General features: G+C 65.4%; 92 protein-coding genes and 1 pseudogene (1 of these 93 running past the window's edge). 64 read left to right on the top strand and 29 right to left on the bottom strand.

All coding sequences use genetic code 11. The features are described 5' to 3' along the window. A protein-coding gene (locus AC3WR5_RS00465; protein WP_492481025.1) for an SPM autocatalytic domain-containing protein crosses the window boundary here: on the top strand, positions 1-13,043 show its 3' portion. It extends 829 nt beyond the left edge of the window; 13,043 of the gene's 13,872 nt are visible here — the last part of the coding sequence; its start codon lies off the left edge, out of view; the stop codon is at positions 13,041-13,043. 110 nt (positions 13,044-13,153) lie between these two features. On the opposite strand, the gene AC3WR5_RS00460 is transcribed toward AC3WR5_RS00465, so the two are convergent. Beyond that, positions 13,154-13,360: a hypothetical protein gene (locus AC3WR5_RS00460; protein ID WP_492481023.1), complete on the bottom strand. Its 207-nt coding sequence runs from the start codon at positions 13,358-13,360 to the stop codon at positions 13,154-13,156. A gap of 495 nt (positions 13,361-13,855) precedes the next feature. On the opposite strand from AC3WR5_RS00460, the gene AC3WR5_RS00455 reads away from it, so the two are divergent. The 14 genes from AC3WR5_RS00455 to AC3WR5_RS00390 all read left to right on the top strand — a co-directional run bounded on the left by AC3WR5_RS00455 (position 13,856) and on the right by AC3WR5_RS00390 (position 25,962). Continuing rightward, entirely contained in the window at positions 13,856-14,305 is a 450-nt protein-coding gene (locus tag AC3WR5_RS00455; RefSeq protein WP_492481021.1) for a hypothetical protein, read from the top strand. Between the two features lie 19 nt (positions 14,306-14,324). Then, positions 14,325-14,723, top strand: a complete 399-nt coding sequence (locus tag AC3WR5_RS00450) for an MAPEG family protein (RefSeq protein ID WP_492481019.1) — start codon at positions 14,325-14,327, stop codon at positions 14,721-14,723. A 133-nt stretch (positions 14,724-14,856) separates the two neighbouring features. Continuing rightward, on the top strand, positions 14,857-15,567 hold the full coding sequence (locus tag AC3WR5_RS00445; RefSeq protein WP_492481017.1) for a DUF4844 domain-containing protein: 711 nt from the start codon (positions 14,857-14,859) through the stop codon (positions 15,565-15,567). A 136-nt stretch (positions 15,568-15,703) separates the two neighbouring features. Continuing rightward, on the top strand, positions 15,704-16,051 hold the full coding sequence (locus AC3WR5_RS00440) for a hypothetical protein (protein WP_492481015.1): 348 nt from the start codon (positions 15,704-15,706) through the stop codon (positions 16,049-16,051). Between the two features lie 108 nt (positions 16,052-16,159). Continuing rightward, positions 16,160-16,597: a YybH family protein gene (locus tag AC3WR5_RS00435; RefSeq protein WP_492481013.1), complete on the top strand. Its 438-nt coding sequence runs from the start codon at positions 16,160-16,162 to the stop codon at positions 16,595-16,597. A 203-nt stretch (positions 16,598-16,800) separates the two neighbouring features. Then, on the top strand, positions 16,801-17,121 hold the full coding sequence (locus AC3WR5_RS00430) for a hypothetical protein (protein ID WP_492481011.1): 321 nt from the start codon (positions 16,801-16,803) through the stop codon (positions 17,119-17,121). Between the two features lie 22 nt (positions 17,122-17,143). Continuing rightward, entirely contained in the window at positions 17,144-17,581 is a 438-nt protein-coding gene (locus tag AC3WR5_RS00425; RefSeq protein WP_492481009.1) for a DUF1801 domain-containing protein, read from the top strand. Between the two features lie 26 nt (positions 17,582-17,607). Beyond that, complete coding sequence (locus tag AC3WR5_RS00420; RefSeq protein WP_492481007.1) at positions 17,608-18,117, top strand: GFA family protein; 510 nt, start codon at positions 17,608-17,610, stop codon at positions 18,115-18,117. Between the two features lie 62 nt (positions 18,118-18,179). Then, positions 18,180-18,632 (top strand): DUF2214 family protein, encoded by a 453-nt coding sequence (locus AC3WR5_RS00415; RefSeq protein ID WP_141284110.1) that lies wholly within the window; start codon positions 18,180-18,182, stop codon positions 18,630-18,632. Between the two features lie 18 nt (positions 18,633-18,650). Then, on the top strand, positions 18,651-19,076 hold the full coding sequence (locus tag AC3WR5_RS00410) for a VOC family protein (RefSeq protein ID WP_492481005.1): 426 nt from the start codon (positions 18,651-18,653) through the stop codon (positions 19,074-19,076). 20 nt (positions 19,077-19,096) lie between these two features. Further along, positions 19,097-20,383, top strand: coding sequence for an acetamidase/formamidase family protein (locus AC3WR5_RS00405; RefSeq protein WP_492481003.1), 1,287 nt, complete (start codon positions 19,097-19,099; stop codon positions 20,381-20,383). A 95-nt stretch (positions 20,384-20,478) separates the two neighbouring features. Beyond that, positions 20,479-21,657: a serine hydrolase domain-containing protein gene (locus tag AC3WR5_RS00400; RefSeq protein WP_492481001.1), complete on the top strand. Its 1,179-nt coding sequence runs from the start codon at positions 20,479-20,481 to the stop codon at positions 21,655-21,657. A gap of 196 nt (positions 21,658-21,853) precedes the next feature. After that, positions 21,854-24,439, top strand: coding sequence for a bifunctional lysylphosphatidylglycerol flippase/synthetase MprF (gene mprF / locus AC3WR5_RS00395; protein WP_492480999.1), 2,586 nt, complete (start codon positions 21,854-21,856; stop codon positions 24,437-24,439). Next, positions 24,436-25,962 carry a virulence factor family protein gene (locus AC3WR5_RS00390; protein ID WP_492480997.1) on the top strand — a complete coding sequence of 509 codons (1,527 nt, stop codon included), beginning with the start codon at positions 24,436-24,438 and terminating at the stop codon, positions 25,960-25,962. Before mprF ends, AC3WR5_RS00390 begins: the two co-directional genes overlap by 4 nt. Before the next feature lie 107 nt (positions 25,963-26,069). Here the strand turns inward: AC3WR5_RS00390 and AC3WR5_RS00385 are convergent, their stop codons facing one another. The 3 genes from AC3WR5_RS00385 to cydD all read right to left on the bottom strand — a co-directional run bounded on the left by AC3WR5_RS00385 (position 26,070) and on the right by cydD (position 30,924). Next, on the bottom strand, positions 26,070-27,416 hold the full coding sequence (locus AC3WR5_RS00385) for a TolC family protein (protein WP_492480995.1): 1,347 nt from the start codon (positions 27,414-27,416) through the stop codon (positions 26,070-26,072). 62 nt (positions 27,417-27,478) lie between these two features. Beyond that, positions 27,479-29,227 (bottom strand): amino acid ABC transporter ATP-binding/permease protein, encoded by a 1,749-nt coding sequence (locus AC3WR5_RS00380; RefSeq protein WP_492480993.1) that lies wholly within the window; start codon positions 29,225-29,227, stop codon positions 27,479-27,481. Next, entirely contained in the window at positions 29,224-30,924 is a 1,701-nt protein-coding gene (cydD, locus tag AC3WR5_RS00375; protein ID WP_492480991.1) for a thiol reductant ABC exporter subunit CydD, read from the bottom strand. Before cydD ends, AC3WR5_RS00380 begins: the two co-directional genes overlap by 4 nt. A 131-nt stretch (positions 30,925-31,055) precedes the next feature. Here cydD and AC3WR5_RS00370 point away from each other — a divergent pair, with 131 nt between their 5' ends. From AC3WR5_RS00370 to cydX, 3 genes are all read left to right on the top strand, one after another. Then, the gene (locus AC3WR5_RS00370; RefSeq protein WP_141286530.1) at positions 31,056-32,630 is read left to right on the top strand and encodes a cytochrome ubiquinol oxidase subunit I; all 1,575 of its coding nucleotides are present in this window, start codon (positions 31,056-31,058) and stop codon (positions 32,628-32,630) included. Positions 32,631-32,654: 24 nt separating this feature from the next. Continuing rightward, on the top strand, positions 32,655-33,800 hold the full coding sequence (gene cydB / locus AC3WR5_RS00365) for a cytochrome d ubiquinol oxidase subunit II (protein ID WP_492480988.1): 1,146 nt from the start codon (positions 32,655-32,657) through the stop codon (positions 33,798-33,800). A 124-nt stretch (positions 33,801-33,924) separates the two neighbouring features. After that, a complete protein-coding gene (gene cydX, locus AC3WR5_RS00360; RefSeq protein WP_141286526.1) occupies positions 33,925-34,038 on the top strand; it encodes a cytochrome bd-I oxidase subunit CydX in 114 nt (37 codons plus the stop codon). 88 nt (positions 34,039-34,126) lie between these two features. Here cydX and AC3WR5_RS00355 read toward each other — a convergent pair whose 3' ends face one another. The 3 genes from AC3WR5_RS00355 to AC3WR5_RS00345 all read right to left on the bottom strand — a co-directional run bounded on the left by AC3WR5_RS00355 (position 34,127) and on the right by AC3WR5_RS00345 (position 39,834). Then, positions 34,127-35,503 (bottom strand): HlyD family type I secretion periplasmic adaptor subunit, encoded by a 1,377-nt coding sequence (locus AC3WR5_RS00355; protein ID WP_492480986.1) that lies wholly within the window; start codon positions 35,501-35,503, stop codon positions 34,127-34,129. 145 nt (positions 35,504-35,648) lie between these two features. Continuing rightward, entirely contained in the window at positions 35,649-37,946 is a 2,298-nt protein-coding gene (locus tag AC3WR5_RS00350) for a type I secretion system permease/ATPase (protein WP_492480984.1), read from the bottom strand. Positions 37,947-37,962: 16 nt separating this feature from the next. Continuing rightward, positions 37,963-39,834 (bottom strand): O-linked N-acetylglucosamine transferase, SPINDLY family protein, encoded by a 1,872-nt coding sequence (locus AC3WR5_RS00345; protein ID WP_492480982.1) that lies wholly within the window; start codon positions 39,832-39,834, stop codon positions 37,963-37,965. 194 nt (positions 39,835-40,028) lie between these two features. Between AC3WR5_RS00345 and AC3WR5_RS00340 the strand changes: the two genes are divergently transcribed. Next, positions 40,029-41,399 carry a HipA domain-containing protein gene (locus tag AC3WR5_RS00340; RefSeq protein WP_492480980.1) on the top strand — a complete coding sequence of 457 codons (1,371 nt, stop codon included), beginning with the start codon at positions 40,029-40,031 and terminating at the stop codon, positions 41,397-41,399. Positions 41,400-41,435: 36 nt separating this feature from the next. Here the strand turns inward: AC3WR5_RS00340 and AC3WR5_RS00335 are convergent, their stop codons facing one another. From AC3WR5_RS00335 to AC3WR5_RS00325, 3 genes are all read right to left on the bottom strand, one after another. Beyond that, positions 41,436-42,383, bottom strand: coding sequence for an alpha/beta fold hydrolase (locus AC3WR5_RS00335; protein ID WP_492482565.1), 948 nt, complete (start codon positions 42,381-42,383; stop codon positions 41,436-41,438). Between the two features lie 111 nt (positions 42,384-42,494). Further along, complete coding sequence (locus AC3WR5_RS00330) at positions 42,495-43,268, bottom strand: sulfurtransferase (protein ID WP_492480978.1); 774 nt, start codon at positions 43,266-43,268, stop codon at positions 42,495-42,497. Between the two features lie 70 nt (positions 43,269-43,338). Beyond that, positions 43,339-44,502 carry a prolyl oligopeptidase family serine peptidase gene (locus tag AC3WR5_RS00325; RefSeq protein ID WP_492480976.1) on the bottom strand — a complete coding sequence of 388 codons (1,164 nt, stop codon included), beginning with the start codon at positions 44,500-44,502 and terminating at the stop codon, positions 43,339-43,341. A gap of 151 nt (positions 44,503-44,653) precedes the next feature. Between AC3WR5_RS00325 and AC3WR5_RS00320 the strand changes: the two genes are divergently transcribed. Beyond that, the gene (locus AC3WR5_RS00320) at positions 44,654-44,902 is read left to right on the top strand and encodes a hypothetical protein (RefSeq protein ID WP_492480974.1); all 249 of its coding nucleotides are present in this window, start codon (positions 44,654-44,656) and stop codon (positions 44,900-44,902) included. A gap of 54 nt (positions 44,903-44,956) precedes the next feature. Here the strand turns inward: AC3WR5_RS00320 and AC3WR5_RS00315 are convergent, their stop codons facing one another. Next, positions 44,957-45,229, bottom strand: coding sequence for a DUF2164 domain-containing protein (locus AC3WR5_RS00315; RefSeq protein WP_492480972.1), 273 nt, complete (start codon positions 45,227-45,229; stop codon positions 44,957-44,959). Between the two features lie 70 nt (positions 45,230-45,299). Next, positions 45,300-46,481, bottom strand: a complete 1,182-nt coding sequence (hmpA, locus tag AC3WR5_RS00310; RefSeq protein ID WP_492480970.1) for an NO-inducible flavohemoprotein — start codon at positions 46,479-46,481, stop codon at positions 45,300-45,302. Between the two features lie 145 nt (positions 46,482-46,626). Between hmpA and norR the strand changes: the two genes are divergently transcribed. Both norR and AC3WR5_RS00300 read left to right on the top strand, forming a co-directional pair. Beyond that, positions 46,627-48,207: a nitric oxide reductase transcriptional regulator NorR gene (norR, locus tag AC3WR5_RS00305; protein ID WP_492480968.1), complete on the top strand. Its 1,581-nt coding sequence runs from the start codon at positions 46,627-46,629 to the stop codon at positions 48,205-48,207. 73 nt (positions 48,208-48,280) lie between these two features. Continuing rightward, on the top strand, positions 48,281-49,414 hold the full coding sequence (locus AC3WR5_RS00300) for a sensor histidine kinase (RefSeq protein WP_492480966.1): 1,134 nt from the start codon (positions 48,281-48,283) through the stop codon (positions 49,412-49,414). A 71-nt stretch (positions 49,415-49,485) separates the two neighbouring features. Here AC3WR5_RS00300 and AC3WR5_RS00295 read toward each other — a convergent pair whose 3' ends face one another. Beyond that, positions 49,486-50,172 carry a response regulator transcription factor gene (locus tag AC3WR5_RS00295; RefSeq protein ID WP_492480964.1) on the bottom strand — a complete coding sequence of 229 codons (687 nt, stop codon included), beginning with the start codon at positions 50,170-50,172 and terminating at the stop codon, positions 49,486-49,488. Between the two features lie 235 nt (positions 50,173-50,407). Here AC3WR5_RS00295 and AC3WR5_RS00290 point away from each other — a divergent pair, with 235 nt between their 5' ends. The 4 genes from AC3WR5_RS00290 (at position 50,408) to AC3WR5_RS00275 (ending at position 56,272) form a co-directional block, all read left to right on the top strand. After that, positions 50,408-52,129 (top strand): methyl-accepting chemotaxis protein, encoded by a 1,722-nt coding sequence (locus AC3WR5_RS00290; RefSeq protein ID WP_492480962.1) that lies wholly within the window; start codon positions 50,408-50,410, stop codon positions 52,127-52,129. Between the two features lie 220 nt (positions 52,130-52,349). Beyond that, positions 52,350-54,002: a hypothetical protein gene (locus AC3WR5_RS00285; protein ID WP_492480960.1), complete on the top strand. Its 1,653-nt coding sequence runs from the start codon at positions 52,350-52,352 to the stop codon at positions 54,000-54,002. Positions 54,003-54,412: 410 nt separating this feature from the next. Further along, positions 54,413-55,648, top strand: a complete 1,236-nt coding sequence (locus AC3WR5_RS00280; protein ID WP_492480958.1) for a DUF1996 domain-containing protein — start codon at positions 54,413-54,415, stop codon at positions 55,646-55,648. A gap of 45 nt (positions 55,649-55,693) precedes the next feature. Then, entirely contained in the window at positions 55,694-56,272 is a 579-nt protein-coding gene (locus AC3WR5_RS00275; protein WP_492480956.1) for a PA14 domain-containing protein, read from the top strand. 56 nt (positions 56,273-56,328) lie between these two features. Here the strand turns inward: AC3WR5_RS00275 and AC3WR5_RS00270 are convergent, their stop codons facing one another. Together AC3WR5_RS00270 and AC3WR5_RS00265 are read right to left on the bottom strand one after the other, a co-directional pair. After that, positions 56,329-57,822 (bottom strand): hypothetical protein, encoded by a 1,494-nt coding sequence (locus AC3WR5_RS00270; RefSeq protein WP_492482563.1) that lies wholly within the window; start codon positions 57,820-57,822, stop codon positions 56,329-56,331. A gap of 83 nt (positions 57,823-57,905) precedes the next feature. Next, positions 57,906-59,165, bottom strand: coding sequence for an SPFH domain-containing protein (locus AC3WR5_RS00265; protein ID WP_492480954.1), 1,260 nt, complete (start codon positions 59,163-59,165; stop codon positions 57,906-57,908). Positions 59,166-59,346: 181 nt separating this feature from the next. Between AC3WR5_RS00265 and AC3WR5_RS00260 the strand changes: the two genes are divergently transcribed. Continuing rightward, positions 59,347-60,063 carry a response regulator transcription factor gene (locus AC3WR5_RS00260; protein ID WP_141291918.1) on the top strand — a complete coding sequence of 239 codons (717 nt, stop codon included), beginning with the start codon at positions 59,347-59,349 and terminating at the stop codon, positions 60,061-60,063. Positions 60,064-60,065: 2 nt separating this feature from the next. Then, on the top strand, positions 60,066-62,207 hold the full coding sequence (locus AC3WR5_RS00255; protein ID WP_492480952.1) for a sensor histidine kinase: 2,142 nt from the start codon (positions 60,066-60,068) through the stop codon (positions 62,205-62,207). 18 nt (positions 62,208-62,225) lie between these two features. Here AC3WR5_RS00255 and AC3WR5_RS00250 read toward each other — a convergent pair whose 3' ends face one another. From AC3WR5_RS00250 to dsdA, 3 genes are read right to left on the bottom strand one after another with little or no spacing between them, the layout of a single operon-like run. Then, entirely contained in the window at positions 62,226-63,785 is a 1,560-nt protein-coding gene (locus tag AC3WR5_RS00250) for an amidase (protein WP_492480950.1), read from the bottom strand. Between the two features lie 22 nt (positions 63,786-63,807). Beyond that, entirely contained in the window at positions 63,808-64,812 is a 1,005-nt protein-coding gene (locus AC3WR5_RS00245) for a Bug family tripartite tricarboxylate transporter substrate binding protein (protein ID WP_492480948.1), read from the bottom strand. A gap of 25 nt (positions 64,813-64,837) precedes the next feature. After that, the gene (gene dsdA / locus AC3WR5_RS00240) at positions 64,838-66,343 is read right to left on the bottom strand and encodes a D-serine ammonia-lyase (protein WP_492480946.1); all 1,506 of its coding nucleotides are present in this window, start codon (positions 66,341-66,343) and stop codon (positions 64,838-64,840) included. Between the two features lie 77 nt (positions 66,344-66,420). On the opposite strand from dsdA, the gene AC3WR5_RS00235 reads away from it, so the two are divergent. From AC3WR5_RS00235 to AC3WR5_RS00215, 5 genes are all read left to right on the top strand, one after another. After that, entirely contained in the window at positions 66,421-67,401 is a 981-nt protein-coding gene (locus AC3WR5_RS00235) for a LysR family transcriptional regulator (RefSeq protein WP_492480944.1), read from the top strand. A gap of 117 nt (positions 67,402-67,518) precedes the next feature. Then, the gene (locus AC3WR5_RS00230) at positions 67,519-69,171 is read left to right on the top strand and encodes a sensor histidine kinase (RefSeq protein ID WP_492480942.1); all 1,653 of its coding nucleotides are present in this window, start codon (positions 67,519-67,521) and stop codon (positions 69,169-69,171) included. Further along, positions 69,168-69,851, top strand: coding sequence for a response regulator transcription factor (locus tag AC3WR5_RS00225; protein ID WP_492480940.1), 684 nt, complete (start codon positions 69,168-69,170; stop codon positions 69,849-69,851). Before AC3WR5_RS00230 ends, AC3WR5_RS00225 begins: the two co-directional genes overlap by 4 nt. Positions 69,852-70,028: 177 nt before the next feature. After that, complete coding sequence (locus AC3WR5_RS00220) at positions 70,029-70,523, top strand: SgcJ/EcaC family oxidoreductase (RefSeq protein WP_492480938.1); 495 nt, start codon at positions 70,029-70,031, stop codon at positions 70,521-70,523. A 97-nt stretch (positions 70,524-70,620) separates the two neighbouring features. After that, on the top strand, positions 70,621-71,049 hold the full coding sequence (locus AC3WR5_RS00215; RefSeq protein WP_492480936.1) for a carboxypeptidase-like regulatory domain-containing protein: 429 nt from the start codon (positions 70,621-70,623) through the stop codon (positions 71,047-71,049). A 6-nt stretch (positions 71,050-71,055) separates the two neighbouring features. On the opposite strand, the gene AC3WR5_RS00210 is transcribed toward AC3WR5_RS00215, so the two are convergent. The 9 genes from AC3WR5_RS00210 to dapC form a co-directional block, all read right to left on the bottom strand. Further along, a complete protein-coding gene (locus AC3WR5_RS00210; RefSeq protein WP_492480934.1) occupies positions 71,056-71,634 on the bottom strand; it encodes a DUF924 family protein in 579 nt (192 codons plus the stop codon). Between the two features lie 361 nt (positions 71,635-71,995). Further along, positions 71,996-72,424 (bottom strand): type II toxin-antitoxin system VapC family toxin, encoded by a 429-nt coding sequence (locus tag AC3WR5_RS00205; RefSeq protein WP_492480932.1) that lies wholly within the window; start codon positions 72,422-72,424, stop codon positions 71,996-71,998. After that, positions 72,421-72,708 (bottom strand): type II toxin-antitoxin system Phd/YefM family antitoxin, encoded by a 288-nt coding sequence (locus AC3WR5_RS00200; RefSeq protein ID WP_492480931.1) that lies wholly within the window; start codon positions 72,706-72,708, stop codon positions 72,421-72,423. Before AC3WR5_RS00200 ends, AC3WR5_RS00205 begins: the two co-directional genes overlap by 4 nt. A gap of 71 nt (positions 72,709-72,779) precedes the next feature. Continuing rightward, positions 72,780-74,810 carry an ABC-F family ATP-binding cassette domain-containing protein gene (locus AC3WR5_RS00195; RefSeq protein ID WP_492480929.1) on the bottom strand — a complete coding sequence of 677 codons (2,031 nt, stop codon included), beginning with the start codon at positions 74,808-74,810 and terminating at the stop codon, positions 72,780-72,782. Beyond that, positions 74,807-75,709, bottom strand: a complete 903-nt coding sequence (gene prmB / locus AC3WR5_RS00190; RefSeq protein WP_492480927.1) for a 50S ribosomal protein L3 N(5)-glutamine methyltransferase — start codon at positions 75,707-75,709, stop codon at positions 74,807-74,809. The genes AC3WR5_RS00195 and prmB overlap by 4 nt, the downstream gene beginning before the upstream one ends. Further along, a complete protein-coding gene (dapE, locus tag AC3WR5_RS00185) occupies positions 75,706-76,851 on the bottom strand; it encodes a succinyl-diaminopimelate desuccinylase (protein WP_141286823.1) in 1,146 nt (381 codons plus the stop codon). The genes prmB and dapE overlap by 4 nt, the downstream gene beginning before the upstream one ends. A 92-nt stretch (positions 76,852-76,943) precedes the next feature. After that, on the bottom strand, positions 76,944-78,122 hold the full coding sequence (locus AC3WR5_RS00180) for a PilT/PilU family type 4a pilus ATPase (RefSeq protein ID WP_492480924.1): 1,179 nt from the start codon (positions 78,120-78,122) through the stop codon (positions 76,944-76,946). Between the two features lie 83 nt (positions 78,123-78,205). Next, a complete protein-coding gene (dapD, locus tag AC3WR5_RS00175) occupies positions 78,206-79,042 on the bottom strand; it encodes a 2,3,4,5-tetrahydropyridine-2,6-dicarboxylate N-succinyltransferase (protein WP_492480922.1) in 837 nt (278 codons plus the stop codon). A gap of 79 nt (positions 79,043-79,121) precedes the next feature. Next, a complete protein-coding gene (dapC, locus tag AC3WR5_RS00170) occupies positions 79,122-80,327 on the bottom strand; it encodes a succinyldiaminopimelate transaminase (protein ID WP_492480920.1) in 1,206 nt (401 codons plus the stop codon). Between the two features lie 268 nt (positions 80,328-80,595). Here dapC and AC3WR5_RS00165 point away from each other — a divergent pair, with 268 nt between their 5' ends. Both AC3WR5_RS00165 and AC3WR5_RS00160 read left to right on the top strand, forming a co-directional pair. Beyond that, positions 80,596-81,561 carry an ABC transporter substrate-binding protein gene (locus AC3WR5_RS00165; protein ID WP_492480918.1) on the top strand — a complete coding sequence of 322 codons (966 nt, stop codon included), beginning with the start codon at positions 80,596-80,598 and terminating at the stop codon, positions 81,559-81,561. 11 nt (positions 81,562-81,572) lie between these two features. Beyond that, a complete protein-coding gene (locus AC3WR5_RS00160) occupies positions 81,573-83,906 on the top strand; it encodes an ATP-binding protein (RefSeq protein ID WP_492480916.1) in 2,334 nt (777 codons plus the stop codon). Here AC3WR5_RS00160 and AC3WR5_RS00155 read toward each other — a convergent pair. Both AC3WR5_RS00155 and queF read right to left on the bottom strand, forming a co-directional pair. Beyond that, complete coding sequence (locus AC3WR5_RS00155) at positions 83,903-84,331, bottom strand: SET domain-containing protein-lysine N-methyltransferase (RefSeq protein WP_141290190.1); 429 nt, start codon at positions 84,329-84,331, stop codon at positions 83,903-83,905. The two genes, AC3WR5_RS00160 and AC3WR5_RS00155, sit on opposite strands and share 4 nt — an antisense overlap. Positions 84,332-84,404: 73 nt before the next feature. Then, on the bottom strand, positions 84,405-84,833 hold the full coding sequence (gene queF, locus AC3WR5_RS00150) for a preQ(1) synthase (RefSeq protein WP_141290189.1): 429 nt from the start codon (positions 84,831-84,833) through the stop codon (positions 84,405-84,407). A gap of 373 nt (positions 84,834-85,206) precedes the next feature. Here queF and smc point away from each other — a divergent pair, with 373 nt between their 5' ends. The 29 genes and pseudogenes from smc (at position 85,207) to AC3WR5_RS00005 (ending at position 115,093) form a co-directional block, all read left to right on the top strand. After that, the gene (gene smc, locus AC3WR5_RS00145; protein WP_492482561.1) at positions 85,207-88,722 is read left to right on the top strand and encodes a chromosome segregation protein SMC; all 3,516 of its coding nucleotides are present in this window, start codon (positions 85,207-85,209) and stop codon (positions 88,720-88,722) included. Beyond that, positions 88,719-89,804 carry a cell division protein ZipA C-terminal FtsZ-binding domain-containing protein gene (locus AC3WR5_RS00140; protein ID WP_492480913.1) on the top strand — a complete coding sequence of 362 codons (1,086 nt, stop codon included), beginning with the start codon at positions 88,719-88,721 and terminating at the stop codon, positions 89,802-89,804. Before smc ends, AC3WR5_RS00140 begins: the two co-directional genes overlap by 4 nt. Positions 89,805-89,808: 4 nt before the next feature. Continuing rightward, positions 89,809-91,107, top strand: a complete 1,299-nt coding sequence (paeA, locus tag AC3WR5_RS00135) for a polyamine export protein PaeA (RefSeq protein ID WP_492480911.1) — start codon at positions 89,809-89,811, stop codon at positions 91,105-91,107. A 158-nt stretch (positions 91,108-91,265) separates the two neighbouring features. Next, positions 91,266-91,610: a hypothetical protein gene (locus AC3WR5_RS00130; RefSeq protein WP_492480909.1), complete on the top strand. Its 345-nt coding sequence runs from the start codon at positions 91,266-91,268 to the stop codon at positions 91,608-91,610. A 99-nt stretch (positions 91,611-91,709) separates the two neighbouring features. Next, positions 91,710-92,018, top strand: a complete 309-nt coding sequence (locus tag AC3WR5_RS00125; protein WP_492480907.1) for a hypothetical protein — start codon at positions 91,710-91,712, stop codon at positions 92,016-92,018. Positions 92,019-93,082: 1,064 nt separating this feature from the next. After that, positions 93,083-94,000, top strand: coding sequence for a hypothetical protein (locus AC3WR5_RS00120; RefSeq protein ID WP_492480905.1), 918 nt, complete (start codon positions 93,083-93,085; stop codon positions 93,998-94,000). Between the two features lie 10 nt (positions 94,001-94,010). Continuing rightward, a complete protein-coding gene (locus tag AC3WR5_RS00115; RefSeq protein ID WP_492480903.1) occupies positions 94,011-96,215 on the top strand; it encodes a hypothetical protein in 2,205 nt (734 codons plus the stop codon). Positions 96,216-96,352: 137 nt separating this feature from the next. After that, a complete protein-coding gene (gspG, locus tag AC3WR5_RS00110; RefSeq protein ID WP_492480901.1) occupies positions 96,353-96,751 on the top strand; it encodes a type II secretion system major pseudopilin GspG in 399 nt (132 codons plus the stop codon). A gap of 16 nt (positions 96,752-96,767) precedes the next feature. Then, the gene (locus AC3WR5_RS00105; protein WP_492480899.1) at positions 96,768-97,946 is read left to right on the top strand and encodes a type II secretion system F family protein; all 1,179 of its coding nucleotides are present in this window, start codon (positions 96,768-96,770) and stop codon (positions 97,944-97,946) included. Positions 97,947-98,044: 98 nt separating this feature from the next. After that, positions 98,045-99,577 carry a GspE/PulE family protein gene (locus AC3WR5_RS00100; RefSeq protein WP_492480897.1) on the top strand — a complete coding sequence of 511 codons (1,533 nt, stop codon included), beginning with the start codon at positions 98,045-98,047 and terminating at the stop codon, positions 99,575-99,577. Then, positions 99,558-100,334, top strand: a complete 777-nt coding sequence (locus AC3WR5_RS00095) for a hypothetical protein (RefSeq protein ID WP_492480895.1) — start codon at positions 99,558-99,560, stop codon at positions 100,332-100,334. The genes AC3WR5_RS00100 and AC3WR5_RS00095 overlap by 20 nt, the downstream gene beginning before the upstream one ends. Beyond that, positions 100,331-100,891 (top strand): PilN domain-containing protein, encoded by a 561-nt coding sequence (locus AC3WR5_RS00090; protein WP_492480893.1) that lies wholly within the window; start codon positions 100,331-100,333, stop codon positions 100,889-100,891. The genes AC3WR5_RS00095 and AC3WR5_RS00090 overlap by 4 nt, the downstream gene beginning before the upstream one ends. Further along, positions 100,888-101,532, top strand: coding sequence for a hypothetical protein (locus AC3WR5_RS00085; protein WP_492480891.1), 645 nt, complete (start codon positions 100,888-100,890; stop codon positions 101,530-101,532). Before AC3WR5_RS00090 ends, AC3WR5_RS00085 begins: the two co-directional genes overlap by 4 nt. Beyond that, entirely contained in the window at positions 101,532-102,056 is a 525-nt protein-coding gene (locus tag AC3WR5_RS00080; protein WP_492480889.1) for a hypothetical protein, read from the top strand. The genes AC3WR5_RS00085 and AC3WR5_RS00080 overlap by 1 nt, the downstream gene beginning before the upstream one ends. Before the next feature lie 5 nt (positions 102,057-102,061). Then, the gene (locus tag AC3WR5_RS00075) at positions 102,062-104,326 is read left to right on the top strand and encodes a secretin GspD/PilQ domain-containing protein (RefSeq protein ID WP_492482559.1); all 2,265 of its coding nucleotides are present in this window, start codon (positions 102,062-102,064) and stop codon (positions 104,324-104,326) included. Further along, positions 104,323-104,823: a type II secretion system protein gene (locus tag AC3WR5_RS00070; protein WP_492480887.1), complete on the top strand. Its 501-nt coding sequence runs from the start codon at positions 104,323-104,325 to the stop codon at positions 104,821-104,823. The genes AC3WR5_RS00075 and AC3WR5_RS00070 overlap by 4 nt, the downstream gene beginning before the upstream one ends. Positions 104,824-104,825: 2 nt before the next feature. Beyond that, positions 104,826-105,212, top strand: a complete 387-nt coding sequence (locus AC3WR5_RS00065) for a type II secretion system protein (protein ID WP_492480885.1) — start codon at positions 104,826-104,828, stop codon at positions 105,210-105,212. A gap of 1,396 nt (positions 105,213-106,608) precedes the next feature. Continuing rightward, positions 106,609-106,845: pseudogene (locus tag AC3WR5_RS00060) on the top strand (hypothetical protein); the annotation flags it as partial. A gap of 276 nt (positions 106,846-107,121) precedes the next feature. After that, positions 107,122-107,487 (top strand): hypothetical protein, encoded by a 366-nt coding sequence (locus tag AC3WR5_RS00055; RefSeq protein WP_492480883.1) that lies wholly within the window; start codon positions 107,122-107,124, stop codon positions 107,485-107,487. A gap of 267 nt (positions 107,488-107,754) precedes the next feature. After that, the gene (locus AC3WR5_RS00050; protein ID WP_492480881.1) at positions 107,755-107,934 is read left to right on the top strand and encodes a hypothetical protein; all 180 of its coding nucleotides are present in this window, start codon (positions 107,755-107,757) and stop codon (positions 107,932-107,934) included. After that, positions 107,931-108,398, top strand: a complete 468-nt coding sequence (locus AC3WR5_RS00045) for a hypothetical protein (protein ID WP_492480879.1) — start codon at positions 107,931-107,933, stop codon at positions 108,396-108,398. The genes AC3WR5_RS00050 and AC3WR5_RS00045 overlap by 4 nt, the downstream gene beginning before the upstream one ends. Positions 108,399-108,477: 79 nt before the next feature. Beyond that, entirely contained in the window at positions 108,478-108,795 is a 318-nt protein-coding gene (locus AC3WR5_RS00040) for a hypothetical protein (RefSeq protein ID WP_492480877.1), read from the top strand. Between the two features lie 512 nt (positions 108,796-109,307). Next, entirely contained in the window at positions 109,308-109,622 is a 315-nt protein-coding gene (locus tag AC3WR5_RS00035; RefSeq protein WP_492480876.1) for a hypothetical protein, read from the top strand. 277 nt (positions 109,623-109,899) lie between these two features. After that, positions 109,900-110,220 (top strand): hypothetical protein, encoded by a 321-nt coding sequence (locus AC3WR5_RS00030; RefSeq protein ID WP_492480874.1) that lies wholly within the window; start codon positions 109,900-109,902, stop codon positions 110,218-110,220. Between the two features lie 179 nt (positions 110,221-110,399). Beyond that, positions 110,400-110,750, top strand: coding sequence for a hypothetical protein (locus tag AC3WR5_RS00025; protein WP_492480872.1), 351 nt, complete (start codon positions 110,400-110,402; stop codon positions 110,748-110,750). A 315-nt stretch (positions 110,751-111,065) separates the two neighbouring features. Continuing rightward, the gene (ligA, locus tag AC3WR5_RS00020; RefSeq protein ID WP_492480870.1) at positions 111,066-113,159 is read left to right on the top strand and encodes an NAD-dependent DNA ligase LigA; all 2,094 of its coding nucleotides are present in this window, start codon (positions 111,066-111,068) and stop codon (positions 113,157-113,159) included. Positions 113,160-113,215: 56 nt separating this feature from the next. Continuing rightward, the gene (locus AC3WR5_RS00015) at positions 113,216-113,536 is read left to right on the top strand and encodes a hypothetical protein (protein ID WP_325654652.1); all 321 of its coding nucleotides are present in this window, start codon (positions 113,216-113,218) and stop codon (positions 113,534-113,536) included. Between the two features lie 1,029 nt (positions 113,537-114,565). Then, complete coding sequence (locus AC3WR5_RS00010; RefSeq protein WP_492480867.1) at positions 114,566-114,703, top strand: hypothetical protein; 138 nt, start codon at positions 114,566-114,568, stop codon at positions 114,701-114,703. A 60-nt stretch (positions 114,704-114,763) separates the two neighbouring features. Continuing rightward, a complete protein-coding gene (locus tag AC3WR5_RS00005) occupies positions 114,764-115,093 on the top strand; it encodes a hypothetical protein (RefSeq protein WP_492480865.1) in 330 nt (109 codons plus the stop codon). Positions 115,094-115,343: the final 250 nt, after the last annotated feature.

Here is a 115,343-nt window from a genome sequence, read left to right as displayed (position 1 = left end):
TTGCCGCCATCGAAACCGCTGACGTCGTCGCGCTGGGCACGGCCGCCGTCAAGGCCTTGAACGCCGACCAGCTCGGCGCCATGAGCACCGCGCAGTACGCCGCGCTGAGCACCGCCCAGACGGCGGCGCTGAGCACCACCCAGCTGCAAAGCCTCTCCACCGACCACCTGAACGCACTGGGCACCGCCCAGTTCGCCGCCATGAGCAGCGCCCAGGTGGCTTCGCTGTCGGCCGACCAGGTCGCCAAGCTCGAAACCGCCGACGTCGCTGCGCTGAGCACCGCCGCCGTCAAGACCCTGGGCGCCGATGCGCTGGGCGCATTGACCACCGCGCAAGTGGTGGCCATGAGCTCGGCCCAGCTGGCCCAGCTCGCCAGCAACCAGCTCGCCGCGATGAGCAGCGCCGCCATTGGCGCCATCGAAACCGCCGACATGGCCGCCATCAGCGTCACCGCGCTGAAGGGCCTGTCGGCCGACCAGGTCGGTGCGCTGAAGACCGCCCAGATCGCCGCCTTGAGCACCGCCCAGGTCGCCGCCTTGAGCGCTGACCAGGTCTCCGGCCTGAACACCGCCAACATCGCCGCACTGAGCTCCACCCAGGTCGGCACGCTGACCTCGGCCCAGCTCGGCGCGCTGAGCAGCACCCAGCTGGCCGCGATTGACACTGCCGACATCGGCGCCATCAGCACCGCGGTGCTGAAGACCCTGTCGGCCGACCAGTTCGCCACGCTGGGCACCGCCCAGCTGGCCGCGCTGAGCACCGCGCAAGTCGCCTCGCTGAGCGCCAACCAGCTGGCCGCGCTGGACACCGCCCACCTGGACGCGCTGACCACGGTTCAATACGCCGCGATGGGCAGCGCCCAGGTCGCCGCCATCACCGCCACCCAGGCCGCCAAGCTCGAAACCGCCGACCTGGCCGCGATCAACACCGCCGCCATCAAGGGCCTGAGCGTTGACGCCATCGGCGCGCTGACCACCGACCAGGTCAAGTACATGACCTCGGCCCAAGTGGCGCAGCTGTCCAGCGCCCAGCTGGGCGCGCTGACCGCAGGCGACGTGGGCGTGCTGAGCACCGCTGACATCACCGCCATCAGCACCGCCGCGATGAAGGGCCTGTCGGCCGACCAGATCGGCGGCCTGAACTCCCAGCAAGCCGCTGCGCTGAGCACCGCGCAAGTCGCCGCTTTGAGCAACGACCAGATCGCCGGCCTGTCGACCGCCAACATCGCCGCCCTGGGTTCCAACCAGATCGGCACGCTGAGCAGCGGCCAGTTGGCTGCGCTGAGCAGCACGCAGCTGGGCGCCATCGAGACGGCCGACATCAAGGCCATCTCCACCGCCGCGCTGAAGGCCTTGAGCCCGGACGTGCTGGGCAGCATGACTTCCGGCCAGCTGGCCGCGCTGACCACCGCGCAAGTCGCGGTGCTGAGCAACCAGCAGCTCTCGGGCCTGGCCACCGACGACCTGAACGCGCTGACCACGCTGCAGTTCTCCTCGCTGAGCAGCGGCCAGGTGGCCGCCTTGTCGGCTGACCAGGTGGCCAAGCTGGAGACGGCCGACGTGGCTGCCCTCGGCACCGCCGCGCTGAAGGGCCTGGGCAACGACGCGATGAACGCGCTGACCGCCGCGCAAGTCACGGCCATGGGCTCGGCCCAGCTGGCTGCGCTGAGCAGCGGCCAACTGGCGCAGATGAGCACCGCCGCTGTTGCCGCGATCGAGACCGCCGACCTGAAGAACATGGGCACGGCCACGCTGGCCGGCCTGACGGCTGACCAGCTGTCGCACCTGACGACCGCCCAGGTCGCCGCGCTGACCGCTGGCCAGATCGGCGCCCTGAAGGCCGAGCAGGTCGCCAACCTGACCGCAGGCGACGTGACCGCGCTGAGCTCCACGCAAGTGGGCGCGCTGACCAGCGCGCAGCTGGGCGCGATGAGCACCGCGCAGCTGGTGGCCATCGACTCGGCCGACATGAAGGCCCTCTCGACCGCCGCGCTGAAGGGCCTGAGCGCTGACCAGATCGCCTCGCTGACCACCGCGCAACTGGCCGCGATGAGCACTGACCAGAGCGCCGCCCTGGGCAGCGCCCAGCTCGGCAGCCTGAGCAGCGACAACCTGAACTCGCTGAGCACCTCCACCTTCGCCAACCTGACCAGCGCGCAAGTCGCCGGCCTGACCGTCAGCCAGGTCGCCAACCTCGCGACCAAGGACCTCGCCGCCATCGGCACCGCCGCGCTGAAGGGCCTGAGCAACGACGACATGGCTGCGCTGACCACCGGTCAGGTGGCTGCCATGACCAGCAACCAGATCGCCGCGCTGAGCACCGGCCAGCTGGCTGCGCTGAACACGGCCGACATTGCGGCCATCGAGACCATCGACATCAAGGCGCTGGCGACCGGCGCCCTGGCCGGCCTCACGGCAGACCAGGTCGGCGCGCTGACCGGCGCGCAAGTGGGCGTGCTGAGCACCAACCAGATCGCCGCGCTGACGCCCGGCCAGATGTCCGGCATGAGCACCGCCGGCGTGGTTGGCCTGACTTCGGCGCAAGTCGCCGTGCTGACGACTGCGCAAGTCGCCGCGATGGGCACGGCCCAGGTGGCCGCCATCGAGAGCGGTGACCTGAAGGCCTTGTCCACCGCCGCCATCAAGGTGATGAGCGTCGACCAGGTCAGCCACCTCACCAGCGGCCAGCTCGGCGCGCTGACGACCGACCAGGTCGCCGTGCTGAGCGCCGACCAGCTCGGCTCGCTGGGCTCCACCGCGCTGAACGCGATGGGCACCAGCCAGTTCGCCACCCTCACCAGCGCCCAGGTTGCAGGCCTCACCGCCGCGCAAGTGGCCAAGCTGGAAACGGCCGACCTGGCCGCACTGAACACCACCGCGCTGAAGGGCCTGAGCGCCGACGGCATGGCCGGCCTGTCGACCGCCCAGGTCGCCGGCCTGACCAGCACCCAGGTGGGCGCGCTGAGCAGCACCCAGCTGGCCGCGCTGACGCCCGCCAACATCGCGATCATCGAAACCGTCGACATCAAGGCCCTGAGCACCGCCGCCCTGGCCGGCCTCAGCTCGGCCCAGGTCGATGCGCTGACTTCCACCCAGCTGGCCGTGCTGAGCTCGGCCCAGATCGCCGCGCTGACGGTGGACCCGTCCTCGCTGGGCGGCCTGTCGACCGCCGACATCGTCGCCATGACCTCGACCCAGGTCGGTGGCCTGACCTCGGCCCAGGTGGCCGCGATGAGCACCGCCCAGTTGGCGGCCATCGAGACCGCCGACATCAAGGCCCTCTCGACCGCCGCGCTGCACGCGCTCAGCGCCGACCAGCTGAACAACCTGACGACCGCGCAGATGGCCGCGCTGAGCTCCGGCCAGATTGCCGGCTTCAGCAACGACCAGCTGGCCGCCCTGTCTACCGCCAACCTGAACGCGCTGGGCACCGCCCAGTTCGCCGCGCTGACCAGCGCCCAGGTGGGCGCGCTGACGGCGGCGCAAGTCGCCAAGCTGGAGACCGCCGACCTGGCGGCCATCGGCACGGCTGCGCTGAAGGGCCTGAACATTGACGACATGGCTGCGCTGACGACCGCACAGGTCGCCGGCCTGACCAGCACGCAAGTCGCGGCGCTGAGCAGCGGCCAGGTCAACGCACTGACCACCGCTGACGTGGCGGCCATCGAAACCGTGGACCTGAAGGCGATGGGCTCGGCCCAGCTGAAGGGCTTCTCGGCCGACCAGATCGCTGCGCTGACCAGCACCCAGGTGGGCGCCCTGGCCACCAGCCAGCTGACCGCGCTGAGCTCCGACCAGGTCGCAGGCCTGTCGGCCGCCAGCCTGGCCGGGCTGACCTCCACGCAGGCTGCTGCGCTCTCCGGCGCGCAACTGGCCGCGATGAGCTCGACCCAGCTCGACGCGATCCCGACCGGCGACATGAAGTCGCTGAGCACCGCTGCGCTGAAGGCACTGAGCGCCGACCAGGTCGGCTCGCTGACGACGGCCCAGCTGGCCGCGCTGAGCACCGACCAGATCGCCGTGCTGGGCACCGCCGCACTGGCAGGCTTGTCGACGAGCAACCTCGACGCGATGAGCACCGCGCAGTTCGCCACGCTGACCAGCGCCCAGATCGCTGCGCTGACGCCTGACCAGGTGGCCAAGCTGAGCACGGCCGACCTGGCCGCGATCAACACCGCCGCCATCAAGGGCCTGAGCGCCGACGGCATGGCCTCGCTGAGCTCCACGCAAGTGGCGGCCATGACGTCCAACCAAATGGGCTCGCTGAGCAGCACCCAGGTGGGCGCGCTGACGAACGCCGCCATCGCCGGCATCGAAACCGTGGACATCAAGAACCTGTCGACCGCCGCACTGAAGGGCCTCACGGCCACTCAGGCTGGCGCGCTGACGGGTGCCCAGGCCACCGCGCTGGGCACCGCCCAGGTCGCCGCGCTGAGCAGCGACCAGGTCGCCGGCCTGTCCACAGCCGCCGTGGTCGGCCTGACCTCGGCCCAGTTCAACACCCTGGGCAGCGCCCAGCTGGGTGCGATGAGCACTGCGCAGCTGGCCGCCATCGAAACGGCCGACATCAAGGGCCTTGCCACTGCCGCGCTGAAGGGCCTGAGCGGTGAGCAGCTCAACAGCTTCGGCACCGGCCAGCTGGCCGTGCTGACGACCGACCAGGTCGGCGCGCTGACCACCGCCCAGCTGAGCGGCCTGAACAGCACCCACCTGAACGCGCTGAGCACCGCCCAGTTCGCTGCGATGAGCAGCGCCCAGGTCGCCTCGTTGACGGCCGACCAGGTGAGCAAGATGGAGAGCGCCGACCTGGCCGCTCTGAACACCGCCGCACTGAAGGGCCTGAGCAATGACGCGATGGCCGCGCTGACCACCGCTGAAGTGGCCGGCCTGAGCTCCAACCAGGTCAGCGCACTGGGCAGCGGCCAAGTGGCTGCACTGACCACCGCCGGCATCGCCGCCATCGAAACCGTCGACCTGAAGGCGCTGGGCACCGCGGCGCTGAAGGGCCTGTCGGCCGACCAGATGGGCGCGCTGACCAGCGTGCAAGTCGCCGCCTTGACCACCGGCCAGCTGGCCGCGCTTGGCAGCGACCAGGTCGCTGGCCTGTCGGCCGCCGGCATCGCCGGCCTGACCTCGACCCAAGCCGCGGCGCTGACCGGCTCGCAACTGGCCGCGATGAACAGCGCCCAGCTGGACGCCATCGCCACCGGCGACATCAAGTCCATCACCACCGCTGCACTGCATGCGCTGAGCGCCGACCAGGTCGCCACGCTGACGACGGCCCAGCTGGCCGCACTGAGCACCGACCAGATCGCCTCGATGGGCTCGGCCGCACTGGCCAACCTGTCCACCGCCAGCCTCAACGCACTGGGCAGCAGCCAGTTCGCGGTGCTGACCAGCGCCCAGGTCGCCGCGATGACGGCTGACCAGATCGCCAAGCTCACCACCGGTGACCTGGCCTCGATCAACTCGGCCGCCATCAAGGGCCTGAGCGCGGACGGCGTGGCCGCACTGAGCACCGACCAGGTTGTGGCCCTGACCTCCGGCCAGATGGGCGCGCTGGGCAGCAGCCAACTGGCCGCGATGACGACCGCCGGCATCCGCGCGATCGAGACCGTGGACCTGAAGAACCTTTCCACCGCTGCGCTGAAGGGCCTGTCGGCCGACCAGGTGGGCGCGCTGACGGGGGCGCAAGCCACCGCGATGACGACCGCCCAAGTGGCCGCGCTGAGCGCTGACCAGGTCTCCGGCCTGGGCACCGCCGCAGTCGTGGGCCTGACCTCGGCCCAGATCAACACGCTGGGCAGCGCCCAGCTGGCTGCGATGAGCACCGCGCAACTGGCGGCCATCGAAACCGGCGACATGAAGGGCATTGCCACCGCTGCGCTGAAGGCCTTGAACGCCGACCAGCTCGGCGGCCTGGGCACCGCCCAGATGGCTGCGCTGTCGACCGACCAGGTCGCCGCGCTGACGACCGCCCAGCTGAACGGCCTGAGCTCGACCAACCTGAACGCCCTGACCAGCGCGCAATTCGCCACGCTGAGCAGCGCCCAGGTGGCCGCGCTGACGCCGGACCAGGTGGCCAAGATGGAGAGCGCTGACCTCGCCGCCCTCAGCACCGCCGCACTGAAGGGCCTGAGCGCTGACGCGATGGCCGTGCTGACCACCGCCGAAGTCGCAGGCCTGACCTCCAACCAGGTCGCCGCACTGAGCACCGCCCAGGTGGCGGCGCTGACGACGGCTGACGTGGCGGTCATCGAGACGGTGGACATCAAGGCCCTGAGCACCGGCGCCTTTGCCGCGCTGAGCGCCGAACAGGTCGGCGCGCTGACGGCTGGCCAGATCGGTGCGCTGAGCACCGGCCAGATCGCCGCCATCGGTGCCAACCAGTTCGCTGGCATGAGCACCGCCGGCATCGTCGGCCTGAGTTCCAACCAGGTTGCCGCGCTGTCCACCGCGCAAGTCGCGGCGCTGAGCACCGCGCAGCTGGCCGCCATTGAATCGGGTGACATCAAGGCCCTGTCCACCGGCGCGCTGAAGGCGCTGAGCGTGGACCAGTTCGGCGCCTTGACCAGCACCCAGCTGGGCGCGCTGAGCTCCGCCCAAACCGCAGTGCTGAGCTCTGACCAGCTCGGCGTGCTGGGCACGGCCGCGCTGAACGCGATTGGCAGCGCACAGTTCGCTGGCATGACCAGCACCCAGGTGGCCGGGCTGACCGCCGGCCAGGTCGCCAAGATGGAGACCGCCGACCTTGCCGCCATCGGCACCGCCGCCCTGAAGGGCCTGGGTGTGGACCAGATGGCCGTGCTGACGACTGCGCAAGTGGCAGGCCTGGGCTCGGCGCAAGTGGCCGCGCTGAGCAGCGCCCAGATCGGCGCCTTGAGCACCGCCAACATTGCCGCCATCGAGACGGTGGACCTGAAGGCGATGAGCACCGCCGCACTGGCCGGCCTGAGCTCGGCGCAAGTGGACGCGCTGACCTCCTCGCAGCTGGCTGTGCTGAGCTCCGCCCAGATCGCTGCGCTGCCGTTCGACCCGGTGGCCTCGCTGGCCGGCCTGAGCACGACCGACATCGTCAACCTGACCTCGACGCAAGTGGGCGCGCTGACCTCCGGCCAGATCGCTTCGCTGACCAGCACCCAGCTGGACGCCATCGAGACGGCCGACATCAAGGCCTTGTCCACCGCCGTGCTGCGCGCCATGAGCGCTGACCAGCTGAACACGCTGACGACAGCCCAGATGGCCGCGCTGACGACCACCCAGGTCGGCGCACTGAGCACCGACCAGCTGGCCAACCTGAGCTCGACCAACCTGAACGCGCTGACTACCGCGGACTTCGCGAACATGGGCAGCGCCCAGGTCGCCGCTCTGTCTGGCGACCAGATCGCCAAGCTGGAGACTGCCGACCTGGCCGCGCTGAGCACCGCCGCGCTGAAGGGCCTGGTTGCAGACGACATCAACCAGCTGTCCACCGCGCAAGTGGCCGGCCTGACGAGCACGCAAATGGGCGCGCTGAGCTCGGCCCAGCTGAGCGGCCTGACGACGGTCGCCGTGGCCGCCATCGAGACCGTGGACATCAAGGCGCTGAGCACCGGCGCACTGGCCGGCCTGTCGGCTGACCAGGTCGGTGCCCTGACGGCGGCGCAAGTCGGCGTGATGGCCACCGAGCAGGTGGCGGCGCTGTCGCCCAGCGTGTTCGCTGGCCTGAGCACGGCCGCCATCGTCGGCCTGACCTCGAACCAGGTCGGCGCGCTGAGCACCGCGCAAGTCGCTGCACTGAGCAACGCCCAGCTGGCCGCGATTGAAACCGCGGACCTGAAGGCCATGTCCACCGCCGCGGTCAAGGCCCTGACGGCTGACCAGTTCGGCAACCTGACCAGCAGCCAGCTGGCCGCGCTGACGACCGCCCAGGTCGCCGTGCTGGGCACCGCCCAGCTGTCCAACCTGAGCAGCACCAACCTCAACGCGATGGGCACCGCCCAGTTCGCCGCCATGGGCAGCGCCCAGGTGGCCGGGCTGACGGGTGACCAGGTCGCCAAGATGGAGTCCCAGGACCTGGCCGCGCTGAGCACCGCCGCGATGAAGGGCCTGTCGGCCGACGCGATGGCCATGCTGGGCACGGCACAGGTCGCAGGCCTCAGCTCGCTGCAGGTCTCGGCGCTGACCAGCACCCAGCTGGGCGCGCTGACCACCGCCGGCATCGCCGCGATGGAAACGGTTGACGTCAAGCAGCTCAGCACCGCCGCGCTGGATGGCCTGTCGGCCGACCAGGTCGGTGCGCTGACCGCGGGCCAGATGGCCGCGCTGAGCACCGCCCAGATCGCCTCGCTGGGCAGCAGCCAGCTGGCTGGCCTGAGCACCGCGGCCGTGGCCGGCATGAGCTCGGCCCAGATCGGCACGCTGAGCAGCACCCAGATCGCCAGCCTGGGCACCGCCCAGATCGCCGCGATCGAAACCGCCGACATCAAGGCCCTGGGCACTGCCGCACTGCATTCGCTGAACGTTGACCAGATCGGTGCGATGACCAGTGGTCAGTTCGCTGCACTGACGACCGACCAGGCCACCGCGCTGACCTCCGAGCAGCTCAACGTGCTCGGCACCGCGGTGCTGAACGCCCTGGGCAGCGCGCAGTTCGCCGCGATGAACAGTGCGCAGATCAGCGGCCTGACCGCCGCGCAAGTGGCCAAGATGGAGACCGCCGACGTGGCCGCCATCAGCACCGCTGCGCTGAAGGGTCTGAGCGTTGACGCGATGGCCGCGCTGACCTCCGACCAGGTCGTCGCGCTGAACACCGCGCAAGTCGGCTCGCTGAGCAGCGTGCAGCTGGCGGCGCTGACGACCGGCGACGTGGCCGCCATCGAGACCGTGGACCTGAAGGCCATCGGCACCGCTGCATTGCGCGGTCTGACGGCTGACCAGATCGGCGGCCTGACGGCCGGCCAGGTCGGCGCGATGACCACCGCGCAGATCAACTCGCTGACCGCCGACCAGGTGGCCGGCATGACCACCGCCGCGGTGCATGGCCTGACCTCCACCCAGCTGGGCGTGCTGACCAGCGACCAGATCGCCGCGATGAGCTCGGCACAGCTGGCCGCGATGGACACCAGCGACATGAAGTCGCTGAGCACCGCCGCGCTGCATGCGATGTCGCCGGACCAGATCGCCCAGTTCTCCACCTCGCAGATGGCCAGCCTGAGCACGGCGCAAGCCGCGGCGCTGACCTCCGACCAGCTCGCAGCCCTCGGCACCGCCAACCTGAACGCGCTCGGCACGGGGCAGTTCGCTGCGCTGAACAGCGCCCAGGTGTCGGCACTGACCGGCGCGCAAGTGGCCAAGATGGAGACCGCCGACCTGGCGGCCCTGTCGACCGCAGCGGTCAAGGGCCTGAGCGCTGACGCAATGGCCGCACTGACCACCGACCAGACCGTGGCGCTGACCAGCGCCCAGGTCTCGGCACTGGGCAGCGCGCAGATCGCCGCCATCACCACGGCCGACATCGCCAAGATGGAAGCGGTGGACTTCAAGGCCATCGGCACCGCAGCGATGGCCGGGCTGACCCCTGAACAGGTCGGCGCGCTGACGACCGCCCAGGTCGCCGGCATGACGACCGACCAGGTCAAGGCACTGAGCGCCGACCAGCTGGCTGGCCTGACGACGGCCAACCTGGCCGTGCTCGGCTCGGCCCAGTTCAACGCCATCCCGACCGCCCAGCTCGTCACGCTGACGACTGCGCAGATCGCCGCCATCACCACCGCCGACGTGAAGGCCATGACCACCGCCGCGGTGCATGCGCTGGACCCGTCGCAAGTGGCTGCCATGACCACCGCGCAGATCGACGCGATCACCACGGCGCAAGCCGCGGCGCTGACCGCCGACCAGCTGAGCGGCCTGGCCACGGCCAAGCTGAACGCCTTGGGCTCGGCCCAGTTCGGCGCGCTCAACAGCGACCAGGTGGCTGCCCTGTCGGCGGCCCAGGTCGGCAAGCTCGAAACGGCTGACCTGGCCGCGCTGAGCACCACCGCACTGAAGGGCCTGACCGACGTGAGCTTCGCCGCGATGAGCAGCGACCAGATCGTCGGCCTGAGCTCCATCCAGGTGGCTTCGCTGAGCAGCACCCAGCTGGGTGGCATCACCAGCGCCGCGATCGCGAAGATGGAAATCGTCGACGTCAAGGCCCTGAGTACCGCCGCGATGGCCGGCCTGCTGGCCGCCCAGGTCGGCGCACTGAGCTCCGACCAGGTCGCCGCGCTGAGCACGGCCCAGGTGCATGCCCTGAGCGTGGACCAGTTCGCCGGCCTGAGCACCGCCGGTGTGGCCTCGCTGACCTCGGCCCAGGCTGCGGTGTTGACCAGCGACCAGATCGACGCGCTGGGCACCGCACAGCTGCACGCCCTGAGCACCAACGCCATCAAGACCCTGACCACGGCCGCGCTGACCGCGTTGGTGGCTGGCGACGTGGGCGCCCTGTCCACCGACCAGGTGCAGGCGCTGACGACCGCCCAGCTGCACAGCATGGGCAGCGACCAGGTCGCCGGCCTGACGACCGCCGGTGTGGTGGCCCTGACGTCCGCGCAAGTGGGCGCCATGACCTCGGATCAGCTCAACGGGCTGTCCACCACCCAGCTGACCAAGCTGGAAGTGGGTGACATCAAGGCGATTGCCACCGAAGCCATCGCCGGCCTCGCCGTGGCCTCGGTTGCCGCACTGACGACAGACCAGGTCGTCGGCCTGAGCACCCAGCAAGCCTACGCGCTGACCAGCGACCAACTCGGCGGCATGACCTCGACCCAGCTGGGCGCGATCGAAACCGCCGATGTCAAGGCACTCAGCGTGGGCGCACTGGCAGGGCTCAGCTCGGCCGACGTGGCCGCCCTGGGCGCCACCCAGGTCGCCGCGATGACCACCGCGCAGATCCACGCACTGACCAGCGACCAGGTGCCTGGCCTGAGCACCGCCGCCCTGGTGGCGATGACCTCCAGCCAGTTCGCCGCGATGACCAGCGAGCAGCTGAACGCGTTGACCAGCACCCAGATCAGCAAGATCGAGGCAGCGGACATCAAGTCCATCGCCACCGACGCGCTGCACGGCCTGGGCAGCACCGCGATCAGCGGCCTGACGACCGACCAGATCGTCGCCATCAGCACGGTGCAAGCGGCCGCGCTGACCAGCGACCAGCTGGGCGTGATGAGCTCGGTGCAGCTGGCCGCCATCGAATCGGCCGACTTCAAGGCCATCGATGCAGGCGCACTGGCAGGCCTCAGCTCCGCTGACCTGTCGGCCCTGACGGCCGGCCAGGTCGGTGCGATGACCACCACGCAGATCGACGCCATCGGCACCGCGCAGATTGCCGGCCTGAGCAGCGACGCGATCATTGCGCTCACGTCGACCCAGATCGCCGTGCTGAGCAGCGACCAGGTCAACGCGATGAGCACCGCGCAGATCGCCAAGATCGAGCTGGGCGACATCAAGGCCCTGAGCGCCGACACGCTCAACGGCCTGGACGCCACCCACCTGCATGCACTGACGACCGACCAGATCGTCGCCCTGAGCACCACCCAGGCCGCCGCGCTGACCAGCACCCAGCTGCATGCGATGAGCTCGGACCAACTCGCCGCCATTGAAACGGTGGACCTGAAGGCCATGGTCGGTGGTTCGCTGGACGGCCTCAGCTCGGCCGACGTGGCTGCCCTGGGCACCCACGTTGCCGCACTGAGCACGGCACAGTTCGCCGGTCTGGATGCGACCCAGATCGCCGGCCTGACGACGGACGCCGTCATCGCCCTGAACACCGCTCAGCTCAACACGCTGGACGCCGCCCACCTCAACGCCCTGAGCACCGCTCAGCTGGCCGCGATCGAAGCCGGCGACATGCGCGGCCTGTCGCTGGACGCCATCGGTGCGCTGACTTCGGGGGATCTCGCCTCGCTGAGCAACGCCCAGATCACCGGCATGACCTCGGTTCAGATCCAACACCTGGATGCGACGCAGATCGCCGGCTTCACCAGCAGCCAGATCTCGGCCATCGACGTTGCGGACCTGAAGACGCTGGACGCCACCACGCTGGACGGCCTCAGCTCGACCCAGGTGGCAGGCTTCAACGCGGCGCAGATTGCCGGTCTCACGACCGACCAGTTTGTCTCGCTGTCTGCCGCCCAGATCGCCGGCCTGACGACGGACCAGGCGCAGTCCCTGACCAACGCGCAAATCCATGCGATGACCTCCGACCAGATCTCCGGTCTGTCCTCGGCGGACATCGCGGCGATGAGCGCCAGCCAGGCCTCGGCCTTTACCCAGGCGACCAAGGACGCCATGGACGCCGGCCAGACCACGGCACTGGCCTCGACCCCGATCGTCTTTGACCTGAACGGCGACGGCGTGCACACCACGGCGGCTGCCAACGGTGTCAACTTCGACCTGGACGCGACCGGCACCGCGCACAAGGTCGGCTGGGTGGATTCCACCGACGGCCTGCTGGCCATGGACCGCAACGGGGACGGCACCATCAACAATGGCTCCGAACTCTTCGGCTCGGCCACGCAGACGGCCACCGGCAAGGCCACCGACGGCTTCGCCGCCATGAGCTCGATGGACAGCAACAGCGACGGCCTGCTGAACGCGTCGGACATCAACTTCGACAAGCTCAAGCTGTGGGTCGACGCCAACCACGACGGCGTGAGCGAAGCGGGTGAACTGAAGAGCCTGTCCGACTACGGCATCGTCTCGATCAACCTGCACGCCCAAACCGGCACGGTGACCGACAACGGCAACTTCCTCGGCCTGACCTCCAGCTACACCACCACCGACGGCAGCAAGCACGACGTGGCGGACGTCTGGTTCAACAAGGACAACGGCAAGAGCACCACGGGCACGGCGTCCACCACGCCCACCCTGAACGACCTGCTCGCATCCCCGGCCGATGCACTGCCTGGCGGTGTCGGCGACGCTGGCACCAGCCACGCCGCCACCACCAACGTGGCCGCCAGCGTCCTGCACCACAAGTCGCTGGAAGACGAACTGCGCGCCAACAGCACCCCGCTGATTTAAGGCACAAGCCCGGCGGGCAAAGGCAGGGCAGGGCACAAGCCCCGTCCTCCACTTGCCCACCAGGCCTCACCCGCAGACCCCAAAACCCGCCGCTGGCGGGTTTTGTTTTTTCAGCCCGGCATCATGGCCATGGAGGCCAGAGCATCCACTGGGCTGCGCACCCCGCCGCCGCCCACTTTTAGCACCTGCGTGTAGATCATCGTGGTCGCCACGTCAACGGCTGGAAGAAGACCTAGCTCGCCCAGGCGCGCGAGTCGGTCCAGGCCTTCATGGACCGGGTGGCCCGCATCCAGAACCATACCTTCCCGAAGTGCCAAGGGCCGCTGCAGCTGGTGCGCACCTGGGCTGGCGTCAAGCGCCTGCCCGCGCCTGGCCAACCCAGCCCGCATTCCCATGCCAGCCAAGCCCGCGCACCGCCATGCTGAGCACCGCGCCCCGTGAGACCTGCTGTGTCGCCAGCGCCGCCAAGCCGCAGCGCGGGACGCGCGCACGCCCGCTGCGTCTGGCGCACACCAACATAGCGGGGCAGCCGGCCCATCGGGCCGGGCCGGGTCTGGACGGATGCACCGGCGCCACGCCCACGCCCGAGGTCTTTACTCGGCCCCACCTGTGACCATAATGGCCTGAAACAAGCGCCCTGGGGCGACCCAATTCCCTTGGCGCATCACTCACCGCCACACAAGGGCAGGGACGGCGCAATGGTTCAGTTCAACACGGTTTATCTGCCGCGCTCAGCCGGCTTTCGCTTGCGATCTGCGGTGGCGCGGCAGATAAACGCTATCCGTTAGGCGGCAAGGCGGGAACTACGCACGATGGGTCATCAAACGTTGGTCTATGGGGTGATCGAAGTCCCTTCGGCTCGGGATCGGGGCGCAGAAGAAGCGGTGGCTTCAAATCGCCGCGTCCTCGATGCTCTGCCGCACACGGACGAGTGGCCGTTTTTCGTCCGTGCAATGTTTTCCCAGACCGAGTCCTCAAAGGTCAGCGTCGAGTATGGCAATTCCCTGATTCATTTTGCGGCCTCATACAAGCAAGTAGAGGAGGACTGGGGTGAATGGGTTAACAAGTTCGAGCGGTTGCTCTTTCAGCTGCATGGGTCTGCGGCGGTTGTGCACATCGAGGGCGAGCTTGTTCCACATTACAGGCTGGAGTGGGTTGCTGGTCCATTGGCGGCAGCCGCAGCACGCCGCCAATGGCGTTTTCTTAGCGGTCCGCGTACAACGGCCGAACTCTATCCACCGCTTGCCAATGGTGCCGCCTAACGAATAAGGCTAAAACTGTATGAACAACACCGTCGTTCTCTGCGTCGCCGTCCTCGTTCTGTTTTACGGTGCGCTCAGCTTGAATGTTTCACGAGTGCGGCGTAAGCGTCGCAGCGATCCCACCATCACGGAAGCAGCGCTGACGAAGGCAATTCGAGCGCATGGAAATGCCTCGGAGTACATCCCTTTGTTTGCTGCAGGCCTCCTTTACCTCAACACCGCTTCTCCGAGCATTTTTGTCACTGGCCTTGCGGTCGCAGTTCTGGTCTGCAGGCTATTTCATGCTGCGGGCACGCTTCTCGTTCCCTCCGTCAATGAGCGCCACCCACTCAAGTTCGTGGGTGCTTTAGGCACATACTTTTGCTTGTTCGCGCTGGGCGGAGCATTGCTCTGGCACTGGGCTCGCAGCGTTGCATAAGGTGCTGCCTAACCTGCTAGGGATTTCCTTACGCGGCAAGTGCCTACATTTGATCGAGTCGCTATTCCGGCTTCTTCAATGCCGAATTTCGGCGAACCGCTGCGCCGCCGCTGAATTTCAACTTTAGGCTTCCATGAACCATCATCTGCTGGTTGCCATCGTATTCTCCTCTGCGCTCACTTTTTGCCTTGAGGTTGGTGCGGTGAGCAACGAAACCCCGGGGAGATCCGTGCCTATGTCCGTCGTCAGCGATACGAGGCAAGCGCTCGAACGCTTTTTAGCGTTACCGAAATTTCGGGAGGAAGGGTTGTATCGCCCGCCAAGCGAGGCCGCACGCCTGGAATACGAGGCGCGAGTGAACGCTCTTGCCAACCGTCTGCTTGCTCGACTGAGCGCTCTGCCGTCGAAGGCCGAAGTGCTCGACGAGTTCAAGCCTACGTTGAAGGAGTTCGAGAACGCAGGGAGCGAAGACCGAGACCAATTGCTTCGATACATCGAGAACATCATGGACATCTTTGGCATCCAGAGTTCCGACGGTCTTCTCAACAAGTGGCGCTACGGCTTCGACCCCAATCAAACCCAGGAAGAGCAGAACGCTGATGCGCTGGCCCAAATGACTGCAAGCGAAAGAGCGCTGTTGGTCAAGCTGGAACCAGTGCAGAAGGAGACGGCCCTTGCGGCCATGATCCAGTTGCTGGGTTCGCCCTCCATGAGCAGTGCTGGCATGCATACTTGGTTTCTGGACAAGGACCACTCCAGCGCGGTATCGCTCGGCTCCCGGAGCGGTGCCCAGATCATCATTTGGCTGTGCACAGGGCGCTTTTCGTATGCGCGCAAGCTGTAGACGCTTCAATCAACCAGACTTTCCGCATCAAGCTGGGTCGTTCAGATTGAACTTCCGCAGCAAGTCAATATTGGTACTTCGATACCAATCCAGGACTGGGTGATTCCTTCGTATGCAAGCTCTTCTACGCAAGGCCGTGAACGACGATGCATCGGCGGTGGCTGAAGTTCTCATTGCGTCTCGCAAAGCCTTCATTCCCTACGCGCCGATGGCGCACAGTGCGGTGGAAATTCATCAGTGGGTACGGAGCATGATCATGCCTTCGTGCAGAGTTTCTGTTGTCTGTATGGCGGAGGCCGTGGTTGGCATTTTGGCCACCTCAGAGGCCAAGGGCATTTCCTGGATTGATCAGCTGTATGTGCTGCCGGGCTTTGTTGGCCAGGGCATGGGCTTGCGCCGCTTCCCCGGCCCGTCAGGCTCTACACATTCCAGGCCAATGCAGGCGCACGCCGCTTCTACAAGCGGCACGGCTTCAGCGCGATAGAGTTCACAGACGGCAGCTTGAACGAAGAGCGCTGCCCGGATGTCCTGTTGGAACTGGCTGCGGCCCGTCACCAGCCGCAACGATCAATCGTCAATGGAAGGACTCACCATGAGTGATCCCGAGAAGCAGGTTCTGCAAAAGCTCGACACCTACAAGTCCGCTGTCCTGGCGAAGAACGCCGAGACCTTCATGCAGCTTTACGACGCCGAGGTCCGGGTATTCGACACTTGGGGAACCTGGTCATACGAAGGTGTCGCGGCTTGGCGAATCGCCGTGGAAGGTTGGTTCTCTTCGCTTGGCGATGAGACCATCAGGGTCACGTTCGAAGACGTGAAAATCATCGCGGAGCCCAACTTCGCCTCAATGACCGCCATCGCAAGGTACGCCGCCTTTTCAGCCCAGGGCGAAGAGCTTCGGGCCATGCAAAACCGAATCACCTGGGTGCTCAAAACCCGCGGCCATGTTTTACGCGTCATCCACGAGCACACATCTGCCCCCATAGGGTTCGAAGACACGAAAGCGATGTTCAAACGAGAAGGCAAGTGATCAGCGCACGGGCGCGCGTCGTTGAGCAAATCGTCAGCGAAGCGGTCGAATTGCTGTCCCGAAGCCAACGCTGAGACGAGGTTCGCCGGCAGGTTTTTTGCCAGAGAACGGCAAGGCGTCCTTGTCCTCGTGCAGTAGAGTCTTACACCCGAGGCCGGTGAGCGTGGTTCGTTTCTGGGGGCCTTTCTTCTGGCGGGCAAGACATGCACGACATCAACTGGTCAAACTCGGAGAAGCGGGTCGCGCGAGCGGTCTTTGAATCTGCGTTGCAGAAGGAACTCTCGGACACCATCACCGAGTTCAAGCGTGCGGCTGCATCCATATCCGAACCTGATGAACTGTGGTCTCTCATCAAGCGCACCGATCAGAGGCGCAGGGAGATTGACTTCAAGTACGACTACCGGTACTCGCAGCTGCTGCACGTCTTTGGGCGTCTGCTGCGCGAAGGTCGCATTGCCGAAGAAGATCTTCAGGGCCTCGATGAGAAGAAAGTCGCCATCATTCTGACCATCGCCGAGCTTTGAAAACCCTGCCAGGATTCCCGCCATGCCAGAAGCCAAGACCAAGCCGACAGATGCAAGCGTCGATGACCACATCGCCGCGAAGGCAAGCGAGGCGCAGCGAGCCGATTGCAAGGCCCTGATGGTGCTGCTCAAGAAGGTCACCGGGCAAGGCCCGAAGATGTGGGGGCCGAGCATCGTGGGTTATGGCGCCTACCAGTACACCTACGCATCCGGCAGGACCGGCATTTCATGCCTGGTCGGCTTCGCGATTCGAGGACGGGAGATGGTGCTCTATCTGGCGCCGTACTGGGATGGCGCAGCCGAGTTGCTGTCCAGGCTGGGCCCGCACAAGATGGGCAAGGGTTGCCTCTACTTCAAGCGCCTCGCGGATCTGGACCCGTCCGTCCTGGCGCAACTCGTCATCGGTTCTGTCGCCGAAATCGAACGCCGCCATGGCCCTGTTCACACAGGCGGCGAATGACGCTTGTTGTCCCATCCTGAGCCATCATGTACCCCATCGAAGGCGGCTGTGATTGCCGCATGATCCGATACCGGTTGAACCTTGCGCCCTTGTTCGTGCACTGCTGCCATTGCCGCTGGTGCCAGCGGGAATCGGGCGCTTCGTTTGCGCTGAACGCGATGATCGAGAGCGATGCAGTGGATTCGCTTGGTGGCGAAGTGGCGCTGGTGCACACGCCTTCCGAGAGTGGCGAGGGCCAGCAGATCGCGCGCTGTCCGCGATGCCAGGTGGCGGTGTGGAGCCACTACGCGGGTGCGGGGCCGCTGGTGAAGTTTGTGCGCGTGGGCACACTGGACAACCCCGATCTGCTGCCGCCGGACATCCACATCTTCACGGCCTCGAAGCAGCCTTGGGTGCTGTTGTCCGGCGACGTGCCGGCAGTGCCCGAGTATTACGACCGGGCGCAGCACTGGCCTGCGTCAAGCCTGCAGCGCCGGGAATTGCTGTTGCCGAGGATTCAGGCTTACCAGGCCTCGCTGAAGGATGTTGGCGCCTGAGATTCAGGCGCCGCCGCCCCGCTTGGGCGGGGCATGACCGAAGATCATCGAAGAGGACATCCATGACCATCAGCGCGGTGTTTGCCTTCCTTCATTTTCTCGCCGTCTTCGGCATCGTGGGCGCCGTCTTCCTGGAGTGGCAGACCATGAGCCCCGCGCCGACCTTGGCGGAGGCGAAGCGGCTTCAGGCCAGCGACCGGTGGTATGGCACCTTTGCCGGGCTGGTGCTGATCATCGGCCTGGTGCGCGTGTTCTATTTCGAGAAGGGCAGCGGCTTCTATCTCGCGAACCCGTTTTTCCACGCCAAGCTCACGCTGTTCGTGCTGGCGGGCCTGCTGTCGATCTACCCGACGATTCGCTTCATCAAGTGGCGCCCGCAGACCAGCCAGGGCATGGCGCCTTCGGTTTCGGCGCAGGAGTACCGGCGCATCATGCTGGCGCTGCGGCTGGAAGTCGTGCTGCTGCTGGGCGTGGCCTTGTGCGCCAGCCTGATGGCGCATGGTGTGGGCATGTGACCCCGGAGGACTGAACGAATGGCCACACTCGATCACATCATCCTGAAGGTCAACGACCTGGCCGCCAGCGTCGCGTTCTACACGCAGGTGCTGGGCTTCACCTTGCAGGGGCAGGACGGACCGCTCACCGTGCTCAGGGCAGGGCCCGAATGCCAGCTGCAGCTGGCGCCTTGGGGCACGCCGGGCTTCGAGCACTACGCGTTTGCGGTGAGCAGCGAAGAATTCGAGCAGATCTTCGTGCGCATCAGGGCCGCTGGCATGGCCCACGGCCCGACCTTCGATTCGGTGGGAACCAACACCGGGCCAGGCGAGGAAAGCGGTGCACGCGGGCCAGCGCCCACGCTTTATTTCAACGATCCGAATCAGCATTTGCTGGAGATCCGGGCATATCCCGGGCCACCAGCGGTGGCCTGGTGCGCTGAAGCAACCCATGTGAATTCATGAATCGAACCGGAACCTGCTTGATGTTGAAACGTGTTGCCTTGCTGTTTTGCCTGATCCCCGGGGCCGCGCTGGCGCAGGCGACCGAGCAGTGGGTCGTGACGACCGATCTCTGGGGCAATCCTGTCTATCAAACCCTCACCTTGAAACAGGATGGCGAGGCGATTGCGGGGGACATGGACGGCGACAAGGTCACGGGGCGTCGCCATGGCTCGACCATCACGTTCGAGGAAACCGGCGCGAACAACGCGAGGTATTCGTTTGCCGGCACGATCAAGGGCGGACGCATCGATGGCATTGCCGACTTTCCGGACAGCAACAACCCGGCCACGCGTGCCAAGCATGGCTTTTCAGCGCGCCGCATTCCCGATCGACCGGCAGGACCGCCGCGCCGCCACGAGTTCGAGCCAACGGAGTATTCCAACGAGTTCAGTCCGCACCGCGCGCCAGTCCTGACCATCTGGCCGGGCGACACCGTGCACACCAAGACCATCGATTCAGGTGGCGTGGACGAAAACGGCGTCACCCGCGCCTTGTTCGGCAACCCGCAGACCGGCCCGTTTTTTGTCGCGACAGCCTCGCCTGGCGACACGCTGGTGGTGCGGCTCAACCGCCTGCGCCTGAACCGGGACCATGCTGACAGCCTGGATACCATCGTGGGTAGGGCGCTGGGTGCCAGCCTGGTTGGCAAAGCGGCGGACCTGGGCCAGCCGGTGCGCTGGAAGCTGGATCGGATGCGCGGTTTGGCAAGCCTTGAAACGCCGACCGAGCGCTTGAAGGAGTTTGTCGTACCGGTTCGCCCGATGCTGGGCGGGCTTGCGGTTGCACCGGGTTTTGGATCGGCTCCCATTTCCACCGGAGACACCGGAAGGTTTGGCGGCAACATGGATTTCAACGAAGTGGTGGAAGGCAATGTGGTCTACCTGCCCGTCCAGCAGCCGGGCGCCTTGCTTTACCTGGGCGACGCCCATGCCCTTCAAGGCGATGGCGAAACCTCGCAGTACGCGCTGGAAACCTCGATGGATGTCGAATTCACAGTGGAGGTGATCAAGGGGAAATCGATCGCGATGCCGCGGGTTGAATCCCCGACGCAGATCATGGTGCTGGGCCAGGCGGGTTCTTTGGACGAAGCGCTGCGCTCGGCCACGACAGGACTCATTCAATGGCTGCAGCAGGACCATGGATTCACGCTGTCCGAATGCGCCATCATCCTTGGCAGTTCGGCACACTACAGCGTGCCCAATCTTGCGGGCCGAAGTGTCGGGGTGGCCATCAAGCTCGACAAGGCACGCCTCCGTCCAGGTTCGTAGGTGAATGGCCGCCGTGTCGCGCCGTGTCGCACGCGCTGCCTCGCATGTCTTTCAGGAATGGCTTGATGAACCGTCGCACCACAACGGAGCCAGCAATGATGAAGCCAGGTTGGCGGTGGATGGGGGCTTGTGCATGGGCTGCGGGGGCGATGCTGCTGGGCGCGTGCGCCGGCCCTGCATCGGCTCCGCTGGCCAGCGCTTCGCTGGACGACGCGGTGCGCCAGTTGATGCAGCGCGAGCAGGTCAAGGGCCTGGCACTGGCGGTGATCGAACACGGCCAGGTGGTCAAGGTGGCCGCCTACGGGCAGCGCAATGTGGCCAAGGCTTTGCCGCTCACGCCGGACACGGTGATGTATGGCGCCTCGCTGACCAAGGCGGCTTTCGGCTACATGGTGATGCAACTGGCGGACGAGGGCCGGCTGTCGCTGGACGCGCCGCTGGCGCAGCTGCTGCCGCAGCCCTTGCCGAAGTACGGCGATGCCAAGCGCGGTTACGCCGACCTGGCTGGCGACGAGCGCTGGCGCCAGCTCACGCCTCGCATGCTGCTCACGCACAGCAGCGGTTTTGCAAATTTCCGATGGGTCGAGGCGGACCAGCGGCTGCAGTTCCACTTCGATCCCGGCAGCCGCTATGCGTATTCCGGCGAAGGCATCAACCTGCTGCAGTTCGTGCTGGAAAAAGGCCTGGGCCTGGACGTGGGCCAGGAAATGCAGCGCCGCATCTTCGACCGTTTCGGCATGACCCGCACCAGCATGCGTTGGCGGCCGGACTTTGCCAACAACCTGGCCGACGGCTACCAGCTGGACGGCAGCGAGCTGCCGCATGACGAGCGCAGCAATGTGCGCGCCGCCGGTTCGATGGACACGACGATTGCCGACCAGGCGCGCATGTGGGCCGGCTTCATGCGAGGCGACGGCCTGAGCCCGGCAGCGCGCGCCGAATGGATCAAAGGGCAGTTGCCCATCACCTCCGCGCACCAGTTCCCGACCTTCCTGCCACCCACCGAAACGCGCTACCAGGCCATCGGCCTCTCCGCTGCCTTGGGCGTCGTGCGCTTCGACGATGCCAGCGGCCCAGCCTGGCTCAAGGGCGGCCACGACGACGCCACCGGCAACATGGCCTTGTGCCTGGAAGCCGGCCAGCGCTGCATCGTGCTGCTGGCCAACGACGTGCGCGCCGAGCGGCTCTACCCGGCGCTGGCCGAGTGGGTGCTGGGCGCCACCCGCATGCCGTGGCAGTGGGAATACGACTGGTGGCAGCCGCCTGCGCCTTGACGCGGGTACTCGGTTTGCCTGGCAGAAGCTGGTGCGAGGCTTGCGTGGCACTGTGCACCGTCGCAACTGCAACGGCGTTCAGCTTCGTCGGCATTGAATCCATTCGCAACAATGGATTCAAAACCGACAGAATGTGCCTGACCCGGCCACCCAGAAAGCAAGAAGACCTGTGTCCGTTCCCGAACCCCCGTTGATTGTGCAGCCCCGTTCGCCTGTGGCCAGGCTTGGTGAGTGGTGGCCCCGCCTGCGGCCCTGGCTGCTGGCCGCGTTGGGGCTGGTGCTGGCGGGCGCCGTGGGCTTCGCACTGCAGGGGCTGTTGCGCGAGGTGCGCTATGCCAGCGTGATGGCCGCCGTCTCGGCCACGCCCAACATCGACATCTTCGCCGCGCTGCTCGCCACCGCCGCCAGCTATCTTGCGCTGACCCAGTACGACGCCTCCGCGCTGCGATATGCCGGGGCCAAGGTGCCGCGCAGCACCGTGCTGCTGACTTCCTTCGTTGCTTATGCGCTGTCCAACACCATCGGCCTCGGACCTTTGTCGGGCGGTGCGGTGCGCATGCGGCTGTATGCCGCGGCGGGGCTGGAGCCGCCTCAGATCGCGCGGGTCATCGGCTTCAATGCGGCGGCCTTTGCGCTGGGCATGATGGTGTTCGGTGCCATGGGCCTGCTGTGGGGTGCGGCGGACGTGGCGCCGCTGCTGCACAGCCGGGCCTGGTGGCTGCGCGTGCTGGCGCTGGCCATGCTGCTGGCGCTGGCCGGCTTCCTGTGGCTGTGCAGCCGCCAGCACCTGCTGCAGGTGGGCCTGGGCCGCGGCCGGCGATGGACGCTGCGCCTGCCTACGCTGAACCTGGCGCTGCGCCAGCTGCTCATTTCCGCAGTGGAGCTGGCCGCTTCGGCCGCAGCGCTCTGGTTCCTGCTGCCGACCAACCACATCGGCCTGCCGACCTTCATCGCCTTCTATGCGATTGCCATCGCCGCCAGCATCATCAGCCACGTGCCGGGCGGCGTGGGCGTGTTCGAGGCGGTGATGCTGCTGGCCAGCGGCACCGAGGTGCCCAGTGACGCGATGCTGGGCGCGCTGCTGCTGAACCGCGGCATCTACTACGTGCTGCCGCTGCTGCTGGCCACCGGCACCCTGATCGCCTACGAGTTGCGCTCAGGCGTGGCCGCACCTGTGAGCCGCATGGCCGTGCACCTGAGCCCGCGCCTGATGGCGGCACTGACGATGGTCGCCGGCCTGTGGCTGCTGGTCTCCGGCGTCACCCCTTTCACCGAAGACGCGCGCGAGGTGCTGGCCACGCTGCGTGTGCCGCTGCCGCTGATCGAGGCCTCGCACTTTCTCGGCAGCGTGGCCGGCCTCGGGCTGCTGCTGGTGGCGCGCGGGCTGCTGCACCGGCTGGACGCGGCCTGGTGGGCGGCGCTGGGGCTGTCGATGGTGGCTGCGCTGCTGGCACTGCCCAAGGGCATTGCGCTGAACGAGGCGGCCTTCCTCAGCATGCTGGTGCTGCTGCTGGTGATCTCGCGCAAGCAGTTCAACCGGCCGTCTTCGCTGTTCGCCCAGCGGCTGGAGCCGGAGTGGCTGCTGGCGCTGCTGGGCGTGGTGCTGGCCTGTGTGTGGGTGCTGTTTTTCGCCTACCAGGAAGTGGCCTACAGCAACCACCTGTGGTGGCAGTTCGAGCTGGACGGGCAGGCCCCGCGCTCGCTGCGCGCGCTGATGGGCGTGGCCTTGATGGCATTGGCGTTTTTCCTGTGGCAGCTGATGCGCCAGCCAGCCGGCGTGCTGAGCCGCACCACGCCCGAGCAGATCGCCCGCGCGGCGGCCATCATCCGCGCCAACCCCTCGTCCGACGGCTGCTACGCGCTGATCGGCGACAAGCAGCTGATGTTCTCGCCGTCCGGCAGGAGCTTCCTGATGTACGGCAAGCAGGCGCGCAGCTGGGTGTCCTTGTACGGCCCGTTTGGCGACAGCCGCGAGTGGGCCGACCTGGTGTGGCAGTTCATCGAGCTGGCCAACGCCCATGGCGGTCGTGCGGCCTTCTACCAGGTGCGGCCAGTGGCCCTGCCGCTGTACCTGGATTGCGGCCTGCAGGCGCTGAAGCTGGGCGAATATGCGCATGTGAACCTGCCTGACTTCAGCCTCAAGGGCGCCAAGCGCGCCAACCTGCGCTCCGGCGTGAACCGCGGCGAACGCGAAGGCCTGAGCTTCGAGGTGCTGCCCCCGGCTCGCGTGGCCGAGTTGCTGCCGCAGCTGCGCGAGGTTTCGCAGGCCTGGCTCACGCACCAGCGTGGCCGCGAAAAAGGCTTTTCCGTTGGCCGCTTCGACGAGGCCTACCTGCAGCAGCTGCCAATGGCCGTGGTCTGGCGCGAGGGCAAGGTCATCGCCTTTGCCAACCTGCTGAGCACTGCTGCGAAGCAGGAAGCCAGCGTGGACCTGATGCGCTACCTGCCCGGCGCCCCGCCCGGCACCATGGACTTCCTGTTCGCCAAGGTCATGCTGCACCTGCAGGCCGAGGGCTACCAGCGTTTCGGGCTGGGCATGTCGCCCATGGCGGGCATGGCCGAGCGTCGCAAGGCGCCGCGCTGGCAACAGCTGGGCCGGCTGCTCTACAAGTACGGGGACCGCTTCTACAACTTCCGCGGCCTGCACAGTTTCAAGGACAAGTTCGAGCCCGAATGGGAAGCCCGCTACCTGGCGGCACCCGGCGGGCTGGCGCCGTTTTTCGTGCTGGCCGACGTGGCCGCGCTGATTGGCGGTGGCATGAAAGGCGTGGTGACGAAGTGAGTGTGCGTACCTGGGCAACGCGGGGGCGGGTGGGCCTGCCGCTGTTGATGGCCATGCTGCCGGGGCTGCTGCTGGCGCAGCCGGCCAAGCCGGCCCCTTTGGCGCCTCCCGCAGCCGCGGGCAGCGCGCCGGCCCTGGCACCCGCGCTTGCGCTGGTACTGCCCGCCGTGCCGCCGCCGCTGCCCATTCCCGGCACCAGCTTCCCGCGGCTGCTGTCGCACGGGCTGTTCAACGACGTGGCGCTGTACCGCCCGGCTGGCGTGCCGCAGCAGTTCGTGATGCTGCCTTTCACCGGCATGGACGGCGCCAACGACAGCGAGCGGCTGATGATCCAGAAGATGGTCACCGCCGGCGCGATGGTGGCCACCATTCCGCTGACCAACTTCTACCGCCGGCTGGAAGTGCAGGACGGCAAGTGCACCTATGCCGGCGGCGCCTTCGAGAACCTCTCGCGCCAGCTGCAGGCCTCCGAAAAGCTGGGCGCCTACATGGAGCCGATGCTGGTGGGCACCGGCAGCGCGGGCGCGTTTGCCTACGCGCTGGTGGCCCAGGCGCCGGCCGGCACCTTTGCTTCAGCGCTGTCGGTCGGCTTCTGCCCGCGGCTGCCGATGAGCAAGCCCATGTGCGCGCAAAACGCCTTGCGCTGGCAGCCTGCAGCCGATGGCAATGGCGTGGACCTGCTGCCGCCTCCCACCGCCTTGCCCGAGCCGTGGACTGCGATGCAGGCCGGCAGCAGCATGGCCGCGTGCCCGGCGGCGCAAGACTTCGTGCAGCGCGTGCCGCAAGCCGTCTGGCAGCCTGCGCCGGCCACCGGCCCCGAGTTGCCGGCCGGCTTCGACAGCGCCTATGCCTCGCTGGCCGCGCGCCAGGTCACGCTGGGTCCGCCGCCTGCCCAGTTGGCCGACCTGCCGGTGATCGAAGTGCCGGCCACTGCCGAAGCCGCAGGCGGGCCGAATGCGGACCGCTTCGCGGTGCTGCTGTCCGGTGACGGCGGCTGGGCCAGCATCGACAAGGGCATTGCCGCGGCGATGGCCGCCAAGGGCATTCCGCTGGTGGGTGTGGATTCGCTGCGCTACTTCTGGAGCGCCCGCACGCCCGAAGGCCTGGCCACCGACCTGGACCGCCTGATCCGTTTCTACTCGCACCGCTGGAAACGCAGCGAGGTGATCCTGATCGGCTACTCGCAAGGTGCGGACGTGCTGCCGTTTGCCGTCAACCGCCTGCCTGCCGCGACGCGCACGCGGGTGCGCCTCACCGCGCTGCTGGGCCTGGGCCAGAAGGCTTCGTTCGAGTTCCACCTGTCCAACTGGATCGGCCCCAGCGGCGACCGGCCGATTGCGCCCGAAGCCCAGCAACTGGTGGCCGCGCGCACGCTGTGCATCTACGGCCAGGACGAAAAAAACTCGCTGTGCCCGACGCTGGCACCGCTGCACGCCCGCCCGCTGCCGCTGGCCGGCGGCCATCACTTCGGTGGCGACTACGACGGGCTGGCGGGCCACATCCTGGGAGCGATTGAGCGCTGACAACAACCTTTGTTCACGCTCCCAATCCGTTCACCCTGAGCCTGTCGAAGGGCCTGCCAAATGCAAAAGCCGCTCCCGGGAGCGGCTTTTACTTCCAGCGCACAACCTCAGTTCAGCGGCAACTTCACGCTGCCCGCCAGCGAATAGAGCAGGGCGATCGATTCCTGGCCATCGTGCAGGGCGTCCACATAGGCAATGCGCAGGTTGAAGTGGTCGCCCTCAGCCGAGATCACGTCGAACAGCGAGCGCTTGCCGAGTTGCTGCCATTGGGCAATGGTGTCGTCGCGCACGCGTTCGCTGCTCTTCAGCACGGTGACGGTGTCGCGGGCGCGGACCAGTGCGGCGCTGGCTTGTTCGTGGACTTCGGCCAGCCGGTTCTGCAGCGCGTCCAGCGATTCGGCGCGTTGCACGCGGGCGGCTTCGGCGCGCAGGCGGGCCGAAGTGGACGCCGGTGCGGCGGCAGGGTTCAGCAGCGGCACGTTGATGGTGATGCCGGCGTTCCAGTTGCCGGCGTGGTCGCCGGTGGCATTCTTGGCCACGCTGACCAGCCAGTTGGCCTGCACCTTGTTGCCGGCATCGGTGGCCCTGGCCAGGCTGTCGGCAGCGTCGGCCTGTGCGGCCAGTTGGGCAATGCTGGAGGCGCCTGTGGCTTGCGACTGCAGCTCGGGCAGCGCGGGGGTTTGCAGCATCAGTGCGGACAGGCCGTTGGCCTCCGGCAGCGTGTCGCCGACCAGGCGGCGCAGCCGGGTTTCGGTGAGGCGCAGCTGGGTCATGGACTGGGCCCGCGACAGCAGCACCTGCTGCAGCGTCTTGCGGGCCTGCACCAGCTCGCTGCCACGACCGCGGTCGGTGGCGACGATCTGTTCCAGCGAGTCCACCAGCGTGCAGACCTTGGCAGCGTACTGGCTCCAGACCTGGGCGTGCAGTCGGTAGCGGTCGCGCTCGAAGGACAGGATGACGGTTTGCAGCGCGACCTGTTCGGTGGTGCTGATCTGGCCCTGGTTGGCAGCCTCGGCCAAGCTGGTGCGCCACTGGGTCAGGTGTGAATTGCGACCGGAGTCGTAAAGCATCGCACTGACGGTGAGGCCGGGCCGCACCTGGAACTGGTTGCGCGTCTTCTGGCCTTCCATCTGGTCGCCGGACGGACCGATGGCGGCGCTCAGCGTGGCCGTGGGCAGCGCGCCGGCCTTGGTTTCTTCGATGTCGCTGCGCGCAGCATCGGCCAGCAGCTTGGCGGCGCCCACGGCCTTGCTGCGCTGCTCGGCCGCCTGGATCAGGTTCAGCAGCGTGAGCCGCGGTGCGCTGGCGTCGCCCGAAGGTGTGTCGCGCTGGGCCAGCGGCGTCAGGCCTTCGGCGCAGGCGGCGTGGGCCATGCCGGTGCCGGCCAGCGTCAGCGCGGTGGCTGCCAGCATGGCACGGGTGATCAGGGAGAGCGCAGAAGTGCGAGTGGACATGGCCGTCGACCCAGGAGGAGACATGCCCGCCAGTAGACCGTCGCAGCGGCCTTCACATCCCCTCAATAAGCAGCTTCAAAACCCGCCTGTTCCAAGCCGTTGGCGCTGTCCTGCAGGCGCCCCAGCATCAGTTGCCGGCTGCACAAGGCCAGCGGCGCGGGCCGGTGGCTGACCAGCAGCAGGCCCTGGCCGGTGACGCTCAGGCGGCGGCGCAGGCCGGCCACTACGGTCGCTTCGGTGGCGGCGTCCAGGCCCTCGGTGGGTTCGTCCAGCAGCAGCCATGGCGCGGGCACCAGGCAGGCCCGGGCCAGCGCCAGGCGGCGCCGCTCGCCGCCGGAAAGGCCGGCCCCGTCTTCGCCCAGCCAGCCGTCCAGCCCGCCTGGCAGGGCCTGGATGCAGCGGTCCAGGCCGGCGTCCTGCAGCGCGGCCCAGAGCTGTTCGTCGCTGGCCTGGCCGCAGCCCAGCGTGAGGTTGTCGCGCACACTGCCGGCCAGCAGCGCGGCATCCTGCGGCAGCCAGGCGAACTGGGCGCGCAGCGTGGAGACCGGCAGGTCGGCCAGGTCGTGACCTGCCAGCGCCGCCGTGCCGCGCACGGCAGGGAGCAGCCCCAGGAGGGTTTCGAGCAGCGTGCTCTTGCCGCAGCCGGACGGGCCTAGCAGTGCGACGTGTTCACCGGGCTGCAAGGGCGAGGCGGACAGCGCGGGCAGGTGCAGCGCGGCGGCGGTGCTGGCGGGCGTGCTGTCGGCCGGGGCAGGCAAGGGCAAGGCTTGCGCACTGCCCAGCAGGGCATCGAGCCGGCGCTCGGCTTCGTGGGCACTGGCTTGCTGCAGCGCATGGCGCAGCAGCGGCGCCAGCGATTCGACCGTCATGACCGCCGCGAGCGCGCACAGCGCCGCCACCGGTGCGCCGGCGTCCCGTGCCAACGCAAAGGCCAGCGCGGCAGTGAAGCCGCTGGCCAGTGCGAGTACCGCGTCCAGCCCGGCCATCAGGCGCAGCTGGCGGCGCTGGGCCTTGGCCAGGGCCTGGTCCTGGGTCGCCACGCGCTGGCCGGCCCACGCGGCCAGGTCGTGGCAATGCAGCTCGGCGTCGTGGGCCGACAGCCAGGCCAGTTCGTCCTTCAGCGCGCCCATCGCGGCGCGGCTGGCCTGCGCAGCGCTGCGCACCCGCCGTGCGCCGAACCCGCCGACCAACACCAGCAGCGCGCCGCAACCCAGCGTGGCAACCAGGGGCGGCCAGCCGCCGAAGGCCAGCAGCGCCAGGCCGGTCAACACGCCGGCCGCGGCGGTCCACGGCACCGAGCGGCGCACCTGCTGGGCCTCGATGGCTTCCACGTCCTGCACCATCGCCGTGACGGCCTCGCCGGTGCTCACCGCCAGCGAGCGCTCGGCCGGTGCGGCGCACAGCGCGCCGAAGATCGCCGGCCGCACGCGGGCCAGGCTGCGCAGTGCCGCCTCGTGGCTGCACAGGCGCTCGCCGTAGCGTGCGCCTGTGCGGGCAATTGCCAGCAGGCGGATCGCGGCGCTGGGCAGCAGGTAATTGAAGGCCTGGGCTGCAGCCAACCCGCTCACGCCTGCCGCCGCCGCCGCGGTGATGAACCAGCCGGACACGCCCAGCAAGGCCACCGAGGCCAGGCCCAGCAGTGCGGCACAGGCGGCAGCGGCCTGGAACAGGCCGCTGTGCCGCCGGCGCTCGGTGGCCAGCAGTTGGCGCAACGGAGAGCTGGCGGGGTTGGTGCGGTTTGCTTGGCGGACGGTGCCGGGCTCGCGTTGCGTCATGGCCGGCACGGCCCCCGCACGAAGGTCAGCCGTCATGCCGTCGCTCCCAGCCGCAGCACCTGGTGCGCGCAGGCGGCGAGCCGCTCGCTGTGGGTGGCGATCAAGGTCGTGCGGCCTTCGCAGGCGAGGGCCAGCGTGTCGACCAGCGCGGCTTCGGCCTCGGCGTCCAGGTGGGCCGTGGGCTCGTCCAGCAGCCACAGCCATGCGCCGGGCTTCAGCAGCGCCCGAGCCAGCGCCAGGCGCCGCCGCTCGCCGCCGGAGAGACCGCCGCCGCGTGCGTCCAGCAGCGTGTCCAGCCCCTGCGGGCGGCCGGCCAGCATGGCTTGCAGGCCGGACCGCTCGATTGCTTCGGCCAGCGCCTGCGCCGAGGCTTCTGGCGCCGCAAGCAACAGGTTCTCGCGCAGCGTGCCCGGCACGATCAGCGGCTGCTGGCCGATCCACACCGCGCAGGCTGCGAGCGAGCCCGCGGCAGCCAGCGGCAGGCCGTTGAGCAGGATGCTGCCTTCGCGGATCTGCGCCAGGCCCAGCAGTGCGCGCAGCACGGTGGTCTTGCCGCTGCCGGAAGGGCCCATCAGCGCCAGGCTCTGGCCGGCGGGCAGATCGAAGCTCAGCTTTTGCAGCACGGCTGGCGTGTCGCCGTGGGACAGGCTGACGTTCTGGAAACACAGGCTGGGCGGGCTCTGGAAGCTGGCTGCTGCAGCAGAGTTCAGCGCCGGCGTGGCGGCGTTCTCGCAAGCCAGAAGACGCTCGGCCGCCGCCTGCGCGGCCTGCCGGTCGTGATAAGCCGCGGCCAGGCGGCGCATCGGCAGGTAGAACTCCGGTGCCAGCGCCAGCACGAAAAACGCCGGGCCGAGTGCAAAGCGTTCCGGTGCGGGGAAGGGCAGCAGCCCCAGCAGGCCAAAGCCGCAATACACGGCCACCAGTGCCACGCACAAGGCGGCAAAGAACTCCAGCACCGCAGAGGACAGGAAGGCCAGCCGCAGCACCCGCAGCGTGCGCTGCGCCACGTCTTCGGCGGCCGTTGCCAGGCGGGCGCGCTCGCGCCCTTCGGCCCGCATCGCCAGCACCACCGGCAGCGCGCGCACGCGGTCGGCCAGCAGGCCCGAGAGCCGGGCCAGCGCGGCCAGCTGGCGATGCGACTCGGCGGCCGAGGCCCGGCCTGCAAACGCCATCAGCACGATGAAAGGCAGCAGCGTGGCGGCCAGGATCGCGGCCGTCACCGGGCTGGCGATGGCCACCGCGGCCAGCACCAGCAGCGGTGCCAGCATGGCGGCCTGCCGGGCCGGCAGAAAGCGGGCCACCCAGGCCTCCAGGGCCTCGATCTCTTCGGCAGCCAGGCTGGCCAGCCGGGCGGGGCCGGCCTCGCCGCCGGCCGTGTCCTGCCGCCGCGCGGCGGCGGGCCCAGCAGCTCCGCCCAGCGCGGCCTGAACCAGGCGGGCGCGCCAGCTTCGCTTGACGGCCAACGCCGCCTGTTGCCCCGACAGTGCGGCCTGTCGCCCCAGCAGCCCGCGCAGCGCCGCCGCCAGCACCAGCAGCGCCAGCCAGCCCCAGGGCGGCTGTTGCGCTGCCAGCGCGGCCACGGCGCCGGCCAGGCCGGCTGCGAAGCCGATGCCGGCCACGGCGTCCAGCACCAGGTAGGCACTCGCGGCATGCCGGCCGGGGGCGGCCCGGGCGTGGGCCTGCAGTTGTTGCTCTGCCAGGTCGGAGAGCGTGGAAAGAGGGGATGAAACCATGTTCACCACGATCCTATATCGCCTCCTCCCTTCGCATGATTTGGATCAAGCGCATCGCCAGTACGATGGATACGCTGTACGTCCTGGGGTTAACCCTCCTATTTCGTTCGCTCAAAAGAAGAGAACCCGTCATGGATTCAGGCGTCATCGATCTTTCGCGCTTGCAGTTCGCACTCACCGCGCTGTACCACTTCCTCTTTGTTCCGCTCACGCTGGGGCTGTCCTTCATGCTGGTCATCATGGAGGCGATCTATGTGATGACCGACAGGCCCATCTGGCGCACCATCACGCGCTTCTGGGCCAAGCTCTTCGGCATCAACTTCGTGCTCGGCGTGGCCACCGGGCTGACGATGGAGTTCCAGTTCGGCACCAACTGGTCCTACTTCTCGCACTACGTGGGCGACATCTTCGGCGCCCCGCTGGCCATCGAGGGGCTGATGGCGTTTTTCCTCGAAGCCACCTTCGTCGGTGTGATGTTCTTCGGCTGGGACCGGCTGTCCAAGCTCGGCCACCTGGTCGTGACCTTCCTGGTCGCGCTGGGCACCAACCTGTCGGCGCTGTGGATCCTGATCGCCAACGGCTGGATGCAGAACCCGATTGGCGCCGAGTTCAACCCCGAGACCATGCGCATGGAGGTGACCGACTTCGTCGCGGTGCTGTTCAACCCGATTGCGCAGGCCAAGTTCGTGCACACGGTGAGCGCTGGCTACGTGATCGCCTCGGTCTTCGTGCTGGGCATCTCCTGCTTCTACCTGCTGCGTGGCCGCTTCCCCGAAGTGGCGCGCCGCTCGATGACGGTGGCCGCCGCCTTCGGCCTGGCCTCGTCGCTGTCGGTTGTGGTGCTGGGCGACGAAAGCGGCTATGTGCTGACCGACAACCAGAAGATGAAGCTGGCCGCCATCGAGGCCGCCTGGCACACCGAGAAGGCACCGGCCGGCCTCACGCTGTTCGGCCTGCCGGACACCGAGGCCAGGACCACGCGCTATGCGGTCGAGATCCCCTGGGTGCTGGGCCTGATCGCCACGCGCAGCCTGCATGGCCAGGTGACCGGCATGTCGGAGCTGGTGCTGCGCGCCCAGGAGCGCATCAGCTCCGGCGTGGTGGCTTACGACGCGGTCGAAAAGCTCAAGCTGGACCCGAAGAACACGCAGGCTCGCGCCGCCTTCGAGCAGCACAAGCACGACATGGGCTACGCGCTGCTGCTCAAGCGCACGCTGGCCGACCCACGCGAGGCCACGCCGCAGCAGATCGCTGCCACCGCCTGGGACACCGTGCCCAGCGTGCCGGTGATGTTCTGGAGCTTCCGCATCATGGCCTTCATCGGCTTCGCGATGATTGCGCTGTTCGCCACAGCCTTCGTGCTGTGCTCGCTGCGCCTGCATGGCCAGGCGCGATGGTTCTGGAAGCTGGCCGTGCTGGCCATTCCGCTGCCCTGGCTGGCAGCCGAGCTGGGCTGGGTGGTGGCCGAAATGGGCCGCCAACCGTGGGCGATTGATGGCGTGCTGCCCACCTTCCTGGCCGCTTCGTCGCTGAGCCGCACCTCGCTGTGGATCACCATCATCGGCTTCACCTCGCTGTACGGCACGCTGGCCGTGATCGAGGTCCGGCTGATGCTCTCGGCCATCCGCAAGGGCCCGTACGACCATCACGACGAGCAGCAGCCCGCGCCCGGCCCGGTGCCGGCCAGTTCACCCGTTGCCGCCTGAGCCCACAAGAAGGACAACAACATCATGGCTTTCTTCGACTACGAAACCCTGCGCTTCATCTGGTGGGCGCTGCTGGGCGTGCTGCTGATCGGCTTCGCGCTGACCGACGGCTACGACCTTGGCGTCGGCGCGCTGCTGCCCTTTGTCGGCAAGACCGACGTCGAGCGCCGCATGGTCATCAACTCGGTGGGCCCGCATTGGGAGGGCCATCAGGTGTGGTTCATCCTGGGCGGCGGCGCGATCTTCGCGGCCTGGCCGTTTGTCTATGCAGTGAGCTTCTCCGGCTTCTACCTGGCGATGTTCGTGGTGCTGGCCGCGCTGATCCTGCGGCCGGTCGGCTTCAAGTACCGCTCCAAGCATGAAGACACCGCCTGGCGCACCCGCTGGGACTGGGCGCTGTTCGTCGGTGGCCTGGTGCCGGCGCTGGTCTTTGGCGTGGCGGTGGGCAATGTGCTGCTGGGCGTGCCGTTCCGGCTCGATTCGGACCTGCGTTCGTTCTACGAAGGCAGCTTCTTTGCGCTGTTCACGCCGTTTTCGCTGCTGTGCGGTTTGCTTTCGGTGGCGATGCTGGTGCTGCACGGCAGCGCCTGGCTGACGATCAAGGTCGAGCCCGGTCCGGTGCATGTGCGCGCACGCCGTTTCGGCACGGTGGCCGGCCTGACCAGCCTGCTGCTGTTTGCGGCCGGTGGCCTGTTCGTGGCCTATGGCGACCTGGGCTACAAGCTGACTGCGCCGGCGGACCACTTCGGCCCGTCCAACCCGCTGCGCTCGGAAGCTGTGCACACCGCAGGCGCCTGGCTGGCGAACTATGCGGCTGCGCCGCTGACGATGCTCGCTCCCGCCGCCGGTTTCCTCGGCGCGCTGCTGGCGCTGCTGGGCATTCGCCTGCGCAGCGAAGGGCTGGCCTTCTCCGGCTCGTCGCTGTCGGCCGCAGGCATCATCGCCACGGTGGGCGTGTCGATGTTCCCGTTCATCCTGCCTTCCAGCATCGACCCGCGTTCCAGCCTCACCGTGTGGAATGCCTCGTCCACCGAGAGCACGCTGGGCGTGATGCTCTTCGTCACCGTGGTCTTCCTGCCGCTGATCCTGATCTACACCGGCTGGGCCCTGCGCGTGATGCGCGGCCGCGTGACCACCCAAGAGATGGCCACCCACCCGGACCGCTACTGAGGGCCCCCAGGGCCGGGCTGTGCCCGACCCGCCCCCCGAGGGGGTCAAGGAAACTTGGGGCGGCCCTGCGTTTCCTTGGCCGCTCCGGCATCACGATCCAACAAATCGAAAGGACTTTTCAGGCATGTGGTACTTCACCTGGATCCTCGGCCTCGGCCTGGCCGTCGGCTTCGGCATCCTCAACGGCATGTGGCATGAGTTTCATCTGCCGGAGGAGGAGACTCCCGCTGGCGCGTAGCGCACGGCTCAGCCAGAACGGGGAAGGGCAGTTGCTCCGCGCTTCATGGCCGTTCGCCCTGAGCCTGTCGAAGGGTTCGTGAACCCGCTCAACGTTCCTTGAAAGCCTCGCGTGCTTTGAGCAAGGGTCGCAGCACGAACTCCAGCACCGTGCGTTCGCCGGTGTTGATCTCGACCGTGGCGGTCATGCCGGGGCGGACGGGCAGGGCCTTGCCGCCGGCTTCCAGGGACGAGTGGTCGACCCGCACCAGCGCGCGGAAGTAGGTGTTGTCTGGGCCGCCGTTGTTGCGTTCGGCGTCGCCCAGTGCGTCGGGGCTGATCGAGTCCACCGTGCCGCGCAGGCCGCCGTAAAGGTTGTAGTCGTAGGCGCTGAGCTTGATCTCGGCCACCTGGCCCACCTTGACGAAGCCGATCTCGCTGGGCTTGATGCGGGCCTCGACCAGCATGCGGCTGGTCAGCGGCACGATCTCCATGATCGCGGCGCCGGGGTTGACCACGCCGCCCAGCGTGTTGTTGCGGATGTTCTTGACCAGGCCGACCACCGGCGACTCGATCACGGTGCGCCTGACCATGTCTTCGCGTGCCACCATCTGCTGCTCGATCTGCGCCAGGTCCGACTGCACGCGCAGCATCTCGGTGCTGGCCTCCTGGCGGAAGCGGCTGCGGCGTTCGGTGGACTGTTGCTGCATCTCGCCGATCTGGCGCCGCAGCCGCATCACCTCGACCTCGGACATCAGCCCGCGGGCCGACATGCTTTCGGCCATGTTCAGTTCCTTCTGCACCAGGCCGATGCTGCGCTGGTACGACGCCACGGCTTCGTTGAGCAGCTGCCTGCGTGCGTTGAAGGCTTCGATCTCGATGCTGACCAGCTTGGGCTTGGCCGCCAGTTCGGGCGGGAAGTTCAGCGAGTTGGCGCCCGAGGCTTCGGCACGCAGCCGCACCATGGTCGCCTGCAAGGCCAGTTGCTTGACCTCGCCTTCGTTCTGCTGGGACTCGAAGCGTGTCGGGTCCAGCCTGGCCAGCGGCTGGCCGATCTTCACCTCCGAGCCTTCCTTGACCATCAGCTCGCGCAGGATGCCGCCTTCCAGGCTGGCAATGACTTGCTCGCGGCCGTCTGGCACCACTCGTGCATCGGTGCGGGTGATCTCTTCGACCTTGGTCATGCTGGCCCAGGTGCCGGCTGCGACCACGGTGGCCAGCATCAGCCAGATGGCCGCGCCCGCGCCGGTGCGAGATTCCAGCACCTGCGCTTCGCGCACGCTGCTGAGGAACTGCACGTCGCCCGGTTTCAGGCGGCGCTGCTCGCGCTCTTCGGTCGTTTTGCGCCAGCGCTGCATGAGCGATGGCTTGGGTGGCTTGGCGCCGGGCTGCAGCGGCAGATCGGCCGCGTGCACCAGCCCGGTCGGGTCGATGCGGCCTTCGCCGCCTTCGTCCGTCGCATGCCAGCTGCGTTTGCTCAACGACATGCTGCACCCTCAGGCCTGTCGGCCTGTCCCGCCAAGCGGGAATTCGCCCCTTCGGGCGGCCGTGCGGGGAAAAATGGTGCACCCAGGGACCGCTGGTCCCGTCCCGCCAGGCGGGAGTTCGCCCCTTCGGGCGGCCGTGCGGGGCTCATGCCGGTGCCCTACCCGCCATGCCAGGCGGCATGGCACCGGGCGTCGGTTGCGCTGCCGGCGGGCGGGCGGCGGGCGGCTGGCCCGACAGCGCTGCCAGGACCTGGCCCTTGGGGCCGTCCATCAGCACCCGGCCGCCGTCGACGACGATCAGCCGGTTGACCATTTCCAGCACCGCCGGGCGATGGGTGACGATGATCAGCGTGCGGTTGCCGACCGAGGCTTGCAGCCGCTGCAGGAATTGCACTTCGCTTTGCGCGTCCATCGAGCTGGTGGGTTCGTCCATCAACAGGATCTGCGGTGAGGTGACCAGCGAGCGGGCCAGTGCCACCAACTGGCGCTGGCCGCCCGAGAGCAGGCCGCCGCGCTCGCCCACCGGCATGTCCCAGCCCAGCGGGTGCGAGGCGATCACGCGGTCCAGTCCGGTGAGCTGGGCCACGCCATTGAGGCGGCTCGCATCGGCCGCGGTGCGGTTCAGCAGCACGTTGTCTTTCAGCGTGCCGGCGAACAGGCGCGGGTCCTGCGTGACAAAGCCGACGCGGGCGCGGAAGTCGGCCGGGTCGATCTGGCGCAGGTCCACGCCGTCCACGTCCACCCGGCCTTCGCTGGGTTGGTAGAGGCCAGCCAGCAGCCGCAGGATGGTGGACTTGCCCGAGCCGATGCGACCGAGGATGGCCACGCGGTCACCCGGCTTGAAGCTCAGGCTGACGTTCTGCAGCACCATGGGTGCCGCGTCCTTGCCGGTGGGCGGGTAGGCGAAGCCGGCCTGGCTCAGCGCAATGCCGCCTTCGATCTTCGGCGTGGCCACATAGGCGCGTTGTTCGTCGCGTTCCAGCGGCAGCTGCATCAGCCGGTCCAGCGACTTCATCGCGGCACGCGCGCCCTGGTAGCGCACGGCCAGGCCGACCACGCTGCCCAGCGGCGCCACCGCGCGGCCGGCGAACATCACCGAGCCGATCAGCGCGCCTGCGGTGATGGTGCCGTCCTTGATCAGGTACACGCCCCAGACCAGCATCACCAGCGTGACGGCCTGCTGCGCGGCAGAAGACAGGTTGTTCGACCAGCTCGACAGCGCGCGGGCACGCAGCGAGGAGTTCGCCGCCTGCGCGGTGGCCGATTCGTAGCGCTGCAGGAAGCGGCCTTGCGCGCCGCAGCTCTTCAGGTCTTCCAGGCCTTCCACCGCTTCGACCAGCACGCCCTGCAGGTCCACCTGGTGGCCGAGGTTGGCCTGCATGGATTTCTTCAGCGAGCCCTGGATCACGATCACCACGCCCAGGATGATGGGAATGGCCATCGCCAGCACCCAGCCCAGCGGGCCGCCGGTGATGAAACACATGGCGACGAACATCGCGATGAACGGCAGGTCCGACAGCGTGGACAGCGTGGCCGAGGCGAAGAAGTCGCGCACGGTTTCGATCTGCGCCAGGTGGTGCGCAAACGCGCCTGAAGACGCGGGCCTGTGCTCCATGCGCACGCCCAGCGTCTGGCGGAACAGCAGCGAGCCGATGATCATGTCCGCCTTGCGGCCGGACAGGTCGATCAAATGGCTGCGCAGTTGCCGCGCGGCCAGGTCCATGCACAGCGCCAGGAAGGCGCCGCTGGCCAGGGTCCACAGCGTGACGAATGCCTGGTGGGGAATGACCTTGTCGAACACCACCGAGGTGACCATGCCGGTGACCAGCATCATCACGTTGCTGACCAGCGCGGCCATCAGCGCCGAGCGGTAGTACGGCATGAAGCGCCGCAGCGTGCCCCACAGCCAGTGGCTGCCGGACTGCAGCACCTTGTGCTCGTTCTGCCCCAGCTCCACCCGCGGCGCCACGGCCAGCGCATGGCCCAGGTACTCGCTCTTCAGCTCGGTTTCGCTGACGATGCAGGTCGCGCCCGCCGCCGCCGGCAGCACGATCTCGTAGCTGCATTCACCCTTGCCACCCTTGGCCGGCAGGCGCTTGGTGATGACGCAGGTGTCGCCTTCGCGCAGTAGCGCCACGACCGGCATCATCAGTGCGCTGATCTGGTCCAGCGGGCGTTCGATCAGGCTGGCGTGGTAGTCCGCCTCCTGCATCACGCGCACGGCCTGGTTGGGCCGCAGCGCGCCGTCCACCGCCACGCCGGCCAGCAGCGAGGCAGCAGAGCGCGGCCTGCCGTAGTGGAAGGTGATCCAGATCAGGCTTTGCACCAGCGCGTCGTCGTCCGGGCTGACGGCCTTGGCGCCGGGCGCGGCCGAGGCTGCCGATGGCGGCAGCTCGATCGCCGGCACGGCGTCGTCCATGGAGAGCGTGATCGCTTCCGACACTGGCAATTCCCTCGTTTCAGCCATGTGCGCGCTGTGCCAGCGCCATGGTCTCGAATGCGTCTTCGATGTCCCGCACGATCTGCGGCATGTCGAACAGGGCCGAGCTGCGGCCGTGTTCGGCCAGGTAGCGCTTGTACGAAGCCACCCGCTTGGGATTGCGGCCCAGCTGGATGGCCAGCTTCTCGTAGTCGGCGATGGACTCGGTGATCAGGTCCGGCAGGCCCACGGCGGTCAGCAGGCTGCCGGCCATGCGCGAGATGTAGCTGCGGCCCGAGCATGTCAGGATGGGCAGGCCCATCCACAGCGCGTCGCTGGCGGTGGTGCCGGCGTTGTACGGGAAGGTGTCCAGCATCAGGTCGGCGAGCTGGAAGCGGGCCAGGTAGTCCGGCGGTGCCACACGCGGCGCGAAGATCAGCCGCTCGCGGGCCACGCCGGTGGCGTCCGCCTGGCGCAGCATGTTCTCGCGCGCCCATTCGTTGTCCGCCAGCAGCCACAGCACGCTGTTCGGCACCTCGTGCAGGATGTGCATCCAGGCCGCGAACACGGGTTCGGTGAACTTGAAGTTGTTGTTGAACGAGCAGAAGACAAATGCGTCTTCCGGCAGCTCGTATTGCGCGCGCGTTGGCATCTTGCCGATCTCGCGCTGGCGGTCGCTCACCTGGTAGCAGTTCGGCAGGTAGATCGGCTTTTCGGTGTGGAAGGGCAGCAGCGCTTCGGGCATCACGAAGCGGTCGGCCAGGATCCAGTCCACGCCGGGCAGGGCGCAGGTGCCGGGAAAGCCGAGGTAGCTCACCTGGATGGGGGCCGGGCGCTGGGCCAGGATGTTGGCGCGCGCGCCATTGGTCAGGCCCTGCAGGTCCACCAGCACGTCGATGCCGCAGCTGGCGATCATGCGGGCGGCGGTGTGGTCGTCCACGCCGCCAATGCGGTAGTAGTGGTCGAAGCTCTTCACCAGCCGCGCGCGCAGCGGCGTACCGTCGTCCCGGCTCCAGCTGAAGGCGAAGGTCTCGAAACGCGCGTGGTCGTGCAGGTCCAGCAGCTCGGCCGTCAGCAGGCCCACGGCGTGCATGTGCAGATCGCCCGAGAGGTAGCCGATCTTGACCTTGCCGGTGCGCGGCGGAAAGCCGACGTGCATGGCCTTGGCCGGCGGCGCGGGCAGGCGTTCGTGCACGAAGCGCTGCGCGGCCATCAGCTGCAGCACGGGGTCGTCGCTGGCACTGAGCATGGCCAGCGCCGAGGTGCCCACCAGCAGCTGGTTCTGCGTCACTTCGCCCACGGTCTTGTACAGCGGCCATTCGCACTGCTTCTGGCGGATGTGCACATAGTGCTGCAGCACGTCGAACTGGTCTGGCTTGAGCGACAGGCTGTCGCACATGTAGCGCTCGGCCACGTCGAAGCGGCGCAGCGTCTCGTTCAGCCGCGCCAGGTTGTTCAGCGCATGCAGGCGCAGCGGCAGCGCATCGGCTCCGCCGTCCTGGGTGTCTTCCAGCACGCCTTGCCACTGGGCCTGCGCTTCCTCATGCGCGCCCCGGCGCTCCAGCGCGTGGCCCAGGTTCAGCTTGGCCTGCGGGAAGTGGGGCGACAGTGTCAGCGCCAGCTGGTAGGCGGCTTCCGCCTCCGGCAGCCGGTTTTGCGCCGCCAGCACCGTGCCGTGGTTGAAGCAGGCCACGTACTTGACGGGCGAATCGGTGTGGGTGATCCACAGCCGGTAGATCTCGGCCGCCTCGGCCATCAACCCCTGTTCCTGCCAACGCCCGGCAAAGTCCAGCAGCTCATTGATGGGCATTTCACCGCTCTGCGCCCGCACCAATTGCGGCACGCAGGCCGCCTGGAAAGCCGGCACGGCAGGCACGGCGCCTGCCGCCTCAGGGGCAGAGGTCTCGGTCACGGGGCGCGGCAAGGTGGTCACGGTCATGTTCGGCGAGCTGATGGAAAGCTTCACCGATGGTAGGAAAGACCGCCCTGCTGTGGTGCCCGGAAATGGCGGGGGGATTGGGGGCTTCTTGGGGACTGTCCGGTGCCGCATCGCCTTGAAAAGGGGGCTTCTGATTAAATTCTCTTAACTATTCATGAATAATCCAAATGGCGACACTTGGCGTTCCGGCTGGCGGTGAGCTTGAGCAAAGCATCAGGCGAGCGCTCAAGGGTGGAGCGAAGTCCGCGGCTGAACTCATGGAGGGGTTGGGTGTCAGCCAGCCAACGCTGTCACGAACTATTCGTGGAATGTCGCGCGAAGTCACATTGTTTCGAATCAAGGGCGTTCGGACCCCGCAGTACGGCTTGCTCCGGCAGTTGCCGCTGGGTCTCAACCCGAGGCAGCGGATCTACAAGATCCTCAGCACTGGCTCCTTCGAGCCGTTCGCCGAGCTCGAATTCCTGTCCGGTGGTGCGACGCTGGAGCGCATGGGCACGGTTGCGCGGCTGTACGAAGGGCTGCCGCCCTACATCTCATTTGCTGCGCCGTCCGGCTTTTTGGGCCGCGTCCAAGCCCAGGCGGCTTCGGCGACCGCCCGGTTTCCTGAGAGCCTGAAGGACTGGGACGACGAGCACAAACTGGCGTACCTCTTCACCCGCGCCGTGAACCAGGTGGGGAACCTGGTGTTTGGTGACGCTGCAGTGGAGCGGGAGATGAATCTCCGCAAGGCCCATGCAAGGCTTGGCGGGGACAAGGCCGAGCACTACGAGGCCGTTGCCACGGCACTCAAGGGCCATGCCCTGGGTTCCAGCGCGGGAGGGGAGCAGCCAAAGTTGCTCGCGACGCTGGAGGATGTCGGGCACCTCATCGTCAAATTTGCAAAGCTCGGGACTCGCATGGCGGATCTGCTGCCACTCGAACACCTGGCGCTGCGCTCGCTTGCGGAGGTGGGCATCCCGTCGTCCAAGACATCCTTGGTGAGCTCGGGCGACTTCGTCTTCCTGGAGATTCGTCGCTTTGACCGCATCGGTGAAACGGGGCGCGTCGGCATGCTGTCGGCGGGCGCTGTGGACGATGAGTTCTTCGGCAAGCGCGACACGTGGTCGGAATTTGCAGCCCGGTGCGAGCAGGTCAGGTACCTGTCGTCAAAGGACGTGTTCCAGGTGGACGTGATGGCCGCCTTCAGCGAGCTCATTGGCAACACGGATCGCCACTTCGAGAACATCTCTTTGCTGATCGATGAGCGCGGCGAATATATAGGGGTCGCGCCGGCCTACGACATCCTGCCGATGCGCTATGCGCCAATCGGTGCCGGCATTGATCCTGACCTGGTGCCGATAGAGCCAAAGGTCGGCACAGTGGGTGCCAAGCCGCAGGTGTGGGCGATGGCGGCGAAGGCGGCCCGCCGGTTCTGGATGGCGGTGCAAACCGAGCAGCTACCGGTGCCGATCTCGGATGACATGCGGATGCTGGCCACGAAGAACCTTGACGTGTCCATGAGTTTCGTGGCGCCGCTGCTGCCAGCCGGTGCATCCTGAAGGGGCGCGGCACCCAACGCGAGTGCTCAGCTTTCGTCACTTCCTTTCCAGGAAGCTTTTCACCGGTGCCACGCTCGCCGCCGGGTCTTCTTCCTGTGGCACGTGCCCCAGCCCGTCCAGCATCACCAGTTGACTGCCCGGGATGTCGTGGGCGAAGCGCTGGGCGCTGTCCGGGGGAATCAGCTTGTCCTGCTGGCCCCAGAGGATCAGCGTGGGCAGGCGCAGCGTGGCGATCTGGGCGGCGTCTGCCCCGCGGTCGAGCTGGCGCATGCGCAGGCCCAGCGCGCGGCGGTTGCCTTCGCGCAGCGTCAGTTCATAGAAGCGCTCGACGAGTTCGGGTGTCACGCGGTCCTGGTGGGCATAGACAGCGCGCAGGCTGGCTTCGACGGCGGCGCGGGGCAGCAGGTATTCGCCCAGCTTGTTCAGCACCGGCACCTGGGCCAGCAGGAAGCCGATGGGCACCGCCTGGGACCTGAAGTCGTAGCCGGCGGAGTCGACCAGGATCAGCTTTTCGACCCGCTGCGGCGCGGCGGCGGCCACGCGCCAGGCGACCTCGCCGCCCAGCGAATTGCCGGCGATCACCACCTGCTGCAGCTTCAGCTGGTCCATCAGGTCCAGCGTGAACCTGGCCAGCGTGGCGTCGCGGTAGTCGTCAGGCGCGTACTGGCCGGTGAACGGACCCGTGAGGCCGAAGCCGGGCAGGTCGAAGCGGATCACCCGGCGTTGGCCCTTGAGCGCCTGTGTCCAGCCTTCCCATGTGTGCAGGCTGTCGCCGGTGCCGTGGATGAGCAGCAGCGGGGCGGGGTCGTCGCGTGGGCCTTCGTCGCGCAGGTGCACCAGCTGGCCCTTGACGTCGATGAAGTCCGACGGCGGCAGGGCCCAGTGCGCGACCAGGGTTTCGACGGCGCGATCCGGCGCCTGCATCAGCGGCAGCGACAGCGCCGTCAGCATCAGCAGGATGCCGAACATGCGCCAGAGCACCATTTTCACGTCAGCCCCTCGCCCGACGAATACGTCGGTCGATCCCCCGAGGGGATGCGGCCGGCTTGGGAGCGGCCCGGCGCTCGGCCCGCTGGGATGCTGCCACGTTGAAGTTCATGCAGCGCCAGCCTTGGCTGGCCGGCGGCCGACCGGCGCGGCCTGCAGCGCAGGGTCCAGCACTTCGCGCTCGTCGAACACGAAACAGCCGCCATGCCAGTGTGGCGCACCTTCGGTTTCTTCGAAGTATTTGAGGATGCCGCCTTCGAGCTGGTAGCTGTGGGCCAGGCCCAGGTCCTGCATCACCAACGCGGCTTTTTCGCAGCGGATGCCGCCGGTGCAGTAGCTGACGATGGTCTTGTCCTGCAAGGCTTCGCGGTGCGCGGCCAGCGCGGCGGGGAAGTCGCTGAACTTCTCCAGCCGCCAGTCGATGGCCTTGTCGAACGCTCCGGCGTCCACCTCGAAGCCATTGCGGGTGTCCAGCATCACGACCTCGCGGCCGGCGTCGTCATGGCCTTCGGCCAGCCAGCGCGCCACGGTGGCCGGCGAGACGGCCGGCGCGCGGCCGCCCTGCGGACGCACGGTGGGCATGTTCATGCGGATGATCTCGCGCTTGACCTTGACCTTCAGGCGCTCGAAGGGCTGGGCCTCGCTCCAGCTTTCCTTGGCCGGCAGGTCGGCAAACCGCGGGTCGGTCCGCAGCACGGCCAGCCAGCCGTTCACCGCTTCCGCCGACCCGGCCAGGAACAGGTTGATGCCTTCCTCGGCCAGCAGCACCGTGCCTTTCAGGTCGCGGGCCTGGGCCTCGGCATGCAGGTGGTCGCGCAACGCTTCCAGGCCATCGAGCGCGACAAAACGGTAGGTGGAGATGTTGAGGATGGGCAGCGACATGGCCGTGATTTTACGAAGCGGCCAACGGTGTGTCGCTGCCCACTGGCGCCACGGCGCTGCCTGCAGGCTGTCAGTTCATGCCCAGCTGGCTGAACAGGAAGGCGAAGATGTCGGCCTGTTCGGCCACGCCGGCCGCCAGCGAGGTGCCGATGCCGTGCCCGCCATCGGCCTCCACGCGCAGCAGCACCGGCCGGCCCTCGGCCAGCGAGCCGGGGTTGGCGGCCTGCATGCGCGCGGTCATCTTGAACGACATCCAGGGCTCCACCCGGCCGTCGTGCAGGCCGGTGGTGAACAGCATGGCCGGGTAGCGGGTGCCGTCCTTCACCTGGTGCAGCGGCGAGTAGGCGAGCATCGCCTTGAACTGAGCGGGATCCTTCACGCTGCCGAACTCGGTCACGTTGAAGGCGCCGTTGGAGGTGTTCTCCACCCGCATCATGTCGTACAGGCCCACTTGCGAAACCACGGCACGGAACAGCTCCGGCCGCTGGGTGGTGACCGCGCCCATCAGCAGGCCGCCATTGCTGCCGCCCTGGATCGCCAGGCGCTCGGGCGTGGTGTAGCCCAGCTTGATCAGGGCCTCGGCGGCGCCGATCATGTCGTCGAACACGTTCTGCTTGCGCGTGAGCATGCCGCCCTGGTGCCAGGTTTCGCCGAACTCGCCGCCGCCTCGCAGGTTGGCCTGCACGTAGACGCCGCCGTGCCGCAGCCACAGCGCCACGTCGCGCTTGAAGCGCGGCTGTTCCGAGATGCCGAAACCGCCGTAGCCGGTGAGCAGCACCGGTTGCTTGCCGTCCAGCGGCGTGCCGATGCGCCGCACGATGGTCATGGGCACCTTGGTACCGTCCTTCGAGACGGCCCATTCGCGCACGGCCTCCACGCCGGGCAGGCCACCGTCCTGGGCAAACGCGGGCGGTTCGGCCAGGTCGGTGGGCTGCGGCTTGGGCTCGGCCGCGGCGCTGTCCAGGCGCAGCCAGCTGAAGGCGCGGGTGAAGCTCTGGCTGCCGATCAGCAGTTCATCGCCCTTCAGTCGAAGGCCGATCAGGTTGGTGGACGCCGCGGGCGCCGGCAGCGTGCCCAGGGGCTCGCCGGCCAGCGTGTAGCGGCGCAGTTCCGTGGGGCCGCCGAGCAGGGCCTCGACGGTCAGGCGTGTGGCGCTGGCGGCAAAGGCGCGTGGCGGCCGGCCGGGCGCCCGGGGAACGGTGAAAACCAGACATGGCGAATTCAGCGTGAGCAATGAAGCGGGCCATTGTGGCGGCACTCGATGCGTGCGATGTTTGGCTCAAGGTTTCGGTGCGGATGCCCGATGTAGCTGGGGCGACTTGATGCCGAATCGGGTGCGCGCCGCTGCGCGTGCAACCCGTCCAACCAACACCTTGGAGATGCTTGTGACCGCTTTGTATTTGACCGCGATGGGTGCGTTTGTCCTTGCCATCGTCGGCCTGTGGGACACGCTGTACGCCTTGACGCGCCGCAGCGCCTGGGAAGAGCAGCACCATGCGGTCGCCGCGCCGTTGATGGCGCTGAGCGAAGCGAAGACGGTGTTGCAGCGCGCGAAGAATCTGCCGCTTGTGCACGTCAACCGCCGCTCGCGGTCAGATCGCGCACGCGACCGCGGCGTCGAAGTCGTCGCCTGAGCCTGCACGCCGCCGCCTCTGCGGCTGCAATGCTTCACCTTGCCCGGCTGCGCCTCAGCGCCGCCTGGCAGGGCGCTCGTACTTCTGCCAGTAGCCGAACTCGTCCTGGTGGACCTCGATGTCGATCTCGGCGACGCGGGCCTGAATCGCAGCCTGGGCGTCTGCCACGCCCTTGTTGTAGAGCGTCGGGCCGATCTCCTCGAGGAAAAAGCCGAGCAGCGCGCCCGCGGCAATGTTGCCGATCTTGTCGTCCATGTGCTGCTCGAAGTAGCGCTGGATCGAGGCAATGGCCTGCTCACGGACAGGCTTGTCGAGTTCGATGGGCATGGGCTGGCGCGAGAGTGGCAAAGGCGCCAGCCTAACCTGCCGGCGGCACGCCCGGCGCCGCCGGGTTTCGTCAGATCGCTTCGGCCGGCCCGAAGAACTCGTGGTGGATCTGGTCTTCCGGCACGCCGAGCGCCAGCAGCGAGCGCCGCACCTCGCGCATGAAGGGCTTGGGGCCGAGGAAATAGGCGTCCACGTCGCGGGTGCCGGCCGGCAGCCAGTCGGCCAGGCGCTGGGTGTCCAGGCGGCCCACCGCATGCGGCAGCCGCGCGCCGGGCAGCGTCTCGTCGTAGCAGTAGAAACGCTGCAACCGCGGGTGCTGCGCGGCCAGCGTGTCCACCGTGTCGCCAAAGGCGTGCACACCGGCATGGCGGGCGCAGTGGATGAAGTGCACGGCCCGGTCCTGCGCCAGCGCAGCGTCCAGCATCGCCAGCGTGGGCGTGATGCCGACACCGCCGCTGATCAGCACCACAGGCCTGTCGCCCGGCTTCAACGTGAACTGGCCCGAGGGCGGGAACAGCGTCAGCGTGTCGCCCACCTGCAACTGGTCGTGCAGGAAGTTCGAAGCCTTGCCATTCGGCTCGCGCTTGACGCTGATGCGGTAGTCGCGCCCGTTCGGCGCGGCCGAGAGCGAGTAGGTGCGGCGGATTTCTTCGCCTTCCACGAACAGCTGCAGCCCGATGTACTGGCCCGGTTCGAAGGCGACGATGGCGCCGCCGTCTGCCGGCTCGAAGTGGAACGAGGTGATCTCGTCGCTCTCGCGCCGCTTGTCGCTTACACGGAAGAGCCGGCCGCCACGCCAGCCGCCGGGTTCCGCAGCGGCAGCATCGTAGCGAGCGCGCTCGGCCGCGATCAGGATGTCGGCCAACTGGCCGTAAGCCGCGCCCCAGGCCGCGATGACTTCGTCCGTCGCGATCTCCGCGCCCAGCACCTCGCGGATGGCGCGCAGCAGGCAGGCGCCCACAGGGCCGTAGTGCTCGGGCTGGATCTGCAGCGCCACGTGCTTGTTGACGATCTGCGCCGCCAGCCCGCCCAGCGCTTCCAGCCGGTCGATGTGCTTGGCGTACATCAGCACGCCGTTGGCCAGCGCGCGCGGCTGCGTGCCGCTGGCCTGGTGGGCCTGGTTGAACAGCGGCCGCACCTCCGGGTGTTCGGCCAGCAGGATCTTGTAGAAATGCGTGGTCAGTGCTTCCCCGCCGGTTTCCAGCAGCGGAACGGTGGCGGTGACAATCTGGCGTTGGGCTTCGGTGAGCATGGTGTTGGGTCCCTGGCGGTGATGAGTGGGCGGCATCCGCAAGCGCCGTTCCACAATGCCTGACCAGGAAAATCAGGCACTTGGCGCATGTTGCTGTCAGAATGACTCGGTGACGAAAGAGTCGTTTCGACAGCATGGAGTCAACATGACCACGCCAACGACGATGGACGCGCTGGTGCCGCTGGTGGCCGACCTCGCGCGCGAGCTGCCCGAAGGCGAGCGCTACCGGCGCCTGCTGCACGGCTTGCGGCAGCTGATCCCTTGCGACGCGATTGCGCTGCTGCGGCTGGAAGGCGAACGCCTGCAGGCGCTGGCGGTCGAAGGCCTGAGCGCCGACACGCTGGGCCGCCAGTTCCTGCCAGCCGAGCACCCGCGGCTGCAGGCCTTGCTGAACGCGCCCGGCCCGCTGCGCTTCGATGCCGACTGCGAGCTGCCGGACCCGTACGACGGCCTGGTCGAACACCAGACCGGGCCACTGCCGGTGCACGACTGCGCCGGCTGCGCCGTCAAGCTCGACGGCCAGCTTTGGGGCATGCTGACGGTGGACGCGCTCAGCGTCGGCCGCTTCGATGGCATTGAGTTGTCCGCGCTGCAGGCCTTTGCCGAACTGGCCGCGGCCACGGTCTCGGTGATCCGCCGCATGGAGGCGCTGGCGGTGCGCGCCGAGCAGGAACGGCGGCGTGCCGAGGGTTACCGCGAGGCGGCGGTGGCGGCCCGCGTGCCGCGCCGCCTGCTGGGCCAGAGCAAGCCGTTCAAGGCGCTGCTGCAGGAGATCGAACTCGTTGCGGCCAGCGAACTGCCGGTGCTGATCCACGGCGAAACCGGCGTTGGAAAGGAGCTGGTGGCGCAGGCGCTGCACGAGCGCTCGGCGCGTGCGGCCCAGCCCATGGTCAGCGTGAACTGCGCTGCGCTGCCGGACACGCTGGTCGAGAGCGAACTCTTCGGCCACGTGCGCGGCGCTTTCACCGGCGCGCATGGCGACAGGCGCGGCAAGTTCGAACTGGCACACGGCAGCACGCTGTTCCTCGACGAAGTGGCCGAGCTGCCGCTGTTGGTGCAGGCCAAGCTGCTGCGCGTGCTGCAAAGCGGCGAGCTGCAGCGCCTGGGCTCGGACCGGCCGCACCGCGTGGACGTGCGCCTCATCGCCGCCAGCAACCGCAAGCTGGCCGACGAAGTCAAGGCCGGCCGCATGCGTGCCGACTTCTACCACCGCCTCAGCGTCTTCCCGCTGCAGGTGCCGCCACTGCGCGAGCGTGGACGAGACGTGCTGCTGCTGGCCGGCTCCTGCCTCGAAGAAAACCGCAGCCGCCTCGGCCTGGGCGCGCTGCGCCTGGAGGCAGACGCCCAGGCCGCCTTGCTCGCATATGGCTGGCCCGGCAACGTGCGCGAACTCGAACACGTGATCGCGCGAGCCGCACTGCGCGCGCTCAGTCGCCAGCCGAGCAGGCCGCGCATCCTGGGCGTCGCAGCGGAAGACCTGGATTTGCCCATCGCGGCATCCGAGCCAGTGGCGGCGCAGGCTTCATCTACCGGGCCAGGAACCGAAATCTCCCCTGTCGCCAACTGGCGAGACGCGGTCGACGAGTTCCAGCGTCGCCTGCTCCAGACCACGTTGACCTCGCACGGCGGCAGGCCGGCAGCGGCTGCGCGTGCGCTGGGACTTGACCGGGCGAACCTGGCGCGACTGGCCAAGCGCTTGGGTGTGGCGACAAGTGCCGGGGGTTGAATGTTCACGCCAAGGCGAGTTGACTGGTGCGCGCATCACGATGGACAGGCCCCCGGCCATTCGAAAGGTTGACATGAGCGACGACTTCTCCGCAGACGCGAACTACCACATGCGGCTGCTTGTCGACCGGGTGCCGTCGATGCTGGCTTACTGGGATCGAGACCTGCGTTGCCGGTTCTCGAATCGTGCCTACGAGAAGTGGTTCGGTGTGAGTCCGGACCGCTTGCTCGGCACGTCCATACGCGACCTGCTTGGACCGAAGCTGTTCGCCATGAATGAGCCCCACATACAAGCAGCATTGGCGGGCGAGCGCCAGGTGTTCGAGCGGATCGTGCCCGGGCCGGGTGGCGTCCAACGCCACAGCCTGGCGGAGTACATCCCCGACCTTGTCGGCGACGAGGTGCGGGGATTTCTCGTGCAGGTCACCGAAGTCACCCAGTTGAAGGAGACCCAGGCGGCCTTGCGTCGGGAAGAGCAACTGCGTGGGCAGGTCGAAGCGCATGCCGCTGAACTCGACGCACTGCTGCGTGAGCGCACCGAGATGCTGGACGTTCTCGCACACGAGGTCAGGCAGCCATTGAACAACGCCTCTGCTGCCTTGCAGAGCGCGAAAGGCGCGCTCAGCGTCATGGGTGACCTTTTCGTCTCGGACCAGCTGGTGCGGGCGCAAGCCGTGCTGGGGCAGGTGCTCACATGCATCGACAACACCTTGGCCGTCGCGTCGCTGCTGGCGCGGCCCGAACCCATCCAGTGCGATGACACAGACATCGACACCTTGATCGCGGTTGTCGTCGCCGACATGCACGAGGCCGAGCGCAGCCGCATCCATGTTCAGCGGGACACGACGACGCGAACGGCGCTCATGGACATGAGTCTCATGCGACTGGCCCTGCGCAATGTGGTTTCCAACGCCTTGAAGTTCAGCCCCCCCGGCACGCCGGTGCAAATCCGCATTGCCGACTCCGATGAACCTCTGGCGCTGGTGATTGACGTGTGCGACTCGGGCGCCGGGATTCATCCAGAACAGCTGCCCGGGCTGTTCGCCCGTGGCGCCCGCGGGCGCAATGCCAATGCCGGCCACGGGCTCGGCCTCTACATCGTCCGGCAGGTGATGTCGCTGCATGGAGGCAGCGTCGAAATCTTGAGCACGGGAGACGCAGGCACGACCCTGAGGTTGCTCGTCGACCAGGCCGGAAACGGCGCGTAGGCAGACGAAGGCTGCCAGCGCACGGCGCGCCCCGCGTCCCAAGCCTTCGCAAACCGGCAGGCCCGGGATGTTCAGATCGCCTTGAGCAGCGCGCGAAAGGCGTAGCCGACACCGGACTTGGTTTGCAGCGGCACGGTCGCCGGGGTGGCGCGCTCAATGCGGCGGCGCAGCCTGAAGACGGTGGCATTCAAGCTCCCGTAGCCTTCTGCATCGCCTGCTCGGCCCAACTGCAGCAGCAGGGTGTCGCGTGGCACCACCTTGCCCTGTGCTTCGACAAAGCACTCGATCAGGATGCAGTCCGCGTCGCTCAGGTCGACGCGGGCGCCGTCCGGCGCAATCAACTGGCTGACCCGGCGATCCAGGCGCCACACGTTTTGCGCGGGATCCATCGCGACCGATCGCCTGCACACGGCCTTGATGGCCAGCAGGATTTGCTCGAACTGAACCGGCTTGGACAAGTACATGTCAGCCCCGGCCGTGACGACCTGCTTGAAGGTGTCCGCGGCGAGCCGGCCCGAAACAACCAGCACGCCGGCGTTGGTGCGCTGCCGGATGATCTTGATCAAGTCCGTGCCGTCTACGCCTGGCAGCATCAGGTCGGTGACGTAGAAGTCATACATGTAGGGATCGGCGTGCGCGAGCAGGTCGTTGCTGTCGGCGAAAGTGCTGACGGCGATGCCCTGTTCACGCAGGTAGCGCGACAGGCCATCCGAGTACTCCCGATCATCGTCGACCAGGGCCAGGGTCTTGGGCAGCATGTATCAGCGGAAAAAGCTCAGAACAGCAGTCATTCGATCACAACCGCCTGGCTGGTGGCCCTGAGAGTCGGTGTGCAAAATCACCGCATATTCATGCGATGCGAATAAATTCGCTCACGGAGACTGTCATTGGTGCCGATAGCGCGACATGGCCAATTGCAGACAGATCCAAGCCGTCTCGGTGCGCTGGGTTGAGCTCGGCCTGACACGTTGAATAAAACCCAGAGGTAAATCCATGAAGTTCGAGAACATGACCATCCGTGCCAAGCTCACCGCAGCCTTCGGAGTCCTGGCAGTGCTGGTTGTGCTGGTTGCGGGGCTCTCGCTGAAGTTCCTGGCCGACGCAAACGACCGCTTCACAACCCTCATCCGCGGCGTGAATGCGCGCGCCTTGGTGGCCGCCAGCGTCCGCAACGCGGTCGATCGCCGAGCCGTCGCGGTGCGCAATCTGGTGCTCGTCAGCAAGCCTGGGGACCTGGCCGCCGAAAAGGCGGCTGCCTTGCAAGCCCATGAGGATGTGCAGACGCGCCTGACCAAGCTCAAGGAGATGGCGCAGTTGCCCGGCGTGACGGAGGAAGCGCGACGGCTGATCGGGGGCATCGATCAGGTCGAGCAGGCCTATTCACCCATCGCGGTGGCCATCGTCAAGCTGGCGGTGGACGGCAAGCGCGACGAGGCGATTGCGAAGATGAATGACGAATGCCGTCCGCAGCTCGCGGCCCTGATCAAGGCTTCCGATGCCTATCAATCATCCACCGCGAGCCAGGAAGAGGGGCAGGTCGCGGAGGTGGCGCAAGCGTATGCCGACCAGAGGAAACTGTTGATGCTGGCCTGCCTGCTGGCCGTCGGCGCAGCGGGGCTTGCGGGTTACCTGATCGTGCGCAGCCTCACTCGCGCCTTGGGTGCCGAGCCGGCGCAACTTGGCGCTGCGGCGCAGCGAGTCGCCGGAGGCGAACTCTCTTCTTTGCCGGGGGGGGAAGACGCACCCGCCGGCAGCGTGCTGGCGTCGCTCAGCGCCATGCAATCCAGCCTCTCCAGCATCGTCGGCGAAGTCCGGGGGGCCTCGGAGTCCATCGCAACGGGCTCGGCGGAGATTGCCATGGGCAATGCGGACCTCAGCCAGCGCACCGAAGAGCAGGCCAGCGCCCTGCAGCAGACCGCGGCCACCATGGACCAGCTCGGCACCACGGTGCGAAACAACGCCGACAGCGCCAAGCATGCCAACCAGCTTGCCACTGGCGCCAGCGAGGTGGCGATGAAAGGCGGGGACGTGGTGTCCCGCGTCGTCGGCACCATGAAGGGCATCAATGACAGCAGCAAGCGCATCGCCGACATCATCGGCGTCATCGACGGGATTGCGTTCCAGACGAATATCCTGGCGCTGAATGCCGCCGTCGAAGCTGCGCGGGCCGGCGAGCAAGGGCGTGGTTTTGCAGTCGTTGCCAGCGAGGTTCGCAGTCTTGCCCAACGCAGCGCTGCCGCCGCCAAGGAAATCAAGGGCCTGATCAACAACAGCGTCGAGCAGGTCGAGCATGGCAGCGCGCTGGTGGACGAGGCCGGGCGAACCATGGAAGAGATCGTTGGCGCGATCCGGCGTGTGAGCGACATCGTCGCCGAGATCAGCGCTGCCAGCGGTGAGCAGAGTTCAGGCGTTTCCCAGGTGGGCCAGGCCATCTCGCAGATGGACCAGGTGACCCAGCAGAATGCCGCCCTTGTGGAGGAAAGCGCCGCCGCCGCGGAAAGCCTGCGGCAGCAGGCGCAGCGGCTGGTGAGTTCGGTCTCGGTCTTCAGTCTGTCGTCCCAGCCAGCCTCGACGATCAGTGCAGGCCCAAGGCCTGTCGCATCGAAGGCTGCGCCAGCAGCCAAGGCAGGCAGCAAATCACCCAAAGCGCCGAGCCGCCCGGCGCCCGGCAAGACCATGGCAGTCACCGGCCATGAGGAATGGGCGTCCTTCTAATCGTTGGCGGTCCGAGTGCAGTGGGAGAGTGGGACAGGGGAGTCGCACATCTCCTGAAGGCCGTCGTTTTCGTGCGCTACCCCGGAAGCTGACACTTTACGGCGAGCGAGCCTTCGTCCACGTCATGTCGGCCATTGCCGGATCGCGAGGCCACGAACAGGGGGCAGGGCCTCGCGCCCACCACCCTACACTCGGCGCAACTCACGCCGGGGGGCTGTGCATGAAGACCCGATCTGTCTTGGCCGCTGCCGTGCTGGCACTGCAGGTGAGTGCAGCGGTCGCACACGAGCCTGTGGTGCCAGCACCTGCGGCGCCTGCAGAACCTGCCACTGGCCCGGCGAGCGTGGGCGTGGTGAAGTTCGCCAACTCTGGCGCGCCCGCGGCGCAAGCCGACTTCACCTACGGCCTCGCGCAGCTGCACAACTTCCAGTACCCGGCCGCCGCTGCCGCCTTCCGGCGCGCGCAGGTGGTGGACCCGGGTTTTGCCATGGCCTACTGGGGCGAGGCCATGACCTACAACCACCCGGTGTGGATGCAGCAGGACGCTGCTGCCGCCCGCGCCGTGCTGGCCAGGCTGGGGCCGGACCGCGCGACTCGCGTGGCCAAGGGCCAGACCGAGCGCGAGCGCGCCTACCTCGACGCTGCGGAGGTCCTCTACGCCGAGCAGGGCGACAAGTTCGAGCGCGACAAACGCTACGCCCTGGCCATGCAGCGCCTGCACGAGCGCTGGCCGGACGACATCGATGGCACCGCGTTCTATGCGCTTTCGCTGCTCGGCACGGCCCATGCCGGGCGTGACGTGGCGACCTACATGAAGTCCTTTGCGCTGCTGGACGATCTGTTCCGGCAGTACCCGCAGCACCCTGGCATCACGCACTACCTGATCCACTCGGTGGACGACGCGGCGCACGCGCCGCTGGGCCTGCAGGCGGCACGCGCTTATGGCGAGATCGCGCCGGAGTCCTCGCACGCGCTGCACATGAGCTCGCACATCTACCTGGCCCTGGGTCTGTGGGACGAGGTGGTGGCCGCGAATGAGCGCTCGCTCGCGGTGGCCTCGCGCCGCAGCGGCATGCGGGGGGTGATGCCCATCGCCTGTGGCCACGGTCCGATCTGGCTCAACTACGGTTACCTGCAGCAAGGTCGGTATGCCGACGCGAAGCGCGTGCTGGCCGAATGCCTGGCGCTGGGGCGGCAGCATCCCGGCGGCGGCGCGGCCGGCGAGTTCAACCCCGAAGCCTCGCCCGTCGGCGCCTTCTACATCATGCGGCTGCGCTACCTGCTGGACGCGCCGGCCGATGCCGAGGTCATGGGCTGGACGCCCGCCGCCGGCAACCTGCCGTATGCCGAGTTCCTGCGCGACTATGGCGATGCCATCCTTGCCGTGCGCAGGCAGGCAGCCGGCGAGTTCGCCGAAGCCGCCACGCGGGCACGCGCCAGTGCCGCTCGGCTGCGCGCCGAGATTGACCAGGCGGTCATGCCCGCGGATGACGCCTTTCGCCGCGTGCTCGCCATACAGCTCGGCCAACTGGAAGCCGCCGCGCCACTGCTGGCCGGCCAGCGCGCCGTGGGCCTGGCGCAGCTGGAAGCCGTCGCGCGGGAGGAGGATGCATTGCCAGCCGCCTTCGGCCCGCCCCAGGTCGACGAGCCCACGCGCGAACTGCTGGGCCGCCTGCTGGCCGCTTCCGACCCTGTCCAGGCCCGCCAGCAGTTCGAGCGCGCGCTGGCGCTCAACCCCGGCCGTGTGGACGCCAGGCGCGGCCTGCTGGCGGCCACCCGCGCGCTGGGCGACAGCGCGGAAGCAGATGCGATCGAGGCGCAGCTGAACGATGCGCTACGGCGGGCGGATGCAAGGTCTGGCGCGGCGCGCTGAACGCCTTTCCGCATCGGCATTTACGCTTGTTCACAGCTGGCGAAGCGCCTGCCTTCTACCATCAAAGCGGTTCTCGATGATGTATCGACCGGGTTGGCGCATGGACACTCCAAAGGGATATGCCATGGCCACCGCAGAGTGGTCACGTCGGGCAGCGCTTTTCAATGTGAGCAAGTCCCTTGCCGGGCTGAAGCTCGAACGAGGGAGATCTCATGGGGGAAGACAGACCCAGGCCGACGTGCGCGCCCAGTCCGGCTGGCGAGCGCCTTCGCGCTGTCCGGCCCGCCATGCGCATCGCAGGCGCCGCAGCGGCCGGCTTGATATTCAGTTCGTGCGGTGGAAGCTCTTCGTCCACAACCGACACGGGTGCCGCCGCGACCTTGCCGGCCCAGGCGTCTGCGAGTCGCTCGGTGCAGGCCGCCCAGGGGGGCGACGAGCGTTCCGCCTCCGCATTCGAGGCCGCCACTGCAACAGTGGAGTGGACCTGGCTGGCGAACGAGAACGAGTCCTTCAAGGTGAAGGGCAAGCAGGTCGTGCGCTATGGCCTGGACAAGAGCTGGGTGAAGAAAACGATGAAAGGCGCGGGCACTTGCTCGACCGCCTTCTTCGGGGTGGACCCGGCGCCCGGCAAAGCCAAGCACTGTGAGCTGAAGGTCGTTCCCCCACCACCGCCTCCTCCACCGCCCCCTCCGCCGCCAGTGGTCTATGTCAATCCGGCCTTGATCCCTGCGGTGAACCAGAACCCCGTGGGGGGCTGGTCGCAGGACATGCTGCTGCCCACTACCGAGGTGGCGCCTCCCTCCGACATTGGCGCATTCCGCACGGGTTGCCAGGTGTCGAAATACGCCTTCGACGATCCGATCGTGTTTCCGGGCCAACCCGGCAAGAGCCACCTGCACACCTTCTTTGGCAACACCGGGGTCAATGCCAGCAGCACGGCCGACAGCCTGGCCACCACCGGCAACAGCACCTGCCGGGGTGGAACCATCAATCGCAGTGCCTACTGGGTGCCCAGCATGGTCGACACGCGGACGGGAGCGCCATTGGCGCCCATGTTCGAATCGAACTTCTATTACAAGACCGGCTATGCCTTGCCGCCCAGCGCCATCACCGCAATGCCCGCTGGCCTGCGCATGATTGCCGGCGATTCCAAGGGAACCCCCGAGGCACCCAGCGCGGCGGTGATGTACGCCTGCGTCTGGGACCGTGGCAATGGCGACTGGCAAAACAGCATTCCGACCGACTGCCCCGTCGTCGGCACTTCCTGGCTGATCATGGCCATCGACTTTCCGCAATGCTGGGACGGTGTCAATCTCGACGCGCCGGATCACATCAGCCACATGGCCAATCCCGTGAACGTGAAGGCCAACAACACCGGCAACTGCCCCAGCTCGCACCCGGTGGCCATTCCGCAGATCTCATTCCAGGTGCTCTATCAGCTGAAAGCCGCGGGTGAAACCAAGTATTGGCGTCTGGCGAGCGACAACTACGACCTGACCAAGCCGGCAGGCCATTCCGGCCACGGCGACTGGTTCAATGGCTGGAAGCCGGAGATTGTCGATGTCTGGGTGAAGAACTGTGACCGTGCCCAGCGCGATTGCCATTCGCACCTGCTTGGCGATGGCCGCATGATGGTCATTCCCTGAGAAGCTGTGCAAGCCTTTCGACCTGCGCGATCCGGCTTCAAACGCATGCTCTGGCTGGGCTGTGGCGCTGTGGCGCTGCTGGCTTGCTGGCAAGGCGCCAGGTGGGCAATGCTGCTGCCGGGCGCGCGTGCGGCAGCAGCCGAAGCTGCGCTGGCGGAAGTGCTGGCCGAACCCAGCGCCCTGCGCTGCAGCGACAGCAACGCCAAGGGCGCCGGCCTGCAGGCCGACTACTTTGCCGGTGACGCCTTGAACGGCGAGCCACTGCTGTCTCGCCTGGAACCCACGGTCGAATTCGAGCTTGCAACAGATTGGCCCGCCGCGGTGGCCCGGCCCCGCTCGGCCCGCTGGCAAGGATGGATCAAGGCGCCGCTCAAGGGCCTCTACCATTTCCATGCCTTGCCCGGCAGCACCGTCATCGTCGCTGGCCAATGGATGATGGGCGGCCAGGCAGTGCCGGACGCCGCGATCGAGCTTCAGCCTGGCCGTTTCTACCCGATTGAAATGCGGGCTGACTTGTCCACCAATGTCAGTGCGAGGCTCGAATGGACAGCGCCGCACGGGCTGCGCTATGTCGTGCCACGGGCGCTGCTGTTTCCGCCAAGTCCAAAGGTGGCGGGCGCATGAGACAGCCCGTGTCGACGACCTGTGCCATGCGTGCCGAGCGCCGGGCTGCCAGTGATTCACCGCACGCTCACGCTGCCGCGCTTCCACGTCGGATCCTGCCAGCGCTGGAACATCGCCAGCAGTTGCGGCGAACTGGCTGACTTGTCCAGGTCCAGGGCGCCCAGCTTGGTCACCTCGAAGCGGCGGGTGCTGCGGCCTTCGACGCGGGCTTCGCGGGCGACCAGCAGGCGGGGTTCGCCTTCGGGGACAAAGCCTGCAGCTTCGATGTAGCCGACGTCACTGCCGAGTGGATTGCCGGCGGCGGGCGGCAGCACGTCCAGGGTCCAGCCGCCATTGGCTTCTGCGCTGCGGCGCATCAGCCAGAGTTCGCGCCAGCCGGGCAGGGGTTGCACGGCGACGGTGAAGGCGGTGGCGTCGCGGTTGGCGCTGGGCGAGGCCATCCAGGCGACACCCCAGGTGCAGCGGCGCATCAGCGGTTTGGCGGCGTCGTGTTGGGTGTCGACCAGCAGTACGCAGGTTTCTCCGGCTTGGCCGGGCGTGCTGACGAGGCGAGGGCGGTTGCCTGTTCCGCTGGGTGCGGCGCTGGCGACATTGGGTTCGGCGGCCCAGCGGGACGCGCCAACGCGGATCGCGGCTTCCTGGTAGTCGAGTTGGTCGTCGTCGCTCAGCTCGGTCTTGACGACGCCAGCGAGCGCGTCCAGCGCGCGTTGGCCTGCTGCCTGCGAAGCTTCGCCGCGGCGGGCTTGCTGGAAGGCCAGCGTAGCCCACACGCCGGCGCTGCGCATGCGCAGGCGGTTGCGGGTCTGCTCGGGCAGGGCGGTCCAGTCCGCGGGCGTGAGGCGGTTCAGCACGTCGCCGCGCCAGCGGTCCAGCGCTTCGCGGGCGGTGGCGGTGAGCGCGGGGTCGATGCAGTCTTCGCGGGTGAGCGACAGCGCGGCGCGGGCGCGCTGGGCGGGCGTGGCGCCTGGCATGGCCAGCACGCGGCGGAAGGCTTCGCCGTCGTAGCAGAGCTGCACCTGGCCGTCTTGCTCGAAACTGGCGATCTTCACGCCGTAGCTGGCCACGCCTTCGAGGTGGGCTGCGAGCTTGTTGTCGGTGGTGTTTGCGGCGTTGCGAGCCGAGGCGCGGCGCGCCAGGCGCTCGGCCAGCGTGCCCAGTGCGTCGAAGGGTTCGGCCGTGAGCTGCTTGGCCGGCACGGCTTGCAGGTAGGCCGCGGCATAGGCCACGCCCAGCGCCTCGGCGGCGGGCGTGTCGCGCACGAAGCGCAGCACGGCCAGCAGCTCAGGCGCATCGGCCTCTGTGGTGCCGATGCGGCGCACGCTGCTGGCGCGCACGTAGCCGGCGCGCTCGCGGCGGTGGTCATACACCTGCAGGTAGTCCAGCTTCTCGCCGCGCACTTCCAGCAGGTCGCCCTGCCAGAGCTGGGCCTGCTGCAGCGCGCTGTCTTTCGGGCCGGCGCGCAGCGAGGTGTTGTCCAGCGAGACGATGGCCAGCGGTGCGCCAGCTTCGGCTGACGGCAGCGGCGCCGCGTCCGCCTGGGCCGGCGACATGGCCGCGGCGATCAGCAGCGCTGCGCTGGCCAGGGCGCCGGCGAGCGTGCCCAGCGTGACTGCGGACAGGCACAGCTTGCGGTTCATTGCGCTTCCCCAGCTTCTTGCGGCTGCTGCGGCGCGACGGCCGCAGTGCGCTGCATGCCGCCCACCAGCGCGCTGCCGATGAAGTCGCCATTGGCCGGTGGCGGCGCGATGATGACCTGGATCTTGTCGCTCAGCTTGTCGGCCAGGGTCTTCTGGATCAGCAGCGGGTGGCGGGTGATGAGCGCGCCTTCCTTGGCCATTTGCTCGGCATTGGCCTGGCCCACCTTCTGCAGGCGGTAGACCTCGGCATCGGCCAGCTTCTGGCGCGAATCGGCCTCGCCCTGGCTTTCGATGCGGCGGGCCTGGGCATTCGCTTCCGCGCCCTTGATGCGGGTTTGCTTGTCAGCCTCAGCTTCCAGCGAGCGCTGCTCGATCTGCTTCTGCTTGAACGGCAGCACGTGTTTCATCGCCTCTTCCTGGGCCTGTGCGGCGATCAGGGTTTCGCGGGCGCTGGCCTCGGCGTTTTTCTCGCGGCGCACCTTTTGCGCCTCGGCTTCCAGCGCGGTCTGCTGCACTTCCTTTTCCTTCAGCTGCAGCGTGTACTGCATCTTCTCGGTGGCGAGTTCCTCGGCCAGCAGGCGGTCCATGCCGGCGCGGTAGTCGGGTGGCAGGTCGACCTTGCCCATCTGCACGCTGCGCAACAGGATGCCGTCGGCCGCTAGGCGCGGGCGCAGCTCGGCTTCGATCTGCTGCTGGATCTCGGCGCGGCGGCTGGAGAAGATCTCGCGCACGGTGTAGCGGGTGAAGACCTTGAAGATCACGCCTTGCACGGCGGGCTGCACCACGTCCTTGCCGAGGTCCGCCGGCAGGTCGCGGCTCATCGCAGCCACGCGGGCCGGGTCCAATGCGTAGCGCACCGAGAGGTCCACACCCAGCGACAGGCCTTCGACCGACTGGAACGGCGCGGCGCCGTTGGCCGTGGCGCTGTCCGCCGGGCGATAGACCTGGTCGCGCAGCGGGTAGCGGTGCAGCTCGTGCAGGCCGGGAATGAGGAACACGGTGCCGGCACTGGCGGCGGTGGCACCGCCGGTCAGCACATTGGTGCGCACTGCGAGTTCGCCGAGCGCGACCGTCTGCACCGGCGGATGCTTCACCAGTGCGTAGCCCGCCAGCCCTGCGCCGGCCAACAGCAGCAGGCCGGTGCGGGCCGCGAAGACGCGGCCGGCGCCGGCCGAGGTGACGCGGGCCAGGCCGCGGCCGGTGCGCGACAAGGCGCTGCGCACAGCCTGGGCCAGGGAGGAGAGGCGGGGGTTCATGTGGGGCTCCGTTCAAATGGTGTGGAAGTCATTCTTCGGAAATGGCCCGGAAGGCGACAGCGGTGGCGCGGGGCGTCTTTGCTCGGCGGCGTGAGCCTGGTTTCCGGCCGCGGAAGAAACCTTCACGTGGCTGGCCAGGGCGGCCCCGGATAATCCGCGGCCAGCAGGAGGAACCAGCGCAATGGCCAGTGCAGCAAACCCGCCCCGGGTGGCGGTGATCGAGGACGACCAGCCCACCAGCCAGCAGCTGCGCGGCTGGATCGAAGCGGCGCGGCCAGGCATCGTGGTGGACCAGTGGTTCAACCGCGACGACGCCGAGGCGGCGCTGGCCCGCGAGCGTTATGACCTGGTGGTGCTGGACATCGAGCTGGGCCGCGAGCGCAATGCCGGCGTGGCCATCATCAACGCGATCAACAAGCAGCACGCAGGCACGCCGGTGCTGGTGGTGTCGGCCATGCCGGCTGCCATCTACCGCAGCATCATGAAGGCGCTGGACGCCTGGGACTACCTGCAGAAGACGACCTTCGAGGAGGCCGACTTCATCGACACCTTCCTGGACATCCTGCGGGCCACCCGCGACCGCGCGCAGGCCGCCCCCGTGCCGCAGCCCGCGCCCGCGCAGGAGCTGCAGCTGGACCCGCTGCGCCAGGGCAGCGCCATCTGGCGCGGCCAGCGCATCAACCTGCCGCTCACCGCGCAGCGCATCCTGGCCGCACTGGTGGCGCGCCAGGGCGAAGTGGTCAGCTACGAAGACCTCTACCTGGTGGTGAAGAGCGGGCGCAACCGCGACAACATCCGCAAGCACGTCAGCACCATCCGCGATGCCTTCCGCGAGATCGACCCGGCCTTCGACGCGATTGCCAACATCCCCATGCGTGGCTTTCGCTGGGGCGGCTGAGCATGGCGTTCGGCCTGCGCTTTCCCGGCGCTGAAATCCTCAGCCTGCCGGGCCGCATCCGCATTCCGCTGCGGCTGCGGGTCTTCTTCCGCGGTGCCTTCCTGCTGCTTGCGCTGGCCACGCTGGCGCTGGCGCTGGGCGTCTTGCAGGACGAAAAACAGCGCGGCTGGCGCGCCTACCAGGACGGCCTGGCCAAGACGCAGGCGCAGATCGTCGCCCGGCTGCGCCACCCCGCCGGCCAGCTGGCCTTGCTGAACCCGGGCAGCCGCGGTGGCAGCGCCGGTGCTGCGCTGCGCCCGCTGGTGCTGCCGTTTGCTTCGATCGACTTCGACGACCGCGTGAAGGCGCAGCAGGCGGTGGAAATGGCCGGCTGCCAGGTGCAGTACGGCGACGGCGCCAAGCTCTGCCTGGCCGTGGGCAACAGTGCGATGGCCGGGGCCTTCCTCTACGCCGTGGGCAGCTTCGGCAGCGAGGGCCCGTTGATCGCCCGCCGGCTCGGTTCGGCCGACCTGGCGCAGGCGCATCGGCTCAAGATCAGCGTGACGCTGCGCGGCCAGACTACGCAATGGCTGGCGCCGCTGGAAGCCGGCGCCGAAGGGGGCCCCGCCACGCGCGGCCGGCTGGCCGGTTTTGCCGAGGACCCGCAAGGCCTGCTCGGCACGCGGCCGGTGCGGGACTTTCGCGGGTGGTGGTGGCAGGACGCCCGCTGCCTGGGCGAGGGCGAGCAGCCGGCAGTGGCGGACACAGCCGGCTGTCGCCACCTGTCCTTCTTCTCGGTGCGCCTGCCGGTGGAGCTGTTCCGCGAGGAGCTGATGGCGCAGCGCGAGCGCCTGGCCTGGCCGCCGCCGGACCTGGACCGGGTGCAGGTGCGCGTGCAGGCGCTGGCCGGTGGCAGCGATCAGCCGCTGTTCGACTCCGACCAGCCTGACGCCACGCCACCGTTCTCGCTGGCCGACCTGGCGCCGGTGCTGCTGCCCGGCGAGACGCTGCGCATCCGCAAGGCCGGCGCGCCTGCCGGTGCCGAGATTGCCACGCTTACCGGCAGCGTGGACAAGAGCCAGCCCACCTCGCCGCTGCTGGACCGGCTGATCCGCCAGCTCCCGGTGGAAGGCTACGACCGGCCGATCCAGATCGACGACAGCATCGCCACGCCGCTGGGCCGCTACGAGCTTCAGCTCAGCGGCGACCTGCGGGGCGTGAACCGCGCGCTCAGCCTGGTGGCGGCGCGCGTGGCCGGTTACGTTGGTGCGATGCTGGCCGCCATCGTGCTGACCTGGGCCGCGATCGAGCTGGCGATGATGCGGCGCATCACCTTGCTGACCAAGCGCGCCGCGGCCGTCTCGCAAGGGTTGCGGGAAGGGGAGCTGGTGCTGGACGTGTCCGGCCTGCGCGGCAGCGACGAGCTGGGCCTGCTGGCCGGCACGCTGGCCGAGCTGATGCAGCGGGTCAACGATGCCGTGCGGCGCGAGCACATCCGCGCCCAGCAGGAGAAGGACCAGTGGCATGCGGTGGGCCACGAGATCATGTCGCCGCTGCAGTCGCTGATGGTGCTGCACCCGAAGGCGGACGACGCCAGCCACCGCTACATCCAGCGCATGCAGCAGGCGGTGCGTGTGTTGTACGGCCAGGCCAGCCCCAGCGAGGCCTTCGAGGCCACCACGCTGGGGCTGGACGCCATGGACCTGGATGCCTTTCTGGCCGAGGTGGCGGCCAATGCGCCGCACGCGGGTGTCGAGCAAGTTGTCTACACGCCGCTGGGCCAGCCCGTGCCGGTGCAGGCAGATGCCTACGCGCTGGAAGACGCGGTGACCCACATCCTCAGCAATGCGCAGCGCTATCGCCCGCCCGGTACGCCCATCCGCTTGACGCTGGCGCTGGATGGCGACGCGGCTGAGCTGCGCATCCACAACGACGGCCCGCCCATTGCGACTGAACAACTCGAACGCATCTTCGAATACGGCGTGTCCAGCCAGCACGAAGGTTCAGGCGACCGGCCGGACCAGCGCGGCCAGGGGCTGTTCGTTGTGCGCACCTACCTGGCCAAGATGGGTGGCACGGTGAGGGCGCAGAACGACATTGGCGCACCTGGCGAGGCGGGCGGCGTCAGCTTCGTGTTGCGGCTGGCCAGGGCCAAGCTGCATTGAACAGGCGCGGTCCGGTCTTCATACGGCGCTGACGCTGTCAGCCTGTGATTGTGCTGCCGCATCCAGCACCGGGGGCGCGGTGACGATGGAGCGCAGCGCCGGCACCACCGGGCCCAGCCGCGCGGGGTCGGGGCGCGTGCGGTTCAGCAGCGGGTTGCCAGCGCAGGCGCTTTCCAGTGCCTGGGCGGCGGCCAGTGTGAAGCGGTCGCCTCGGAACGGGCCCACCAGTTGCAGGCCGAAGGGCATGCCTTGCGCATCGCTGCCGCAGGGCAGGCTCAGGGCGGGATGGGTGGTCAGCGTGGTCACGTAGGTCAGCGCCAGCCAGCGGTAGTAGTTGGCCTGCGGGCGGCCCTGCACCGTTGCGGCATGCGGCTGGGTCCAGGGGAAGGGCGAGACGGGCGTGACGGGAGAGAGCACCAGGTCCACCTCTTCATAGACCTGCTGGAAGCGCTTGAGTAGCCGGGTCTGTTCGCTTTGGGCCCAGGCTAGGTCCAGCAGGCTCATGCGGGCGCCCATCTCGTAGTTGCTGCGCGGGTTGGGGCCGAGGTTGGCGGGGTCGCGTTCATAGGCTTCGCGCATGCCGGCCACGAAGGCCTCGGCGCGCAGCACGTCGAAGCAGCGGTGGGCGTCGCCCATGGCATGTTTGCCGCCGAAGTCCAGCTCGGTGCAGGACTTGAACAACGGCGCCAGGGCCGCGACCTTGGCGCGGAAGCTGGCGCGGATGTCTTCGTCCACATCGCACAGGCCGAAGTCTTCGGTGAAGCCCACCCGGAGCCGGCCCAGGTCCACGTCCGGCAGGCGCAGGAACTCGGCTGCGTCGACCTCGTAGCTCAGCGGGTCCACCGCGGCCATGCCGGCGGTTGCGGCCAGTTGCAGGCAGGCATCCGCCACGCTGCGGCCCATGGGTCCCACCACCGAGATGGGCGACCAGCCCAGCGGCCGGCGCGCGCTGGGCACCAGGCCGGGCGAGGGCCGGAAGCCCACCACGCCGCACTTGGCGGCCGGAATGCGCAGCGAGCCGCCGGTGTCCGAGCCGGTGCAGATCGGCAGCAGGTCCAGCGCCAGTGCGCAGGCCGAACCGCCGGACGACCCACCGGCATTCAGGCGCGGGTCGAAGGGGTTGCCGGTCGCGCCCCAGACGGGGTTGAAGCTGTTGGCGCCGGCGCCCATCTCCGGCACGTTGGTCTTGCCGGCGACGATGGCGCCCGCCGCACGCAGGCGGGCCACCAGCAGGTTGTCGGCCGCCGGCACATGGGCGCGGTACAGCGGCGAGCCATGGGTGGTCAGCAGACCGGCCGTTTCCTCCAGGTCCTTCACACCCAGCGGCAGGCCGTGCAGCAGGCCCAGCGGCTCGCCGCGCATGACGGCGGCCTCGGCCTGGCGCGCTTCGGCGCGGGCGCGGTCGAAGCAGGTGGCCGTGATCGCGTTGACAAAAGGATTGAGCGCTTCGATGCGGGCAATGCAGGCATCCAGCAGTTCAACCGGAGAAAGCTGCCTGGCGCCGATGCGGCGGCGCATTTCCACGGCAGACAGCGCCAGCAACTCGGCCTGCGGCGAGGACGGGGAGGAGGTGGACATGGGCCTGTGTTCTTTCCTTCTTTTATTCAATCCGGATGTTCGCGCGAGTGGCGGTGGCCCGCATCACCGGCAGGTCCGCCTCGATGATGCGCTCTACCTTGGCGCCCGGCACGAAGCCGGCCTCGAAGCCCACGCTCGCCATTTGCGCCTTCACTTCGGGCAGACCGGCCAGTTCGGCCAGCGCCTTCTCCAGCCTGGCCCGCACGGCGGGTGGCAGGCCGCGGGGCGCTGCGACCGACAGCCAGGTGTCGGCATCGATGGCATAGCCCTGCTCCTGGAAGCTGGGCACATTGGGCAGCAGGGCCGAGCGCTTGGCCATGGTCACGCCAATGGCCTTGACCTTGCCTGCCTTGAGCTGCGGCAGTGCAGCCGCCACCGTGTCTACCGAGAACTGCACCTGGCCGGCGATCAGGTCGATCATGGCCGGCGAGCTGCCCTTGTAGGGCACATGCAGCATCTGGGTGTCGGTGGCGCGCTGCAGCAGCTCGCCAGTGAAGTGCGAGGTGGTGCCGTTGCCGAACGAGGCCCAGGCGAACTTGCCGGGCGCTGGGTGCACCAGGGCGACGAAGCTCTTGGGCGAGTCGGCCTTGACCTGCGGGTTGGCCAGCAGGATCAGCCCGGTGCGGCCGACGATGCCCAGTTGCTCGAAGCTCTTGAGCGGGTCATAGCCCAGTTTGGGGTTGATGGCCGGATTGGCGGTGTAGGTGGTGCCGGAACTGATCAACAAGGTGTAGCCGTCGGCCGGCGCCTTGGCCACGTAGCTGGCGCCAATGGCCGTGCCGGCGCCGGCGCGGTTTTCCACCACGATGCTCTGCCCGAGCTTGTCCCCCAGGCCCTTGGCCACCAGGCGGGCCAGCACGTCGGTGGCACCACCCGGCGGGAAGGGCACGACCAATTGAAGCGGCTTGCTCGGATACACGTCCGCCGCCAGCGCGGAAATCGCGGGCAGGTTCAGGCCGGCAAGGGCAAGGCCAGCCAGCAGGGCGCGGCGGGCAATGGACGAGGGCAGCAATGCGGAAGAGTTCATGTCGAGGCGCTCAAGTGGTTGGAGATCAGGGATGCGGGGAGGGCAGGCTTTGTCGCAGGGCGGGGTCATCGGCCGGCTCGCGAGCCAGCTCGGCCGCGCGGTAGCGGAAGTAGGCGAGTTCAGGCTCGGGCACCGCCTGGCCGCCGGTGGTCCAGGCGACGTGGGTGGCGACTGCCAGTTGCGGCGCCTGCAGGCCGCGGCGTGCCAGCCAGGCTTGCCCGGCTTCGCTGTGCAGCAGCCGCGCCGGGCCAGCGAGGCCGGCTGCGGCTGAAGGCTCCAGGCGCAGGTCCTCGCTCACGGCGGCGTGGTGCAGCAGGCGGTAGAGGTCGTCGTCCGTCACCGTGTAGGCGCCCGCCAGGCCAGGCCCGGCCAGCGCGCCGGCCAGTTCCGAGGCCCGCGCCACTGCCAGCCCATCGGCCTCGGTCCGGTTGCTCAGGCCGATGTCGTAGACCGAGGGTGGCTGCGGGTTGGCCGCCAGCGCAGCCAGCGGCGGCAGCGCAGCCCGTGCGCCCGCATGGTTCACCAGCAACTGCAGCAGGAAGCAGGGCGACTGCACCGGCTCGGCAAAGAAGCAGTGCACATGTGCCCCGAAACGCTGGCGCAATGCCCAGGCCACGCCGCCTGGTGCACCGCCCACGCCGCAGGGCAGGTAGACGAGGAGCGGATGCGCCGCGTCCACCGTCCGGCCGGCGCTTTCCAGCTGGGCCGCCAGGCGCTCGGCGGCGACGGCATAGCCCATGAACAGCGAGCTCGAATGTTCGTCGTCGACAAAATGGCCCTGCGGGTCGGCCTGCACCGCGCGCCGCCCCGCGGCCACCGCTTCGGCGTAGTCGCCTTCATGCTCCACCACCTGCACGCCACGCTGGCGCAGGCGTGCCTTCTTCCATTCCTTGGCATCGGCCGACATGTGCACCGTGGCCTTGAAGCCCAGTGCAGCGGCCATCACGCCAATGGCCAGGCCCAGGTTGCCGGTAGAGCCCACGGCCACCTGGTGCGCGGCAAACAGCGCGCGGGCCGCCGGCGAGGCCAGCACGCGGTAGTCCGCCAGATCCAGATCCTGCTGCGGCAGCAGGCCATGGCGCAGTGCCAGCGCCTCTGCATGTTCCAGCACCTCGTGGATGCCGCCACGCGCCTTGATGGAGCCAGCCACCGGCAGCGCGTGGTCGGCCTTCACGAACAGCGTGCCCGCCTCGGCAGGCAGGCCCAGCGCGGCCTGCAGCGCCGGCACCGCCAGCAGCGGGGATTCGATCAGCCCGCCGCTGGCCCCCAAGGCCTCGGGAAACAGCTGCGCCAGCAGCGGCGCGAAGCGGTTCAGCCGGACCGATGCCGCCTGCATGGCGGCCAGGGACTCCTGCATGGCGCTAATGCCGGACTCGCCCAGCGGCGCGCTGTCAGGCGTGGCTGGGGGGGTTGCGTCCTGTGCCCAGAGCAGGGGGCGTGCGGCTTGCAATGTTGCCCAGTCCAGACCGGTTTGCCAGGGAAGCAGGGCGCTGGATGGGGAAATGGCGGAAGAGGCGGGTGCAATTGACATGCCTCATGCTCGCCTGGACAGGTGCTCCCACGCAAGCCACTTATACTTGGCCATCCATTAGTAATAGCAATGGCAGCATGGGTCCAACGCTGAATCCGTCCTTGTTATCCTGGTTGCGGTGCTTCGATGCTGCAGCACGGTGCGAAAGCTTCACCCATGCTGCCTCAGTCTTGTGCATCACCCAGGGCGCGGTGAGTCAGCAGGTCAAACAGCTGGAGCAGTGGCTGCAGCGGCCGCTGTTCTTGCGCAGCCCGCGCACCCTGCTTTTGACGCCCGAGGGGCTGCGCCTGGCGACTGTGCTGCGCGAGTCCTTCGACGCGCTGGAGGCGGCCCTGCTGCAATTGCGCAAACCCGAGCCCGGCGCGGCACTGGCGCTGAGCTGTTCGCCTTCGTTCGCCATGGGCTGGCTCACGCCCCGCCTGGGCGACTTCTTCCGCCAGCATGCGGCGCTGGACCTGCGGGTGATCAGCGAGTTCCAGGGGCTGGATCGCCAGCGCATGGCGCAGCTGGGCCTGGCTGCAGCCGTGCGCTACGACCCGGGCTCGGCCTACGGCGACCTGCAGGCCACCGCCTTCCTGGACGAGTGGCTGCTGCCGGTCGCCAGCCCGGCCTGGCTGGCGGCGCGCCCGGAAGTCCGCCACGCGGCGGACCTGCGCGCCGAGCATCTGCTGCACGACGATCAACCCTGGGACGGGGCCGGCCCGCATGAGGAATGGCAGGGTTGGCTGAGCGCGGCAGGTCTCGCCCTGGACCGGCTGCAGAGCGGCCGTCACTTCAACCTCTCCCAGCTGGCCGTGGGCGCTGCGCTGGCCGGGCAGGGCGTGGCCATGGGGCGGGCGGCACTGGTGCTGGAGGATCTGGCCACTGGCCGCCTGGTTGCCCCTTTCGGCACGCCTGCAGGACCTGCGTTGCGCTCACCGGCGAGTTACCAGTTCGTCATGAGTGGCGAGCCATTGCCTGGCGTGGACCTGGTGCTGGCCTGGTTGAGCGCCCAGGCGAAAAGCTTTGTGCGCCAGCGCGACGCCTTGCTGGCCGGGCTGGCGAACCGCGCGGCTTGACTCGCGGCAGCCGGCGGCGAGCCGCGGCGCGGACCCGGCGATCCGGACGCCTTTCTCGCCGAGGTGGCCGCCAACGCGCCGCATGCCGGCGTCGAGCGTGCCCGGCTACAGTTCGGCATGTTTCGCACGCGTCTTTCCTTGGCATTCGCGGCGCTGGTGGCGCTGGTGTTTGTGCAGGCCGGCTTTGTCTATTGGGGCGCGAACCGCGTCAATGACTACGCCCAGCACAGCCGGCTGGCCAGCGACATCCTCTCGGAACTGCTGGAGCTTTCGGCCAACAAGCAGCGCCTGCGCGTCTGGGCTTCGCAGCGCCTGATGAATGCGGAGGCTTCGGTGGAGGTGCGTGACCAACTCGTGACCCGCATCCAGTCCAGCGCCGGCAAGCTCAAAGGCCTGGCGCGACGCGACCATGCCTTGTGGATCGAATTCTCGGCCCGGGAGGGCACCCCCATCCCGCCGGATGTGCCCAAGCTGGTGGCCGTGACCGATTTGCTGGACCAGAACATCACCGCGGTGCAGTCGCGCCTGATGCGCCTGACGCCGATGGACCACGGCGCCGAGTTCGCGGCGGTGTGGCACGAGCTCAACGAGGTGTTCGACATGGCGGGCGGACGGGATCTGCGCGAGCTGGTCAACGGCGCAATCGAACGCCAGCGGGTGGTCGTTCCGGAGGCCCGCGCCGCCACCGAGCGCGGGCTGGATGCCTTGCGCCGGCAGGCCATTGGCATGGCGGTGACGATGCTGGCGGTGGCGGCTGCACTGGCCCTGCACCTGAACCGGCGCCTGAAGCAGCCGCTGGATCAGTTGCTGATCGGTACCCAGGCGTTGCAGGCTGGCGAGCTGGGCCATCGCATGGCGATCGGTTCGAGAGATGAATTCGAGCGGGTGGCCGAGAGCTTCAACCAGATGGCGGCCGAGCTGCAGCAGCATCGCAAGGCGGCCGACGAGGCGCGTCACCGGCTGGAGGCCGCCGTGCAGGACCGCACCGCGGAGCTGCGCGTCGCGCATGACGCCTTGCAGCGCGTGGACCAGCGGCGGCGCCAGTTGTTTGCCGATCTCGGGCACGAGCTGCGCACGCCCGCAACGGCAATCCGCGGCGAGGCCGAGATCGCCCTGCGCGGCCAGGACAAGCCGGTGGAGGAATACAAGCAGTCACTGGCCCGCATCGTGGGCGGCGTGGGTCAGCTGACCGGCGTGATCGACGACTTGATGCTGATCGCCAGGGCCGAGGTGGACCAGCTGGTGATGCAGCCGCATGAGCTGGACCTGCTGGTCTTGCTCGGCGAGGTGGCCGAGCAGGCCGAAGCCCTGGGCCAGCCGCAGGGCGTGCGGGTGCTGCTGGAGCCAGGCGCTGCGCCGCAGGGCCGGCTGCCCACCGAGCTGCCGGTGCATGCGGATGCGGAGCGGCTGCGCCGGGCGGTGATGATCGTGCTGGACAACGCGGTGCGCTATTCGCGCCCCGGTGGCGCAGTGAGGCTGGGATGGCAGGTGTCGCCGCGGGAAGTGATGCTGCTGGTGAGCGACGAGGGCATTGGCATTGATGCCGACGAGCTGCCGCTGGTGTTCGAGCGCTTCACGCGCGGTCGCCGCGCGCGGGCGTACCGGGCAGACGGCACTGGCATCGGCCTGTCGATCGCCCAGACCATCATTGCCGCCCACCAGGGCAGCATCCACATCGACAGCCGGGTTGACCACGGCACCCAGGTTCGCATGGTGCTCCCGCTGTTACCGCGGGCCCTGCAGGCGCTGTCCGAGGGCTTGTCGGCATGAACATCCTGGTGGTGGAAGACGACGCGCGGGTGGGCGACTTCCTGCTGCGCGGCTTGCGTGCCGAGGGCTATGCCGTGCAGCTGGCCCGCACCGGCCCGGAGGGCCTGGCGCTGGCCCGCGCCGATGACAGAGCCTTGCTGATCCTGGACCTGATGCTGCCGGGCATGAGCGGAATCGAGGTTTGCCAGACGCTGCGGGCCGAAGGCTTTCAGGTCCCGGTGCTGATGCTCAGCGCGATGAACCAGACCGAGGACAAGGTGAACGGCTTGCGCCTGGGCGCGGACGACTACCTGACCAAGCCCTTCGCCTTTGAGGAGTTGCTGGCCCGCATCGAGGCCCTGCTGCGCCGGGGCCGGCAGCAGCGACCGCGCGCCGCCACGCTGCAGGTGGCCGATCTGCAGCTGGACCGAGAGCGCATGCACGTCAGCCGGGCCGGCCGGACTGTGGTGCTGACCGCCAAGGAGCTGGCATTTCTGGAGCTGCTGATGAGCGCGCCCGGCCGGGTCTACAGCCGCGAGCGCATCCTGGCCAATGTCTGGGGCACCAATGAGGATCCGCTGACCAACGTGGTGGACGTGTACGTGCGGCGCCTGCGCAGCAAGATCGACGAAGGCCACACGCTGACCCTGCTCAAGACGGTGCGGGGCTTTGGCTACAAGCTGGACGCCGAGCCCAGCTGAGAAGCTCGCGCGAGGGAACGGCGCGCAGTTCACCTGCCGTTCATCTTCGCGTCAGTGCCCGTTCATGGCGCCTCGTGGCTGCTGTTCATCCAGCGCCCGAAGAATGAGTTCCTGTGACGCAAGGCCCTCGGGCGGGGCGTCACTTCATTCAACTCATTGCTTCGAGCACGTCACGACATGAAATTCTCGACACTCTCCCCCTTGTTCGCGGCTGCCAGCCTGGCGCTGGGCTTGTCCACACCTGCGCTGGCGCAGGACGACGCCGGCACGAGCGCCATCTGCCAGGCGACCAGCGAACAGCAGGTGGCGGCCCTGTTTGATCGCTGGAACGCCTCGCTGCGCACGCTGGATCCGGACAAGGTGGTGGCCAACTATGCCCCCGACGGTGTGTTGCTGCCCACCGTCTCCAATGAGCCGCGGACCAGCCCTGCAGAGATTCGCGACTATTTCGTCAAGTTCCTGAAATCGGAACCACAGGGCACGATTGACAGGCGCCTCATCAGGATCGGCTGCAACGTGGCGCAGGACGTCGGCACCTACACCTTCCAGTTCAAGGACGGCCAGACGGTGAAGGCGCGCTACACCTACGTCTATGAATGGGAGAACGGCCAGTGGCTGATCGCCCACCATCATTCGTCTGCCATGCCGGAGCCTGTGGCCGGCGCCAAATGAGCCACGTGCCAGGCAAGGCCAGGCCTGCCGATTGCCCCTGAACAATGCGACCGCAGCCTGCGAAGGTTCGTGTTGCTGCAGCAAAGGAGCTTCCGCGATGAAACACCTCAGTCATGCCCAGTGGATGGGCGCAGTCAAAGTGCTGCTGGCCGTGGGCCTGGCAGCCGCGGCCATAGACGCCTTGGCGCTGGACCGCGGTACCGGCCCGCTGGGCCAGCCTTTCGTGATGGGTGGCATTGGCCAGGACGAGCAAGGCCAGATCGAGCACGAACGCGCCGGCTTCACGCTCAAGGTGCTGACGGCGGCGCCTTCCGGCGAATTCCTTGCCGACGTGCGCACCCGCATCGTCGGCCCCAGCGACCAGGTCTTCTTCGACCGCAAGCTCAGCGGCCCGGTGCTGCTGATCAACCTGCCACCCGGTCACTACCAGGTGCAGACCGCATTCAAAGGCAAGCAGGAAGCCAAGCCGGTTGACCTGCGCGCCGGCCAGCAAGCCTCGCTGGATTTCCGCTTCAATCCGGAGTGAGGCAGTTCACCCCTTGAAACCGCCGTCCGCGAGGAAGGCGGTTTCCTCTGGTGTGGACACGCGCCCCAGCACCGCATTGCGGTGCGGAAAGCGCCCGAAGCGGGCAATGATGTCGCGGTGCTTCACCGCGGCTCGCTGGGTGTTCTCATCCACCCCGGCGCACAGCGCCACGCAGCGCTGCTGGTCCGCCAAGTGCTCCGAGTGCATGAACGGCATGTAGAAAAACGGCCGCAGCAACTCTTCCACCTGCCGGTCAAACCCCTTCGCGATGGCCTGGTCGGCCGTCTCCCGCGCCAGCGCATCCGTCTCGAACGCGCGCGGCTTGTCGCGAAAGGCATTGCGTGGAAACTGGTCCAGCAACAACACCAGCGCCAAGGCCCCTTCGGCCGTCAATGACCAGCCGATCAGGTAACCCCGCAAGGCCGCTTCATGCGCTGGCAGGAAGCGTTGCTTGAACTCGGCATCAAACGACGTGCTCTTGGCAAACCAGCGCTTGGGCCCGGCGGTCCGCCAGAACTCGACCACTTGGCTGGGCTGGTGGGAGGTTGGCAAAGTGGCTGGGAGGCTGATCTCAGGGCCGGTCATGCTGGGCAATCCGATCGGGATGGAGGAACAGAGACTTGCGTGCTGGCAATCGCAGTGCCAGCACTCTGATAGGCCCGGCCCGCCCTTCGCCTTGGCATGCCGCGGCGTTAGCCCGCGCGGCAGTCATTTGAACGGAGTGAGAAAGAAATGACGATGGCCAGCGAGCACACCGGCGGACTTTGCGAGCGTTGCGGACACGCTTCGAACAGGCTCGCGACATGAGTGCAGGACGCTGTTCTGGTGTCTCGTCCCTGATCCTGGGCGGCTCGGCGCTGCTGATGTTGCGCCGTGTGGCTTGGCGCAAAAGCGGGCGGTTGCGAGGTTGAAGCTCAGCCTGCGCGCCCCTGAATAGCCAAAGCCATCAGGCCGCGCCCCAAGGATTCAGGAAAGCCACTTTCGCGTGTTCGAACTCCGAGACATCGCGTGTCACGACCGTCAGCCCGTACCGGGCAGCGGTAGCGGCGATGATGAGATCGGGCTGGGAGAATGTGTGCCCAGCCTTGCGACCTTCGTCCACCAGAAGGCGCCATGTGAGCATCACGTCTTCCGAGATGGGCAGGGTGCGGCGCTCGAACATGGGCCGCACCTTGTGCGTCAGCCAGGTGGACAACTCCGCGCGGCGGCTGGCGTCCGTGACCAGCTCGATGCCGAAACGGATTTCGGCCAGCGTCACCGTGCTGATGTGGAGCGATTCCAAAGGCTGGGCCGCGACAAAGGCAACGACCTGTGGATTGGGGCGGGGCTTGCGCAACTCGGAGATGACGTTGGTGTCCAGCAGGTAGCTGGTCACAGCGCCACGTCCCGCACCGGCATGGGCGCACGCTGCACTTCGAGTTCGATGTCGCGATGGGGCGAGGCCTGGATGGCTTCGATCAGGTCGCGCCCGGTCCGGTCGCCTTGAAGGCGGCGGAAGTCTTCGGCGGTGATGACAACCACCTCATCCCGACCATGCACAGTGACATGCTGAGGCCCGTCACTGTGCACGCGCCGCACCAGTTCGCTGAAGCGTGCCTTCGCGTCTTGCAGGACCCAGTGCCCTGGCAGCTCAGGCCTGTCGGATCTCGTCTTTTCCATCGCGCACCTCGCTTTCTAGTCAGGTTGACCAGAATAACAGGGTACTTTCTGGACTTCCAGAACGGGGTCGATCAACCTCCGCCCTGAATCGCCTCGATTTGCTCGGTCAGCTCCAGCCAGCGTTCTTCGCCCATCGCGATCTCGGCCTGGGCGTGGCTGAGTTGGCGGCCGAGGTCGGCGATCTTGGGGCCGGCGAGGCCGGGTTGGGCGAGTTGGGTTTCGAGCGAAGTCTTTTCGGCGTTGAGCTTTTCAAGTTTCTTGTCGAGACCGGCCAGCTCGTTGCGCATTGGGCGAGTCTGGTCGGCCAGCTTGGCGCGGTTTTGGGCGGCGTTCTTGCGGTCGTCGCGGCTGGCGGGGGCCGGCGCGGCAGCGGGCTTGGGGGCTGATTTGGCGACGGGCGCAGGCGCCACCGGCGCAGGTGCGGTGGCCTTTTCTGCTGCCTTTTCGCCTGCCTTTTCGGCTTTCGCGGCCTTGCCGCTGAGCGAGCGCTGGGCTTCGCGGCTGCGTTCGAGCAGCCAGCGCTGGTAGTCGTCCAGGTCGCCATCGAAGGGCTTGACGACGCCGTCGGCCACCATCCAGAACTCGTCGCAGACCTCGCGCAGCAGCGCGCGGTCGTGGCTGACCAGCATCACCGTGCCTTCGAACTCGTTGAGGGCCATCGAGAGCGCTTCGCGGGTCTGCAGGTCCAGGTGGTTGGTCGGTTCGTCCAGCAGCAGCAGGTTGGGGCGCTGCCAGACCAGCGTGCCCAGCACCAGGCGCGCCTTCTCGCCGCCGGAGAGCGTGCCGACCTGCTGGTGCACCATTTCGCCGACGAAACGGAACTGGCCGAGGAAGTCGCGCAGCTCCTGCTCGCGGGCGTTGATGCCCAGGGTCTTGGCGGTGCGCACCATGTGCTGCAGCGGCGTGTCGTCGCTGTGCAGCAAGTCCATTTCCTGCTGCGCGAAGTAGCCGATGGCCAGACCCTTGCCCTCGACCATGGTGCCGGCCAGGGCCGGGTGCGCGTGGGCAATCGTCTTGACCACGGTGGACTTGCCCTGGCCGTTGGCGCCCAGCACGCCAATGCGCTGGCCGGCCAGCACGGTGCGGTTGATGCCGTGCACGATGGCCTTGTTCGAGCCGTCTTCGTTGGCGCCGATGTAGCCGCAGACCACGTCGTTCATGGCGAGCATGGGATCGGGCAGCGACAAGGGTTCGCGGAACTCGAAGCTGAAGTCCGCGGCGGTGAGCACCGGCGCCAGCTTTTCCATGCGCTCCAGTGCCTTCACGCGGCTCTGGGCCTGCTTGGCCTTGCTGGCCTTGGCCTTGAAACGGTCGATGAACTTCTGCAGGTGGGCCACGCGCTCCTGCTGCTTGCCGTACGCGGCGGCCTGCTGCTCCATGCGCTCGGCGCGCATTTCCTCGAAGCGGGTGTAGTTGCCGCCATAGCGCGTGAGCTTGGCGTCTTCCAGGTGCAGCGTGACGGTGGTGATCGCGTCCAGGAACTCGCGGTCATGGCTGATCATCAGCAGCGTGCCGGTGTAGCGCTTGAGCCAGCCTTCCAGCCAGACCAGGGCGTCCAGGTCCAGGTGGTTGGTGGGCTCGTCCAGCAGCATCAGGTCGCTCGGACACATCAGTGCGCGCGCCAACTGCAGGCGCATGCGCCAGCCGCCGGAGAAGCTGTTGACCGGCGCTTCGAGCTGGTCGACGCGGAAGCCCAGGCCCATCAGCAAGGTGTGGGCGCGGGCGCGGGCGTCGAAAGCGCTGGCTTCTTCCAGCTTCAGGTAGGCGTGGGCCATGGCCTCGCCGTCGTCTGCCGCCAGCGCAGCGGCCAGTTCGGCCTCGGCTTCCATCAGCGGGATGTCGCCCTGCATCACGAAGTCGGTGGCGGCATCTTCGGTTTCGGGCATGTGCTGGGCGACCTCGCCCTTGCGCCAGCGCGCGGGGATGTCGAAGTCGCCGGCATCGGCGCCCAGGCGATTGGCCAGCAGCGCGAACAGGCTGGACTTGCCGGCACCGTTGCGGCCGACCAGGCCGATCTTCTCGCCGGGGTTGAGGGTGACGGTGGCGCTGTCGAGCACCACCTTGACGCCGCGGCGCAGCGTCACATTGCGAAGAGTGATCATGTTCGGGGAAGGGGAACAGCAGGCGAGGAGGGCTGCATCAGCAGGGCCTCGCGGGTCAGGAGCAGCACATCGTCGTCGCCGGCACTGGTGCTGAGCCAGATGGGCGCGAGCTGCGGGAAAGCGGCCTCGAAGTGCGGCTTTTCATGGCCGATCTCCAGCACCAGCAGGCCTTGGTCGCTGAGGTGGGCGGGCGCGTCGCGCAGCAGGCTGCGGATGAAGTCCATGCCGTCGCTGCCGCCGGCCAGCGCGAGCGTGGGCTCGGCCAGGTATTCGGGCGGCAGTTCGGCCATCGATTGGCTGTTCACATAGGGCGGGTTGCAGAGGATGAGGTCGAACACGCGGCCACCGGTGGCAGCCAGGCCGTCGCCCTGGACCAGCAAGATGCGGTCCTGCAGGTGATGGCGTTCGACGTTGACGCGGGCCACGGCCAGCGCATCGGCGGAAAGGTCGGCGCCGACGACCTCGACCTCGGGCCAGGCCATGGCCGCCAGCACGGCCAGGCTGCCGTTGCCGGTGCACAGGTCCAGCACCTGGCGTGTCTTGTCGGTGAGCCAGGGGTCGATGCTGGCGTCGGCCAGGCATTCGGCGATCAGGGAGCGCGGCACGATGACACGCTCGTCCACCGTGAACGGCACGCCCTGCAGCCAGGCTTCGCCGGTGAGATAGGCGGCAGGCTTGCGGGTTTCGATGCGCTGCTCGATCAGCGCCATGGCCTTGGCCACGTCGGGCTCGGGCACCGTCACGTCGCCGCTGGCGTCGTCGCTGTCCAGCGGCAAATGCAGCGACCACAGCACCAGCCAGGCGGCCTCGTCGTGTGCGTTGGTCGTGCCGTGCCCAAATGAAACGCCCGCCTCGGTCAGGCGGGCGGCTGCAGCGGTGATCAGGTCGGCAAGCGTCATGTGAGCAGCAGTTCCAGCGTGCGGCGGTAGATGTTCTTCAGCGGTTCGATGGCGTCCACGCGCACGTGTTCGTCGACCTTGTGGATGGTGGCGTTCACCGGGCCGAACTCGACCACCTGCTCGCAGGCCTTGGCGATGAAGCGGCCGTCGGACGTGCCGCCGGTGGTGGACAGCGTGGCGGCCACGCCGGTCTCGGCCTGGATGGCCTGCACCAGCGCGCCGACCAGGCTGCCGACGGGCGTCAGGAAAGGCTCGCCGCCCAGGGTCCAGTCGATGCGCCACTGCAGCTCGTGGCGGTCCAGCACCTGGGCCACGCGGGCCTTCAGGCTTTCGGGCGTGGAGGCGGTGGAGAAACGGAAGTTGAAGTCCAGCACGGCTTCACCCGGGATGACGTTGGTCGCACCGGTGCCTGCGTGCAGGTTCGAGGCCTGCCAGGTGGTCGGCGGGAAGTATTCGTTGCCTTCGTCCCAGTGCATGGCTGCCAGCTCGGCCAGCGCAGGGGCCAGCAGGTGGATGGGGTTGCGCGCCAGCTGGGGGTAGGCGACGTGGCCTTGCACGCCGGTGATCGTGAGCTTGCCCGAGAGCGAGCCGCGGCGGCCGTTCTTGATCATGTCGCCCAGCGTGTCGACCGAGGTCGGCTCGCCGACGATGCAGCAGTCCAACGCCTCGCCGCGGGCCTTCAGTGCCTCGATGACCTTGGCGGTGCCGTCCACCGACGGGCCTTCCTCGTCGCTGGTCAGCAGGAAGGCGATGCGGCCGGCGTGGCCAGGCTGGGCCTTCACGAATTCCTCGGCGGCGACCACCATCGCGGCGACCGAGGTCTTCATGTCGGCCGCGCCGCGGCCATAGAGCTTGCCGTCGCGGTAGCTGGGTACGAACGGGTCGCTGTTCCAGCGGTTCAGTGGGCCGGCGGGCACCACGTCGGTGTGGCCGGCGAAGACCATGGTCGGGCCTGGGCGGCTGCCGGTGTGCACGGCCCAGAGGTTGTCGACGCGGAAGTCGTCCGGGCCAAACGGCATCTGCTCGCAGCTGAAGCCGGCGGCCGCCAGCCGCTGGGCGATCACGCCCTGGCAGCCGAAGTCGGCCGGCGTCACGGACGGGCGGGCGATCAGGTCTTCAAGCAGGTGCAGGGTGGCGGACATGGGCAACAACAGGGCAGGGCCGAAAAGGACCGCAGGCCACCGCAGTGCGCGGTGGGCAAGGCAACAACAGGGGCGGCACTTGCCGCAGAACTTCAGCGGGTGCGGGCGCTGATGCCGGGCGTGCGCGGCGCCTCCTGCACCACGTCCAGCGTGATTTCGGTGAACGAGGGCGTGTCCGGCTCGACCTTGACCGGCGGCACGCGGGAAATCGGCGCGCTGTCGTTCTGCAGGCGCCAGAGCAGGTTGGTCGGCGAGTCGGCATGCACCAGCGCTTCTTCGCGCGAGACCAGGCCCTCGCCGATCAGCCGCGCCAGGTCCTGCTCGAAGGTCTGTGAGCCATCGGCCAGCGAACGTTCCATGGCTTCCTTGACGCCTGGGAAGTCGCCCTTCTCGATCATCTCGGAGACCAGCTTGGAGTTCTGCAGCACCTCCACCGCCGGGATGCGCCCGCCCTGCATCGAGCGCAGCAGGCGCTGCGAGACGATGGCCTTCAGCGCCGCGCCCAGGTCGGCCAGCAGCGCACCGCGGGACTCAGGCGTGTAGAAGGACAGGATGCGGCCCAACGCGTGGTAGCTGTTGTTGGCATGCAGCGTGGCCATCACCAGGTGGCCGGAGAGCGCGTACGAGATCGTCGCGGTCATGGTTTCGCGGTCCCGGATCTCGCCGATCATGATGCAGTCCGGGGCCTGGCGCAGCGCGTTTTTCAGGCCAACATGCAGCGTGGCCGTGTCACGGCCGACCTCGCGCTGGTTGACGATGGAGCGCTTGTTGCTGAACAGGAACTCGATCGGATCTTCGATCGTCAGGATGTGACCGGAGAGGTGCTGGTTGCGCCACTCCAGCATCGAGGCCATGGTCGTGCTCTTGCCGGTACCGGTGGCGCCGACCATCAGGATCAGCCCACGCTTTTCCAGCGCCAGCGTGGAGAGCACCGGCGGCAAATGCAGCGTGTCGATCGACGGGATCTTGACGGGGATGCAACGCACCACCGCCGCGATGGTGTTGCGCTGCTTGAAGGCCGAGAGCCGGAAGCCACCCACCTTGGGCACGCCAATGCCGATGTTCAGCTCACCTTCCCGGTCCAGCTCTTCCAGCTGCGCGGGCGTGATCACCTCGGACAGCATGGTGCGCGGCATCAGCGGCGGCAGCACATGATCGGTGACCGGCAGCAACTGGCCGTTGACCTTCAGCAGCACCGGTGCATTGGCCGAGAGGTAAAGGTCGGAAGCGCCTTTTTCCGCCATCAACTGCAGGACACGTTGCATGTTCATCGGACAGCTCTTTCGCGGCAAAAGGTCAGGATGGAGGAAAAAGAATGGGGTGGGCCGGACGATAACCCGGCCCGGCCGCGACATCAGTCGCGCAGCAGCTCGTTGATGCTGGTCTTGGAGCGGGTCTGCGCGTCCACGCGCTTGACGATGATCGCAGCGTACATGCTGTAGGGCGCGCCGTTGGCGGCCGTCTTGGGCAGGTTGCCGCTGACCACCACCGAGCCGCTGGGCACGCGGCCGTAGCTGATCTCACCGGTGGCGCGGTCGAAGATGGGGGTGCTCTGGCCCAGGTACACGCCCATGCCCAGCACCGAGTTCTCTTCGACGATCACGCCTTCGACGACTTCCGAGCGGGCGCCGATGAAGCAGTTGTCTTCGATGATGGTCGGGTTGGCCTGCACCGGCTCCAGCACGCCGCCGATGCCCACGCCGCCGGACAGGTGCACATGCTTGCCGATCTGCGCGCAGGAGCCCACGGTGGCCCAGGTGTCGACCATCGTGCCTTCGTCCACGTAGGCGCCGATGTTGACGTAGGACGGCATCAGGATCGCGCCCTTGGCGACGTAGCTTCCGTGGCGTGCCACGGCCGGCGGCACGATGCGCACGCCGGTCGCGGCAAGTGCCGCATCGTCCAGGTCGGAGAACTTGGTCGCGACCTTGTCGAAGAAGGTCAGCTCGCCCGAGCGCATCGCCGCGTTGTCGGTCAGCCGGAAGCTCAGCAGCACGGCCTTCTTGATCCACTGGTTGACCTGCCACTGGCCCACGCCCTGGCGCTCGGCCACGCGCAGCCGGCCGGCATTCAGCTCGTCAATCGTGTGCTTCACGGCGGCGCGCACTTCGGCGGGCGCACTGGCGGGGCTGAACTCGGTGCGCTGCTCCCAGGCGGCATCGATGGTGGCTTGCAGGTTGGCGGTGGTCATGGGTGAGGCGAATTCTGAAGAATGACGGGCCGGCGGCGGTTGCCGAGGGGCGGTATGGGAAGAGAAGACGTGTCCTTGGTCAGGACAGGCTGCGGATGTGGGCCACGATGCGTTGGGCGGCCTCGGTGCATTCGGCCGTGTCGGCCACCAGCGCCATGCGGATGCGGCCGGCCCCGGGGTTCACGCCATGCGCTTCGCGGGCCAGCAAGCTGCCAGGCAGCACCGCGACATTGTATTGAGCCAGCAGGTCCAGGCTGTAGGCAATGTCATCGCCGCCGTGCAAGTGCTTCGGGATGCTGGCCCAGAGGTAGAAGCCAGCGTCCGGCAGCCGCACGTCCAGCACCTCGGCCAACAGCGGCGTGACGGCGGCGAACTTGGCCCGGTAGGCGGCGCGGTTGGCCTCCACATGCGCCTCGTCGTTCCAGGCGGCAATGCTGGCAGCCTGGATCACCTTGCTCATCGCGCTGCCGTGGTAGGTGCGGTAGAGCAGGAAGGCCTTCATGACCTTGGCGTCTCCCGCGACGAAACCTGAGCGCATGCCGGGCACGTTGCTGCGCTTGGACAGGCTGGACAGCACGATCAGGTTGCGGAAATCGTCCCGGCCCAGCGCCTTGGCGGCTTCCAGCGCGCCCAGCGGCGCGTCTTCGCGGAAGTAGATCTCGGAGTAGCACTCGTCGCTGGCGATCACGAAGCCGAAGCGGTCGCTCAGCTCGAAGAGTTGCTGCCATTCCGACAGCGGCATCACCGCGCCGGTCGGGTTGCCAGGCGAGCAGGCATAGACGAGTTGCGTTCGGGCCCAAGTGGCCTCGTCGATCTGGTCCCAGTCGCAGGCGAAGTTGCGCGCCGGGTTGCTGTTGACAAAGGCGGTGCGGGCGCCGGCCAACAGCGCCGCACCTTCGTAGATCTGGTAGAACGGATTCGGGCAGACCACCACCGCATCGGCTGCGGTCGGGTCCACCACGGCCTGGGCCAGCGAGAACAGCGCCTCGCGCGAACCGTTGACCGGCAGGATCTGCGTCCTGGCGTCCAGCTGCACGCCGTAGCGGCGGCCGATCCAGCCGGCGATGGCTTCGCGCAATGCCGGCTCGCCTGCGGTGGCGGGGTAGTTCGACAGGCCGGCCAGGTTGCTGCACAGCGCCTCTTCCACCAGCGCCGGCGCCGGGTGTTTGGGCTCGCCCAGGCCCAGGCTGATGTGGCGCAGGGCCGGGTTCGGGACGACGTCTTTGGCGAGCGCATTCAGGCGCTCGAAGGGGTAGGCGTGCAAGCGGCCGAGCAGCGGATTCATCCCGGGATTATCGGCGAGCGTTGCCGGCTTTGCGGCCAGGCGGTGGCGGCTTGGCACGGATCTGGCACGACCCGTCGCCGAGGTGACAGCCTGGCGGGCTTGCCACGCGGCGACAATCCGCCCCGGCGCGGGGCCTTGCTGCAAGGTCGACCTGCGCCGCCAGGCTTTGCCGTGTTGCCTTGCTGTCGCAGCTTGTTGCGTTGTCGATGTCGCCGTTGTCGTCCTTCCCGCTCTGTCTTCCGTGCTGGTGTGTGGCCAGGCCCGCGGCATGACGCGCCGCCGTGCATTGCTCGCTGCCGCCGGGCTCGGTGGCCTGGCCGCCTGCAGCCCCGCGCCGGACGCAGCAGTCGCGCAGCAGCCGCTGCGCGTGGCCATCGACCTGTGGCCTGGCTATTTCCCGGCCGTGCTGGCAGACGAGCTGGGCTGGCTGGCACCGGCGGGCGTGGCGCTGAAGCTGGCCTTTCCGGCCGACACCGACCGCATGATTGCCGACTTCGCTGCCGGCCAGTACGACCTGATCGGTGCCTCGCTGGGCGACCTGATCGCGCTGACGCGCGGCCACCTGGGCGTCGAGGTCATCGTCGTCTGCGATGAGTCGTCCGGCGGCGATGCGGTTCTGCTGCGCCGCGGCGTGACGCTGGAGACCGACCGGCCGCTGACCATCGGCACCAACCTCGGCGGCTTCGGCGAGGTTTTCCTGCACGAGTTCATCGACCAGCGCCACCTGCAGCACAAGCGCTGGACCTGGGTCAATGCCGACGCGGCCGAGGTGCCGCGGCTGCTGGCCAGCGGCATGCTGGACGTGGGCCACACCTGGGAGCCATACGCCAGCCAGGCGGTCGCCGAGGGCGCGAGCAAGCTGTTTTCCAGCGCCGAGACGCCGGGGCTGGTGGCCGACGTGCTGGTGGCCACACGGGTCACGGTGCAGCGCCGCCGGCCGCCGCTGCAGGCATTTGTGCAGCAGTGGTTCCGCGCGGTGGACTGGTGGTCCGCGAATCCGCTGGCCGCCGTGCAGCTGATTTCACGCCGGCTGCACCTGGGGCAGGCCAAGGTCTCGCTGCAGGGCGTGCGGCTGCTGGACCTGGCGCACAACCGGCGCATGCTGGGCGCTGGTGGGGCCGTGCCGGCGCTGGCACCAGTGGTGCAGCGCTACAGCGACTTCTTCGTCGCCAAGGGTACGGTGGGCCGGCCGCTGGATGCGCTGGCGCTGCTGCAGGCGGAGTTGTTGCCTTGAGCCGCAGGGTGATGAACACGAGGCTTTTCGTGACGGCCGTGCTGTTCGGCATCACGGTGCTGCCGCTGAGCGTGCTGATCGCGCTGCAGGTGCGCCAGGAAACAGGCCACCTGCTGGGCGAGCGGGACGAGGTGTTGGTCAGCTTCAGCCAGGGAGCGGCGCGCGACCTGGGACTGCGCGTGGACCGCATGCTCGACAACGCGCGTGCCGATGTGGCGATCCCTGGCCTGGCCGAAGTGCTGCAGGCGCCAGCCAAGGCCGACAAGGTCTGGGTCAACCGGGTGCTGACGCTGGTCAGCTTGCGCGAGCCGGTCAACACCATTTCAGTGGCGCTGCTGGACCGGGACGGCCGCGACCTGGCCGACACGCAACCCCAGCGCGTGGGCAGCAGCGAGGCGGCCGAATACTTCTTTTCTCCAGGCATTGCGCATGGCTACCCGAGGGTTTTCGGGCCGCAGCGGGCGGACGATGGGCGGCGCACACTGTTCGTCACCGCCCCGATCAAACAGGGCAACGAGGCGCTGGGCCTGCTGCGCATCCGGCTGCAGGGCGGTCTGGTGGGCCAGGTACTGGCCGAGAGCCTGATCGACCGGGCCGACGTGCAGGCCGCCGTGTTCGACACCGATGGCCGCCTTCACGGCTGGAGCGACCCGGCGCTGCAGGAGACCGATGCGGTGCCGATCGACATGGTCAACCCGCCGCCGGGGGCGCTGAACTTCGATTGGCGCTCGCAGGCCTGGCGCGGTGCGGTGGCCGCGGTGCCGGGCACCGAATTGCGCGTGATGACCTACCTGCCGCGCAACCAGTTCGACGCGCCGGTGCGGGCCAAGCTGCGTGATGCGGTGCTGCTGATGGCGGTGCTGGCCCTGCTCGGGCTGGGGGCGGCCTGGTCCATCGCCGCGCGGCTGACCCGCGGGCTGACGGCGCTCAGCGCCTCGGCCGAGGCAATGGCCGAAGGCGACCTGCAGCGCCGGGTGCCGGTGCGGGGCACGGCCGAACTGCGCCGCGTCAGCCAGGCCTTCAACCTGATGGGCGAGCGGCTGGCGGAGAACCTGCATGCGCTGTCGGAAGAACTGGCCCAGCGCCGCCAGGCCGAGGCCGCGCTGCGCGAGAGCGAGGCCAGGCTGCAGGACGGCAACCTGCGCCTGGAAGCCCAGGTGCGCGAGCGCACGGCCGACCTGGCCAGCGCCAAGGACGCGGCCGAGGCCGCGAGCCGCGCTAAGAGCAGCTTCCTGGCCAACATCAGCCACGAGATCCGCACGCCGATGAACGCCATCATCGGCCTGACTCGGCTGCTGGACGAAGGCAGCATCGATCCGCTGCAGCGCGACCGCCTGGCCAAGGTGGACGGCGCTGCGCACCACCTGATGGGCCTGATCAACGACGTGCTGGACCTCTCCCGCATCGAGGCCGGCAAGCTGTCGCTGGAGACGGTCACGTTCTCGCCGCGCGCGCTGGTCGAGCGCATGGTTGGCATGGTGGAGCTGAGCGCGCGCGACAAGGGCCTGCAGCTTCGCACCGAGCTGGACGAGCGCCTGCCCGCGCTGCTGCAGGGCGACGAGCGGCGGCTGGGCCAGGTGCTGCTGAACTTCCTGGGCAACGCGGTGAAGTTCACCAGCCAGGGCGAGGTGGGCTTGCGCGCGCAGTGGCTGCGCGACGAAGGCGCCCAGGTCTGGCTGGGTTTCGAGGTCTGGGACACCGGCATCGGCCTGACGCCCGAGCAGCAGGCCCGCGTGTTCGACGCCTTCGAGCAGGCCGACGCTTCGACCACGCGCCAGTTCGGCGGCACCGGCCTGGGGCTGACCATCAGCCGCGAGCTGTGCCAGCTGATGGGTGGGCAGATCGGCGTGGCCAGCCAGCCGGGCGAGGGCAGCCGCTTCTGGATCGCGCTGCCGCTGTTGCGCCAGGCCCAAGCGGACGCCGGTGCCTTGCTGGCGCCCAGCGTGTTGCCGCAGTGGCCCGGCCGGCGTGTGCTGGTGGTCGACGACAACCCGGTGAACCTGGAAGTGATGCAGGCCATGCTGGGCCGCCACGGCCTGGTGGTGGACTGCGCCAGCGATGGCGTGGTGGCCAGCACGCTGGCCCAGCGCCACGCCTACAGCCTGATGCTGATGGACATGCACATGCCGCTGATGGACGGCCTGGAGGCCACGCGCCGCATCCGCCGCCTGCCGATGCACACCGGCACGCCCATCCTGGCGATGACCGCCAACGTCTACGAAGACGACCGCGAGCGCTGCCGCCAGGCTGGCATGAACGCCCACCTGGGCAAGCCGATCGATGCGCTTGCACTGCAGGTGGCGCTGGTTGCCTGGCTCGGCGAGCCGTCCGCGGGTGTGTCCTAAAGCTTGCCTACGCAGCCCGGCGCGCCGCACTGGCAGGTCAGCCGGCCTTCGTGGTGGGTCTCGCCGTAGTTCACGGTGATCTCTTCGCCCACCTCGATCTCGCGCAGCGCATAGAACTCGATGCGGCCGGCAATGATGCGCAGCTGGCCATTGGGCTGGCAGCTGTGGTTGGTGAAGCGCATCGGGTCGCTGGACTGGGCCAGGTCGATGGCGGTCTTGTCGGAGACCTCTACGATCATGATGCGCTTGAGCGTGGCCGCGCGGCGGCGCGCCTCGGCAATGCTGATGCTCTCGCCCCGCACCTCGCCGATCTTGTGCCAGCGCGGCACCACCTCGGCCGCGAACACGCCGAAGCCATCGATCGGGCTGCGTTTCACCGTCACGTCGTACTTCTGGTAGGGCGGACGGACGGCGAGGGTGCCCATGACGTCGATCAGGCGAGGCGTGGGCCGCGGTTCGGGCGAGACGGGCGGTTGAGGCGTGAGCTGCGGCAAGGTGTCAGCGCAGGCCGGTGGCCTGGGGCAGTTGCGGAGCGGGCACGATGGCGTCGTTCTTCCAGCCCTTGGCGCGGTGCTCGGCCACCACGTTGGTGTAGATGCCGCCGCGCACATACCAGCGCGCGGTGATGCGGGCGTAGCGCGGTTGGGTCACGCCGACGATCTTCGTCAGGATGTCGTTGGTGACCTTCTCGTGGAACGCGCCTTCGTGGCGGAAGCTCCACATGTACATCTTCAGGCTCTTCAGCTCGATGCAGAGTTCGTCGCAGACCATGTCGATGGTGAAGTGCGCGAAGTCGGGCTGGCCGGTCAGCGGGCAGTGGCAGGTGAACTCGGGGATCTGGAACTGGATCACGTAGTCCCGCTCGGCGGCCGGGTTCGGGAACACATGCAGTTCCTTCGAGGGCGCGGTCGGCGGGTTCGGCGGCATGGGGCGCTCTTGCGCAGCCTCCTTGGCGATCTTGACGGCCTTCACCGGCTTGTCAGCGGACTTGGCGGCTTTCTGGGCAGATTTTTCGACGGATTTGTCGGCAGAAGGAGCGGAAGAACGGGCCATGGCAAATGCAAATGGAAGTCCGCTGGCGCCACATGGCGCACAGTCAGGCAAACAAAGGGGCCACGGGCTGCTGCACCAACCCGGGAAGAAGGGGTGCGATGCTATCATCCCGGCCAGTCAGGTCACCGAATGGCGACCTAAAATTCCAAGTAAATCAATGACTTAAGGCGCAGTCCACAGCGCCGCGACGGGTATTCGAATGCCTTGCCGCGGTGCCAGCGTGGGACTGCGTGTCACGCCCCATTTCATGCGGCTCAACCAGATCAAGCTGTCAGGCTTCAAATCCTTCGCCGAGCCCACCACCTTCCAGCTGCCGGGCCAGCGCGTGGGCGTGGTCGGGCCGAATGGTTGCGGCAAGTCCAACATCATGGACGCGGTGCGCTGGGTGCTGGGCGAGTCCAAAGCCAGCGAGCTGCGTGGCGAGTCCATGCAGGACGTGATCTTCAACGGCTCAGGCAACCGCAAGCCGGCCAGCCGAGCCAGCGTGGAGCTGGTTTTCAGCAATGAAGACGGCCGGGCCGGCGGTTCGTGGAACCAGTACGCCGAGATCGCCGTCAAGCGCGTGCTGACGCGCGATGGCACCAGCAGCTACTTCATCAACAACCAGCCGGTGCGCCGCCGCGACGTGCAGGACGTGTTCCTAGGCACCGGCCTGGGCCCGCGTGCCTACGCCATCATCGGCCAGGGCACGATCAGCCGCATCATCGAGTCGCGCCCTGAAGAGTTGCGGCTGTTCCTCGAAGAAGCCGCTGGCGTGTCCAAGTACAAGGAGCGCCGCCGCGAGACCGAGCTGCGGCTGCGCGACACGCGCGAGAACCTGACCCGGGTCGACGACATCCTGCGCGAGCTCAACGCCAACCTCGACAAGCTCGAGCGCCAGGCCGAGGTCGCCACGCGTTTCCACGGCCTGCAAAAGGCCGGCACGCTGAAGCTGCACCAGCTGTGGTTCCTGAAGCACCGCGACGCGGCCGCCGAGGAAGACCGCCTGAAGCTGGCCACGCTGGACGCGACCAATGCGCTGGAAGCCAAGCTGGCCGACCTGCGCCACGTGGAAGCGCAGCTGGAAGTGGTGCGCCAGTCGCACTACGAAGCGTCTGACGCGCTGCATGCCAAACAGGGCGACCTGGCCCAGGCTTCGCTGGAAGTGAGCCGGCTGGAAGAGCGCATCCGTTACGTGGTCGAGGGCCGGCAACGCGCCCAGGCCCGGTTGGCCGACCTCGAAACCCAGAACCAGCAATGGGCCCAGCGCCGGGACGATGCGGTTGCCGAGCAGGAAACCATTGCCGAGCAGATTGCCGCCGCCGAAGAGCAGGCCGAGATCCTTGCCGCGCAGGCCGAGGAAGAAGCCGGCAGCGGCCCGCAGCAGGAAGAGGCGGTGCGCGCAGCGCAGGCGCGCGCCAACGAGCAGCGTGGCCGCGTGGCACAGGTCCAGCAGCAGATCCAGGTGCTGGCGGCCGAGAGCCGCAACATCGAGGAACAGACCCGCGCGCTGCGCACCCGCCGCGAGCGCCTGGCCACCGAGCGCCAGGGCCTGGCCGCACCGGACGCCGACAAGCTGGCCGCGCTGCGAGAAGACAGTGCGATGGCCGACGAGGCCAACGCCGAAGCCGAAGCCAGGCTGCACGATCTGGGCGAACAGGTGCCTCTGCTGGACGAGCAGCGCCGCGAGCAGCAGGCGCTGGTCAACCGTGAAGCTGCCAAACACGCCGAGCTGAGCGCCCGCCTGGAAGCGCTGCGCGCGCTGCAGGAGAAGGTGCAGACCGAAGGCAAGCTCAAGCCCTGGCTGGCCAAGCACGGGCTGGATGGGCTGCCCGGCCTGTGGACCAAGGTGCACATCGAGCAAGGCTGGGAAGTGGCGCTGGAAGCGGCGCTGCGCGAGCGGCTCAGCGCACTGCAGGTCGGGCGGCTGGACACGGTGCGCGCTTTTGCGACCGACGCGCCGCCTGCCAAGCTGGCGTTCTACTCGCCGCCCGCGAGCGGCCATGCCGACAGCCACCGGACCCTGCCGCGCCTGGCCGAGTTGCTGAAGCTCAACGACGCCGGCCTCACCGCGCTGCTGAACGACTGGCTGGAAGGCGTGTACACGGCAGACACCGTGGAAGCCGCGCTGGCGCAGCGTTCCCAGTTGACGCACGGCGAGGTCATCATGACCCGCGAAGGCCACGCGGTCTCGCAGTTCGCCGTGGCTTTTTATGCGCCGGACTCCGAGCAGGCAGGCATGCTGGCCCGGGCGCAGGAAATCGAGAACCTGGAACGCAGCAGCCGTGCGCAAGCCCTGCTGGCCGACGACTCGCGCACCGCGCTGATCCGCCTCGAAGCCCAGTACACCGAAGCCGCCTCGCGCCTGGCCGCGGCCCGCCGCGAAGCCGCCGAGGCGCAGACGCGCGCGCACCAGCTGCAGGTCCAGCTGATGCAGCTGAACCAGCAAGCCCAGGCAGCGAACTCGCGTCGCGGTCAGCTGGAAGAAGAACTGGCCGAGATCGATGGCCAGATGGAAGAGCTGGCCGAGCGCCGCATGACTGGCGAGGCCCGCTTCGAAGAGCTGGACATGGACCTGGCCAACACCCAGGAGCGCCACGCAGAGCTGGAAGACGCGGTGATCGCCGCCGAGCGCAAGCTCAGCGGCGCGCGCGAACAGCTGCGCGCGCTGGAGCGCCAGGCGCAGGAGGCGCAGTTCCAGGCCCGTGCGCTGGCCGCACGCCGAGGCGAGTTGCAGCGCGCCATCGAAACCGCGGCGCAGCAGATCCAGGCCAATGTTCAGGCAGAAGAGCAACTGCAAAGCGAGCTGGCCAGCTTCAACGACGCCGCGGCCCAGGCCGGGCTGCAGGAAGCGCTGGCCATCAAGCTGGAAAAGGAACAGGCGCTGGGCGCGGCGCGCAGTGCTTACGACGAACTGTCGATGCAACTGCGCCAGGCCGACGAGCAGCGCCTGACGCTGGAACGCGGCATGGAGCCGCTGCGTGAAGCCATCACCCGGCTGCAGCTGGAGTCGCAAGCCGCGCAGCTGGGCGGTGCGCAGTACATGGAGCAGCTGAGCGCAGCGGAGGTCGACCTCGCAGCACTGGCCACGTCGATTGAAGAAGGCCAGGTCAAGCTCTGGGGCCTGCAAGGCGAGATCGACCGCATCAACCGCGAGATTGCCGCGCTGGGCGCTGTCAATTTGGCCGCGCTGGACGAACTGGCCGCGGCGCGCGAGCGCAAGACTTTCCTCGACTCGCAGAACGCCGACCTGACCGACGCCATCAACACGCTGGAAGATGCGATCCACAAGATCGACCTCGAAACCCGCGACCTGCTGATGACCACCTTCAACCAGGTCAACGAAGGCTTTGGCCGCATGTTTCCGACGCTGTTCGGCGGCGGCCAGGCCAAGCTGACGATGGTCGGCGACGAGGTGCTGGACGCAGGCGTGCAGGTCATGGCGCAGCCGCCGGGCAAGAAGAACTCAACCATCCACCTGCTGTCAGGTGGCGAGAAGGCGCTGACCGCCATCGCGCTGGTGTTCGCGATCTTCCTGCTGAACCCGGCGCCGTTCTGCCTGCTGGACGAAGTGGACGCGCCGCTGGACGACGCCAACACCGAGCGCTACGCGAACCTGGTCGCCGAGATGTCCAAGGGCACGCAGTTCCTGTTCATCTCGCACAACAAGATTGCAATGGAAATGGCCGAACAGCTGATCGGGGTCACGATGCAGGAACAAGGCGTCTCGCGCATCGTCGCCGTGGACATGGAGGCCGCCATCGGCATGGTGGAAGCGGCATGACTTTGACGACTGGCTTGGCAATTCTGGCGGGCATCGTGTTGCTCGCGGTGGTGGTGCAAGGCGCATGGGCCGCACGGCGCAGCGCACCGCGGCAAAGCCTGCCCGACGCGCCCACGGCTTCCAATGGCGAGCGCCAAGAACCCACGATGAGCGGGTTGAGCAATGCCACCAGCAATGTCGGCCAGGACCTGGACCCGGTTGGCGTGCCCGGCGTGCCGCCGCTGCCCGAGGCGCTGCGCGCCGCGTCGCTGAGCCGCCGCAGCGCGCGCATCGACGCCTTGATCGACGCGATTGCCACCGTGCGGCCAGACGCACCCGTCACCGGCGATCTGGCGCTGCAGCACCTGCCGCCCAGCCGCCGCGCTGGCGCCAAGCCTTTCCACATCGAAGGCCTGAATGCCGAGACGGGTGACTGGGAGACGCCGCGCCCTGGCCAGCGTTACGGCGAATTCCAGGCCGGGCTGCAAATGGCCAATCGCCATGGCCCGCTGAACGAAATCGAATACTCCGAGTTCGTGCAGAAGCTGCAGGCCTTTGCCGACGCGCTGAGCGCCAACCCGGATTTCCCAGACATGCTGGACGTGGTCGCCCGCGCCCGCGAACTGGACAGTTTCGCCAGCCAGCACGACGCCCAACTCGGCGCCGTGCTGCGCGCCAACTCGGTCGCCTGGTCGGTCGGCTACCTGCAGCAATGCACCGGCCGCCATGGCTTCGTGCCTGGCGCCGTCGCTGGCCGCCAGGTGCTGCCTGCTGCCGAAGACGGCGCGCCGCCGGTGCTGGTGCTGTCCTTCGATTCGCAGGTCGCCCTGTCCGAAGACCCAGGCCAGGCCGCACTGCGCGAAGTGACGCTGACGCTGGACGTGCCGCAGACCCCAGCTTCGGCCGAGCCCTTTGCCGCCTGGCAGGAATGCGCCCGCCGCCTGGCCGAAGACCTGGACGCAACCCTGGTCGACGACCGCGGCACGCCCATCACGCTGCACGCCTTTGCCGCCATCGGCCTGGAGCTTGGCCGGCTGTACGAGGCCCTGGCGGCCCGCGAGCTGGAAGCCGGCAGCGCCGCGGCACGGCGCTTGTTCAGCTAGGCCCGTGGACCTGATCGCCAGCCTGTTGCTCATTGCGCTGCTGATCGCGGCGTCGGCCTTTTTCGCGGTGGCCGAGATTGCAATGGCCGCGTCGCGGCGGCTCAAACTGCGGCAACTGGCCGACCTGGGCGAACACCGGGCCACACAGGTGCTGGCGGTGCAGGATGCGCCTGGCCATTACGTCACGGTGGTGCAGATCGGGCTGAACACCATCGCGATCCTGGCCGGCATCGTCGGCGATGGCGCGCTGACGCCGCATTTCGCCGCCGCGCTGCGCTGGGCCGGCGTGGGCGAGGAGCGCCTGGGCGGGCTCAGCCTCGCGCTGTCCTTCCTCACCGTCACCGTGCTGTTCGTGCTGCTGGCCGACCTGCTGCCCAAGCGCGTGGGCATGAACGACCCGGAGCGGCTGGCCATGCGCCTGGTCGGCCCGATGCTGTGGCTCAGCGCCTTGTTCAAGCCGGTGGTCTGGACCTTCACCCGCGCGGCGGACGGTCTGTCCAAACTATTCGGCCTGCCGCAGACGCGCGACGACCGCATCACCCACCACGACATCCTGGCGCTGACGGCGGCCGGCACCCTGACCGGCGCGGTGCACAGCTCCGAGCAGCAGATCATCGAAAACGTCTTCGAGCTGGACACGCGCACGGTCGAGAGCGCAATGACCTCGCGCGAGCGTGTCGTCTGGCTGGCGATGGACGACGACGAGGTGCTGCTGCGCACCCGCGTGGCCGAAGACCCGCATTCGACCTACCTGGTCTGCGGTGAAGGCATCGACGAAGTCATCGGCTACGTGGACGCGACCGACATGTTCGCCCGCGTGCTGCGCGAGGAGCCCATCGGCCTGCGCGCCTGCGGCGACAGCGGGCTGATCAAGAAGGTGTTGATCGTGCCGGACCGGCTGACGCTGGCCGAGATGCTGACCCAGTTCCGCCAGGCCCACGAAGACTTCGCCGTCATCGTCAACGAATACAGCCTGGTGGTGGGCGTGATCACGCTGAACGACGTGATGAGCACCGTGATGGGCGCGATGGTCGCGCCGCACGACGAGGAGCAGATCATCCGCCGCGACGACGGCAGCTTCCTCGCCGACGGCGTCACCCCCATCCCCGACCTCGAACGCGCACTGGACATCGCCGAATGGCCGCACGCCGGCCAATACGACACCCTGGCCGGCTTCCTGATGGTCATGCTGCGCCGCATCCCCAAACGCACCGACACGGTCACCTGGGAAGGCTGGCGCTTCGAGGTCATGGACGTGGATCGGCACCGGGTGGATCAGGTGATGATTGCCAGGGTGGCCTGAGAAAAAGTTGGCATGGTTGACTGTATAAAGGTTGGCCGCGGGGCTTGCTCGACATGCAGTTCGACAGATATAGTCGTCCACAAATCACAAGCTGCATCAAAGCAGCAACAAGCCTGACCTAGCGATCTGCAGGTCAATCGGTTTTCGAGGGAGGTCCCATGCGTCAGTTGATGGCCGCCACAGGCTGCGCCGCTGCATTATTTTCACCCATTGCACATGCTGGGAGTGAGTACGTCGGTGGCCGAAAGATCATCGACATCGGGTGTCACAACGACAACGGTACGTGCTATGTCTCGCTGAATGGCGCGGCTTTTGGCGCGTCGATGGGTTGTGGTGGAGCGACAGTCGAATTCCGATTTGACAACGGCGATACAACCATCGGCCGTCGTGCATACGCGTCGTTGCTCGCTGCATATTTGGCTGGCAAAACAGTGTCGGTGTACCTGAACGGCTGCACGGTACAGAACGCACCTGCTTTAGGGTACTTCCATGTCACCGATTAATGCAGTTCATTGGCATCGAGGGGGCGACAGTAAATTCCGGGGGGGGGGGGGGGGGGGATGCGTATTAGGCATGCGATCGCACTTTGCGCGCTGGCGGTGGTGAATGCTGCCTCAGCATCTGACTACCAGGGATTCATCTCAAACTTCACACCTCACAATGGCAAGGTCTTCATTGCCGTGGGCGAAGGCAACTTCAATAGCACCAACAGCAGTTGCGCGGTTAGCGGAAAGTCGATGTTGTATTCAATTGATCCAGCCACACCCTTCGGTCGCACTTTGATAGCAGCGGCGCTTTCGGCCAAGTTGTCGGGACGCATGGTGTATGTGACCGGTGATGGAATTTGTGGCCCGGTGCCCATGTTTGGTGGCAATGGGGAAGGTGCTACCGGTCTGGATCTAAAGGGCTAGGTTGCTGAAGCAAGCCGCCCATTGCATCGATTTGGATGAATCAATGCCTTGATTGGAGTCAAGGTGCTCTAGGCGCCGTTGCACTCTGCTGGGCTCTGTTCAGCGACCGCCAAAATTACGACCGATGGCTCGCCATTCCTAATTGTGTGACGAGTCGACGTTGGTGAAAGCGGTAACGTGTGCACTGGTGGATTGCAAAAATTCGATGCACGCTGGCAAAGCTAAGCGTTCTTGGCAGCACTGTTTGCTCAAGCAATAGTTGATGGCTTTTACTTCAGCGCGTCAGAGGTGTGGAGAAAGGGAGGCTGGCTCGTCAAGTCGTTTGGGTGACATGGCGGGCGTGCAAGGAGGCAGATGAGTTGCTTCAGCTAACCGCGTCGTTCCAGCGTAGTTTAAATTTGAAAATTTCCACGACTCAGAGCTATCAACGATAAAAGTAATGCATCTTGGATTAGCACAATCCACGCAGTGAGCCCCAGGAAAAAGCCCAAGTTGAAACCGAGTTCGCCGCGTTTTTCGTGTCGGAGATACGTGAATGGCCAAAAGAGCCATAGCCAATGGAGAGCGAGCGCAAGGTGAAGGACAAATTGTGTGAATCCGGGGGACAGGTTGATGCCAGCTGCCTGTTGCATCGCGTCAAGGCGATAAATTGTGGGGAAGGCTATGCTATGCATTGCACACGCAATGCCGCGCCTAGAAAATCGGGACTTCATAAAAGTATTGCTAACTTGTTGAAGTGTTTGCTTGCGTCGGCATTTTAATGCTTATTTTGCATGTCGGGGTAATGATTGTCCCGAATGCGCTACATAATCTCCTCCAACACGTAAGGCATCGTGTGTTGGAGGTTGGGTGAAAAATAAGCTGCGGGCTTACTCGTTAATAGGTCGGGTCAATGTTGTTTGGTCTGTGGGAATAAGGAGGGAATGCACCATGCGGATGGGGTGTATGTCGTCGCTGCTCAAGTTTTCGGCAGGGTTGGCTCTCGACCATAAATGGCGTCGACTGCTTGTTCGGTTGTGCAATCCTGACAATCAACAAATTTCGGTCAACTTGAATCTCTATCCATGAATAGACTTATTGCATTTCTGGCTGTGGGCCTGCTATCGTTTGCGACGATAGATGCTCAGGCGGGGCTTTGTCCGGCTGTTTCTGATCGCTATAAGGTTTTTGCAACGGCTCCGCTGCCCAACATGGCAAGTGCGCCTTCTTATTACGTTCAGGCTCAATTGCTTCCGATCATGATCGATATTGATGATATGGAAGTTGCCAGTATTCCACTCGGTATCCCTAGTGTGATTGTTGGTGCAAGCGGCGATGGGGGAGAATATTTTGCGAAATATGTCTCAACGCTGCCGGCTAATCAGATGCCGGTCTCGCCTTCTGCATCTGCTGCTGATCTGGGATTTTCGGCGACAATTATTTCGACTCAGGCGGCAGCGGGCTGCCCTAGCTTGGCATTTATGAAGGCCAATGCTAGTTTCATGTTGGAATTTAACTTGGATGGCACAATCAGGAACGTGCAAAGACTCGATTCTGCAGCGGTTGGCTTCGATATTGCTGCGCTTGCCGCTAAGGCCGCCGACGTCAACGCTGATGGTAGGCAGGATCTCGTCTTGAGCCAATCCGGAGCCGTACGCGCGGTGCTGCTTGCGCAAGCTGATGGAACTCTGAAGGCAGATGCGCAAGCTTCCGTCATGGGGGTATGGGCTAGCTTTATGGCGGCGTGTGCAAGCGGTGATCGTTCGGCGGCTGCTAACCATTTTTTTGGGGGGGCATCTAATTTCTTTGCTGCACCCCTTCTCGATACATCTAACGACATCAAAAATCTATCTAAAGGCGTCGTTGCCGTGGAAGCTTTGTCAGCTTCTGAAAATCTCTATACGATCAGAGTCGTCTATCAGCATCTGTCACCGTCGGAGTATGTTTTGTATACGTTAGATGTTGTCGGCTCCGGTGGGGGCTGGTATCTCCAGTCGATGTGAGGGTGAGAACTTGAATCAAGTTGGATTTGCCAAGTGCTTGGTTGTTGCTGATCTATGCCGCGCTGCGCGTCTCGCAATGCTGTCCGCGGCAGGATTGTTGGTAGTACTTGAGTCGCAGGCGTATGAAACTACCACTCACAGCATATTGACGGATATTGCCGCGCGGCGTTCGGTTATTGGGAAAGATATTTTCTTTTTTACCAATAGTGGCTTGTATTCGGCAACAACTTCCTCATTCAAGTACGTAGGCTCGGGTGCCGCGTATGAGCGCTCGGGTGGTGCTGGAGACGCTATTGAAACAATGAAATGGGGCGTGGTATATGAGGACGAATTGCCCTTCGCTTTAGGATCGGTCGCCTATGATCATTTTTACAATCCTCAATCTGGGCTTGGGTTAAGATTTTCGCTTGCTTCGAGCCAGTTGGTGCCGACGTCCAATGGTGGTGGAGGTATCGCCTCAATAAATTGGGCATTAGAGGATGATGGCAAGGTCCAGTATGATCCCAATTATGGGCAGGGGCACGGCTTCACTTATCGGCAAGCTGCGATTGATTACTACAATGCATTGACCTATAGAGTGCCATCTGATCGGATGACTGCCGAGGGCCACATGTTTCAGTCGCTTGGGCATGTTGTGCACCACATACAGGACATGGCGCAACCTCAGCATACTCGCAATGAGGCTCATATTCACTTTTATGTTGGGCAGATATTGGACTGGAAAGGGGTCATGTTTCAGTATCCGTGGGAGATTGGGAGATATGAGTTATTTACGCAGTCGCGGGAAAATTTAATACCTTCCATTGTTGGGAGTGGTTATTGGTTCAACAATGTTCCTAATTTTATAACAGGGCGAGACTATATAGAAGGGATGGCTGACTATACAAGCTGGAACTTCGTTACAAGGTATTCGGAGATGAGTTATGTCAACGGGAAATTTGCGCCGCACCCGTCATTTCCGAGGCCGGGGGCAAGTAGCGTAAAGGGCTTTGCTCCTAGCGTGGAGTCTGCCACTGTGAGCGGCAAGGCTTATCAATTGAATAATCAATACTTGATTATGAATGTTGTCGACCCGCTTACGGGGTCGTCTGTTCCTATTAGGGCAGCGCAAGCGGGGCTTTACACCGAGCTGAGATCCCCAAATTCCAAAACTTATTTCTCACCGAATGACACAGTATTTTCGGATTGGAATAATGTGCTGCTGCCGCGCGCTGTCGCGTTTTCGCAGGGGTTGATTGATCATTTTTTTCGTGGCCGTATTTCGTTGAGTTCAGCTTCTACGGATGGTAAGAGCTACAAATTGACGAATACTGGTAGCGATAGTATCGATGGTACCGTTACTTTGCTGGCAGAGGATGTGAATGGTTATCGTCAAGAACTGGGCCCAATAAGGATAGCTTTGGATAGTGGGGCTTCCTCTACGATCAACTTGGTTAAGTCTCCTGCGCCCGCTCCGTTAATCGTGGCAGCCTTCCGGGGTACGGTTGGTGTGGAGGGGGATCCGACAGCTGCGTCTACGTACTATCAAGTCGCGGGGGCAATCGCAGCTGTACCCACATCTGCACCACCACCACCGCCGCCGCCGCCACCACCACCCGCCCCAGCCTGCACCACCTCCTACAGTGCGACGGGTACCACCGATTTCGACGCGACTTGGAATCCGGGGGCTGATACGTCGGGTCAGGTTTCGGTGGAGTTTGAGGCTTATCGCGTTCCAGATTTGCTGACGATGACGCAAGGAAATAAGCAAGTAGTGAATACTACGAATATGATTTCGGGTTATCACACTTACAAATTCACGAACGATGGAAAGCCGGTAAAAATTCACGTTGGCGCGAATCAATACGAGGCGACGCAGTGGGATGTGCGAGTTGCGTGTCCCGGGCAAACAGCTGACAATCCGCTGAAGCGTGTCAAAGTTGGGTTTTATGTTCAGGCATCGTCATCGCCCGCGGGCGCGCCGGTGTGCACGGCATTTACTTGCTCTGTCGATGGCGGATCTAGTTTTAGCGTGGGAGGCGGGTCGGGAATTACCTATGTAACGTTGACGGCAAGTTCTGGTCCAAATACCGACCACGTGCTGTCTTGCCCTGTTACTACCAAGACGGGCACATGTACGAACAATCAGGTCGACTACCTGTACAAGCAGGGGCAATCAACTCCGCTGATGTCAACGCTTTCGTTGCCTGCTCAGGCAACTTTTAACGCAAATTAATTCTATTGGGGTGCACTGATCATATGGCGGGCAATGTCGCGCCATATAACCTTTTGGTCTAGCGGAATATTTAAGTCATTCAGGTCTTTGCTGCTATGTTTTGTTTGGACTCACCAGGGCGAGGTAACTATGAGCGCGTGAAGGGTTTCACGCTGTTGGAGATGCTTGTCGTTGTTGCCATCATTGGATTACTTGCGGCATATGTTGGTCCCCGTTATTACGCGCAGATCGGTAAGTCGCAGCGCTCGGTCGCGAAATCACAGATTGAGGCATTCTCGCGCGCGCTCGGCACCTACCGCATCGACTTGGGTGTTTTGCCTGCCACTGAGGATGGATTGAGCGTTCTTGTGGTTCGCCCTGGGGACGCATCTAAGTGGAATGGTCCTTATCTCGAAAAGGGCTTGCCGCTCGATCCCTGGGGTCATGCCTATGTTTTCAAGTCACCCGGTGATCACGGCGACTTTGACATAGTCTCGCTCGGTGCGGACGGCCAAGCCGGCGGTACCGGCGAGGCTGCTGACATCACGAACTATTGAGAGTCCGGCGGGCAATATGCAGTATCTCGTGAGGGCGACCGATGCCGATGGGCACATGCGTTCGCTGCGTGTAGACGCGTTTGATGCGCAAGGTGCGCTGGACGAGGTTGCACGCCTGCGCATGACGCCAGTCAGCGCGAAAGCAGCGCGTGCCACGGGTGCAGGTGGCGGGCGGTTTGCGGTGTCGCTTTTCGCTCAGGAACTGCATGCCTTGATCGTCGCTGGGCTCGGGGTATCGGAGGCGCTTGAGGTGCTGGTTGACAAGGAGCAGGCGCCGCGAGGTAAGGCGGTGCTGGCGCAATTGCACAAGGACGTTCGTGAAGGGCTTTCTTTTTCGGCGGCTGTGCTGCGCCAGGCCGAGGTTTTTCCTGCTTTGTTCGCAGGCATTCTGCAGGCGGCTGAGGGTACAAGCGACCTGGCCCGAGCGTTGGCACAGTTCATCGAGTACGAGGCCCGCGTTGCCAGCGTGCGCCACAAAGTTGTCAGCGCCAGCGTCTACCCATTGCTGCTTTCTGGAGCCGGGCTGGGTGTTGCGTCCTTTCTGCTTGGTTATGTCGTGCCGCAGTTCGCCAGTGTCTACCGTGGCAGTGGGCGTCCGTTGCCATGGGGGTCCCGGCTGCTTTTGAACTGGGGGGACTTTGCTGGCGCTCATGGTGTGGGCCTGCTTGCGACGGCGGTTTTCATCATCGGCTTGGCAGCCTGGGCGGTGCGACGCACATTTGGAGCGGGCAACGCCTGGAAGTTGGTTGGCCTGATCCCCGGCGCAGGCGCGCGACTGAGGTTGTTGGAACTGTCGAGGCTGTATCTCACGCTTGGCATGCTTGTCGAAGGTGGCATTCCGTTGATGCGCGCGCTGGAATTTGCACGCCCGGTGTTGAGTCCTCCGCGTCGCCCTGCGCTTGACGATGTGCAACGTCGTCTCGCGCAAGGGGACTCGTTCAGCGAAGCGCTCTCGGCTGTTGGTCTGAACACTGTGGTCGCTGCTCGGCTGCTGGGGGTGGGCGAGCGATCAGGCCAGCTTGGCGTGATGCTGACGCGTGCAGCCCTGTTCTACGAAGGTGACGTCACGCGCTGGATCGAGCGCTTCACCAAGGCATTCGAGCCTGTGCTGATGGCGGTCATTGGTGTTGTGATTGGTGGCATCGTGATCCTGCTCTACATGCCTGTGTTCGATCTCGCTGGCAGCTTCGAATGACTGGTATACAAAGCGCAGTGGGGACGACCGATGACGGTTTCTCGCCGGACATGTCTGAGGCTCGCGAAACCATGCGGACCTTGGCGGTTCGATTTGACATGGCTTACTTGGACGCAGAGCAACTGCGCGCCTCCTTGCCCGACTTTGTTCGGCTGCCGCTCGTGGTCGCCCAAAGGCGGCGGTGCTTGCTGCTGCAGCCGCTGACAGCAGGCGGGCTACCCGTTGCTGTTGCTTGCGATCCGTTCGATGCGGACACGGGCTTGTTCTTGGAGCACGTCGCTGGCGGCGCTGTTGACTGGGCGCTGGCTGCGGATGCCGACTTGCTCGCCGTGTTTGGCCGGTACGAGGCCGCATCGCGCGCCATTGACAGCGCGCTTGAGCATGGTGACATCACCGACGGTGCGCGTCATGTGATCGAGGAACTGTCGCTGGCAAAGCTGGAAACCTCTGACAGCCCGATCGTCAAACTCGTCAACTCCACGTTGTATGACGCCTTGCGTTCAGGCGCAAGCGACATTCATTTTGAGAGCAGCGCGGAGGGCTTGCGCGTGCAGTATCGGCTCGACGGCGTGCTAGACGCTGTCGCCGAAGTACCAGGCTCCAAGGCTGCGGAGCGAGTGATCTCACGCCTTAAGGTGCTTGCGGACCTGGACATCGCAGAGCGTCGTGTCCCACAGGACGGTAGCTTCCGTGTATCCGCGCTGGGGCGCCAGATCGACATGCGCATCTCGGTGATGCCCAGCGTGCATGGCGAGGATGCTGTTGTGCGTGTGCTGGACAAGCAGGCGATCCTGAAGGCGCACCAGTCGCTCACGCTCGAGGCACTTGGCTTCGATGAGGCTTCGCTTCGCATGCTGCGCGATTTGACGGCGTTGCCATACGGCATGCTGCTTGTGACCGGACCGACCGGTTCAGGCAAGACGACCACGCTCTATGCTGCACTCGCGGAGAGCTTCACCGGCCGCGACAAGATCATCACGATCGAGGATCCGGTCGAGTATCAGTTGCCAGGCATTCTGCAGATCCCCGTGAACGAAAAGAAGGGCCTGACGTTCGCACGCGGCCTGCGTTCGATCCTGCGCCACGATCCCGACAGGATCATGGTCGGCGAGATCAGGGACCGCGAGACAGCGGAGATTGCGGTGCAATCAGCGTTGACAGGCCACATGGTGCTGAGCACCGTGCACGCCAACAGTGCCTTCGATGTGTTTGGTCGCTTCCTGCACATGGGCCTGGATCCGTATGCACTGGTGTCGGCTCTGAACGGCATTTGGGCGCAGCGGCTGGTACGTGTCAATTGCCCGCATTGCACCCGCCCCTCGTTGCCGTCTACGCTCGATCTGGAGCGCAGCGGCATCAGCTTCAAGGAAGCTGGCTCGTTCGCCTTTGCGCGAGGCTTCGGCTGTGGCGACTGTCGGGGGACAGGCTACAAGGGGCGCCGGGCGATTGCGGAGTTGCTGCGGCTGACAGATGAGTTGCGCGAGATGCTTGTTGACAAGCAACCCCTTAGACGCATCAAGGATGCGGCGCAACGCAGCGGCGGACGCAGTCTGCACGAGGTTGCTCTGGAGCTGGCGGGCCGCGGGGTCACCACGCTTGAGGAGGTGAGGCGTGTCACGATGGCCGTTTAAACCGCCGCTCGTGGTTGCACTGGGGCGCCGCCAAGTTGCGTTCGCGCTTCAGCGCGGACCTGCGCTGGGGCCACCCGTCGACCTGCCCGCCGAAGTCGGTGAGCTGATAATGGAGTTGGCCCCGCAGCGTGTCGCTGCCTTGCGTGAATGGCTGGCCTTGCGCATCGCGGCCTTTGGCGAAACAGCGTCCCCATGGCAGGTCATGTGCACCGGCGAGCTGAGCCGCGTGTGGACCCTGGCATTGCCGTCTGGTCTGAAGTCGCTACGCGAGTTGCAAGAATTCGCGCGTGTTCGCTGCATGCAGATGTTTGGGCCATCAGCGCGCGCCTGGCAGCTCGGTGCAGACTGGCGGGTGACAGACAGCCTGCCGTGCTGGGCTTTGCCCGCGTGGATCGAGTCGCTGTCTGGCAAGGCAGGCACAGGCGCGCCTCGAGTTTTGCTTGCCGAGGTTCTGGGCGCAGTGCAGCGCGAGTTGCCGCGCAATGGCTGGGCGGTGGTTGTGCTTCCCGAGTCTGCAGTAATCCTGCGCCTTGAGCGAGGTGTTGCGCGGTTCGTGCGTGCATTGGTGCTTGGTGGCACGGAGGCAGACGCGTTGGCACGCATTGACGCCGAGTTGCGTCGCGAAGCCCTGCGGCTCGGTGAGTCCCCGTTGCTGGATGTACCGAGAGTCGATGCGCGCCGGCTTGACACTTCGGCTCGCACCGACGTTGCGCTAGCGGCTGTGCTGATGCGAAGGACACGGGACACTGCGCGATGAAACATGGTCTCCCGATTTTTAGGCGCACGCCCGCCGAGATTTTGTTCGGCGCAGCTGCTACGTCCGCGCAGCGAGTATTCGCGTTGTTGGTGGTCACCGGGGCGGCCAGCGTGCTCGCGTTTGCCAGCGTCGATGCGGCGCGCGAGACGGGAGTTGTCCGAGACATGGAGGCAAAGCTTGATGCTGCGCGCGCGGTAACCGTAGCCAGGCCTCGGCCGTTGTCTGCCCCGGCGCTTGCGATGGTTCAGCGTGCCCGATTGAACTCGGCCATTCGGCACTTGAACACGCCGTGGGGCGAGGTGCTTGACAGTCTTGAGGCGGGAACTCCCGAGTCTGTCTTGATCACGTCCATCGAATCGACTGGCGAGCGATCAACGGTTCGTTTGCAGGTGAACGGGGCCGACATCGATACGTTGCTGCACTACGCCGAATCCTTGGCAGCGATGCCGGCATTCGTCCATGTCAATCTCGTGCAACAGGAGTCCGCGAACGGTCCTGGCATGGCTCGGTTGACCTTCGAGTTGGTGCTGCGCAACTTGCAGGATCCGAGGCAATGAACCGCAAACGAATCCATCGGATGACGCTGCGCACCTCGGCCACGCGCCTGGGTTTCCAGCTGCAAATGGCAATCTATCGTCAAGGTGTGCTGTGGCCACTGGCATCGTTACTCTTGCTGTTGGCTGCGGCGGTCAGCATGGGTATCACAGAGCCGGCGCGCATGCGGGCAGCAGTGATTCGCGCAGAAATCGCTGCACCGGTGACCTCGGAGCCCGTTGTTGTGCCGAGTGTCAACTCAGTGACAGAGGAGGTGGCTCGGCTCGAGCACCTTGACGGCGTTTTACGGTCTGAAGGTGAGCTGGACCGTGAGGTCCGTGAGCTCTATGGCATTGCCCAGGGCACGCGGCTTCCGATTGGCGAAGCACAGTTCAGCGCGAGCACTGATGGGGACACTGGATTGCGGCGACTCGTCGTGACTTTGCCTGTGATAGGCCGTTACGTGGACGTGCGTGAGTTCATAGACTTGGGCTTGTACCAACTGCCCAATCTCTCCATTGACGAGATTGCCTTGTCGGGCAGCAAAGGCCCCGGGGCGATGCTCGATGTGCGATTACGGCTGTCCCTGTGGGGTCGTCCAGCAGATGGCTTGCGCCGTGGTCCCAAGCCGTTGTTTCGCAACGCGGGAGGGGCAGGAGCGTGATGCTTCGGATGCAGCGGGTTCATGTTCTGCTTGCCGTGTGCGCTGGTGCCGGCGCGCTGGTCATTTTTTCACCACCGGCCGAGGAAGTGCTGCCGATCAGTGCGGCCTCAAATCGACAGTACACGGGCGCTCCGGGCGCTGGCACAGCATCGCTGCCTGGCGACCCGACTCTGCTCGCGCTCATGCCGCGCGTTGCGATCTCGAGCATCAGCGCTTCGGCACCGAGGATCGATCTCTTTGCCGACCGTCGCTTGCCACCCGCGCCGGCGATGGCGCCGCCAATGCCAGCTTCGCAGGCACCCGTGCTAGAGCCTCCGCTGCTACCTTTCACCTTTGCGGGCAAGAAGCTTGAGGCTGGTGCTTGGGAGGTTTACGTGATGCGAGGCGACCTCGTATTGGTTGCCCGTAAGGGCGAGCGTCTCGATACCGTCTACCGCATTGATTCCATTGTTCCACCCCTGATGACGCTCACCTACCTCCCGCTGAAGACAGTTCAGACCCTGCAGATCGGTGATGTGCTGTGAACGGAATGCTGCACCATCGCATTTCGGTGCTCAGCGCTGCCTGTGCCATGCTCATGCTGGCCGGCTGCGCCGCACCTGCGGCGCACCGGGCGGGCAAGGAACTGATTGGCCAGGGCCAAATGCAGGCAGGCCTGAACAAGCTCGACGAAGCCGTGCGGCTGGATCCATCGTCGATGCGCTACAGAGTTGACTTGCTCAGGCAACGCGAGCAGATCGCGAATGAGCTAGTGGATCGCGGCGATGCGCAACGCCGCGCGGGCCAAGCCGAAGGTGCGAGAAAGCAATACGAGGCAGCCTTGGCGGTACAGCCTGCCCAGGAACGCGCGGTCGCTGGAATCGATGCGCTTGCCAGGGACGCAGCCAATGCAACCCTGATGCAACAGGCGCGCGGCCTCGTCGCGGCCGGCGACGCTGGCAGCGCACGCGCGAAGGCCGATCAGGTTCTCGCAGGGGACCCACGTCAACGCGATGCGTTGATTCTGAAAGCGTCACTTGACGCTGCGAATGCCTCCGCTGGGGGCGGATCCGCCGCGCTGGCCGCCGCCTACCGAAGCTCTATTTCGCTTGAGTTCCGAGAAACACCGCTAAGGGCGATTTTTGAGGTGTTGTCGCGTTCGGCGAAGTTGAATTTCATCTTCGACAGGGATGTGAAGCTAGATCAGCGCGCCTCTATTTTCTTGCGCGACAGCACCATCGAGTCGGCACTTGACCTTCTCATGGTCACAAATCAGCTTGCCTTACGTACGCTGGACGGCAATTCTGTGTTGATCTATCCAGCAGATCCGGCCAAGCGCAAAGATTATGAGCCGTTGGGCGTTCGCGCATTCTATTTACTACACACTGACGCCAAGTCCTTTGGCGCGACGCTCAAGACCATCCTGAAGTCCAAGGACGTTGTAGTCGTCGACAAACTTAACCTCGTGATACTGCACGACACCTGGGATTCGATTCGACTTGCGGAGAAGCTTGCTGCTTTGCAGGATGTTGCCGAACCTGAGGTCATGCTCGAGGTTGAGGTCCTTGAGGTCAAGCGCAGCCGCCTAAGTGATCTCGGTGTGCAATGGCCCGATCAGTTGTCGCTGACTGCGCTGCCGCTTTCTGGCGGCAGTTCGCTTACCTTGTCCGACCTTAAGCACTTGAATCGGTCAAACGTAGGCGTCAGTGCGCTTTCTGTGACGGCCAATCTTTCAGCTCAGGACGTCGATGCCGACATTCTCGCCAATCCACGCATTCGCACGCACAGCCGTGAAAAGGCAAAGATCCTAATTGGGGAGCGCGTGCCGAGCCCGGTTTCGACGGCGACTTCCACGGGTTTCGTCTCAGAGTCGATTTCCTACCTGGATGTTGGCCTCAAATTGGAGGTTGAACCAGTGGTTTACCCGGACGATGAGGTCAGCATTCAGATCGCACTGGAAGTGAGTAGTATCAACAGTCAGCAAACGACGGCACAAGGTTCGATCGCATACCAGATTGGTACCCGAAATGCGCAAACCGTTTTGCGGCTGAAGAACAACGAAAATACAATTCTCGCAGGGCTGATCAACGATGAGGACCGTCGTTCTGCCAATGCAATTCCATTGCTGGGCGACATTCCCATCATTGGTCACCTCTTCGGTAAACACACGGTCGACAAGGCGAAGACCGAAATTGTTCTTTCCATCACGCCTCGTATCGTGCGCAATGTTCCGGCGATGCCATTGCACGCATTGCAGTTTGACGCGGGTACGGAGTCGACGCCGCGTTCGCCGGCACTGCGAGCTACGATACCTGCGATAAATCCGTTGGTCATTGCTGTGCCGCAAGCCCCCGATGGGTCAAAACAAGCTCCAGTTGCGCCACAGTCGTCGGGCAGCCAAGCCAACGCGCGTGTCAGCTTGCTTGGACCCGCACAGGCAAAGCCAGGAGACGAAATTCGCATTGACATCGATTTGCAGAGTGATCAACCTATTGTATCGGTGCCTCTTACCATTGGTTTCGATCCGAAAGCAATAACCCCGCTTGAGGTGCAGCCCGGCAAGTTCCTTGAGCAAGGTGGCGGTACGGTGAATGCGGGAAGTTTCGTGGGGGAGGGGCAAGTCAGCATCACTGAACGGATTGTCGACGGCATTGGCGGGCTAAGTCAGGACCACGTTGCCACAATCCTGTTCAAGGTGTTGCCGGACGCGCCGTCTCCTACTAAAGTCCAAATTCTAAGCATTGCGCCGACGTCGGCTGCAGGGCAGGCGTTTACCTTGCCGCCGCAGCCGCTGGCATTGACCATCAAGCGATGAAACGCAGCCCGCCAACGAGTTCTCGGTACGCCCGCGCCGGTTTTACGCTAATGGAACTGCTGGCAACTTTGGCCATTCTTTCGGCGCTTTCGACGCTGGTAGTGCCGCTTGCAAAGGTTCATCGGCAGCGGCAAAAAGAGGAACAGTTACGGGGTAGCTTACGCGAACTGCGCGACGCGATTGATGCTTACAAACGTGCCTATGACAAGAACTGGATTGCACACCGGATTGATTCGAACGGCTATCCTCCCACATTGGAGGTGCTGTGGAAAGGTGAGCGTGACTTGCGAAAACCGAACGATGTTCGACTCTACTTTATCCGGCGCATTCCGCGCGATCCATTTGCCGAGGATGCCGAATTAGACGATTCGGCGACTTGGCGCTTGCGCGCTTACGCGAGTCCTCCGGACGAACCGAAGGAGGGGGCAGATGTGTACGATGTAAGCAGCCCTTCCAAAGGAATTGGCCTCAACGGGCGCCCCTATTCGCAGTGGTGAAAATGATTGATCGTTCTTCTCGTCGTTGGCGCGGATTCACGCTCATCGAGTTGCTGGTCGTTCTCGCGATCACCGCGGTCCTGCTGACAATTGTTGTGCCTCGCCTTTACGGCCAGGTTGATCGTGCGAAAGAAGCAGTGCTTGCTGAAAATCTGCACACCGTGAGAGTTGTGTTGGATAAATTTTATGCAGACAAGAATCGGTATCCGTCTTCGCTAGAAGAACTGATAGTCGAAAAATACATTAATGCAATGCCGATCGACCCAATTTCTCAAACCGATCGCTGGCAGGTGACGCCCCCGCCAATCGGCTATGAGGGTAGAATCTATGATATTCACAGTACGTCCGCAACTTCAGATAAGACGGGAAAGTTATATGCGGACTGGTAGGATGCCTCTCGAGGGTGGTTTCACTTATCTACTTTTGCTGGCAACCGTTGCCTCCGTTGCTGCGGTCAGCGCTGCTACGTTGTCGTTGGGCGTGCGTTTGAATCGAGCCGGCGCCGAGGCCGAACTTGCATGGTGTGAACTGCAGTATGCAAATGCGATTGCAAGCTACGCCGCGGCGAGCCCGGGCGCGGCTCATGGCCCTCGAACGATCAGCGAGTTATTAAGGGATTCGCGTCGTGTGACAGTTTTGCGCCATCTGCGACGGGCTTATGTAAATCCACTAACGATGGATGAGGACTGGCGAGTGTTCCGGGACAAAGCGGGTTGGATAGTCGCCATCTGCCGGCCACTGCTCCCTGGAAGTTCGACATTCGTTGATGTTCAGCGTGAGCCGGGAGATGCCTGTGCCCCGTTCTCAATTAGTGCAGGTCTGCACGAAATGTAATTCGTCTGTTAGATTTTCATAGATCTCGGTATTGTTTACATTCCTACCGGTGAAGGCTGATTGCTCAGCGCATATTTATTCTTTGTCGGTGTTCTACTTCTTCGTATTTTCGTCACATTTTCACATAGATTAAGGGGCGCTGAATGAAATTAGCCTGGATACCTTTGACGTCAGTCGTGCTTTTTAGCTCTTTCGCCAATGCCGCTGCAAACTGTTCGGAAACCATTACCCAGCTTTTCAATCATTCAAATGGGAATATTTATTTCGCGACAGATCAAACGTGTGCTGCAGGGTGGTGTCAGTTGCAGGGTAATGTTGACTTCATTAAGCGTGGCTATGCAATGCTTTTGGCTGCGCAGCTGTCTGGGAAGAAGGTGATTTTCACTTGGCCTGGGATATCTAGTTGCACACAGAATTCAGCATACGCCTCGCCAGAATACATGTGGACCTCTAATAACTAGAAGGTTCCGCAGTTGCATATTTTTGTGGGTAAGAGTTTTTTCTTCCAGAAGTGCCAAGCACCGAATACTAATTCACCCACGCCGCGAAACCGTGCTCTAGCTTCATCATAACGTCCAGCAGTATTACTCGCCGAAGACGCGGCGGATTTGGGTTGGCAAGTGCGACAAGTTCCGCCAGGAATCGGACTCCGTCGGGGTGGCACATATAAAAAGGGCGGCTGCAGTCTCTTGCACGCGGTGAGGCTTCGGCTCGTTACTAGGAGGTTTTGTGCCGGTGGGGCATGTGGTGGTCAGCCATCTATTAGGAACCAGAGCGGCAGTGCTGCACAGGATGGGATCGAAGTTGATATGCGAGTTCAAGCCCCTAGCAGGCTACTGATATACCGAACCCACATCCTCCCGACCTAGCACACATGCTGCTGAGTTGAACGCATCACCACCGAGCCGAACCACTTTGCACCATGCGCGGGTCCCGACACCTTCACCGAGAGCTTGTTCAGCGCTGTGCAGGAAGCGCATGGACCAAGGCTTCGGCTGGGCCAAGACCATCGGCCAGATCCGGTAGGTGATGGTGTGCGGGCTTGAGCGGGTGGACGAGATGTTTGTGCTGAACATGGCCGCCTATGACTTGGTGCGCATGCGCACGCTGGGACAAATCCGTCCGCAGGTGGCCGGATGTGTGGAAAAGGGACGCAAATGGGCGAGAAAAGGGCCCGAATCGAGCTGAAAACAGCTCATCGGACCGAGGCGGTGACCTAGGTCATCAAAATTCAGTCAGCAACAAGGTCGGGGTGAGTGCCGGTGCGCGGTATTTCAGCGGCCTGCTGGACCATGAATCAAAATTTACTGCGCATGGAAGCGCCGGGCATCGGCCGATTGGTGCGTCCCGGCCGAACGTCTGTTGAAGGGTTTGATACGCAAAATGTGCGCGGAACCCTGTATGCATCAAATGGCCGCAGGACAGGTTGTTAGGGCGATTTCTTGAATGGATTGGAGGGAGATTATGCTATCGAAATTCAAATGGGCTGTCAGCGCATTGATGGTGATTCATGTTTCGCACGATGCTGCATTCGCGCAAGATTTGACTGGCTGGCAAAACGTTGGCAAAGTGACCCGCTTGCATCCAGGGCATGGCGACGGCGTATTTCTGTTTACGACCGAAACACAAATCAAGATCACGGCATGCGCTCAAAACGATGCGGGATATGTTTTCCCTGAAACCTCCGCAGCAAACAGGAACTACGCGACTCTAATGTTGGCTTATTCTCTGGGAAGGCCAGTGGCTATTTATCTCACCGGCACTTGCAGTACGACGCCTGGGCGCCCCGCCGTCAGCGCGGTTCAGATTCATGACACTGCTGCGTTTTGATGAGTTTCGGGCCGATCCGGGGTGGAATTGAGCCAATGAGCTTATCTCGCTCTGTACTCACCTATGTCTACGTTGAGGGGCGGCCGGTGGTATACATTTGATGTCAGTTTTATATGGATTTTCGCATCGAGCCTGGAAGACCAATATTGGCGTTGTAAATCCTAAAGTCCCGCGAATGGCGAAGGACTGGAATCCGCATTGCTGGAGCTCGCCTCCCATGATACGTTCTTGCCCGTGACGCCACCGCCCCCGCCGGAACCCAAACCCATGAAGCCGCAAATTGCAACGCCGCCGCCGCCGCGCTTACCGATGATCTACGGCCTGCTAGGCCGCATGTTCGGTCCGGGTGGCGAGCCGTTTGTTTTTCTGCAAGATGGGGATAGGCACATTACGGTGAAGGTGGGAGATCGCCTTCCAAAACGGATTTGTGATCGATGGTATGAGTGACGAAGCGATTCGATTGGTATATCCGTCTGCACGGCAGTGGCGGTGATTCCTCTTCCAGAAGCGCCATCCTAAAGAAGTCTTCCCAAGTCCCTCAAGAAAATTCATTGAAATACGAAATGAAACCATTCGGGAAATCACTTCTTCGGCTACCCGGCATTGCCGCATCGGTGTTGATTGGCATTTCTTCATGTGCAAGCGCCCAAAGTCAGACATATTTCACGGAATATGTGAAAAACATCACTAGGCTTGGGGCTCAATCAACTGGCTGGTATGTGGGTTTTGCTGAATCTTTGGGGCAAAATTGTTTGTACAACAATCTATATGTTCTGCCCGAGCGCAAGGCGTTGTATGTGCAGTTGCTCTCGGCCAAATTGTCCGGGCGAGCGATATCCCGTATCGACTACAGCAGGTCTGGCGCCGCGGGAACGCAGTGCTATGTGGAATTGGTTGAGTTTGCTGAATAAGCGAACGCTAAGTTTCCTATCTGGTGTATGGACTGGATGGCCGTAAAAATGATCTACTTCAGGCACTGAAAGATAATCCATGAGAAATCTATTTGTTCTGCTAGCTTGCGCATTTGGCTGTTCCGTGTCGAGTGCGGGTGAGTATTGTTGGGGCGAAAATATGGCCTTGGTCATCAACCAAGGTGAAAACATCTATTTCACTACAGATAAGTCCTGCCCGAGCTGGTGTCAAGTCGACCCTGCGCTGAGCTCAGATGCGAAAAAGAGAATTTTTGCCACTCTGCTGACTGCAAAAGCGATGGGGCGGGGTGTCGCAATGTATTGGAACGAAGCCCCTGCCGGCTCGCAGTGTGCGGCTGTACCCGCTTACAGCAAGCCCGTTACGGTTGCATTCTGAGTACCTCAATTAAAACTCCGTGAGGGTATATATGTGCGCATTCAAGTATGTATTTTCAGTCGCATTGGGTATGCTCTCCTTGTCTGCGCTTGCAGGTGGAAGCGGCACGGGCACGACTCAGCCTGATTGGAATGTATATTCTGACGGAACGGTCTTCTTCAGACTTTCCGGTGCTCATGCTTCGTCGCCGTGTTCGATCTCGGATCGTTGGGCTATTGATACGTCAGCCGCTGCTGGCCGATCGCAATATGCAGCGTTTCTCATTGCATATTCATCTAGCAAGGCTGTAACCGCGTACGGCACCGGCACCTGCGCGCATGGCAATACGGAATATGTGCAAGATCTTCATATCACGGAATAAATGGATGTAACTGCGATGGTCTGTTAAGGCATCCGCAGTGCGGAATTCCCAAGATTTACACGGCAGCGCCAAATAGGGTTGCACGGCTTTGAGTTGCGTGTTTTCTGGGCATATCGGTGTTATATGTAACCACGGATATCGAGGATGTGAAATGAAGCTCAAATATTTAATGTGCTCTGCATTGGGCGTTTTCCCAATCTATTCTGGTGCAGTGGCTGAATGCACAGAAACCGTCACGCAGATATTCAATCATTCCAATGGGAATGTATACTTTGCGACTGATCAAACCTGCGCTGCAAGCTGGTGTCAACTTTCAGGCAATGCCGACTTCATCAAGCGAGGTTACGCCATGCTGACAACTGCACAACTTGCGGGGAAAAAGGTCACTTTTAAGTGGCCGAATATTGCAGCGTGCACACAGAATGTTGTTTACTCTTCACCTGAGTACATATGGACGGCGAACTGATTCACATGGATTTGGATAGATCGAGTCCTCGATAGGCACTTATTTGGCCTAGCACAAATGTTCGGAATGTGGAAACCTTGTCTCCGATACTCGCTTGGTTGAAATGCCCGTCCGGGTTCACTAGCACGCCGAAAAGTACTATGCGCTGGATGTCTTGCAGATTCCAGGTGTCGAGTATGGATGCTTCACTAGGAACTGGAAGCTACTGGAGCGGTACGTCCTGAGTTGGTGGCTGCATGGTGATCAATTGGCGTAACTAAAAATCTGAGGGATGATGATGTCAAAGTTGAAGATGTTCGCATGGTTCTGGATTACTGCCCTTGTCGAATGCTCGGCGCACGCGTATACAGAATGTCCTCCAGTGCGGGTAAATCGCGTATGGGTGGACGTGAACGGTAGCGCCGAAATCGGATTTGAGTCGGGGTTTGTAATCACGGCTGTGGCATCTCAGGGTGGAATCAAGAATCTGATAGCCGAATCCACTGCGGCCATGCTGGCTTCAAAGCGTGTTGTGGTCAGGCTGACTGCTGATGGCGTGGCTTGCTCGTCCGGCGGTGTTCGCGCAGACTGGTGGGGAATTCACGTGTTGAGCGAATGACTTGGGCCGCGGCGCCTCGAGAATTTTTCGAGGTGGTTCGATTTGCGGAATTCCTGGAAAACGCCGCTTTGAAATCCATAGTTTTCGCATCGCTCCCATGTGTCATGGCTATGCAGCTATGTGCTTGCGAAAATTCCATTTGATCTAAATTCTTTTTGGGGGTAAAAATGAGTTATCACTTGAAATTCATGGTGTTGATGAGAAATATTTTCGTTTCTATCTTTATGATTGGCGTCGCAATGACTAATATCGTATTCGCCCAGACGGAAACTCCCATTTTGACAATTGCCAGTCTCTATACTGGCTGGAATGATGATACTTTTGCCATAAAGACCGATAGTGCAATCCTGAATCCGGCGAACTGCTCCACGCCCGATAGTTATGCCGCCAATGTTTCATCTGCAGGTTACAAGACGCACTTGGCGGCGGCTCTTCTGGCTTACGCATCCGCAAAACAATTGGTGGTTGTTATCAGTAACTCGGATTGCACCTCCGCTCGACCTCGAATTATAGGTATTTCCCTTAAATAGTGGGCCACTTCTCAGCGGCAGATGTGCGGCGAAATTGGTTGGTCCTCTTTCGACGCAATCATCGATCGGTGATTTCGCGACGCGTTATGCCAAATCTTCTTGGTGAGATGAATTTCTTCATCTTTGGAAGTTTTCTGAGTATATTTGCAATCTCTGCGCGTCTGATGGCAGGGGCTGTAGGCGTTCATACTATCGATTGAATGGTGGTAGAACGGATTTTTGAGCTTCTTTCAGGTCTTTGGTAACGTTGGGCTGTGCTGACACGAGATAGATGTAGCCGCAGGGCGAGACGCTGGCCGCCTGCATAATCTCAACATGCCGAAAACAGAATCTCCCGCCATCCGTGCCGCCGAACTGCGCGCCCAACTCCACCACCATGCCCAGCAGTACTACGTGCTGGACGCGCCGCAGATCCCGGATGCCGAGTACGACAAGCTTTACCAGGAGCTGGAGGCCATCGAGGCGGCACATCCCGAACTGGTGACGGCGGACTCGCCGACGCAGCGGGTCATTGGCGCGGTGCTGGACGGGTTCACGCCGGTGCGGCATGTGGTGGCGATGCTGTCGATCCGCACCGAGACCGACACGACGGCGCAGGGCGCGGTGGAGTTCGATGCACGCGTGCGGCGTGAGCTGAAGTTGGCCGAGGACGCGCCGCCGGTGGATTACACGGCCGAGCTGAAGTTCGACGGGCTGGCGATCAACCTGCGTTATGAAAATGGCGAGCTGGTGCAGGCCGCCACCCGGGGCGACGGCGAGACTGGTGAGGACGTGCTGCAGAACATCCGCACCATCAAGCAGGTGCCGCGCAAGCTGCGCGGCTGCAGCGCGGCGGTGCTGGAAGTGCGCGGCGAGGTCTACATGCGGCGCGACGAGTTCGACGCGCTGAACGAGCGGCAGCGCGAGTTGATTGCCGCGGGTGCGAAGAACGAAAAGACTTTCGTGAACCCGCGCAATGCCGCCGCCGGTGCGGTTCGCCAGCTGGATCCGGCGATGGCGAAAAAGCGGCCCTTGAGCTTCTTCGCTTACGGCCTCGGCGAGGTGCAGGGCTGGGAGGTGCCGGAGACGCACAGCGGCATGCTGGACGCACTGGCGAAGATGGGCGTGCCGGTCAATGAAGACCGCGCGGTGGTGCAGGGCGCTGACGGCCTTGTGGCTTTCCACGAGCGCATCCGCGAGCTGCGCGACAGCCTGCCGTTCGACATCGACGGCGTGGTCTACAAGGTGAACTCCCGTGCGCTGCAGCAGCAGATGGGCTTTGTCTCGCGCGAGCCGCGCTGGGCGGTGGCGCACAAGTATCCGGCGCAGGAGCAGATGACGCGGCTGCTGGGCATCGACATCCAGGTTGGCCGCACCGGCAAGCTGACGCCGGTGGCCAAGCTGGAGCCGGTGTTCGTCGGCGGCACCACGGTCAGCAATGCCACGCTGCACAACGAGGACGAAACGCGGCGCAAGGACGTGCGCATTGGCGACACGGTGATCGTGCGCCGCGCCGGCGATGTCATTCCCGAAGTCGTCGGTGTGGTGAGGGACAGGCGGCCCGAGGACGCGGGCGAGCCGTTTGACCTCTACAAGCGCCTGGGCGGCAAATGCCCTGTGTGCAGCAGCCCGATCGAGCGCGAGGAAGGCGAGGCCGACTGGCGCTGCACTGGTGGCATCACCTGCCCGGCGCAGCGCAAGCAGGCGCTGCTGCACTTCGCCAGCCGCCGCATGATGGACATCGAAGGCCTGGGTGACAAGCTGGTGGACCAGCTGGTGGACGCCGGCATCGTGCGCAGCCTGCCGGACCTCTACAAGCTCGGCTTTGCCAACCTCGCGACGCTGGAGCGCATGGGCGACAAGAGCGCGCAGAACCTGCTGGACGGCATCGAGAAGAGCAAGTCCACCACGCTGGGTCGCTTCCTCTACAGCCTGGGCATTCGCCACGTGGGCGAGACAACGGCCAAGGACCTGGCCAAGCATTTCGGCAACCTGGACCGACTGATGGACGCGCGGCTGGAAGAGCTGCTGGAGGTCAACGACGTGGGTCCCATCGTCGCCGCAAGCGTGCGGCATTTCTTCGACCAGCCGCAGCACCGCGAGGTCGTGGAGCAACTGCGCGCGGCCGGTGTGCATTGGCCGGACATCGAGGGCACTGCCAGCGACGCGCCACGCCCGCTGCTGGGCAAGACGCTGGTGCTGACCGGCACGCTGCCCACGCTGAGCCGCGACGAGGCCAAGGACCTGATCGAAGCGGCCGGCGGCAAGGTCAGCGGGTCTGTCTCGAAAAAGACGACCTACGTGGTGGCCGGTGAAGAGGCCGGCAGCAAGCTGGACAAGGCGCGGGAGTTGGGCATTGCCGTGCTGGATGAAGTGGGATTGCTTGCCATGCTCAATAAAGGCGAGCCGGGAGACGACGAGCCCCAGTGAGCGGTCAATTGCAGTTGCTACTTTAATAGTTGGTTAATTTCTTCAATGGAGTGTTCATGATGTTTAAATTGCTGGCGGGTTCACTGCTTTATATCGGACTTCTCAGCTTATGTCAGGCGGCAGAGCAGAACGACTATACGCGAACGGTTTCAAGGTTTGGGTCTCAGTTGCCGGCGACCGGATATTTCTACATCGAAGGAACTTGGACATTGCCCTGTGCAAACGGTGTGATGTATATCGATCTCTCCACTGCCGCAGGCAAGGCGATGTGGGCGTCTATTCTTGTCACTAAAAAGACAGGAGGGACTATATATTGGATTAACTACTCGATCAATTCCAGCAATCTGTGCAATGCAAATCTCATAGAAGTTCAATAAGAACCAACCGGCGAAATAGCCTTCGGGAGGTTTGACAGAATATCTGTTCACCTCTTTAGGCGAGGGGCATGCAGGTCATTTTCAGTAAAATTAGATGATATTTGACTTTGTGGGCGGGTAAGACGTGTTATCAAATGGTAGGTGGCTATTTCTACTTGATGGAGCCAACGTTACGTCACCCTGGTCGCATCAGTTGGAAGATATGTTGAATCGAATTCGGCAATGTGCCCTCGCGGTAGAGGATTTTAACGATGCCCATGAAATTCTCTAAGCGTTGAAGTCGCTCGTGCAGTGTCGAAATTTGAAATTTCTAAATCGAGGTCTATCAATCCATGTGGAGAATTCTAGTTGGTTGCGCCATATATGCATTCGTTCACATTTCGCTTGCGGGTTCGGTCGAGCAAGTTCACATTGTTAAGATCGGAATTAATAAAGATTTGGGAGGCTATGTTTTCATCGCCACAGATGGAAGTAAGACTGCGGGGCCGGTTTGCCATAATAATTCTGCCTGGACATTTGTCATGCCCTTGACTGACGGTACGGATCGGGCAATGCTGGCCATGCTGCTCACAGCCCGTGCATCCCAAGCGCCGATTTCAATTCAGGGGAATGGGCAATGCAACACCTTCACTGGCATTGAAACTGCGGTTTACCCCTTGCTTTAAATGGACAGAGCTGGTTGGTCACGTCGGCGAGATGACGACCAGGATCTGGTCAAGCTCTTCGGACAATGTGGACCGGCGGATGGACTTTCGGCTGGAAGAACTGCTAGAGGTCACCGACGTAGGCCCCATCGTGACCGCCACTTTCTTCGACCAGCCGCAGTACCACGCGGTGGTGGACAACTGCGCGCAGCTGCGGTGAACCGGCCTGAGATCGCTGACTTCGCCAATGACGGATCGCATACTCGCTCGGCAAGACATTGGAGCTGACCAGCTCGCTGTCCACGCTGAGCCGCGACGAGGCCAAGGACTTGATCAAAGCGACCGGCGGCAAGGTCAGGGGTCTGTCTCCAAGAAGACGACCTGCGTGGTGGCTGGTGAAGAGGCCGGCAGCAAGCTGGACAAGGCACGGGAGCTGGGCATCCCCGTGGTGGATGAAGCAGAGCTGCTGACCATACTCAATAAATGCCCACCGAGAAATGATGGTTCCCAACTGATCAGGTGATTTCATTGCCACTCTATAAGTGACTGATTTTCTCAACGACCAATTTTGATGGAAAAGAGCATGAAACTCGCAATTTTTCGTATTTTCAAGTCCTTTGGTGCTCGTCTTCCATTGGCTGCCTTGTTGCTTTTGGCATCCCTGCATGCCCAAGCCTTTGTGGAATGCAGTGTAACTCCATACAGATACTATGTTGGCGACGATGGAGCGCTTTGGGTTTTTTGGAACCAGGGCGGAGCGGGAAGTATCGCTCAATCGGATCCGGATTTTAAAGCAACTTTCGCTACGGTGGTGGCTGGGTTGCTGGCTGGCCGTCAAATGACTGTTCGCTACAATGATGGTGCAAATTGTGCAGCAGCCCCTGTGCCAATTATAGGCATATGGCTATTTTAATACTTTTGGCTGGAGATCGTCTGTGTTATGACTTGCGGACTTGTGCAAACTATATAAATTAATAGAAGGATTACTTATGTTTTGAGATAACTCGAAGTGTCATTTGAATTTCCCAGGTAAGCATCAGTCGAATCGATTGCTGCCAGTTTCTCCCGTCGTCCCAGGTTAAATAATCGGCCCTGCAAAATCCATTTCAAGCGCAGCGACAGCAGTCATTTGATTCCTTGAGCCGCAGCGGTCACGTTGCAGA

Source organism: Ideonella sp. FW305-24 (assembly GCF_058788035.1).
The sequence above is the reverse complement of the archived record's forward strand: the minus strand, read 5'-3'. Positions and strand labels throughout refer to the sequence as shown.

Excerpts from the sequence above, each read along its gene's own strand:
- AC3WR5_RS00455 (WP_492481021.1), top strand. The coding sequence starts at position 13,856 with ATGGGTCATCAAACGTTGGTCTATGGGGTGATCGAAGTCCCTTCGGCT.
- AC3WR5_RS00450 (WP_492481019.1), top strand. The coding sequence starts at position 14,325 with ATGAACAACACCGTCGTTCTCTGCGTCGCCGTCCTCGTTCTGTTTTAC.
- AC3WR5_RS00445 (WP_492481017.1), top strand. The coding sequence starts at position 14,857 with ATGAACCATCATCTGCTGGTTGCCATCGTATTCTCCTCTGCGCTCACT.
- AC3WR5_RS00435 (WP_492481013.1), top strand. The coding sequence starts at position 16,160 with ATGAGTGATCCCGAGAAGCAGGTTCTGCAAAAGCTCGACACCTACAAG.
- AC3WR5_RS00430 (WP_492481011.1), top strand. The coding sequence starts at position 16,801 with ATGCACGACATCAACTGGTCAAACTCGGAGAAGCGGGTCGCGCGAGCG.
- AC3WR5_RS00425 (WP_492481009.1), top strand. The coding sequence starts at position 17,144 with ATGCCAGAAGCCAAGACCAAGCCGACAGATGCAAGCGTCGATGACCAC.
- AC3WR5_RS00420 (WP_492481007.1), top strand. The coding sequence starts at position 17,608 with ATGTACCCCATCGAAGGCGGCTGTGATTGCCGCATGATCCGATACCGG.
- AC3WR5_RS00415 (WP_141284110.1), top strand. The coding sequence starts at position 18,180 with ATGACCATCAGCGCGGTGTTTGCCTTCCTTCATTTTCTCGCCGTCTTC.
- AC3WR5_RS00410 (WP_492481005.1), top strand. The coding sequence starts at position 18,651 with ATGGCCACACTCGATCACATCATCCTGAAGGTCAACGACCTGGCCGCC.
- AC3WR5_RS00405 (WP_492481003.1), top strand. The coding sequence starts at position 19,097 with ATGTTGAAACGTGTTGCCTTGCTGTTTTGCCTGATCCCCGGGGCCGCG.
- AC3WR5_RS00400 (WP_492481001.1), top strand. The coding sequence starts at position 20,479 with ATGATGAAGCCAGGTTGGCGGTGGATGGGGGCTTGTGCATGGGCTGCG.
- AC3WR5_RS00385 (WP_492480995.1), bottom strand. The coding sequence starts at position 27,416 with ATGTCCACTCGCACTTCTGCGCTCTCCCTGATCACCCGTGCCATGCTG.
- AC3WR5_RS00380 (WP_492480993.1), bottom strand. The coding sequence starts at position 29,227 with ATGACGGCTGACCTTCGTGCGGGGGCCGTGCCGGCCATGACGCAACGC.
- cydD (WP_492480991.1), bottom strand. The coding sequence starts at position 30,924 with ATGGTTTCATCCCCTCTTTCCACGCTCTCCGACCTGGCAGAGCAACAA.
- AC3WR5_RS00370 (WP_141286530.1), top strand. The coding sequence starts at position 31,056 with ATGGATTCAGGCGTCATCGATCTTTCGCGCTTGCAGTTCGCACTCACC.
- cydB (WP_492480988.1), top strand. The coding sequence starts at position 32,655 with ATGGCTTTCTTCGACTACGAAACCCTGCGCTTCATCTGGTGGGCGCTG.
- cydX (WP_141286526.1), top strand. The coding sequence starts at position 33,925 with ATGTGGTACTTCACCTGGATCCTCGGCCTCGGCCTGGCCGTCGGCTTC.
- AC3WR5_RS00355 (WP_492480986.1), bottom strand. The coding sequence starts at position 35,503 with ATGTCGTTGAGCAAACGCAGCTGGCATGCGACGGACGAAGGCGGCGAA.
- AC3WR5_RS00340 (WP_492480980.1), top strand. The coding sequence starts at position 40,029 with ATGGCGACACTTGGCGTTCCGGCTGGCGGTGAGCTTGAGCAAAGCATC.
- AC3WR5_RS00335 (WP_492482565.1), bottom strand. The coding sequence starts at position 42,383 with ATGGTGCTCTGGCGCATGTTCGGCATCCTGCTGATGCTGACGGCGCTG.
- AC3WR5_RS00330 (WP_492480978.1), bottom strand. The coding sequence starts at position 43,268 with ATGTCGCTGCCCATCCTCAACATCTCCACCTACCGTTTTGTCGCGCTC.
- AC3WR5_RS00315 (WP_492480972.1), bottom strand. The coding sequence starts at position 45,229 with ATGCCCATCGAACTCGACAAGCCTGTCCGTGAGCAGGCCATTGCCTCG.
- hmpA (WP_492480970.1), bottom strand. The coding sequence starts at position 46,481 with ATGCTCACCGAAGCCCAACGCCAGATTGTCACCGCCACCGTTCCGCTG.
- norR (WP_492480968.1), top strand. The coding sequence starts at position 46,627 with ATGACCACGCCAACGACGATGGACGCGCTGGTGCCGCTGGTGGCCGAC.
- AC3WR5_RS00300 (WP_492480966.1), top strand. The coding sequence starts at position 48,281 with ATGAGCGACGACTTCTCCGCAGACGCGAACTACCACATGCGGCTGCTT.
- AC3WR5_RS00295 (WP_492480964.1), bottom strand. The coding sequence starts at position 50,172 with ATGCTGCCCAAGACCCTGGCCCTGGTCGACGATGATCGGGAGTACTCG.
- AC3WR5_RS00290 (WP_492480962.1), top strand. The coding sequence starts at position 50,408 with ATGAAGTTCGAGAACATGACCATCCGTGCCAAGCTCACCGCAGCCTTC.
- AC3WR5_RS00285 (WP_492480960.1), top strand. The coding sequence starts at position 52,350 with ATGAAGACCCGATCTGTCTTGGCCGCTGCCGTGCTGGCACTGCAGGTG.
- AC3WR5_RS00275 (WP_492480956.1), top strand. The coding sequence starts at position 55,694 with ATGCTCTGGCTGGGCTGTGGCGCTGTGGCGCTGCTGGCTTGCTGGCAA.
- AC3WR5_RS00270 (WP_492482563.1), bottom strand. The coding sequence starts at position 57,822 with ATGTCGCCGGCCCAGGCGGACGCGGCGCCGCTGCCGTCAGCCGAAGCT.
- AC3WR5_RS00265 (WP_492480954.1), bottom strand. The coding sequence starts at position 59,165 with ATGAACCCCCGCCTCTCCTCCCTGGCCCAGGCTGTGCGCAGCGCCTTG.
- AC3WR5_RS00260 (WP_141291918.1), top strand. The coding sequence starts at position 59,347 with ATGGCCAGTGCAGCAAACCCGCCCCGGGTGGCGGTGATCGAGGACGAC.
- AC3WR5_RS00255 (WP_492480952.1), top strand. The coding sequence starts at position 60,066 with ATGGCGTTCGGCCTGCGCTTTCCCGGCGCTGAAATCCTCAGCCTGCCG.
- AC3WR5_RS00250 (WP_492480950.1), bottom strand. The coding sequence starts at position 63,785 with ATGTCCACCTCCTCCCCGTCCTCGCCGCAGGCCGAGTTGCTGGCGCTG.
- AC3WR5_RS00245 (WP_492480948.1), bottom strand. The coding sequence starts at position 64,812 with ATGAACTCTTCCGCATTGCTGCCCTCGTCCATTGCCCGCCGCGCCCTG.
- dsdA (WP_492480946.1), bottom strand. The coding sequence starts at position 66,343 with ATGTCAATTGCACCCGCCTCTTCCGCCATTTCCCCATCCAGCGCCCTG.
- AC3WR5_RS00235 (WP_492480944.1), top strand. The coding sequence starts at position 66,421 with ATGGGTCCAACGCTGAATCCGTCCTTGTTATCCTGGTTGCGGTGCTTC.
- AC3WR5_RS00230 (WP_492480942.1), top strand. The coding sequence starts at position 67,519 with ATGTTTCGCACGCGTCTTTCCTTGGCATTCGCGGCGCTGGTGGCGCTG.
- AC3WR5_RS00225 (WP_492480940.1), top strand. The coding sequence starts at position 69,168 with ATGAACATCCTGGTGGTGGAAGACGACGCGCGGGTGGGCGACTTCCTG.
- AC3WR5_RS00220 (WP_492480938.1), top strand. The coding sequence starts at position 70,029 with ATGAAATTCTCGACACTCTCCCCCTTGTTCGCGGCTGCCAGCCTGGCG.
- AC3WR5_RS00215 (WP_492480936.1), top strand. The coding sequence starts at position 70,621 with ATGAAACACCTCAGTCATGCCCAGTGGATGGGCGCAGTCAAAGTGCTG.
- AC3WR5_RS00210 (WP_492480934.1), bottom strand. The coding sequence starts at position 71,634 with ATGACCGGCCCTGAGATCAGCCTCCCAGCCACTTTGCCAACCTCCCAC.
- AC3WR5_RS00200 (WP_492480931.1), bottom strand. The coding sequence starts at position 72,708 with ATGGAAAAGACGAGATCCGACAGGCCTGAGCTGCCAGGGCACTGGGTC.
- AC3WR5_RS00195 (WP_492480929.1), bottom strand. The coding sequence starts at position 74,810 with ATGATCACTCTTCGCAATGTGACGCTGCGCCGCGGCGTCAAGGTGGTG.
- prmB (WP_492480927.1), bottom strand. The coding sequence starts at position 75,709 with ATGACGCTTGCCGACCTGATCACCGCTGCAGCCGCCCGCCTGACCGAG.
- dapE (WP_141286823.1), bottom strand. The coding sequence starts at position 76,851 with ATGTCCGCCACCCTGCACCTGCTTGAAGACCTGATCGCCCGCCCGTCC.
- AC3WR5_RS00180 (WP_492480924.1), bottom strand. The coding sequence starts at position 78,122 with ATGAACATGCAACGTGTCCTGCAGTTGATGGCGGAAAAAGGCGCTTCC.
- dapD (WP_492480922.1), bottom strand. The coding sequence starts at position 79,042 with ATGACCACCGCCAACCTGCAAGCCACCATCGATGCCGCCTGGGAGCAG.
- dapC (WP_492480920.1), bottom strand. The coding sequence starts at position 80,327 with ATGAATCCGCTGCTCGGCCGCTTGCACGCCTACCCCTTCGAGCGCCTG.
- AC3WR5_RS00165 (WP_492480918.1), top strand. The coding sequence starts at position 80,596 with ATGACGCGCCGCCGTGCATTGCTCGCTGCCGCCGGGCTCGGTGGCCTG.
- AC3WR5_RS00160 (WP_492480916.1), top strand. The coding sequence starts at position 81,573 with ATGAACACGAGGCTTTTCGTGACGGCCGTGCTGTTCGGCATCACGGTG.
- AC3WR5_RS00155 (WP_141290190.1), bottom strand. The coding sequence starts at position 84,331 with ATGGGCACCCTCGCCGTCCGTCCGCCCTACCAGAAGTACGACGTGACG.
- queF (WP_141290189.1), bottom strand. The coding sequence starts at position 84,833 with ATGCCGCCGAACCCGCCGACCGCGCCCTCGAAGGAACTGCATGTGTTC.
- smc (WP_492482561.1), top strand. The coding sequence starts at position 85,207 with ATGCGGCTCAACCAGATCAAGCTGTCAGGCTTCAAATCCTTCGCCGAG.
- AC3WR5_RS00140 (WP_492480913.1), top strand. The coding sequence starts at position 88,719 with ATGACTTTGACGACTGGCTTGGCAATTCTGGCGGGCATCGTGTTGCTC.
- AC3WR5_RS00130 (WP_492480909.1), top strand. The coding sequence starts at position 91,266 with ATGCGTCAGTTGATGGCCGCCACAGGCTGCGCCGCTGCATTATTTTCA.
- AC3WR5_RS00120 (WP_492480905.1), top strand. The coding sequence starts at position 93,083 with ATGAATAGACTTATTGCATTTCTGGCTGTGGGCCTGCTATCGTTTGCG.
- AC3WR5_RS00105 (WP_492480899.1), top strand. The coding sequence starts at position 96,768 with ATGCAGTATCTCGTGAGGGCGACCGATGCCGATGGGCACATGCGTTCG.
- AC3WR5_RS00100 (WP_492480897.1), top strand. The coding sequence starts at position 98,045 with ATGGCTTACTTGGACGCAGAGCAACTGCGCGCCTCCTTGCCCGACTTT.
- AC3WR5_RS00090 (WP_492480893.1), top strand. The coding sequence starts at position 100,331 with ATGAAACATGGTCTCCCGATTTTTAGGCGCACGCCCGCCGAGATTTTG.
- AC3WR5_RS00085 (WP_492480891.1), top strand. The coding sequence starts at position 100,888 with ATGAACCGCAAACGAATCCATCGGATGACGCTGCGCACCTCGGCCACG.
- AC3WR5_RS00080 (WP_492480889.1), top strand. The coding sequence starts at position 101,532 with ATGCTTCGGATGCAGCGGGTTCATGTTCTGCTTGCCGTGTGCGCTGGT.
- AC3WR5_RS00075 (WP_492482559.1), top strand. The coding sequence starts at position 102,062 with ATGCTGCACCATCGCATTTCGGTGCTCAGCGCTGCCTGTGCCATGCTC.
- AC3WR5_RS00070 (WP_492480887.1), top strand. The coding sequence starts at position 104,323 with ATGAAACGCAGCCCGCCAACGAGTTCTCGGTACGCCCGCGCCGGTTTT.
- AC3WR5_RS00065 (WP_492480885.1), top strand. The coding sequence starts at position 104,826 with ATGATTGATCGTTCTTCTCGTCGTTGGCGCGGATTCACGCTCATCGAG.
- AC3WR5_RS00055 (WP_492480883.1), top strand. The coding sequence starts at position 107,122 with ATGCTATCGAAATTCAAATGGGCTGTCAGCGCATTGATGGTGATTCAT.
- AC3WR5_RS00050 (WP_492480881.1), top strand. The coding sequence starts at position 107,755 with ATGAAGCCGCAAATTGCAACGCCGCCGCCGCCGCGCTTACCGATGATC.
- AC3WR5_RS00040 (WP_492480877.1), top strand. The coding sequence starts at position 108,478 with ATGAGAAATCTATTTGTTCTGCTAGCTTGCGCATTTGGCTGTTCCGTG.
- AC3WR5_RS00035 (WP_492480876.1), top strand. The coding sequence starts at position 109,308 with ATGAAGCTCAAATATTTAATGTGCTCTGCATTGGGCGTTTTCCCAATC.
- AC3WR5_RS00030 (WP_492480874.1), top strand. The coding sequence starts at position 109,900 with ATGTCAAAGTTGAAGATGTTCGCATGGTTCTGGATTACTGCCCTTGTC.
- ligA (WP_492480870.1), top strand. The coding sequence starts at position 111,066 with ATGCCGAAAACAGAATCTCCCGCCATCCGTGCCGCCGAACTGCGCGCC.
- AC3WR5_RS00015 (WP_325654652.1), top strand. The coding sequence starts at position 113,216 with ATGATGTTTAAATTGCTGGCGGGTTCACTGCTTTATATCGGACTTCTC.
- AC3WR5_RS00005 (WP_492480865.1), top strand. The coding sequence starts at position 114,764 with ATGAAACTCGCAATTTTTCGTATTTTCAAGTCCTTTGGTGCTCGTCTT.